This is a genomic window from Streptomyces sp. NPDC012474 (genome assembly GCF_042955185.1).
GTDB classification, from domain to species: Bacteria; Actinomycetota; Actinomycetes; order Streptomycetales; family Streptomycetaceae; genus Streptomyces; species Streptomyces cahuitamycinicus.
Genome location: NZ_JBIBEP010000002.1, coordinates 611,132 through 693,370, shown reverse-complemented (window position 1 = coordinate 693,370; position 82,239 = coordinate 611,132). Strand labels below are relative to the sequence as shown.

Sequence of the window (82,239 nt, the reverse complement as noted above, 5' to 3'; positions counted from 1 at the left end):
CTGGCGTTGACTTTTGGCACGCTGTTGAGTTCTCAAGGAACGGTCGCTTCCTTTGTACTCACCCTCTCGGGCTTTCCTCCGGGCGCTTCCCTTCGGTCTTGCGTTTCCGACTCTATCAGATCTTTCCGATCCGATTTCCTCGGTGCTTTCCAGGTTCCCGCTTCCGCGTTTCCCTTTCCGGCGGTTCCGACTCTATCAGATCCTTTCGGGCCTGATCCCCGGTCAGCGGGGTTTGTCTTTGCGGCTGTTGGGCCGTTCCGACGTCCCCAACCTTAGCGCGCCCTCTCGCCGATTCCCAAATCGGAGCCGTTCGGAGCCGATCGGATCGTCGAGTCCCCATTCGAATTGAATTCGGGCACGCCGAAAACAATCCCGTGGGGATGTCGAGCTGGTGGTTTGGGTGCCGCTGCTGCGGCGGAAGTGCTGTCGAAGAACCGTTACGGCTCTGCGGCAACCCGAAGAACCTTACGGATCCGTCATGGGGGTGTCAAGCGACCCTGTCAAGATCTTTTCGGCCCGGGTGTCAGTCCAGGTCCGTGAGGCGCCCGCCGGCGTCCGGCTGCGCGTGCTCGACCCGGCGCAGCAGACGTGTGAGCACTTCGCCCAGCGCCGTGCGCTCGGCGGGGGACAGGTCCTGGAGCAGGTCCTCCTCGAAGACCGACGCCAGGCGCATCGCCTCCAGCCACTTCTCTCGCCCCTCTGACGTCAGCTCAACGATGACGCGTACGCGGTTCGACTCGTCTCGCTCACGGGTCACCAGAGATTCCGCGACCATGCGGTCGATCCGGTGGGTCATCGCGGCCGGAGTGAGGCCGAGGCGCTTGGCGAGGTCGCTGGGGCCGAGGCGGTAGGGGGCCCCGGAGAGGACGAGGGCCTTGAGGACCTCCCACTCCGCGTTGCTGATGCCGAGGGCCGAGGTCTGACGGCCGTAGGCGACGTTCATGCGGCGGTTCAGGCGGGAGAGGGCCGAGACGATCTGCTCGACCTGGGGGTCCAGGTCCTGGAACTCGCGCTGGTACGCGGCGATCTGCTCTTCGAGGGTCGGCTCGCTGGGGCCGGGGGTGTCGCCCATGTGCGCAGTATCGCACGATCGTTCTTTGCCTTGAAGTCCTTGGATCTGTACTCTTTAACTTCGAACTTTAGCTTCGAAGTCTTCACTCCTAACTTGTGAGAGAGGTGAACGTGACCAGGGCGATGGGCGCAGCGATGCGCCGCATTCACGTGGGTAACGCACTCAGCGCGTTCGGGCTCGGCTTCACGGTCCCGTACCTGTACGTCTACGTGGCGCAGGTGCGAGGTCTCGGGGCCATGACGGCGGGTCTCGTACTCGCCGTCTTCGCCGTGGCCGCGTTGGTGGTGCTGCCGTTCGCCGGGCGGGCCATCGTGCGGCGCGGCCCGCTGCCGGTGCTGCTCACCGCCCTGGTCACCGCCGCTCTGGGTGCGCTCGGTCTGGGGATCGCGAGCAGCGCGGCGGCCGTGCTGGTGTCGGCCGCCCTGCTGGGCGCCGGGCAGGCCGTGATGCAGCCGGCGCTCGCGACGATGATCGTGGACTGCTCGTCGGCCGAGACGCGGTCGCGTGCCTTCGCCATGCAGTTCTTCCTGCAGAACCTCGGGCTCGGCGTCGGCGGCCTCATCGGCGGGCATCTCGTCGACACGACGAGCGCTGCCTCCTTCACGCTGCTCTTCGCGATCGAGGCGGCGATGTTCCTGCTGCTGGTCGTGGTGATGGTGACCGTGCGGATGCCGCACGCGCCGCGGATCGAGGATGCTCCCCAGGCGTCCGGGCGGGGCAGCTGGAAGCAGCTGATGGGCAATCGGGCCATGGTGCAGCTGTGCGTGCTGGGCTTCGTGCTGTTCTTCGCCTGCTACGGGCAGTTCGAGTCGGGGCTGAGTGCGTACGGGATCGAGGCCGCCGGGATCTCGACGTCCGCGCTGGGCACCGCACTCGCCGCCAACACGCTGGTGATCGTCGTCGCGCAGTTCGCCGTGCTGCGGTTCGTGGAGCGGCGCCGGCGGTCTCGGGTGATCGCCGCTGTCGGGCTGATCTGGGCCGTGGCGTGGGCCGTCGCCGGGTACGCGGGGCTCGGGCACGGAAGCCAGGAGATGGCGACGGCCGCGTTCGTCTCGACGTACGCGCTGTTCGGGCTGGGTGAGGCGATGCTGTCGCCGACCGTGGCCCCGCTGGTCGCGGATCTCGCGCCGGAGGGCATGGCCGGGCAGTACAACTCGGCGTTCGCGCTGGTCAAACAGCTCGCGCTGGCCGTCGGACCGGCGGTGGGCGGGCCGCTCGGGGCATCGCTGCACGCGCCGTACATCGTGGCGTTCCTGGTGTTCTCGCTGGGGATCACCGTCCTGGCCGTGCGGTTGGGGCGGCAGCTGACCGACGCGCAGGACCAGCCGTGGCTCGGGAAGAGCCGGGTCGTGGCGCGGGGTGGGGCGCCCGTTTCCGCGGACGTCTGACCCGGCGGGCCTACGTCGGCTGCGTGCGCGGCAGGGCGAACTCGCACCAGACCGCCTTGCCGCCGCCCGGTGTGCGGCGGGAGCCCCAGCTCGACGCGATCGTGGCGACGATGGCGATGCCCCGGCCCGATTCGTCGGCCGGTTCCGCGCGGCGGCGTCTGGGGAGGTGGTCGTCGCCGTCGGTGACCTCGATGATCAGGCGTCTGTCCGTGCGACGCAGACGCAGTCTCATCGGCGGGGTGCCGTGCTGGAGGGAGTTGGCGACCAGTTCGCTGGTCGCCAGGACGCCCAGATCGTGCAGGTCGGCGGGGAAGCGCCAGCTGGTCAGGACGCCGGAGGCGAAGGCACGCGCGCGTGGGGCCGCTTCCACGCCGCCGAGGAGCTCCAGGGCGGCGTTGCGGAAGAGCTCGCTCTCCGCCCCCGCGCGGGCCGGGTGCTGGAGGACCAGGACCGCCACGTCGTCGTCGTGGTCCGGGGTGACGCCCGCGGAACGGACCAGGCGGTCGCAGACGACCTGGGGCGTACCGGTGGCGCCGGCCAGGGCGCGTTCCAGGGCGGCGATGCCCTCGTCCAGGTCGGCGTCGCGGCGCTCGACCAGGCCGTCCGTGTAGAGGACGGCCGTGGAGCCGGGGGCGAGGGGGATCGAGCCCGAGGTGTGCATCCAGCCGCCGGTGCCCAGCGGGGGACCGGTGGGTTCCTCGGCGCGCAGGACCGTGCCGTTCTCGTCACGGACGAGGATCGGGAGGTGGCCCGCCGAGGAGTAGATCAGCTTGCCCTCGTTCGGATCGTGGATGGCGTACGCGCACGTGGCGATCTGGTTGGCGTCGATCTCGGCCGCCAGGCCGTCCAGGAGCTGGAGCACCTCGTGCGGGGGGAGGTCGAGGCGGGCGTACGCCCGGACCGCCGTGCGTAGCTGGCCCATGACCGCCGCCGCGCGGACGCCACGGCCCATGACGTCGCCGATGACCAGGGCCGTGCGGCCGCCGCCCAGGGTGATGACGTCGTACCAGTCGCCGCCGACCGCGGCTTCCGTGCCGCCCGGGTGGTACGTGGCGGCGACGCGCAGGTCGTCGGGTTCCTCGAGCTCCTGGGGGAGCAGTGAGCGCTGGAGGGTGACCGCCGTTTCGCGCTGGCGGCGCTCGCTGGCGCGCAGGCGCTCCGCGGCTTCGGCGTGGTCGGTGACGTCGGTGGCGAAGACGAGGACGCCGCGGCCGTCGCTGCCGGCCTTGCCGTCGTCCTGGGCGACCGGCGTGCAGGTGAACGTGTAGGAGCGGCCGTCGGGGGCCTTGCGGGACTTGACCGTGCGCGGTCTGCCGCTGCGCTGGACCTGGTCCAGGAGGGGGAACAGGCCGAGGCCGTCCAGCTCGGGGAGGGCCTCGCGGGCGCGTTCACCCAGGGGGCGTACGCCGAAGGCGGTCGTGTAGGCGTCGTTGACGTAGGCGATGCGGTGGTCGGGGCCGTGGACCAGGGCGACGAGGGACGGGACGCGGTCGAGGACCTCACGCACCCGCAGTTCGTCGACGGCGGGTACGGACGGCGACTCGTCGGTCAGTTGTTCGGCACGGGCGGCGGGTACGGAGCTTTCCCCCCGCCGGTCCGGGGAGGCCGTCTGCTCGGTCCGCGCTGCGGCGCGGCGCTGCGTTCCGGGGAGCCGGGCGCTCCAGCGCGTGAAGTTCACGAATCCTTGCCTCGTGTAGTGGTCGGCGGCCGGCACCGGAACCGGCCGGGGCCCCGGAGGGCCCGCACCGAGGCGTGAGGTGGCACGCCCGCGGTGGTGGACCAGTCTGGCAGGGCGCGGACCGGACCGACATCCGTCAGACGCCGGGCCGGCCGCTGGAGTTCCTGGGTCCGGTCAGGACGACCCCTTCGGGTTGTGCGGAGGGTCCTGAGAAGGTTTTCCACCGGCCGCGAGTTCGAACTCCGCCCGGGGGTGTTCGAGTGAACCCAGGGAGACGATCTCCCGTTTGAACAGGCCGGCCAGGGCCCATTCGGCGAGCACGCGCGCCTTGCGGTTGAAGGTGGGCACGCGGCTGAGGTGGTAGGCGCGGTGCATGAACCAGGCGGGGTAGCCCTTGAGCTTGCGTCCGTAGACGTGGGCGACGCCCTTGTGCAGGCCCAGGGAGGCGACCGAGCCGGCGTAGGCGTGTTCGTACGTCTGGAGGGGTTCGCCGCGCAGGGAGCGCACGATGTTGTCGGCGAGGACCTTGGCCTGGCGCAGCGCGTGCTGGGCGTTGGGGGCACACTCGCGGCCCGGTTCGGCGGCGGTGACGTCGGGGACGGCGGCGGCGTCTCCGGCTGCCCACGCGTGCGTGGTGCCCTCGATCGACAGTTCGGGTGTGCACGTGAGGCGTCCGCGGCCGTTGCGCGGCAGGTCGGTGGCGGCGAGCACCGGGTGGGGCTTCACGCCGGCCGTCCAGACGACCGTACGGGTGGGGAAGCGGGCGCCGTCGCTGAGGACGGCGACCCGGTCGGCGCAGGACTCCAGCCGGGTCTGCAGGCGGACGTCGATGTTGCGGCGGCGCAGTTCGGTGACCGCGTAGCGGCCCATCTCCTCGCCGACCTCGGGCAGGATCCGGTCCGAGGCCTCGACGAGGATCCACTTCATGTCGTCGGGCTGGACGTTGTGGTAGTAGCGCGCGGCGTAGCGGGCCATGTCCTCCAGTTCGCCGAGTGCCTCCACGCCCGCGAAGCCGCCGCCGACGAAGACGAAGGTGAGGGCCGCGTCGCGGATCGCGGGGTCGCGGGTGGAGGAGGCGATGTCCATCTGCTCGATGACGTGGTTGCGCAGGCCGATGGCCTCCTCGACGGTCTTGAAGCCGATGCCGTGGTCGGCGAGGCCGGGGACCGGCAGGGTGCGCGAGACGGAGCCGGGGGCGAGGACGAGTTCGTCGTAGGGCAGCCGCTGTCCGCCCGTGCCCTCCTCCTCGGTGGCGAGGGTGGCGATGGTGGCGGTGCGTTTCGCGTGGTCGACGGCGGTGGCCTCGCCGATCAGGACCCGGCACCGGTCGAGGACGCGGCGCAGCGGCACGACGACGTGGCGGGGGGAGATGGCACCCGCTGCGGCCTCGGGGAGGAACGGCTGGTAGGTCATGTACGGGTCGGGAGTGACGACCGTGATCTCCACTTCGCCCCGGTCCAGTTCCCGTTTCAGTCTGCGCTGCAGGCGCAGGGCCGTGTACATCCCGACGTAGCCACCACCGACAACGAGAATGCGCGCACGTTCCTTCACCATCCCATGACGCACCCGACGCTTGAGTTTGTCCACAGCCTCGACGCATTGTGTGACCGGAGCGGGAGAGCGCGCGGAGTTGGCCGGAATCACGGCCTGCTGCACATATGCGCAGGTCAGAAGGGATGGTGCGAGGGGCGCGCGGGGGCACATTCGGGACGTATACGGCCCGTACTCCGATCGGTGGGCGCTCCGTGCGGAACGTGCCCCTTCTGAATTGACTCCCTCTCAACTATGTTCGTGTGTCGACGGGGTGTAGGGGGATGTGCTCACCGGGTCCGCGACGGGCGGGCCCGCGGACCCGAGCCGTTCCCTCGCTCCGGTATCGCATGGCGGGGAGTGTCTCCGGGGGGAGACGTCATTACCGGGGGAATGCTTATGCATGTTCAGGACTCTCATTGGTCGCCCACGTCCGCAGTCGCGGCGGGTGGCATGACGATGAGCGCGGCGGGCAACGGACGCGACGTATCGCGGACGACGCCGCTGCGCGTGGACGCACAGCGCAATCTGGAGCACGTGCTGCGGGCGGCGCGCGAGGTCTTCGGCGAGCTGGGGTACGGCGCGCCGATGGAAGACGTGGCGCGGCGCGCGCGGGTCGGTGTGGGCACGGTGTACCGGCGGTTCCCGAGCAAGGACGTCCTGGTGCGGCGGATAGCCGAGGAGGAGACCTCCCGGCTGACCGACCAGGCGCGTGCGGCGCTCGGGCAGGAGGACGAGCCGTGGTCGGCGCTGTCGCGCTTCCTGCGGACGTCGGTGGCCTCCGGCGCCGGGCGGCTGCTGCCGCCGCAGGTGCTGCGGGTCTCGGTCGAGGACGGCACCGGAGGCCCGCGGGTACCGCAGCAGCGGACCCAGCCCGGCGCGACGGAGCTGCGGCTGGTGCCCGACCAGCCGGTCGCGGTCGCTGCGGTAGCGGCGGCCGCGGGTGAGGACGACGCCGGGACGTCGGCGCTGCTCGAGGTCGTGGGCCAGCTCGTGGACCGGGCGCGTGCGGCCGGTGAGCTGCGGGCGGACGTGTCGGTGTCGGACGTGCTGCTGGTGATCGCCACGGCCGCGCCCTCACTGCCGGACGCCGCGCAGCAGGCTGCCGCGTCGGCCCGGCTGCTGGACATCCTGCTGGAGGGGCTGCGCTCGCGACCGGCGTGAGCCGCCCCTCGGGGCCCGGGTCGCTCAGGCCCGGGCCGGGTGGGACACCCCGGTCCCCGGAGCGGGAAGGCCCCCGGGAGCGAAATGGGGAGCCTTCCCCGAATGAGTGACGGCTCGTGCTTCCGTGCGGTAAATCCCCACGGATGAGTGATGATCCGAACTCCGAGTGGTTGGAACTGCTCCAAGGAATGCACAGCCGAGTTAGCTCGATCGTGTGATCGTCCGCTTGCCGGCTTGCGGCGCCATGGGCCGATCGGGCTAACGTGATCGTGCGACCTGGGACACCGGGTACGGCGTCAGCGTGCGGGGCCCCTGCTCCACCAGAGGATGGTTCAGGGCCTCCCCGTTGACTCTGGCCGTACCCAACCGGCCATGTCGCAAGGGAACTGGCCTCCCGGGCCGGACCACGCACAGGATGCGTGTCGCCACCCGGGGTCGAGTACGCCGGGGACCAGCTCGCCCGAGACCGTTCGGGGCGCGCGGCTGAACGGACTCACTCCCGCTCAGTCCACAGGAACGGTCTGACCAAAAGCCAATATGGCACGCTGACCCGTGGTCTGGACGGGTTGGGCGGCTGGCGGGGGCTTTCCGGGATGAGCGGTGACGGGCGGGACGAGTCGAGCGGCGGCGGGAGCGGCGACGCAACGGTCGGCGACGCGGTCCCGCCGCAGGTGCCGAGTCAGGGCGGACGCGCGAGCGTGCCGCCCGGCGGGCACCCCGCCGACGGCTCGGTCCCGGCCCAGCGCGACCGGCGCGAGGACGGCGTCCTGCCGCCGCCGCGTGACCTGCCGCCGTCCGACGCCGACCTCATCGACCGGATGCGCTCGGGCGACGACACGGCGTACGAGGAGCTGTACCGGCGCCATGCGCAAGCCGTGCGCAGGTACGCCCGCACCTGCTGCCGTGACGCCCACACCGCGGACGACCTGACCGCCGAGGTCTTCGCCCGCATGCTCCAGGCGGTGCGCGGCGGGGCGGGCCCGGCGCACGCCGTACGCGCCTACCTGCTCACCTCCATCCGGCGCGTGGCCGCCTCCTGGACGAGATCGGCGCGGCGCGAGCAACTCGTCGACGACTTCGCGGTGTTCGCCACCCAGTCCGCACGCGGGCCCGACGCGTCCGACGACGACACGCTCGAACTGGGCGCGGACGTACGGGCGATGCACCAGGCCGAGCAGTCCATGGCCATGCGGGCCTTCCGGTCGCTGCCGGAGCGCTGGCAGGCCGTGCTGTGGCACACCGAGATCGAGGACGAGTCGCCCAGCGAGGTCGCCACGCTGTTCGGGCTGGACGCCAACGGCACCCGCGTGCTCGCCAGCCGGGCCCGCGAGGGCCTCAGGCAGGCCTACCTCCAGGCCCACGTCAGCGCCACGCTCACCAGCGACGAGGAGTGCGCGCGCTACGCCGACCAGCTCGGCACCTACGCCCGCGGGCGGCTGCGCACCCGGGCCGAGCGGGGGCTGCGCAAGCACCTGGACGAGTGCGCGAAGTGCCGGCTGGCCGCCCTGCAGATCGAGGATGTGGCCGGCGGCATCCCGGCCGTCGTACCGGTCGCGGTCATCGGCTGGTTCGGGGCCGCCGGATACGCGAAGGCGGCCGGGCTCATCGCCGGGGGCGCGGGAGCGGCCGGTGCGGCGGGGACGGCCGCGACGGCGGGTGGCTCGACCGGCTTGGCAGCCGCGGGGAGCGGCGGTTCGGGCGGCGGGGGTGGCGCGGCGGCCTCCGAGGGGATCGGCGCGCCGGTGAAGGCCGGTATCGCGGCCGGTGTGGTCGCAGTGGGTGTGGTGGCGGCGGTGATGATGGCACTGGCCGGCAACGAGAAGCCGAAGCAGGAGGCCGAGGGCGCTCCGGCATCCGCTCCGCCGTCGTCGGTGGTGCGCCCGGGCGAGCCCACGCCCTCGCCGTCGCCTTCCTCCGCACGGCCCGGGCCGGGTCCGCGCCCGCCGGGGATCGTGCCCGCGCGCGCCGGGACGCCCTCGCCGACACCCGGCTCCACGACCAGCCCGAGTCCGAGTCCGGACCCGGACCCCACGCCCACCCGGGCTCCCGCTCCCCCGCCCGAGTCCCCGAGGCCGGCACCGCCTCCGGCCCCCACTCCCACGCCCACTCCCCCGCCGCCCCCGCCCCCGCCCGCCCCGGCCGTGTACCAGTGGAGCGAACTGTCGTACGACATCAGCGGTGACGGTACGGAACCCGAGATGCGGATCGGTTCGAGCAGCTGGGTCTGGAAGCGGTCCGGCCTGTCGGTCGGGGCCCAGCGGTACCCGCACGGCGTCACCGTCCACGGCCGCTCGTCCGTCACCATCGACCTGAACCGCTCCTGCTCGTCGTACGACGCGCTCGTCGGGGTGGACGACATGACGCTGCGGCTCGGCAAGGTGTACTTCTCCGTCTACGCCGACGGCGTCCGGCTGTGGCGGTCGCCGCTGGTCGAGGGCGGTGACCCGGCCGTGCCCGTCCATGTGAACCTCACCGGCCGCAGCGCGGTCCGGCTGGTGGTGGAACCGCGCAGCGCCCTGGACAACCTGATGCCGGTGGACTGGGCGGAGTCCAGGTTCACCTGCGGCTAGTGCTGCGACCGGAGCTCAGGCGAAGCAGGCGCGCACAGGCACTACACCCGGCGTCCCCCACCGGCCCCCGCCCCCAACGCCCCCCGCTGCGGCGCGATCCCCGCCGGTACCGCCCGCTGCCTTGCCGGGGTCCCCGTCCAGCACGTGCCGCGGCGGGACAGCAGGCGGCGGAGCCAGAGCTCCAGGGCGACCAGGTCCGCGAGGCCGTCCAGGGGAAGGGGCTCGCCCGCCGCCGCATCGCGCAGCGCCTTGCGCACCACACGGGCCTCGACCAGGCCCGCCTCCGCCAGCAGCGGGGTGTCGAACAGGGCGACCAGGGAGTCCGCCGCCACCCGCAGGCCCGTACGCTCCGCGGCAGCCGCCGTCGCCTGGGTCGGGGCGCCCCAGCCGGGCGGCAGCTCCCGGACCCCGGCTCCTTCCAGCACCGTCCGCAGGATCGCGGCCCGCGCACCCGGCCGCACCCGCAGCGCCTCGGGCAGCGCCCGGGCCGCGCGGACGACCTGGTTGTCGAGGAACGGCGCGTGCAGCCGCTGAAAGCGGACCTCCGCGGCCTGCTCCAGCACCCGCAGGTCCGCCGCATGGCGCGCCAGCGCCGCACGCGCGCGGAAGTCACCCGGCCGCTGCCCCGGGCCCACCAGCTCCGACCGGTGTGTCGACGCCTGAAGGCGAACCGATACTTCAGCGAGCGCCTCACCGGTCAGCCAGCGCGCCGCCGGCCCGGGTCTGCCCCAGGTCAGCGCGGCGAGCGAGGCATCCAGCGCCCCGCCGGGCGCGTCGAGGCCGTCGTCGGAGCGGGGGTCGAGCAGACGCTCGGCGAGGGACTCGACCCCCGACCGGTACGGCGTCCGGGACAACCGCCGGGCCGCCGCGTACACCCGCGCCGGCACCAGCACGGACCCGTCGGCCTTGGCCAGTGCGGCGACCGGCCGTACGAGATGACGCCGTCGGCGGTCCATCAGCAGGTCCGCGAGGCGCGCGGGGTGGGCGTCCAGGACCTGGCGCGCGCCGTAGCCCGTGAAGTGGTCCGCGCTGCCCGCGGCCAGCCGGGCCCGATGGCGCGCCGCGGACACCAGGCACGGCCCGGGTTCGTCGGTCAGCGGCCCGTCCAGGTCGGCGTACGGAAGGGTCTCCTCGCCGCCCGCCACGACGACGTGGTGCAGCCGTGGGTTCGCCGCGAGCGCGCCCGCCCGCTCCAGCTCGGCTTCCCGCCCGCCGACGGCGAGGTCGTTGAACGTGACGGCGAGCAGCCGCTCCCCCGCGCCCGTGCCGTGCCCCAGCACCGTGCCCGGCATCCCGGGCAGGCCCGCGGCCAGCAGCGCCAGGGCCCCGGAGGCCGGCCCGCCGGACAGGTCCGCGCCGATCCCCGGCACCGGCATCCCGCGCGCGGCCCGCCGCTCGGCGGGACCCATGCCGGGCACCGGACCGGGGTCTATGTCCGCCCCGGGAACGTGCCGCGGCGCGGACAGCCGCGTCCGTACGGCCTCCACCAGCGCGTCGCGCACCGCGTCGACCGCGCTGTCGGGATCGGCCGGAGGCGCCGCGACGGCCAGCGAGGCGACCGGCTCGTACCCGGCGATCTCGCGCGCCCCCGCGCGCAGGATGAGGGCATGCCCGGGCGGAATGCGCTTCACGCCGTCGTACGGCGTGGAGTCGTGCAGCGCGGCGGGCACGTCCGGGGCGGCCAGCAGCGCGGCGAGATGCCCGAAGTCCAGGTTGGCCTCGATCAGGTCGGCCAGCGGCAGCGCGGCGGTCGCGTACGCCGTGCCTCCGGCCCAGGGCGTGTGGAACACCGGCCGCGCGCCCGCGAGATCGCCGCAGACGGTGACCCGTCTGCCGACCTGGACGATCGCGGTGTAGCTGCCGGGCCAGGCGGTCAGATGCCGGAGTGCGCCACCGCGCGCGGCGAACAGCGCGACGCGCAGCTGCTCGTCGGTGGCGCCGCAGATGCCGAGGACGGCGATCCTGGTCCGGTCGTCGGCCTTCACGACCCGCACCTCGTCGGGGCGCCAGTCGCCGACCGCCCACAGCGGATCCGGGTCTCCCCACAGGAGTTGGGACCCCACCGGGTGCAGCGTCTCGCCCTCGCTGCCGGTCGCCCCCGCCGAACCGGCAGCGACGGCTCCCGCGGCGGTGCTGCTCCACCCCACCAACCACCGCATCGCCGCCTCCACAGGCTGTGGACAACCAGTGCACCGCACGAACCGGTTCACCATGCTGCCATGAAGGAAGCGTTCCAGAGGGTGCCGACGCCGCTTGCGCTCCGTCGAATGCGCCCCGGCGGAGCCGCCGACACGTGACCGGGCCCCCGAACACCCGCACGTCTCATGCGGAGTCGGGCCCGAACGGCGGTCGGAGAAGACGGCGGCGGAGACAGACGAGAACGAAGAGGCGGCCAAGAATCAAGGCACGTCGGCGACATGTCTCCGGTATGACTGCGACGCGAATGCGCCCCCGGAACGCGCCCCGATCACGCCCGGTGCGCCCTCAACTGCCGTGGTAGGAGGCTTGATGCCCCACGGCCGACGGGGTCGATTTTCAGCCGAATCGATATCGCGCGGGCAGCCTCGAACACGCTCCGTACAGGCTCCGCGCCCTGCCATCCGGTCGCGCAGTCCGGGAGACGGAGCACGCCTCCCGGACCTTTCCGCCACCCGCGGGGATGAAGGCGGCGGCGTCCCCCAGCCCACTGGATCCAGTACAGCGGGCCGACCCACGCAATGACCATGGAACCGCTCCCGCGATGGCCGGAGAAGAGCGCACGGACAGGCGCACGGCCACACAGTGGGAGCACGTCGCAACAGCCTGTATCTGAACCGCACTTCAGTACGGACCACAATCCCGCCAACCGGAAGAATGCCCCTTAACGCTTGGGATGCGGCGAACTACGCTGGGTTTACGAATGCCGCATGGTTATGCCAGCGCGGCAGCCGTCTGTGTCGAGGGGTGGCGCATGTCCAGGGAGCAACGCGGGCCGAACGAAAAACTCGGCGCCGTTCTCGCCCTCGCGGGAATCTCCAACGCAGGCCTCGCGCGGCGCGTCAACGACCTTGGCGCTCAGCGAGGACTGACACTTCGCTATGACAAAACGTCGGTGGCGCGCTGGGTGTCGAAGGGAATGGTGCCGCAAGGTGCTGCCCCGCACCTCATCGCCGCCGCCATCGGCCAGAAACTCGGCCGCCCGGTGCCGCTCCACGAGATCGGCCTGGCGGACGCGGACCCCGCACCCGAAGTCGGCCTCGCCTTCCCTCGGGACGTCGGTCAGGCGGTGAGGTCCGCGACCGACCTGTACCGCCTCGACCTCGCCGGCCGCCGGGCCGGTTCCGGCGGCATCTGGCAGTCGCTGGCCGGATCGTTCGCGGTGAGCGCATACGCAACGCCCGCCTCACGATGGCTGATAACCCCGGCCGACAGTTCGGTCGCGCGTGACGTGGGCCCCGGCGAGGGCTCCGGCGCACCGCTCAAAGTCGGCCACAGCGATGTGCAGAAGCTGCGGGAGGCCGCCGAGGACGCGCGGCGCTGGGACTCCAAGTACGGCGGCGGCGACTGGCGTTCGTCCATGGTCCCCGAGTGCTTAAGGGTGGAGGCGGCCCCGCTGCTGCTCGGCTCGTACTCCGACGAGGTCGGCCGGGCCCTCTTCGGCGCCTCCGCCGAACTCACCCGGCTCGCGGGCTGGATGGCCTTCGACACGGGCCAGCAGGAAGCGGCCCAGCGCTACTACATCCAGGCCCTGCGCCTGGCCCGGGCGGCGGCGGACGTCCCCCTCGGGGGGTATGTGCTGGCCACCATGTCCCTCCAGGCCACCTACCGCGGCTTCGGCGACGAGGGTGTGGATCTCGCCCAGGCCGCCCTCGAACGCAACCGCGGCCTGGCCACGGCCCGCACCATGAGCTTCTTCCGCCTCGTCGAGGCACGCGCACACGCCCGCGCGAACGATGCCCCGGCGGCCGGCGGCGCCCTGAAGGCGGCCGAGAGCTGGCTCGAGCGCGCCCGCCCCGGCGACAACGACCCGAGCTGGCTCGGCTTCTACTCCTACGACCGTTTCGCCGCCGACGCGGCCGAGTGCTACCGCGACCTCAAGGCACCCCGCCAGGTCCGTCGCTTCACCGAGCAGGCCCTGTCGAAGCCGACGGAGGAGTTCGTCCGCTCCCACGGCCTGCGTCTGGTCGTCTCGGCCGTCGCCGAACTGGAGTCGGGCAACCTGGACGCGGCGTGCGAGCAGGGGGTGCGGGCCGTGGAGGTCGCCGGGCGGATCTCCTCGGCCCGTACCACCGAGTACGTGAAGGACCTCCTGCACCGGCTGGAGCCGTACGGCGACGAGCCACAGGTGGTGGAGCTCCGTGAGCGTGCACGTCCTTTGCTGATGACTCCGGCGTAGTCGGAGCAGGGGTGCCGCCCGTCCCGCGTTTGAAGGCATTGTCAGTGGCGCAGTGCACTATCGAAGCGGGAGGTGGTGCGAGTGCGGATCACATACGACTGTGACGTGCTGGTGATCGGCGGCGGAATCGTCGGCCTGTCGACGGCGTACGCGATCACCCGCGCGGCACCGGGCACACGTGTCACCGTCCTGGAGAAGGAACCGGGCCCGGCCCGCCACCAGACCGGCCGCAACAGCGGCGTCATCCACAGCGGCATCTACTACCGCCCCGGCTCCCTCAAGGCGCGCTACGCGGTGCGGGGCGCGGCGGAGATGGTCAAGTTCTGCGCCGAGTACGGCATCCCGCACGCGATCACCGGCAAGCTGATCGTCGCCACCGACCGCGCGGAGCTGCCCCGCCTGCACGCCCTCGTACAGCGCGGCCGGGAGAACGGGATCCCGGTGCGGGAGCTGGGCGCGTCGCAGATCGCGGAGTACGAGCCGGAGGTGCGCGGCCTCGCCGCGATACACGTCGGCACGACCGGCATCTGCGACTTCGTCGCGGTCGCCCGCCAGCTGGCCCACGGCTCCGGTGCGGAGATCCGCTACGGCACACGGGTCGTGCGCGTCGACCGGCGCCCGGAGCGGGGAGTCGCCGTGCTCACGGCCGCGGGGGACGTCGTACGCGGGCGGGTCCTGGTGAACTGCGCGGGGCTGCAGTGCGACGAGATCGCCCGGCTCACCGGGGACGACCCGGACATGCGGATCGTGCCGTTCCGGGGCGAGTACTATGAGCTGGCCCGGCCGGAGCTGGTGCGCGGCCTGGTCTACCCGGTGCCCGATCCGGCGTTCCCGTTCCTCGGCGTGCACCTCACGCGGGGTATCGACGGAGGCGTCCATGTCGGACCCAACGCGGTGCCGGCCCTGGCCCGCGAGGGCTACGGGTGGGGCACGGTCCGCCCCCGCGAGCTGGGCTCGACCCTGGCCTGGCCCGGCTCCTGGCAGATAGCCCGCCGGCACTGGCGGTACGGGGCGGGTGAGCTGCGGCGCTCCCTGTCCAAGCGGGCCTTCACGCAGGCGGTGGGCAGGCTGCTGCCCGAGGTGTCCGAGGACGACCTCGTCCCGACGGCCGCGGGGGTGCGTGCGCAGGCGGTCCTGCGTGACGGGACCTTGGTCGACGACTTCCTGATCCGCGAGGGCCCACGCACGGTGCACGTCCTGAACGCACCGTCTCCCGCGGCCACGGCGTCCTTGCCGATCGGCCGGGAGGTGGCCCGGAGGGCGTTGAGCGCGCTGTGAGATCTGCAGATCTCGGCGTTGCCGCTGAGGTCAGGGGGCCCTCAACCCGGCGGAACGGGATGCCTCCCCCAAGCTCTCCGAGCAGGAGCCCCCACCGCCCACCCTCCCCCGAGCTCTCGGGACCGCTCGGGCAGAGGGGAACCCCCAGCGCCCTCAGCGGCACGATTGCCCGCAGCCGGGGCGGCACGCACCCGCACCCGCCGTCTTACGCAAGGGGACGTGTCGGGGGGTGTCCTCCCGCAGCGGTTGGCGCGTCAACGGACAGTGAGTCGGTAAGCGACCCCATCGCGCCGTTCCGAGGACGGACACCCCCCGGCGCGGCCCCGACCCACCACCGGTGAGACGCGCCCCACCGGCGGACCGCGCGCCACACTCCAGCCGTAAAATCAGAGGCACTGTGTCTGACTCCGCAAACACCCCCGAAACCCCGAACCCGAGCCCGCCCCCGCACCCGCTCACGAGCCCGCACCCGCTCACGAGCCCGCACCCGGGCCCGGGCCCGGGTCCGCACCCGCACGCCCCCGGTGTCTCCGTCCGGAGCACCCGGGCCAAGGGAGAGCCGCGCTTTCCCGACGGGCCCAAGGCCGACCCCGCCGGGTCGCACTTCGAGCGGCGGATCCGGAGTTTCCAGCCGCGGCGCAGCCGGGTCACCGCCGGTCAGGCGGACGCGCTGCAGCGGCTGTGGCCCAAGTGGGGCCTCGACATCGACGGCAGCCGCACCCTCGACCTGCCGGAGCTGTTCGGCAACGACAACCCCGTCGTCCTCGAGATCGGCTTCGGCATGGGCGAGGCCACCGCCCAGATGGCCGCCGCCGATGCCGCCACGAACATCCTCGCGGTCGACGTGCACACCCCCGGCCAGGGCAATCTCCTCAATCTCGCCGACCACAACGGCCTGTCCAACATCCGTGTCGGCAACGGCGACGCGATCATCCTCCTGCGCGAGATGCTCGCCGAGGACTCCCTCAGCGGCCTCCGCGTCTACTTCCCCGACCCCTGGCCGAAGAAGCGGCACCACAAGCGCAGGATCATCCAGCCCGACTTCCTCACCCTGGCCGCCACCCGCCTCGGGCCGGGCGCGATCGTCCACTGCGCCACCGACTGGGAGCCGTACGCCGAGCAGATGCTCGACGTCCTCACGGCCCACCCCGACTTCGAGAACACGCAGGCGGACGGCGGTTTCGCGCCGCGTCCCGACTTCCGTCCGCTGACCCGTTTCGAGGGCCAGGGACTGGACAAGGGACATGTCGTGAACGACCTCCTCTTCCGTCGCGTACAGCACGTGGACCAGCCCCCCGCCGGCGCCTGACCACCCCTGGCACCTCTTCCGCCTGCGGACAGCGCCCATCCGTCGTTAGGGTCAATGCCGTGGCCACCAGCCCCCCACATCCGTCGTATCCCAGCGGTCCGAGCGAGGGCGCTCCCCTCACGGGCCCGGGCACGGCCGGCTCCCTGCGGCACGCCCACTGGTGGCAGCGCGCCTGGGTGCGCTACGGCGCGCTGAGCACGCTCCTCGCGATATCCGGCCTCGTCATCCTCGCCCTGGTCCGCGAGGAGACCGGCACGGAGGGCTTCCTGGTCGGGCTGGGGCTGGCCGTCCTGCCGGTGCCCCTGCTGATAGCCGCGTTCCGCTGGCTGGACCGGGTGGAACCCGGCCCCTGGCGGAACCTGCTGTTCTGCTTCGCCTGGGGCGCCTGCGCGGCGGCGCTGATAGCGATCGTCGCCAACAGCTTCGCGACGAGATGGATAGCGACGGCGACGGCGGACCCGTCCAGCGCGGACACCCTGGGCGCCACCGTGATAGCCCCGGTGGTCGAGGAGTCGGCCAAGGCGGCGGCCGTCCTCCTGGTCTTCCTCTTCCGGCGGCGGGACTTCACCGGCATCGTCGACGGGGTCGTCATAGCCGGCGTGACGGCCACCGGCTTCGCCTTCACGGAGAACATCCTCTACCTGGGCACGGCCTTCGGCACCGACCAGCTCACCGGCGACACCGGCGTCGCCTCCGTCACGGCGGCCACCTTCTTCGTGCGGATCGTCATGTCGCCGTTCGCGCACCCGCTGTTCACGGTCCTCACCGGCATCGGCTTCGGCGTCTCCGCGCTCTCGGCGGACCGCCGGCTTCTGCGCCGCGTCGCGTTCCCGCTCGGCGGGCTGCTCCTCGCGATGGGCATGCACGCGATGTGGAACGGCTCGTCGGCGTTCGGCGAGTACGGGTTCTTCGCCGTGTACGCGGCGTTCATGGTGCCCATCTTCGGGCTGCTGACGTGGCTGGTGATCTGGACCCGGCAGCGGGAGCTGAAGACCGTACGGGCGGAGCTGCCCGCCTACGCCTCGGCCGGCTGGCTGACCCCTGCCGAGCCGTACGCGCTCGGCTCGATGCGGGCCCGGCGGATCGCCCGCCAGCACGCCCGCCGTCACGTGGGCAGGGCGGCGGCGCGGGAGGTGGCGCGGTACGAGGCGTACGCGACGTCCCTGGCGTTCCTGCGGCACCGGGCCCGGCGTGGCCGCGCCGGGCCCGGCTTCGCCGTACGGGAGCGGGAACTGCTCGGCGAACTGTGGCGGCGCCGGGAGGTGGCCCGACCCGCGCTGGACCACGCGGCGCGGATCACCGCCCCTCCGGTCCCGGTGTCGGCCCCGCCCTGGCCGGTGTACGGGGTGTACGGGTACGACCCACAGCCGACGCCGTACCCCGCGTACAACCCGTACCGCTCCTAGGGGTCCTTTCACCATGCCCGTCCGGGTCGGACGCTCATGGTGAAAGGCCGCCCTCTTAGCTGCCTGTCGTGTCCATCAGGCCGAAGCCTGCGTGAGCCGCCCGATCTCGGTCTCCGACAGCGTCAGCTCGCCGACGCCGGTCAGTGCGGGCAGCTGCTCCACCGTCCGCGCGGAGGCGATCGGCGCCACCACCGTCGGCTGGGCGGCGAGCCAGGCCAGAGCCACGGTGGCCACGGGCGCGTCGTGCGCCGCGGCGATGTCGTCGAGGGCGGCGAGCACCCGTCGCCCCCGCTCGGTCTCCAGGTGCTTGGCCGCGCTCCCCGCCCGCGCGCTCTCGACCGCCGCACCGGCCCGGTACTTGCCCGTGAGGAAGCCGGACGCGAGGGCGAAGTACGGCACGGCGGCCAGGCCGGCCCGCTCGGCGAGATCCTGGAGCTCACCCTCGTAGGTGTCGCGGGATACCAGGTTGTAGTGGGGCTGAAGGGCTACGTACCGGGCGAGCCCTTCGCGGTCGGAGAACTCCAGGGACGCCCGCAGCCGCTCGGCGGAGATGTTGGAGGCGGCGATGTGCCGCACCTTGCCGGCCTTCACGAGGGTGTCGAGCGCGCCGATGATCTCCTCGACGGGCACGTCGGGCTGATCGAAGTGCGTGTAGTACAGGTCGATGTAGTCGGTGCCGAGGCGCCGCAGGGAGGCGTCGGCGGCTGCCGTGATGGTGGCGGCGGACAGGCCGCGGAACTCGGGGTGCTGGCTGACCTTGGTGGCGACGACGACGTCCGCCCGGTTGCCGCGGGACTTCAGCCACTTGCCGAGCACGGTCTCGGACTCACCGCCCTGGTTGCCCTCGACCCAGGCCGAGTAGGAGTCGGCGGTGTCTACGAAGTTGCCGCCGGCGGCGGTGTAGGCGTCGAGGACGGCGAACGACTGGGCCTCGTCGGCGGTCCAGCCGAAGACGTTGCCGCCGAGGGCGAGCGGGAAGACGTCGAGGCCGGAAGGGCCGAGCTTGCGCAGAGAAGTCATACCGCACGTCAACGCCCGTACCGAAGCGGCCCATTCCACGGGGGACGCAAAGACCCTGTGAACACTCCTGCCGCGGCACGACGTTCCGGCACGCGCTCCGGCCCTGCCGTGCACGCCCCGGACATGAGGCGGCCCTGACGTCGGGGGGTCGTCGTCAGGGCCGCCGGTGCTTCAACGGGTGGGTACGGCTTACGGGTTCAGTCCCTTGCCCCGCAGCCACGCCATCGGGTCGATGCCGCTCGTGGAGCCGCCGGAGTGGACCTCCAGGTGAAGGTGGGCCCCGGTGACGTTGCCGGTGGCGCCCACACGGCCGATGACCTCGCCCGTGCTGACCTTCTGGCCGACGCTGACGCCGATGGAGGACTGGTGCGCGTACCAGATCTCGGTGCCGTCATCGAGGGTGAGGACGGTCTTGTAGCCGTACGAGCCGTTCCAGCCGGCCTCGGTGATGGTGCCGCTGTGCACGGCCTTGATCGGCGTGCCCGTGGGGGCGGCGAAGTCCAGGCCCGTGTGGTAGCCGGAGGACCAGTAGGCGCCGGCCTGGCCGAAGCTGGAGGTGATGGTGTACGAGGAGGTCGGCAGGGTGAACTGCTTGGCCAGGGCGGCGAGACGCTCGGCCTCGGCCTTCTTCCTGGCCTCCTCCTCCGCCTTCTTCTTGGCCTCGGCGGCCTTGTCCTTGGCTTCCTTCTCCGCCTTGGCGACCGCTTCCGCGGCGGCCTTCTGGGCGGCGGCCGCGGCGTCCTCGGCGGCCTTGGTCTCGATCTGGTCCTGCTGGTGCTCGACCTGGGCCATGATCCGGGCGCGCAGTGCCTCGCCGGCACCGGCGCCGGAGGTGCCCTTGGTCTGCTCGGTGGCGGCCGCGGCGGTGCCGAGGCTGCTGAGCGGAGTGGCGGAACCTTCGGGGGTGTCGTCGTCCGAGATGAGGGAACCCACCGAGGGCAGGTCCGGGACGGAGATGGACACCGGGGGCTTGCCGGTCTGGGCGCTGGCCATGCCGCCGGCACCCACGGCGGCTATGACGCCGACGCCCAGGACGGTGGAGCTGCGGGCGAGGCCTCCGCCGCGCTGCTTGGTGACACGATGCCGGCCACGGACGGGACGGATGGACTCCTCGGTGGGGTTCCACTCCTGGAACGGGCCCTCTTCGGTGGGCTGATTGCCGTAGCCGAAGGTGTCGGTGTCGCGCTTCGGCGCGAGCGGGGCCGCGGGGGCAGGCCGGTTGGACGCCACGTGGGCGTGCTCCTTTCCTTCCTTCTCGCCTACCGGGTTAGCTGACGGGTTCGGAGCAGGAAGGTCTCCTACGCGCGTATACCGGCCGTGCTTCCACGGTGGTATACGCCCGATTCACCCCAAGTGGTGGTTCCCCGGTTCCCTTTCGGGATTCGGCGCGTGCGCACGGAGCCGCCTTCTGTGACGGCTGGGACGACCGCGCTGCGTTATCGAACGTTAATAGACGCGCGAGGGGTATTCCAGCGATTCCGCTTGATCATTAACCTTTTTCGCGCGGACTTACCTGCCATGACCGGAGTAAATCGGGCGAGTTGACCGCTTCGCAAGTGACTGAGGAGTTTTGACGGGGCGTCAGTTCCCGCGCGGAACGGGGTGGTTCACTCACCGAGCGTAATGGGGTACGGGGGAAATGACCGAGGGCCGGAATCCTTTTTGGATTCCGGCCCTCGGCCTTCAGTAGCGGGGACAGGATTTGAACCTGCGACCTCTGGGTTATGAGCCCAGCGAGCTACCGAGCTGCTCCACCCCGCGTCGTTGTGTCTCCAGTGTACGCCATCCGCGGGACCACTCGTGCACACCCACCGATCGGCCCGTGCTCAGCCCGGTAGGTGGTGGTTCGGGGCCTTGGCCCGCTCCTCGTGCTCGGGGAGGACGACGACCTCCACTCCCCCGGCTGCCAGGACGCCGCTGCCGTCGGCGTCCGTCACGAAGGTGCCGGGCTCACGCCAGGCCGTGACCACGCGCCGTACGCCGGCGTCGAGGATCAGCCGGGCGCAGGGTGCGGGGCGGGAGGCGCGGCGGGCGCACGGCTCCAGGCTGCTGTACACCGTCGCGCCGGGCAGGCGCGGGTCGGCGGGGTCGAGCTTCGCCAGGGCCGCCTCCTCGGCGTGCACGACCGGGTCGCCCGCCTCGCGGGAGTGGCCGCGGGCCAGTTCCGTGCCGTCGGCCGCGACCACGACGGCCCCCACGCTGAACGCCGTGTCCGACGGCGGGCAGCGGTCGGCCAGTTCGCAGGCCAGGGCCAGCCAGTGGTGGTCGGCGGCGGCGGGCAGGGCGCCGGTGCCCGGCGCGGTCGGCTCGTAGCGCATGAGGACCACGTCCTCGATCCGCCGCGACTCCAGCAGCCGGAGCCGGCCGCCCTGGTAGCCGCCGGGGCCGAAGAGGCGGGGCGCCCCCGGGTCGCCCACGAAGAGGGGTGCGAGGACCAGCTGGAGTTCGTCGGCCAGGCCCTGGGTGAGGAGCTGGGTGTGGATCAGGCCGCCGCCCTCGACCATGAGCCGCCGCACGCCCCGGACGTCGTGCAGGTGTGTGAGCAGCCGCCGCCAGTCGAGGTCGGCGCCGAGCGGGACGACATCGGTGGCGAGGCCGAGGGCGCGGGCGCGTTCGGCGCCCCGGTCCGTCGTGTAGAGGACCTTCTCGCCGCCGGTGTGCCAGAAGCGGGCGTCCGGGTCGAGGTCGCCGGAGCCGCTGACCGTGACCTTCAGGGGGTACTCCGGTTTTCCGGCGGCCCGGCGGGCGGCCCGGCGTTCCTCCGAGTTCACCAGGAGCCGCGGGTTGTCCGCGCGGACGGTGCCGGCGCCGATCAGGATGGCGTCGACACCGGCCCGGACCTCGTCGACCCGGTCGAAGTCGGCCGGGCTCGACAGGAGCAGGCGGTCGGGTCCGGTGTCGTCCAAGTAGCCGTCGAGGGAGACGGCGGCGGACAGCAGGACGTACGGGTGAGGCATCGACGCTCCGCGGCTGGTCGGGACGGCGGGACCGACAGGGCCCCAAGGCGGGCTTGGTTCAAGTTTTAAACAAACCTACACTGGGGGCATGACGACTCGCTGGCTCACCCCCGAGGAGCAACGCGCCTGGCGCGCCTACGTCGCCGCCTCGCTGCTCCTGGAGGACGCGATCGACCGGCAGCTCCAGCAGGACGCCGGCATGCCGCACCTGTACTACTCCATCCTGTCCGTCCTGTCGGAGTCCCCGGAGCGGCGGTTGCGGATGACCGATCTCGCCGAGCGGCTGAAGATCACACGCAGCCGGCTGACGTACGCGGTGACGCGGCTGGAGAAGGACGGCCTGCTGCGGCGCGAGGCCTGCCGGTACGACAAGCGGGGCAGCATCGCCGCGCTGACGGACGAGGGGTTCACCGTGCTGGAACGGGCGGCGCCCGGGCATGTCGACACCGTGCGGAGCTTCCTGTTCGACCGGCTCAGCGAGGAGCAGGTGGGGCAGCTGGAGGAGATCACCGCGGCGATCGCCCAGGGCCTCCAGGAGGACGGGACGAGGACGGCGGCGGACGACGTGCCGTGGCGCCGGAGGTCTTCACCGTCCTGTTCGTGACGCGCGTCACACCGGACAGGATTCTCGCCCCTCTCATTGCTTCAAATTTGAAGCACGAGTAGGGTTCGGGATGTGCATCTGCTTCAAATCTAAAGCAGTGCGACTGTTTCAAATCTTAAGCAGTACGGCTGTGCAGCCGAACAGGAAACGGACCCGGAGGCCCCGCATGCCCGACACCCCCGCCGTCATCGCCACCCCGCGCTCCCGCGTCCGGGTCCCGCTGCGCTTCTACGACGGCTACGAGGCCGACGCCGAGCTCGTCACCTTCCACGGGCTGGCCGACGGCCAGGAGCACGTGGCCGTGATCCTCGGCGAGCCCGGCCCGGTCCCGCTGGTGCGGCTGCACTCCGAGTGCCTGACCGGGGACGTGTTCGGCTCCGCCCGCTGCGACTGCGGCCCGCAGCTGCGCGAGGCGGTCGAGAGCATCGCCGAGCGCGGCGGCGTACTCCTGTACCTCCGCCAGGAGGGCCGCGGGATCGGCCTCTACAACAAGCTCGACGCGTACGCCCTTCAGGACGAGGGGCTCGACACGTACGAGGCGAACGCGGCGCTGGGACTGCCGGAGGACGCCCGCGACTACACGGCCGCGGCCCAGATGCTCCGGGCCCTCGGCATCGGCGAACTGGACCTGCTCTCCAACAACCCCGACAAGGCGAGTCAGTTGCGGTCCCTGGGCGTCGGTGTCCGGGACCGGATCCCCACCGGGGTCTTCACCACCGCACACAACGTCCGCTACCTGCGCGCCAAGGTCCTCGAGACCCAGCACACGCTGCCGCTCGCCGCGCTGACGGAGCTCAGCGCCGGCTGAGTCGCCCCCGGTCAGGCCGTGGACCGAACCGGGCTGCTTGCCCTTCGGTTCATCGGGTACAGCCTTGGGAAGAGGGCGACCTCTTCAGTACCCGGAGCTTTATGGAAGTGACCGTTTCGTGACCGATCTCGGCGGCCCCGGCGACCACCGGGCGAGGCGACCGGGCGATGGCCCGGAGACCGTCGCATCGCAGATCGCCGATGCCGTGGAGAACCTGACGGCGCTGTGGTCGGTCGCCGCGCAGGAGGCGTCCCTGCGCCTCTCCCTGCACCAGCTGCGGGCGCTGCGCACCGTGCAGGCGGCGCCGGGTCTGAATCTGACGGCCCTGGCGGACGGCCTGGCCATCGGCCTCCCCACCGCCAGCCGCCTCTGCGACCGCCTGGCGGCGGCCGGCCTGCTGGAACGCGCCCAGCACCCCGACACCCGCCGCGAAGTGCAACTGTGGCTCACGCCACACGGGCAGCGCGTCCTGTGCGACGTCGCCGACCGCCGCGCCCAGGCCCTGACCGCAGCGCTGGCGGCCATGCAACCGGCCGAACGGGCAGCCCTGAGCAGAGGATTGCGAGGCTTCCTGACGGCCCGGGCCACGCTGCCGCCCGACACCGACAGGCCCGAGAGCCGGTGAGGCACCGGCCAGGCCATGCTGAACAGCCCGGACGGGCAGACGCCCTCGCCCGACAGGGCGGGTCAGGCGGGTCGGCGGGGCAGCAGGTCAGCAGGTCAGCAGGTCAGCAGGTCAGCAGGTCAGCAGGTCAGCGTCAGCCCGGGTGGACAGGCGGGACACCGGTCAGCCGGATTGGACGGACGGCCGCACAGGCCAACCCAAGCGAGGCGCACGGGCGGCCCCGGGAGCGGACTGATCCGACCACGCCTGGCAGCCCCGGAGGCGGACTGACCCCACCACGCCAGGCAGCCCCGGAGGCGGACAAACCATCGGTCACCCCGAGCGAAGCGAAAACCACCGGCCGATCCGAGCCAGGCGGAGGTCACAGGCAGCCGATCCGAGCCAGGCAGAGGTCACAGGCAGCCGAACCAAGCCGCCAGACGATCACACCAGCCGAACCGACCTAAGCGAAAACCACCGGCCGCTCCAAGCCAGACAGACGGTCACAGGCAGCCGAACCAAGCCGACAGACGATCACAGCTGCCGATCCGAGCGAAGCGGACACGGCACCCCGTGCGCAGATGCCCTCAGGCTCCCGAGCCGTGGCGGCTCACGCCGCCGGCGGTCAGGACCGCCACGCACGTGTCGTCCCGCGTCGGCCGGGCCGCGCTCCCCGCGTCCCGGAGCACCACCGCGGCCGCCACCGCCGGGTCGCAGCCGGGCAGTACGCCGTCGTCGGGCGGCGTCCAGCGGCTCGGCAGGCCGTCGCTGTGGAGGACGAGCAGGCTGTCCGCATGCCAGGGAAGACGCTGCACGGGCACGGACGTCGGCGCCTGTGCGCCCACGATGCCCGGGTGGGACAGCAGCGGCTTCCACGCGCCGTCGCTCCGCAGCCGGGCGCCGACGTTGCCGATCCCGGCGAAGCTCAACTGCTCTTCCCACAAATTCAGTTGGGCAACGGCGACGGCCGCACCCCGGGTGGGACGCAGGGTCCGGCCCAGCCTCCGCAGGATCTCGGCGGGCGGCAGCTCCGCCAAGCCGCGCAGCTCCTTCACCGCCGTGGTCGAGGCCTCGGCCGCCTTCGCCCCGTGCCCGAGCCCGTCGGCGAGCAGCAGGGTCAGACGGTCGCCGGCGCGCACCCGGCCCCAGGCATCCCCCGACTGCTCGGCCCGGCCCAGGGGGACGTTGACGCCCCCGGCGCGCGGACCCGGCGGGGGAGGCCCCTGGTAGCGGACGGCGGGCTCGTGGCCGATCCGGGCCATCACGACGGTGCCCCGGCCGGGCGCGCTGTGCAGGTCGAAGTCGTTCGCTATGCGCCGGCACGTGCCGAGCCCGGCTCCGAGCGAGGCGGCGACGGTCGTGGTGTAGCCGTCGCGCATCGCCGCGGCGACGTCCGGGATGCCGGGGCCGTGGTCGAGGGAGACGAGCTGGACGGCCGCCCGGCGGGCGTCGTCGTCCGCACGCTCGACGAGGTTGATCAGCACACGCCCGCCGTCCGCGTGCCGCAGCAGGTTGGTCGCCAGCTCCGTCGCCACGAGCGCGGCGGTCGCGGTGCGGTTCGGGGACAGGCCGGCGCAGGCGCTGGCCTCCTCGGTCGCCACCCGTACGTCCCGCAACCGGGTCGAGTCGTCCACCGGTACGTCCCAGACCCTGCTCATCACGGCACCGTCCGGGAGGCCGGTACGACCGTGGCCCAGGCGGTGACGGTGACGGTGGTCCCCTCACCTGGCCGGCTGTCCACCTTGAACTCCTGCACCAGCCGCTTGGCCCCGCTCAGGCCCAGCCCGAGTCCGCCGCCGCTGGTGTAACCGTCGGTCAGGGCCTGGTCCAGGTCACGGATGCCGGGCCCGGTGTCGACGAAGTCCAGCCGCAGGCCGTGCGACGGGCCGGCGTCCAGCGGCGTGATCCTCACATGACCGCCCCCGCCGTGGACGAGGGTGTTGCGGGCCAGCTCGCTCGCAGCGGTGACGATCTTGGTCTGCTGCACCAGCCCGAAGCCGAGCTCGGCAGCGGACTGCCGGACCTGCTGCCGCACCCACGCCAGATCGGCGTCCGAGCCGATCGGCAGGGTGGCCGGACCGGCATGGCGGGAAGCCTGCATCACGGACTCCCCCCGCCCCGGCGCGTGGTCACGCCCAGCAGCTCCATCGCCCGTTCGACGTCCAGGGCCGTCCGCAGGCCGGGCAGGGTGAGCCCCAGCTCGACCAGCGTGATCGCCACCGCGGGGCGCATCCCGGCCAGTACCGTACGAGCCGCCAGCAGCTTGGCTCCGGCGGCGATCTCGGCGAGGACCCGGCCCAGGAAAGAGTCGACGATCTCCACACCGGAGATGTCGATCACGACGCCGCTCACCCGGCTGTGCGAGATCCGGGCCGTGATGTCCTGCTGGAGCTGCTCGGCCATCCCGTCGTGCAGCTCCCCCTGGAGGGTGACCAGCAGGACGTCGCCCAGCTGGAGGACGGGCACGGTGAAGCCGTGTCCGTCCAGGGGCCCGCGGCCCGCCGGCCCGCTCACCGCGTGCCCGCGTCCGCCGCCGCGCCGACCGTCCTCAGCGGTGCGATCTCGACCCCCTGCCGGCTGAGCGCGTAGGCGAGCGCGTCCTCCAGGCTCGAACGGGTGAGCACCGTGCCGAGGTCGATGCCCAGGTGGACGATGGTCTGCGCGATCGCGGGCCGGATGCCGGAGACGATGCACTCGGCACCCATCAGCCGGGCCGCCGCCACGGTCTTCATCAGGTGCTGGGCGACCAGCGAGTCGACCGTGGGGACGCCGGTGATGTCGAGGATGGCGTACCGTGCGCGCTCGGCGACGATCGCGTCCAGCAGGCTCTCCATGACCACCTGGCTGCGCGCGCTGTCCAGGGTGCCGATCAGCGGCACGGCGACGGTGCTCTCCCACAGCTTGATCACCGGCGTGGCCACCTCGTGCAGCTGCTCGCGCTGCCGGGCGATCAACTCCTCGCCCGCGCTGACCGTCGTCTCCATCACGACCAGGCGCAGCGTGCCCATGAGCACCGTCAGCGCCAGCACGACCTCCTGGGCCTCGAGGGCGTACGGGTCGGGGAACTCGGCGCGCAGCAGCTCGGTCACCGGCACGCGCAGCGCGGCCACCTCGTCGGCGACTCCGTCCGGGTCGGTGCCCGTACGGGCGCGGGAGGCCGCCATGCGCCCCAACTGGTCGCGCACGGCCTCGAATCCGGAAGCCCGGATGTCGTCCAGCCGCCCCGATGCCGACACCGCCGCCAGCGCCGCGGTCACGGCCCTGCCCGCCTCCACCGCCTCGTCGCGCGACACGGTGAAGACGGTGCGGAACAACGCCGCGTCCGCCCAGCGTTGGGCGATCTGCTCCCGGCGCCGTTCCAGAAAGGCACTCAGCCGGCGAGCGGCCGGCTCCTGTTCCGTGTCCTCTTCCGACACCGACACTTGCATCGCTCCCTTGCACGGGCCGGACCGAGGTCACATGACGGCACCTCAGCCATTACTTGCCGTATGACAAACATTAGTGCCGACGTACGGCACCACCAAACAACTGCCCACCGGCGCCCCCCACCTGCGCCTTCCCCGTCCCTTACCGGCCACGCCAGTCGAGACACACCACGAGCGCGTCGTCGTCGGGGGTGGATCTGCCGCGGTGGCCCGTCAGTTCGCGCAGGATGGCCCGGGGCACCTCGGCGGCCGGCAGCAGCCGGGTCGACTGGATCGCCCGGGCCAGAGCGGCGTCCCCGTAGGCCTCGCCGCCCGGGGAGGCGACGTCGTAGACCCCGTCGCTGACGAAGACCAGCCGGTCGCCCGGCTCGACCCGGAACTCCTGGATCACGTAGTCGGTCTCCTCGAACATGCCGAGCGGCAGCTGGGCGTCGAAGGGCACCCGCTCCACCGCGCCCCGGCGCAGCCGCAGCATCTGCGGCGACCCGGCGTCCACCGCGCGGACCCGGCCGGTGGCCAGGTCGAAGTCGAGCATGAGCACGGAGAGGTAGCAGCGGCCCCGGTAGTGGGCGTACACCGCCTGGTCGGCCAGGGCCGCCTGGTCGTCGATGGACAGCCCGGCCCGGCGCGCGTTGCGCAGGGCGTTGATCGCCAGGTTCGTCAGCAGGGAGGCCTCGATGCCCTCGCCCATGCCGTTGGTGACGTAGAGACTGAGCCGGTCGGCCGAGGCGGACCAGTCGAAGTTGTCGCCGAAGATCGCGTACGCCGGTTCCAGCTGAGCGCCCAGCTCGTACTCGGGGCGGCTGCAGGAGCGGCCCGGCAGGAGCTGCCACTGCATCTCGGCGGCCAGCGTGAGCCGGTCCCGGCGGCGCGCCTGGAGATACAGGTCGGTGTCACGCTCGGCCACGTAGACCTCGTGCCCGAGCACCTCGGCGATCTCGGCCAGCTCGCCCAGGCAGCCCTCGGTGTGCTCCGCCCCCGGCAGGGTGACGGTCAGCACGCCCAGGCGGTCGCCGCGCACGGTGACGGGCAGGTGCGCCCGCACGAGGCCGCCCGGGAGAGCTTCCACGTGCGGTTCCTGCGCGCCGAAGGCCCGGCCCGCCGGGCTGTTGTGCACGGACACCGGCTGGAGGGTCTGCGGCAGCACGGACACGGGCTGAAGCACCGTCAGTCCGTAGTCGGCCAGGAAAAGCTCGACGGAGTCCGCCGCGTACTGATCGGTCAGTACACGACGGACCGCGTCCAGCAGTTGATGGGGCGCCGCCGTGCGCAGGGCGCGCTCGGCGGCCACGAATCTGTTCGTGATCGTGGTCACGGTGGTCTGCTCACCATCCTCGGTGGGACGCCTGCGCGTCCTCGGAAACGGTCCTTGTCCACGGGCGCCAGGGAAGCGGCCCCGGGCGGCTCAGCTCACGCCTAGTACGCTGACGGCCATCCCGGTGCCTGCGAGAGTGTGATTGTGACTTCCCTCCGACCCCGCCCTGAGCCCGCAGAGGTCGCCCGTGTGACCTCCACGGCTGCGGAGTTGCTGGAAGTCCTCTGGGGCCGGGCCTCGACCGCGCCGGCCTCCGCGTCCCAGCTGCGGGTGCTGCTCATGCTCGAACACCACGAGGGCATCAACCTGCGGACGCTCGCCGACTCCCTCGCCTCCACACCGCCCTCGACCAGCCGGCTGTGCGACCGGCTGCAGGCGACCGGGTTCGTCGAGCGGGAGGTGAGTCCGGCCGACCGGCGCGAGGTCCGCCTGCACCTCAGCGGCCGGGGCCGCGCTTTCCTGGCCGACCTGCGCACGCGCCGGGAGAAGGCGCTGCGCGCGGTGCTCGACCAGATGCCCACGGCGAAGCGGGTCGCACTGCTGCAGGGCCTGGAGGCGTTCTGCGACGCGGCGGCGGCCCAGATACACGACGACTCCGAAGACTCCCGCTCGTCCGGCACCCGGACTGCCTGAATTTCCCGCCGTCGCACGGAGTCGGCCCTTCCGGTCCCTTCCCGCGCACGTTCGGCACGCCTAGGCTGTTGCCCTCCACCTATAGTTGTCAAACGACAACTGTCCGCTCCGCGAGCCTCGAGACCTTCTCTTCCGCAACCCACCGCCCACCCTCCCCGCCCGTACCGCCGCAGTACCGGTCCGGGTACCCCGCCACCGCCTCGACCTGCGCCGACTGTGGTCAACGTCTCGCCGGGGCATATGCGGGGCATGACCGGGGCGAGGGCGGGTAGCGGCGCTGGAGGTGGCCTGTCGGGGGATCGGAGCGGGCCGGACTGAGAGGGAGGGCCCGTGACGGCGACCATGCGCATCGGCACGACGACGGATTCCGCCACCCGCACCGGTGAGGAACTGCCGCAGATCGCCGAGCCCCAGAAGCTCGCCCCCCAGGACGCACGCGGGCTGACGGGGCAGTTCCTCGACCGGCTCGCCGTCCTCGAGGAGGGCACGCCCGAATACCAGTACGCCCGCAACACGCTCATCGAGATGAACATGTCGCTGGTGCGCTTCGCGGCCCGCCGGTTCCGCACCAGCGGTCAGTCGATGGAGGACATCGTCCAGGTCGGCGTCATCGGGCTGATCAAGGCCATCGACCGGTTCGAGGTCTCCCGCGAAGTGCAGTTCACCAGCTTCGCGGTGCCGTACATCATCGGCGAGATCAAGCGGTTCTTCCGCGACACGTCCTGGGCGGTGCACGTGCCGCGCCGCCTGCAGGAGGCCCGTACGGAACTCGCCAAGGCCACCGAGGAACTGGCGTCCCGCCTCGGCCGCGCCCCGAAGGTGCCCGAACTGGCCGCCCTGATGAACCTGTCGGAGGAGGAGGTCGTCGAGGCCCAGATCGCGGCCAACGGCTACCTGTCCTCCTCCCTCGACGCGACGGTCACCGGCGCCCCGGACGAGAGCGACTCGACGCTGTCGGAGTTCATCGGCGAGGAGGACCCGGCCCTCGAACTCGTCGAGGACTTCCACGCCCTGGCCCCCCTGGTCGCCGAACTCGACGAGCGCCAGCGCCTCATTCTCCACCTGCGCTTCGTGGAGGAACTGACCCAGGCGGAGATCGGCGCCCGGCTCGGCATCTCGCAGATGCACGTCTCCCGGCTGATCTCGCGCACGGTGGCCCGACTGCGGTCCGGAATGCTGACCACGAGCTGACCCGCCCCCAGCAACGGCGAGAGCCCCGGTCCGGAGACGATCCGGACCGGGGCTCTTCTGTAGGCCCTGTGGGACTCGAACCCACAGCCAATGGATTAAAAGTCCTGGTCGGGATATGGGGGCGAGTCGGTCAGCCCCTTCGGAGTCCGGAACCATCAAGGTCAGAGCACACTCATGTGACACTCGGTCCGCGCCGCATCGGCTCGTGCCACTCCATCCGCTCACGCATCGCTCACGCACGAAGCTTCGTAGGTAAGGCGTGCATATCCCCTTGGGAGTCCGTCAGATATAGCCAGTCATTGGTACAGGCTGGGGCCCCTTGGCGGTCAGCGCTCAGAAGCACCTCGTAAGAGCGGAGCTTTCGGCCGACGGGGAGTTTCCAAGCTGTCAACGTCGCCGCACGATCAGCAGTGAAGAGAGTGTCGCCTACCGCAAACGGCCGGGTGAGAACACGCCCTGTGGTCTTCCGTTCCCATAGCTGGGCACCACTCTTTGCATCGAGGGCGACAAGCCGGTTGTCCACGTCACCGAACACCACCAATCCGCTCACCGCAGCCGGAGCGACAGCGAGGTTGGCTGCTGCATCGAACCGCCACAGCGGTGCACCGTTGGTCGGGTCGACGGCCACAATCCTCTGGCGAGAGAGATCGACCTGTTGGACCAAGTAGATGCCGGAGTCGGTGACAGCCCATTCTCCGGAAAGCGGCCTTTCGGGCCGGTAAGACCAGTTTGGTTGGCCTGTGACTTCCACGACTGCCTGGACGCGCTTCTCCGCGAGGTCCGTAGTGTCACCCAGAGGTCGGGGCTCCTCAGTCATGACGATCACACTGCCTGCGGCCACTTCAGGAGGACAGCCGACGGCTGGTTGCCCCAACTTTTGTGACCAGCGAACGCCATCGGACCGGACATCGATCGAGTGCAGGGAGCCGTCCGGACTCGTTGCGTACAGAGTGTCTACGGAGACGCTTAGAAGGCCGTCACAGACTTGCAGCCGGGCAGACCGACGAGGTTTCCCCGTTCGCAGATCGACGCTCCGCAGCAAGCTGCCCGGGCCCGGGAAGTAGGCAGTGCCACTGTGGAAGACGGCGCTGCCGGGGTAGTTCGTCTGAATCAGCGGGTACCGGCGGCGGGACTCGGCGTCGAACACGTGCAGACTGTATTTTTCGTGCACTACCAAGGTGCCGTCGGATAGGACCGGCTGACGAGCGGAGCCGGAAGCGGCCGAGACCCGCCAGGGCACTTCAGCTCGACGGGTCGGGGACGGGCCGGCAGTCCGACGGCTCGGCGTCTTCTTGGTGGTACGCGAAGACCGCTGCCGACGCTTCTTCTTCACCCTGGCCAGCGCTATGTCGTACTGCATCTCGCCACCCATCCGCGGCGTCTGTTCGACCCCCTCCAGGTGGAGCCGCTCAGAGGTGTACTTGAACAACTCCTGAAGGGTGACAAGACCATCGCCATTGAGATCGGCGTCACCGCTGCGCAAGCCTTCGACGATCGCTGAGGTGAAGCGCGAGAGTGCAGGCGACTCCGCGTCTGAGTGATCCCCTTCCCAGGCTCGCTGCATCCGGGTGCCAGCAGTGACGATGACACGGCCGTGGCCAGCCAGTACCTCCTCGAAGCCTGCCGATTCACTCCCCTTGGCGCCAGGAATGAACAATCCGCTGTAGCAGCAGTCCACCAAAACAACAACGCTGCGGGCACGGCACTCATCCATCATGTCGTGGACGAAACTCGCGGAGATCGCCGAGTGCGCGGGGCGCTCCGGATCGGTGTTCCGAACGGCGAAGTAAAGCTTGTCGCTGCGGTTCCTGACCCCGTGGCACGAGAAGTACAGCAGACAGACGTCATCCCGTCGCGCGGTGAGAAAGAACTCCTCGATCGCTCGCTCCAGCATGGGCCGGTCGGCGTCGACCAGTTGTTGGACCTCGAACTGGCCAATCTCAGGATCGCGCAGGACCTCGGTCAATCCAGCGCAGTCCGCCTCCGGAGACAGCAGCTTGGAGAGTTCCGGGTGGTCGTACGTTCCCGTGCCGATGAGCAGGGCCCTGCGGTGGCCTTCGCCCAATGCCTGGGCGGTCACGAGGTCGAGGGCTGCGGTTGCACAGTGCCCGTCTCACCTTCGTCGGGCGCCCCGCCACGGGCCAGGAAAGCGTCGATCAGCCGTTCCCGCTCAACATCCGAAGAGTCACTCAACTCGATCGTGCGGCCGTCCAATTCCACCTTGATGCCGCGAACTGGACGGTTCTGCAGCCAAATCTCGGCAAGCTTGAGGACCTGACGCAGGACGAAAGGGGCGGCGGTGACAGCAACCGCTCCGGCAGCGATCAGTTCACCACTCTTCGCCCCTGCCCCGACACCGCTGAGGGAACGCGCCAACTGTACGTCTGTCACATCCAGTTCGAGGAGAGAGCGACGCAGTTGGTGGCCCAAGCTGAGGAGTTCGTCGTCATCGGTGTCTGAAAGCCCTATCAACTCCAGCCGTACGGTCTTACTCATTTCCCACGCCCCGTGATCTCTGCTTTGTGTCCAGAGCACCTTACTGGCAGTGACCGTGCAGCGGTGGGTTCTCCAGCGAATCGCCCCTCTACGCATGGCTTCGCGCTGGCCGCCTACCGTCTTGGCCGTTGATGAGTTGAGGACGTCGACGGCACGGTCGGCGCCGTCACGCTCCGCACCGCCACGGCCAACATCACCAACGGGATCACCATCCGCATCACCGCAGCCTGGATCAGCGAGAACTGACAGGAGCACCGGCATGCCTCTCGGCACCCCGCAGGGCCCGGAACGGAGCCAGTGGAAGGTCACCGCGAACAGTACGGCCCTGCCGGCGGTGGCAGAGTCACCTTCGACGTGACGGTGTCCACCGCCCCCCGGGCACGGACGACATGGCCGGCATCGTCCAGAAGTTCGTCGACCTCGTCGATGTCTCCCCGGACTTCCAGGTGACCATCGGGACCCGCACCTACTCCCACGTGGAACGGATCATGCCCACCGCGTAGCTGCTGCCCGACTCTTCGCCTCGCGTCGCCCGGCTGGGGCCTGCCTCATGCCTGGAGGCCGCATGGCCTGGTGCCGCGGCGCCACCCGGATGGCGCGACGGCCGGAGTCGGACGCGCAGGCGGCCATCCGGCCGACGCTGTCCATCGTGCACTCGCTGGCCGCGCCATGGGCGGCAAAGCGCACCTTCGAGCACTGACGCGACTCCACCGACCGGCACGCAGGGGGACGAGCGCCGCGTCCATCGAGCCCGACAAGCAGGTCGAGCAGGCGCTTCGCTGTCCACCCATCACTCGTGAGTAGAGAAGAATAGGAGTATCTTTTGGTACCAGAGAGGGTGTGAGCATGAGGATCACAGAGGAAGCCCGCAGTCGGACAAACCGGACGACAGCACCGTTGAAAGTCGATGCGGCCATAGACGAGCTGATCGCGGACGGCGCCCACTTCCTGGGGATGACGAAGAAGGACCTGGTCGCGGAGGCCGTCCGAACCTACTTGGAGATCCGCCGTGAGGAGGTTCGGGCCAACATGCTGGAGAAGATGCGCAAGCTTGACGGATCCGTGGAATCGAGCGTGTCGCTGCTCACCGGACTGTCACCCGAGCGGATCAAGGAACTCGGCGGAGTAGGCGAGGACGACTGATCCGTGCGGCCCGCTCGACCCACCCTCCGCGCACTCCGCGAGGACTTGAAACTACCGCTTCCGTCAGCCCGGGAACCGCTCGATGAACTGGATCACCCGATCTTGGTCAAGGCCCGGGAACACTTCGCCGACGACGAGGCAGGACATGAGCGGATCCGCTCGGTCGATGATGAGGTGCTCTTCAAAGTCAAGGTCCGACGCTGGCGCGGAGCGGTCTGGACCGACGAGGATCTGCCCTGGCTCATCGCTGCCGGGCAACGCGAGGACGGGTCATCGGACGACTTCTACTCAGCACTGGAGACGACCGCGAGGGCTGCACGAGCCCGCTACAACGCCGACAACCGCCAGCCCCTGAGCACCACAACGTACGTCGGGCATCTCCTCCCTGACCAGAACGACCGTGATCGCTACCAACTCGAAGCCGGTGCCCGGCTTGTCCGCCATCTCGCTGCCACTGTCCGGGAGCTGGCTCGTGGATCACTGCACGACGGGCATGAACACGCCGCCGACCTTCCCACTTTTCGCCTCGGCATCCTCGTACGCGCCGACGACGGCCATGAGACCTATGTCGCGGTGCGCATCACCGGCTCCGTACCCGACGATCTCACCGCGGTCATCCTGCGCCATGTACCCGGCTGCGATCCCACCGTCTGGTACCCCGAGTACGCCCTCCCCAGCCGCCCCCTTCTTCCCGCCGAGCAAGCCTGGTCGACCCTCATGGATCCGAAGGCCGCGGCTGAACTTTTGAACGAGGAATGAGCCGGGATCCCCACCCCAACGCCGCCGCAGGGCCGATGGCTACGGGAACAAGGAACGCGCTCATGCCGGATCATGACAACTCGTCCCGGACAGTGACTGTCCCCACGTGCGACACCGGGCCCGTCACCGTCTGGGAACCCGACTGGTGTGCGGGAAGCAAGCAAGAGCATCAGTCCGGTGGCTACCGCGTCGACATCACGCACGCGAGCCCTGACTACGAATTCACAGTCTCAACGAGCTGCGGCAGGCCGGTGATTCTGCGCGCGTGCTTCGAACAGTGCCCCTTCACCGAGCGCCCACCCGGTCACGTCCCCTTCGTGAACGTCGAGATGGATGGCGACTGGCATCCGCATAGTTCCTACGACTTGCGCCGCCTCTCGGACACCCTCACGGCCCACGCGGATCGGCCCCGGGAACTTGCCGACCGCCTCGACGGTCTCACCAACGCCTTCGATGCCACAAAGGGGGGCACGCCTGCGGCGGCGAACCCTGAGAAAGGAAGCGGCGGCTGAACAAGCCACGCTGCCTGTCGGCACACCCGCTCACGCAGACGGACTCCACACATGGCGTGGCCCCGGCCAGGAGGACTGGTCGGGGCCACGAAACCGCTGGTCAGAACCGCAGAGCGGCCCTGGCCTCGGTAGGCCCTGTGGGACTCGAACCCACAACCAATGGATTAAAAGTCCACTGCTCTGCCAATTGAGCTAAGGGCCCAGGCGATGTCGCCCCCACGAGCATAGCCGGACCACGCCGGGACTCCGATCGGGTATCGGGGTCCCGGCCCCGCCGGAGGGACGAACTGGGCCGATGAGGGACATGAACCGGCCGGGCCGGGCGTGTCCCCGCGGGCCCCGCAGAGCCCGCGCCGCAACGACGGAGCGCCGTGGCCCGCCCGTTGGGACGGAGCCACGGCGCTCCTCATGCGCTGATGTCAGCCGTTGCGCTTCCAGCGCGGCTTGTCCTCGCGGCGCTGGAAGGAAGAGCCGCCACGGTGGTCGTCACGACGGCCGGACGGGCGGTCGTGACCCGGACGGTCGTGACCGGGACGGTCGTGACCCGGGCGGTCGTGGCCGCCGGAGCGGAAGCCCGGACGGTCGTCACGGCGGTCCCGGTTGAAGGGACGGTCGCTGCCCCGGTGCCCACCGCGCTCGTCACGGCGGACGCCGCCGCGGTCACGGTCGCGGTTGAAACCGCCACGGTCGTCACGACGCTCGAACGAACGGCCGCCACGGTCGTCACGACGCTCGAAGGAACGGCCGCCACGGTCACCGCCCCGGTCACCACGGTCGTCGCGGCGGAAGCCACCGCGGTCACCACGGTCGCTCCGGTCACCACGGTCGGCCCGGTCGTCACGACGGAAACCACCGCGGTCACGGTCACGGTCACGGTCACGGTCGAAGGAACGGCCGCCACGGTCCCGGTCACGGTCGCGGTTGAAACCGCCACGGTCGTCACGACGCTCGAACGAACGGCCGCCACGGTCGTCACGACGCTCGAAGGAACGGCCGCCACGGTCACCGCCCCGGTCACCACGGTCGCCCCGGTCACCACGGTCGTCGCGGCGGAAGCCACCGCGGTCGTCGCGCCGCTCCCGGCGCTCGTACGGAGCGGAGGACTCCGGGCGCTCCTCGCGCTCGACGTCCTTCGCGGTCGGCTGCTCGGGCACCGACACCTCGACGGCGGTCGCGACGTCCCCGCCCTCCTGGGCCACCACGGCCGCGGGCTCCTCGCCCCGCTCGCGCGCGACCCGGGCCAGCAGGCGGTCGGACTCCTCACGCAGCTCGTTCGCGCGGCGCTGCGCCCGCTCCAGCTCCCTGGTGAGCTGGGCGACCTCACGCTCGGCCTGCTGCGCGGAGTTGCCCACCGACTCGGCCTGCACCTCGGTCATCGACCGGGCACCGGTGATCTCGGCGACCTCCGGGTCGAAGGCGCCGGCGCTCTGGATGATGTGACGCCCGGCGTCGACGCCCGCGTCCTCCATCAGCCGGAAGATCTGACGCCGCTGGTGCGGCAGGGACAGCGACACGACCGTGCCCGTGCGGCCGGCACGCGCGGTGCGGCCCGCCCGGTGCAGGTAGTCCTTGTGGTCACCGGCCGGGTCCACGTTCAGCACCAGGTCGATGCCGTCGACGTGGATGCCGCGCGCCGCCACGTCGGTCGCGACGAGCGCGTTGACGTAGCCCTTCTTGAAGTCCTCCAGCACGCGCGTACGAGCGCCCTGCGTCATACCGCCGTGCAGCGCGTCGGCCTTCACACCCGAGTCGCAGAGCTGCTCGGCGATACGGTCGGCGCCCAGCTGGGTGCGGACGAAGATGATCGTGCGGCCCTTGCGGGAGGCGATCGCGGCGGTGACCGGCGCCTTGTCCTTGGGCTTCACGATGAGGATGTGGTGCGACATGGTCGTGACGTTGCCCTGGGCACTGTCGACCTCGTGCGTCACCGGGTCGGTCAGGTAGCGCTTGACCAGCGTGGAGATCTCGTTCTCCATCGTGGCCGAGAAGAGCATGCGCTGGCCGCCCGCCGGGACCTGGTCGAGCAGCTCGGTGACCTCGGGCAGGAAGCCCAGGTCCGACATCTGGTCGGCCTCGTCGAGAACGGCGATCTGCACGTTCTCCAGCGAGCAGGCGCCACGGTTGATGATGTCGCGCAGCCGACCCGGGGTGGCGACCAGGACGTCGACGCCACGCTCCAAAGCGTAGATCTGGTTGCCCATCGACGTACCGCCGCAGACGACCTTCATCTTCAGGCCGAGGACGTCGCCGTAGGGCTGGAGCGCGTCGGCGACCTGCATGGCGAGTTCACGCGTCGGCGTCAGGATGACGGCGCGCGGCTTGTGCTTCTCGGTGCGGCCGCCGGCCAGCGTGGCCAGGGCCGGCAGACCGAACGACAGCGTCTTGCCGGAGCCGGTGCGGCCACGGCCGAGGATGTCCTTGCCGGCCAGGGCGTCCGGAATGGTCGCAGCCTGGATCGGGAAGGGGGTGGTCACGCCGTTCTGCGCGAGCTTGCGCACGACGCCTTCGGGAAGGCCGAGGCCCGCGAAGGTGACCTCGGGGGCGTCCTCGGCCTGCTCGTTCTCGGGCACGACGACGTGATCAGTACTGGCGATGGACATGCGAATGCGAAACCTTCCGGAGTCTCAGTCGGCACGCGCCCGTCAACTCCGTGATTCGCGATTCGCAATACGACCGCCTCAATGCGGTCCACCACGGCAAGGGAGAGTACGCGCCACACGGCGCGCTCTGCAGTGGCGCCGGGCAAGAATGGGTTCAAACGATCTGCCACCATACGCACTCCGGGACCCGTAAGGCAAACCGGACTGTGCAGGAGACAGCGGGCCACCGTCCGGCGACCGGACAGCTTTCCAGGGACTCCAACCGCCCCCCGGCCGGGATTGTTCCCGCACCCGGAAGAAAAGTTCCCGCCCCGCCGACGCACCCTGGCGCCGCCCTACGCCGGTGCCCCCGCCTCCGGCGCCGGCTCCCGCTGGGCGAGCTGCGGCCCCGGCGGCTCGTGCGCCGACGACGACGGCTCCGGCGTCGGCTCCGGAGACGTCGTCGGCTCCTGCGGCGTCGGCGTGGGCTCCGGCTCGGCCGTCCGGGTGGGCGTCGGCGGGGCGGGCGGCTTGGCCGTGGGCCGCGGCGGCTGCGGCTTGCCCGGCTTGTCGTGCCCCGGCACCGTCGGACTCGCGTCAGCGCTCGGCGACGCCTCGGGCGACGCCGACACCCCCGCCCCGCCACCCTTGCCCTTCTTGCCCTTCTCGCCCTTGCCGCGCCCCCGCTCGCCCTCGGCACCGGCCGCGCCGAACCCCGCGCCACCGCCCGACACCGCCGGCCCGCCGTCCGGAGCCTCACCGCCCCGCTGCCCGGCGGAGTGCGACGGCTTGACGCTCCCACCCGCGTCGTCGCCGACGCTCATGCAGCCGGCGGCAGCGGCCACCGCCACGACCGTGGCGGCCAGTCGGACGGGTACGTACAAGGGGCGCACGGGGCCACCTCCGGAAAGGGTGAAGGAGTCAACACCTCCAACTCCCGCCGCCCACAAGAGGACACGCGCCCCGCATTCACAACCCGGTCAGCCGTAACCCAGGGCGTGAAGACGCTCGTCGTCGATACCGAAATGGTGCGCGATCTCGTGCACCACGGTGATCTCCGTCTCCGCGACCACGTCCTCCCGCGACTCGCACATCCGCAGCGTCGGATTCCGGTAGACGGTGATCCGGTCCGGCAGCACACCGGCGTACCACTCGCCCCGATCGGTCAGCGGAGTCCCCTCGTACAGCCCGAGCAACTCGGGATCGTCCGCCGGCGGATCGTCCTCGACGAACACCGCGACGTTGTCCATCAATCGGGTCAACTCCGGCGGGATCCGGTCGAGCGCTTCGGCGACCAGCTCCTCGAACTCCTCACGCGTCATCTCCAGCACAGGCCCATTGTCGGCCACACCCCCGCCGTACGAGAGCCTTCCGGCGCCGCATATCCGTCCGCGCACTTGGGCATACGGGACCAATGGCCCGCGTCCCCGCCGCAGTCCTGAGTGTCCTGAAACCGATCCGCAACGCCCCGCGCGCCCTGGCCCGCCGCTACCACTCCCGGCAGGCACCCGCCACGGTCGAACTCGTGGCACAGCCGCACCCGTGGACCCGTGCGGTGGGACTCGTCGCCGTCGTCCTCCTCGGCGCCTGGCTGGGCCTGCTGGTCGTGGGCAACGTCCGGGCCCCGGTCGGCCCCATGAACACCACGATGACCCTGCGCCCGTCCTTCGCCGGCGGCACGAAGATCAACATCTCACCCCTGGGCGCCCTGGAGCTGAACAGCCACATCGCCCCCGTCCGCCTGGACGTCAACATCGACCAGCTCGACCCCGACCGCTCCCAGGCCCTCGTCGACCACCCCGAACGCCTCTCCGGCCTCCAGGACGAGGTCACCGAGGACGTCGGCCGCGGCACGCTCGACCTGGCCCTGCGCTCCGGCGTCGCCGTCGTCGTCGGCGCCACCGCCCTGGGCCTCGCCGTCTACCGCCGCCCCCGTCGCGCGATGGCCGCCGGCGGCCTCGCCCTCACCCTCCTCGCCGCATCGGGCGGCACCGCCTACGCCACCTGGCGCCCCGACTCCGTCCTGGAACCCAAGTTCTCCGGCCTGCTCACCTCGGCCCCCTCCCTGGTCGGCAACGCACGCAGCATCGTCACGGAATTCGACGTCTACCAAAAGGAGTTGGCCCGCCTCGTCACCAACGTGACCAAGCTCTACGACGCCACCTCGACGCTCCCCGCCTACGCACCCGACCCCTCCACGATCCGGGTCCTGCACGTCTCCGACATCCACCTCAACCCGGCGAGCTGGAAGATCATCGCCTCGCTGGTGGAGCAGTACAAGGTCGACGTGATCGTCGACTCGGGCGACACCATGGACCACGGCACAGCCGCCGAGAACGGCTTCCTGGACCCCATCGAGGACCTCGGGGCCCCCTACGTCTGGGTCCGTGGCAACCACGACTCGATGATCACCCAGCGCTATATGCAGAGCCTCAGGAACGTCCACGTCCTGGACGACGGCAAGGCCAAGACGATCAAGGGCCTGCGCTTCGCCGGAATCGGCGACCCGCAGTTCACCCCCGACCGGTCCCGGCAGATCGGCGCCCGCCAGTCCCAGGAACTGGCCGGCGCCCGCCTGGCCACCGCCCTGCGCGACCAGAGCACGGCCGGCACCCCGGTGGACGTCGCCATCGCCCACGAGCCCGCCGCCGCCCGCGGAGTCGACGGCGAGGTCCCCCTCGCCCTGGCCGGCCACCTCCACCACGACGAGATGGAGATCCTGAAGTACGGCACCCGGCTCCGCATCGAAGGCTCCACCGGCGGCAGCGGCCTGCGCGCCATCGAAGGCAAGCACCCCGACCCCATCGAGGCGTCGATCCTCTACTTCGACCGGGACACCCGCCACCTCCAGGCCTGGGACGAGATCGAACTGGGCGGCCTCGGCCTCACGACGGCCGAGGTCAGCCGCCACCTCCCCAAGGAGAACCTGCCCGGCGCGACACCCTCCCCGAGCGCCCCCTCGGAGGGCACCCCGTCGCCCTCCCCCTAAACCGTTTTGGCGATAGCTCCCGCCATCCCCTATGCTTCTCACGTCCCCGACGCGCTGAGAAGCGCCCAGGCGGGCCGATAGCCCTCATCGTCTAGCGGCCTAGGACGCCGCCCTTTCAAGGCGGTAGCACGGGTTCGAATCCCGTTGGGGGCACGCACCACCCTGTGCGACACTGTCGTACGAAGCTTGGTCCTGTGGAGCAGTTTGGAGTGCTCGCCACCCTGTCAAGGTGGAGGCCGCGGGTTCAAATCCCGTCAGGACCGCTGAGGTTTCACGTGAAACCTCGTGGCTGGGTAGCTCAGTTGGTACGAGCGTCCGACTGAAAATCGGAAGGTCGCCGGTTCGACCCCGGCCCCAGCCACAACAGCCCTCACCAGGGCTTGAGCCCCTCTCCGAAGCATTCGGAGAGGGGCTCTTTCGTTCCCCCCACCGCACCCGACGCCACTCCGGTCGCTCGGGGGCCGTTACGGGTCACGACAAAAGGGTTAGCCATCAAATTCGGCGGGATGAGATCCTGGATCCCGTATGTCTACGCACCCCGCCCCCGCCCTCGGCGCCCTCGCCCCCCGCCTGACCGAGCTGTCCCTGCGCGATGCGCACCGGCTCGGGCGCAGGCTCGAAGGTGCGCGCAAGATCCGTAAGCCGGAGGCGCGGGCCGCCGTGCTCGCCGAGATCGAGGCGGAGGTCGGCAAGGCGGAGGAACGGATGGCCGGGCGGCGCGCCCTGGTGCCTGAGGTCACCTACCCCGAGCAGCTGCCGGTCAGCCAGAAGAAGGACGACATCGCTGCCGCGATCCGCGACCACCAGGTCGTGATCGTCGCCGGTGAGACCGGCTCCGGGAAGACGACGCAGATCCCGAAGATCTGCCTGGAGCTCGGGCGCGGCGTGCGCGGCATGATCGGGCACACGCAGCCGCGCAGGATCGCCGCGCGCACGGTCGCCGAGCGTGTCGCCGAGGAGCTGGACACTCCGCTCGGCGGGGCCGTCGGCTGGAAGGTCCGCTTCACCGACCAGGTCGATCCGGACGCCACGTTCGTCAAACTCATGACGGACGGCATCCTGCTCGCCGAGATCCAGACCGATCGCGAGCTGCGCGCCTACGACACGATCATCATCGACGAGGCCCACGAGCGGTCCCTCAACATCGACTTCCTGCTGGGTTACCTCGCGCAGCTGCTGCCGAAGCGCCCGGATCTCAAGGTCGTCATCACGTCGGCCACGATCGACCCGGAGCGGTTCTCGCGGCATTTCGGCGATGCCCCGATCGTCGAGGTCAGTGGCCGTACGTATCCCGTGGAGGTCCGCTACCGGCCGCTGCTGGAGGAGGACGGCGACGACGCCGACCGGGACCAGATCACCGCGATCACGGATGCCGTGGAGGAGCTCCAGAAGGAGGGCAAGGGGGACATCCTTGTCTTCCTCTCGGGTGAGCGGGAGATCAGGGACACGGCGGATGCCCTCACCAAGAAGAATTACCGGTTCACCGAGATCCTGCCGCTCTACGCCCGGCTCTCCCATGCGGAGCAGCACCGTGTCTTCCAGCAGCACACGGGTCGCAGGATCGTTCTGGCCACGAATGTCGCCGAGACGTCGCTGACCGTTCCGGGTATCAAGTACGTCATCGACCCGGGCTTCGCGCGGATCTCGCGCTACAGCCATCGCACGAAGGTCCAGCGGCTGCCCATCGAGCCGGTGTCGCAGGCCAGTGCCAATCAGCGCAAGGGCCGGTGCGGCCGCACGTCGGACGGTATCTGCATCCGGTTGTACAGCGAGGACGACTTCGAGGCCCGCCCGGAGTTCACGGACGCGGAGATCCTGCGGACGAACCTCGCTTCCGTCATCCTGCAGATGACCGCCGCCGGCCTCGGGGACATCGAGAAGTTTCCGTTCATCGACCCGCCTGACCACCGCAACATCCGTGACGGCGTTCAGCTGCTCCAGGAGCTCAACGCTCTGGACCCGGCGCAGAAGGACCCTCGCAAGCGGCTCACGGAGACCGGCCGCAAGCTGGCTCAGCTGCCTGTCGATCCCCGGCTGGCCAGGATGGTCCTGGAGGCGGACAAGAACGGCTGCGTGCGCGAGGTCATGGTCATAGCGTCCGCGCTGTCCATCCAGGACCCGCGCGAGCGCCCGGCCGAGAAGCAGGCTCAGGCCGACCAGCAGCACGCCCGCTTCAAGGACGAGACCAGCGACTTCCTGGCCTACCTCAACCTCTGGCGTTATGTCCGTGAGCAGCAGAAGGAGCGGGGTTCGTCCTCGTTCCGCCGGATGTGCAAGCAGGAGTACCTGAATTTCCTTCGCATCCGTGAATGGCAGGACATCTACTCGCAGTTGCGCACGGTCGCGAAGCAGCTGGGCATCCATCTCAACGAGGACGACGCTCCGGCCGACCGCGTCCATGTCTCGCTCCTGGCCGGCCTGCTGTCGCATGTCGGTATGAAGGACGTCAAGGAAGGCGCCAAGAACGAGTATCTGGGGGCGCGGAACGCGAAGTTCGCCGTGTTCCCGGGCTCGGCCCTGTTCAAGAAGCCGCCGCGCTTCGTGATGTCCGCCGAGCTCGTCGAGACGTCCCGCCTCTGGGCGCGCGTCAATGCCAGGATCGAGCCGGAGTGGGTCGAGCCCCTCGCCGCGCACCTGGTCAAGCGCACGTACAGCGAACCGCACTGGGAGAAGGACCAGGCCGCGGTGATGGCGTACGAGAAGGTCACGTTGTACGGCGTTCCGATCGTCGCCCAGCGGAAGGTCAACTACGGGCGGATCGACCCGGAGATCAGCCGCGAGCTGTTCATCCGGAACGCGCTGGTCGAGGGCGACTGGCGCACGCACCACAAGTTCTTCTCGGACAACCGGCGGCTGCTCACCGAGGTCGAGGAGCTCGAGCACCGTGCCCGGCGGCGGGACATCCTGGTCGATGACGAGACGCTGTACGACTTCTACGACCAGCGGATCCCCGAACATGTCGTCTCCGGTGCCCACTTCGACTCCTGGTGGAAGCACAAGCGGCACGAGCAGCCCGACTTCCTCGATTTCGAGCGCGAGATGCTCATCAACGAGAAGGCGGGCGAGGTCACCAAGGACGACTACCCGGACTCGTGGCGCCAGGGGAACCTCAAGTTCCGGGTGACGTACCAGTTCGAGCCGGGCGCGGACGCCGACGGTGTGACCGTCCACATCCCGCTCCAGGTCCTCAATCAGGTCACGGACGAGGGCTTCGACTGGCAGATCCCGGGCCTGCGCGAGGAGCTGGTGACGGAGCTGATCCGGTCCCTGCCGAAGCCGATCCGCCGGCATTACGTTCCCGCGCCCAACTTCGCGAGGGCGTTCCTGGACCGGGCCGTCCCCCTCCAGGAGCCCCTCACCGCGACCATGACCCGCGAGCTGCGGCTGATGGTCGGGGTGCCCTTCGAGGCGGACGACTTCGACCTGTCCAAGGTCCCCGACCACCTGAAGGTCACGTTCCGGATCGTCGACGAGCGGCGTCGCAAACTGGCCGAGGACAAGGATCTGGAGGCGCTGAAGCTCCAGTTGCGTCCCAAGGCCCGCAAGGCCCTGTCGCAGGCGGCCGCGGCGACGGCCGAGCGCTCCGGCGGTGAGTCCCTGGAGCGGTCGGGCCTGACCGACTGGACGATCGGCACGCTCACCCGCGTCTTCGAGACACGCCGGGCCGGTCAGCCGGTCAAGGCGTATCCGGCGCTGGTCGACGACGGCGACACGGTTTCCGTGCGCCTCTTCGACACAGAGGCGGAGCAGGCGCAGGCCATGTGGAAGGGCACGCGCCGGCTGATCGTGCGCACCATCCCGGTGAACCCGGCGAAATTCGCGAGCGATCGCCTGACGAACGCGCAGAAGCTGGCGCTGTCCGCGAATCCGCACGGCTCGATCCAGGGCCTGTTCGACGACTGCGCGATGGCCGCCGCGGACAAGCTGATCGGGGACTTCGGCGGTCCGGCGTGGGACGAGGAGTCGTACCGGAAGTTGTACGACAAGGTGCGCGCCGAGATCGTCGACACGACCGTCCGCACGGTGGGGCAGGTGCAACAGGTCCTGGCCGCGTGGCAGGCCTGTGAACGCCGCCTGAAGGCCGTACGCAGCCCCGTGCTGCTGCCGAACCTCCAGGACGTGCGGGCGCAGCTGGACGCTCTGGTGAAGCCGGGCTTCGTGACGGAGGCGGGGCTGCGGCGGATGCCGGACCTGATGCGCTACCTGGTGGCGGCCGACCGACGTCTGCAGCAGATGCCGACGAACGTCCAGCGGGACACCACGCGCATGCAGAAGGTGCATGAGATGCGGGACGAGTACGCCTGGCTCCTGGAGCAGCTGCCGCAGGGCCGGCCGGTCCCGTCGTCGGTCCTGGACATCCGCTGGATGATCGAGGAGCTCCGCGTCAGCTACTTCGCCCACGCGCTGGGCACGGCGTACCCCGTCTCCGACAAGCGGATCGTGAAGGCGATCGACGCGGCGGTGCCGTGACGGGGCCCTGACGCAGGGTGAGTTCGACCCGGGACCCACCCTCCTGTAGAGTCTCTTCTCGCAGCGCAACGCACAAATGGCACTGCGAAACCTGGTCCTGTGGAGCAGTTTGGAGTGCTCGCCACCCTGTCAAGGTGGAGGCCGCGGGTTCAAATCCCGTCAGGACCGCATTACAAGAGCCCGGATCTTCGGATCCGGGTTTTTCGTCGTCCGGGCCACCGGCCGAACAGACGGAGGCCGCGCCCGCGGCGGAGCCGCAATCGGACACAGCACATCCCGTCAGGACCGCCCGCCCCGCAAGAGCCCGGATCTTCGGATCCGGGTTCTCTCGTATGCCCTGACCTCCGTGTAGCCCCTTCGCGCTCCACACGCCGTCTTGACGCCCCCTCATTCCATCGGTACCCCAGAACCAGGGCCGTCGTCCGTGCGGCCTCCTGGAGGTGGCCCATGGCGGCGGCAGCGGCGAGGCACGAGACGCGGGCTCTGCTGCGCGCGCACCTGTCGGCTGCGTCGTCGTACCGGCATCTCACCCGGCATTGCCCGATCTGCCATCGCCTGCTGCGGCTGGCTCTGGAATCCGCACCGCGTGCCGCTCAGGGCGCGACCCGGGCCAAGGAGGACGAGAGCCCGGCACCCGCATGATCCACGAGCGGACTCAACACCCCTGTGCAGACGGGCTGCTGGAGGCGGCGGCGGCTTCTCTACCGCACCTGCGGCGGAGCTAACAAGCCGCTTGGTATGTGACGGGTGTCACTGCATGAGTTTCGGAAAGTGCGGTACTTACACCCCACCTACAAAGGGTCAATTTAATATGTGCAATTGCACCCGGTCCGAGGTGCCGCACACAGAGGATCCGACACCCTTCCCCAGGCTCCTACAAGGCTGCTCACAGCGGGATCGCAGACCTATCGCGGGCGCACAAAAAAGATCGCGCTGGACCCGGCGGAGTCCAGCGCGATCGACGACGCACCCTGCTGCATGCCTGGAAAGCCTTGAACGGCTCGGGCGTGGGGCCTGTTGGGGCAGGACCCCGCGTCGTTTGGAGCTGTGGTCCGGACGCCGCGGCCAGTCGGGGGAACCAGCCGGTTTGCCCGGTTATTCAGTTGTTCAGGCCTCGCTGCGCTGCTGCGGGATGCCCGCGAGCAGAGCGCGGACCTCGGCCTCGCGGTAGCGCCGATGCCCGCCGAGCGTGCGGATCGACGTGAGCTTGCCGGCCTTCGCCCACCGCGTGACCGTCTTCGGGTCCACACGGAACATGGTGGCGACCTCAGCCGGGGTCAGCAGCGGCTCGGCATCAGGGGTGCGAGCGGTCATGAGCGGCCTCCTCGGGAGAACCGAACCTTCTCGGTTCTTTCCTCTAAATTCTGCACCTTGACCCGCGTTGCCCGAAATGGCGGACGCGAGTCGAGTCGGTTATAGGACGAACGGCTTGTCCTCGGCACTACAACTACACCATCTGTCCAGCCGCGTCGGCCAAACCGATGGAATTGCCCCTCCAGGTGTTCATCAGCGACGGAAGCCGATGGACCATGCCATAGCGGACAGTCACACCGCTGTGACGATCAGTCACAGGGTGAGCAGGAAGTCATGAGACCCCCCAAAGCGTGCAATGCTGAGATTCCGCCCATAGTGCAGCACCATGGGACGGAAGGAGCCCTCCCCGGACTCCTTGTCCTATTTTGGCATGAGGGGGGGCAAGGGACGCAAGAGCCTCGTACGTGTAGTCCGTCACGCTTGGCCTACTTGAGAGGTCTGCCCGGATCGGGCCCTACGTCCCTTGTTGACGCAGCCTCAGGAGACGCACAGCCCGCTTCAGGAACTCGGTGCGAGGACGAAACCCCAAATCGGGCGGTTCGTCAAACGTCAGTTCGTGACCGGATGCGAGCGGTCTGTGCGGACATCAAGGTCAGAGGTCAGTTGGCCGACCGCAGATCACGCACGGAACGCCACCGCTCCACGAGCCGGGCGTACGCACGGCCCGCGGCGGCCCCGTCGCCCCGGCGCAGCGCGGCGATGCCCTCGGCCACGTCCGCCGCGGAGTGGTCGTCCTCCAGTGCCCCGGCCGGCACCGCGTGCACCAGGCCGCCGTAGTCCAGCTCCACGAGCGAGCGCGGATGGAACTCCTCCAGCCAGCGCCCGACGTCCATCAGGCCGTCGATCAGCGGCCCCTCGTCCATGGCCTCCTTCAGGGCGCGCAGGCCACGGGCCACCCGCCGCCGGGCCTGGACCATGGGGGTTCGGTAGCGCAGTACGGGCGGGCTGTCGGCCGAGGCGCCCTCGTCGTACTCGCGCTCCTCGTCGGAGACCAGCACGAACCAGCTGATCGGCACCTGCCAGGTGGCCGTACGGATCCACGGCCGGGCGTCCGGGTTGATCGCCAGCCAGCGCTCGTAGTCCTGGGACGCCTGGCGCCGCAGGACGGGCGGCAGGACCGCGTCCATGACCGGCGGGGGCAGCTCTTCGCTGAGCTCGTCCAGGGCCAGCCAGCCGCGCAGCCGGGTGCGCCAGGGGCAGACGCAGACGACGCCGTCGACGTCGAGCACCAAGGCGTCCTCGCTCTCGTGCACCGGCACCGCCACCGGCGGGGTGGGGGCCAAGTCGGCGAGGGCTCGGCGGAGTTCGTCCTGGTACGAGGGGCGGTCCGTACGGCGGGCGTAGTGGGCCCAGTGGCTGCGCTCCGGCTCGGGGAAGGCGGCCAGCGGTTCGTACACGCGCAGGTAGGTCGCGTAGGGGACGATCACCGAGGTCACCTTGGGCACGCCTGCTCCCTCCCCCGCGCACCGGCGCGAAAACCTGCGGAACCCACTCACGATCGCGCGGGAAATCTATGCAAATCGTCGCACGGGTGTACTCCGGTCGGAGGTGATCCTGTGCACTGTGCGGTCGGCGGGCCCGTCAGGCTCTAATCTCATGCTCAACAGTCCCCGCCACCCGCACGGAGGCTGGTCTCCACCCGCCGCAACTTACTCAGGAGTCACCACAGTGACCGACGTAACCGGCGCACCTGCTGATGTACTGCACACCCTGTTCCACTCGGACCAGGGCGGACATGAGCAAGTCGTGCTCTGCCAGGACCGCGCGAGCGGCCTCAAGGCCGTCATCGCCCTCCACTCCACCGCCCTGGGCCCCGCGCTCGGCGGCACGCGCTTCTATCCGTACGCGAACGAGGCCGAGGCCGTCGCCGACGCGCTGAACCTCGCCCGCGGCATGTCGTACAAGAACGCCATGGCCGGTCTCGACCACGGCGGCGGCAAGGCCGTGATCATCGGCGACCCGGAGAAGACCAAGACCGAGGAGCTCCTCCTCGCCTACGGCCGTTTCGTCGCCTCCCTGGGCGGGCGCTACGTCACGGCCTGCGACGTCGGTACGTACGTCGCCGACATGGACGTCGTGGCGCGTGAGTGCCGCTGGACGACCGGCCGCTCCCCGGAGAACGGCGGCGCCGGGGACTCCTCCGTCCTCACCGCCTACGGCGTCTATCAGGGCATGCGGGCCTCCGCGCAGCACCTGTGGGGCGACCCCTCGCTGCGCGGGAGGCGGGTCGGCATCGCGGGCGTCGGCAAGGTCGGCCACCACCTGGTGGAGCACCTGCGGACGGAGGGCGCGGAGGTCGTCATCACCGACGTGCGCGAGGACGCCGTGGGCCGGATCCTCGCGGCACACCCGACGGGGGTCACGGCCGTCGCCGACACCGCGACCCTGATCCGCGCCGAGGGCCTCGACATCTACGCCCCCTGCGCGCTCGGCGGTGCCCTGAACGACGACACGGTGCCCGCGCTGACCGCCAAGGTGGTCTGCGGCGCCGCCAACAACCAGCTCGCCCACCCGGGCGTGGAGAAGGACCTCGCCGACCGCGGGATCCTCTACGCGCCGGATTACGTGGTGAACGCCGGCGGTGTCATCCAGGTCGCCGACGAGCTGCACGGCTTCGACTTCGACCGGTGCAAGGCGAAGGCGTCGAAGATCTTCGACACCACGCTGGCCATATTCGCACGTGCGAAGGACGATGGCATTCCGCCGGCCGCCGCGGCCGACCGGATCGCCGAGCAGCGGATGCACGACGCGGCCCTGGCCCGCCGGGCCCGCTGACTCCGGGCCGACCGGGGCGTCTCGTACGTTTGGCCGGTACCCGCCGGTGGGCAGTTAGAGAGAACTCTCACTTCTACCGGCGGGTCGCCCGCCGAGAAGTGGTTAAAATCGCGGTTGACCAGCGAGGACGGGGCGCCTCGAAGGTTCTGGGCGTGGGCAGGTCATGCGGGCGACGTACCGTATGGGCGCGGGCTCAGGTACCGTGGAAGCCCTACGGACCGGTCTCTCCGCGGAGAGTCCGTGCCGGACCATGAACGCGTGTCAAGACTCTGGGGCCGTCGAGCCCCGTCGTTGAGGGGGTCGAGCCATGGGGCGCGGCCGGGCCAAGGCCAAGCAGACGAAGGTCGCCCGCCAGCTGAAGTACAACAGCGGTGGGACTGATCTCTCACGCCTGGCTGAGGAGCTGGGTGCATCGCCTTCGAATCCGCAGCCGCCTAACGGCGAGCCGTTCGAAGACGATGATGAGGACGACGACCTGTACGCACGGTACGCCGACCTCTATGAGGACGACGATGACGAGGACGACCAGTCCTCGCAGCATCGTCGCGGCGCTTGACCCTGCACTGAACACTCACCCGGTCGGTGACTTCGGTCACCGACCGGGTTCTGTGCTGCCTGCAGGGTCACGACCCCCGTGCCTCAGCTCGCGTAGTCACCGATCAGGGCGGCACCGCTGCGGTGCTCGCCGCGGTCGGTGATCTCTCCGGCCACCCAGGCGTCCACGCCGCGGTCGGCGAGGGTCGCCAGGGCCACGTCCACGGACTCCTGGGGCACGATCGCGATCATCCCGACACCCATGTTCAGGGTCTTCTCGAGCTCCAGACGCTCGACGCTGCCCGTACGGCCGACGAGGTCGAAGATCGGGTCCGGTGTCCAGGTGGAGCGGTCGACGACGGCGTGCAGGTCGTCCGGGACGACCCGGGCGAGGTTGGCCGCGAGCCCGCCGCCGGTGATGTGGCTGAAGGCGTGCACCTCGGTGGTGCGCATCAGGGCCAGACAGTCCAGTGAGTAGATCTTCGTCGGTTCCAGCAGCTCCTCGCCGAGGGTGCGGCCGAGTTCCTCGATGTGCGCGTCCAGCGCCAGGCCCGCCTGGTTCAGCAGGACGTGGCGGACGAGTGAGTACCCGTTCGAGTGAAGCCCGGAGGACGCCATGGCGATCACCGCGTCACCCGTACGGATGCGATCCGCGCCGAGCAGCCGGTCGGCCTCCACGACGCCCGTACCGGCGCCGGCGACGTCGAAGTCGTTCTCGCCCAGCAGGCCCGGGTGCTCGGCCGTCTCGCCGCCGACCAGGGCGCAGCCGGCCAGCACACAGCCCTCGGCGATGCCCTTGACGATGGCGGCGACCCGCTCGGGGTGGACCTTGCCGACGCAGATGTAGTCGGTCATGAACAGCGGCTCGGCGCCGCAGACCACGATGTCGTCCATGACCATGGCGACCAGGTCGTGGCCGATGCTGTCGTAGACGCCCAGCTGGCGGGCGATGTCGACCTTGGTGCCGACGCCGTCCGTGGCGGAGGCCAGCAGGGGCCGCTCGTAGTTCTTCAGGGCGGAGGCGTCGAAGAGGCCGGCGAAGCCGCCGAGGCCGCCGAGGACCTCGGGACGCTGGGCCTTCTTCACCCACTCCTTCATCAGTTCGACGGCGCGGTCACCGGCTTCGATGTCGACGCCCGCGGCTGCGTAGCTGGCACCAGTTGTGTCAGGCATGACGATAAGAACCTTTGTGTCGTACGGCAGGTGTTACGGGCCGTCTACGGGCGGCGGATCGCGTCGGCGGCGGCCGTGGCGGCCGGGCCGGCGGCCAGCTCCGTCTCCAGCAGCTGCTTGCCGAGCAGCTCGGGGTCCGGGAGGTCCATCGGGTACTCGCCGTCGAAGCAGGCGCGGCACAGGTTCGGCTTGGCGATGGTGGTCGCCTCGATCATGCCGTCGATGGAGATGTAGGCCAGGGAGTCGGCGCCCAGGGAGGTGCCGATCTCGTCGATCGTCATGCCGTTGGCGATGAGCTCGGCGCGGGTGGCGAAGTCGATGCCGAAGAAGCAGGGCCACTTCACGGGCGGCGAGGAGATCCGGATGTGGACCTCGGCGGCGCCCGCCTCGCGGAGCATGCGGACCAGGGCCCGCTGGGTGTTGCCGCGCACGATGGAGTCGTCGACGACGACCAGGCGCTTGCCCTTGATGACTTCCTTCAGCGGGTTCAGCTTCAGGCGGATGCCCAGCTGTCGGATGGTCTGCGAGGGCTGGATGAACGTCCGGCCGACGTAGGCGTTCTTGACCAGGCCGGCGCCGAACGGGATGCCGGAGGCCTCCGCGTAACCGATCGCCGCGGGCGTGCCGGACTCCGGGGTCGCTATCACCAGGTCGGCCTCGGCCGGCGCTTCCTTGGCCAGCTTGCGGCCCATCTCCACGCGGGAGAGGTACACGTTCCGGCCGGCGATGTCGGTGTCCGGGCGGGCCAGGTACACGTACTCGAAGACACAGCCCTTGGGCTTCGCTTCCGCGAATCGGGAGGTGCGCAGGCCGTTCTCGTCGATGGCGACGAACTCGCCCGGTTCGATCTCGCGGACGTAACTGGCGCCGCAGATGTCGAGGGCGGCGGACTCGGAGGCGACCACCCAGCCGCGCTCCAGGCGGCCGAGGACCAGCGGACGGACGCCTTGCGGGTCGCGGGCCGCGTACAGGGTGTGCTCGTCCATGAAGACGAGCGAGAAGGCTCCCTTGACCTGCGGAAGGACCTCTAGGGCGGCCTCCTCGATGGTCAGCGGCTTGCCGTCCTCGTCGACCTGGGCCGCCAGGAGCGCGGTGAGCAGGTCGGTGTCGTTGGTCGCCGCGACGCGCGGCGTACGGCCGCCCTCCTGCTTGGGCAGGTCGGCGACCATCTCGGCGAGCTGGGCGGTGTTGACGAGATTGCCGTTGTGGCCGAGCGCGATGGATCCGTGTCCGGTCGCGCGGAAGGTCGGCTGGGCGTTCTCCCAGACGGAGGCACCGGTGGTCGAGTAGCGGGCGTGACCGACCGCGATGTGACCCTGGAGCGAACCGAGGGAGGTCTCGTCGAAGACTTGAGAGACCAGGCCCATGTCCTTGAAGACGAGGATCTGTGAGCCGTTGCTGACCGCGATTCCCGCGGATTCCTGGCCTCGATGCTGGAGGGCGTAGAGCCCGAAGTACGTGAGCTTGGCGACCTCTTCGCCCGGAGCCCAGACACCGAAGACGCCACAAGCGTCCTGGGGGCCCTTCTCACCGGGGAGCAGGTCGTGGTTGAGTCGTCCGTCACCACGTGGCACGCCACCGAGTGTAGGCGAGGTCGACCACTGGTCCGAATTGGGGATACCGGACTTTCCGGTGGATCACCGCTCGGCCACCGCTCGCGCACTCGTCCCGTTTTCGCTGGTCAGCGTCAGGGTTTGGTGATCGATTCCGTACTTCAGTTTCCCGTCGAAAAGCCGCAGCAGGGTCTTCTCACCGGCCATGAGTGAGTCTTCGCACATCATTCGGGTCGTGGCCGGGGGGCCGAGGGTGATATGGCCGTCGCTGACCGTGGCCTTGGCGTTCACCTTGTTGCAGCCCAGGCTGCCGGAGACGGTGCCCTTCTTCTCGTCGAAGGTGAGGTGGGCGCGGCCGTCGGCCTTCGGTGCCGTGACGGTCCACTTGGTGCCGGCCAGCGGGGCGTCCTTCGCCTTGGTCAGCCGGACGGTGTCGCCCCTGCCGGTGGTCAGGGTGAGACGGTCGTCGTCCACCTTCGCCTTCAGTTCCTGGTCCGAGAAGGCCCGCGCGAGGGTCTTCTCGAAGGCCATGGGCGTGTTCTCGCAGGCCATCTGGGTGGCCCTGGTCTTGCCGAGCCGGACGCGGTCGCCCTCCACGGTGGCCTCGGCGCTGAAGTTGTTGCAGCCGAAGCTGCCCTCGGCCCGGCCCTTGTCGATGGTCACGTGGGCGCCGGCGGGGGCCTGCTGCGTCCGGCCGTCCGCGGTGACGCTGTCCACGCTCCACCGCACACCGGTGACCGGCCGCTCGGCACCGACCGAGCCGCTGCCGCTGTCCGCCTTCTCACTGCCGCAGGCCGCCATGAGCGGGACGAGCATGGCGGCGGCCGTCAGGGTCATGCGCTGCTTCTGCCTGTCCATGCCACTTCGACGGACGACCCGGGTGGATCGGTTCCCCTTGATTCATCAGGGCTACTGCATCAGGGGCAGGTAGACCGACAGGTCCGCCCGCTCGCCGCTCGCGCTGACCTCGGCGTCCTGGAGTGCCTGCGCCCATGCCGTCCGTCCGGTCGCCAGCCGGATCCAGGTCAGCGGGTCCGTCTCGACGACGTTGGGCGGGGTGCCCCGGGTGTGCCTCGGCCCCTCCACGCACTGCACCACCGCGTACGGCGGCACCCGCACCTCCGTGGAACCGCCGGGTGCCTTCGCGGCGAGCGCGTCGGCGAGGAGCCGGGTGCAGGCGGCCAGGGCCTGCCGGTCGTAGGGGATGTCCAGGCCGGGGACGGCGGCGTTGAGGTCGTCGGTGTGGACGACGAGTTCGACGGTGCGGGTGACGAGGTAGTCGGCCAGCGGCAGGGCGCCCGCGCTGGTGGCGAGCAGCCGGGTGCCGCGATGGGCGGCGAGGCCGGCGGTGAAGCGCTCCTCGGTGGCCGCCAGGTAGGCGGCGGGGTCAGGGTGGCTCCCGGCCAGCTCACGGGCGTGGGCGGCGATCTCCGGCGCGTCGGCCGCGATCGCGGCGGGCCAGTCGAGCAGGGTGCCGTCCTGCTCGGCCGGCTCCGGCAGGCCGGTCAGCCGGGAGACCGCCCCGAGGACCGTCCCGACGTGTGCCACCAGCTCACGAACGGTCCAGTCGCCCAGCCGGGTGGGCAGGGCGAGCTGCTCGGGGGTGAGCCCGGCGGCAGCGGCCCGTACGTGCCCGAACTGGGCGAGTACGGCCGCGCGGATCTTGACGGGGTCGTAGCTGCGGAGGCGTTTCCTGGCCGGTGGCATGGAGGTCAGCCTAGGGCGGCGCTCGCGGACGGTACCTGGAAGGTCTCCCCGTTGCGGGGCACGCCGATGCCCTGCCAGGTGAAGGGCACGCCCCGGGCCGCGTCCGGGTCCGGGCCGTCCATCAGCTGGAAGTGCAGGTGGGGTTCGGAGGAGTTGCCGGAGTTGCCGCAGCGGGCGATCGGTTGTCCGGCGCGGACGCGGTCGCCCTCGCGGACGGTGAGGGAGCCGCGCTGGAGGTGGGCGTAGGCGGCGTAGGTGCCGTCGCCGAGGTCGAGGACGATGTGGTTGCCGAGGATGCGGCCGACGCCCGCGAGCTCTCGCACCATCCCTTCGAAAAGCATCAGGTACAGCAGCCCCAGCAGGGAGGTGCGGCTGAGGTGGTCGCGCTGCCGGCCTCGCGCTCGTACGACGGTGGCGTCGGCGACCGCCAGGACGGGGGCGCCGTGGGCCGGGAAGTCCTGGGGGCGGCGGGCGAGCGGCCACAGCCACGTGAAGGCCGGGCGGGCACCCGGCTCGGGCTCGGCCAGGATGTCGATGGCGAAGGTCTGGCCGTAGCCGTGCACGCCGTGGCTGGGGGTGCGGTCGGCCGGGCTGTTCAGCGCGGACCAGCGGCCGGTGACGGGCACAGCGACCTCGACGGGCTCACGGGCCGCGCGCGGCTTGTCCGGGGTGCCGCCCCACCGGTTCACCAGGATGACGACGGCGTACGCAAGGAGCACCGGCGCGAAGTTCCACCACCAGGGGCCGGCTGACAGGCCGAAACCCAGGTCGGCGGCCATCAGACCGAAGAAGACCAGCCACAGCACGCGGTAGGCCACCATGCCGAGCTTGCGAGCGGACATTCGGTTCCCCCAAGTTTTCGCTACGGGCGGGCCGTCGCCAGTGCCACCAGGAGCGGTACGACCCGCCCCGGTGGCACCTCGTGGCGGCCCCGGCCGGTCGTGTGGAGCCAGCCCGTGGCGGTGAGCTGGCGCAGGTGGTGGTAGATCTGGCCGGTCGTGCCGACCTCGTCCAGCTCGGCGAGTTCGGTGGCGGTGCGCCGGCCGCCGAGGATCTCGCGGAGCAGGCGGATCCGGACCGGGTGGCCGAGCGCCGCGAACGACTCGGCGGCCGTGGTCCAGTCACCCTCCAGCAGGTCCTCCGTGAGGGCGGTCATCTGCCAGGAGTACTCCTCGCCCGTCGGCAGGCCCACGGAGCCGGTGTAGAGGACACCGCCGTGGGACACCCCCGCTTCGGACAGCTGCTCTCTCAGTCCGTTCAGCGCCCAGAAGTCGCCCCCGTCGATGAGGGGGCCGGTGCGCCGGGCGCCTTCGAGGGCCGCCAGACGGCGTTCGAGGGCGGTGACGCGTTCTCCCAGATCCATACTCACAGATTACGTAACTACGTAATCCCGTGCAAGGGTCGGCGCCCAGATCCGCCCGGGCACGGCGAAGCCCCCCGCCCGGTCCGGGCGGGGGGCTTCGGAGCGGTCGCCTACTTGAGCAGCGCCGGGATCGTGCCCTCGTGCGTCTCGCGCAGCTCGGACAGGGGCAGCGCGAACTCGCCCTGGACGTCCACGGTGTCGCCGTCGACGACACCGATGCGGGTGACGGGCAGGCCCCGCGCACCGCACATGTCGTTGAAGCGGACCTCTTCGGAGCGCGGCACTGCCACGACCGCGCGGCCCGCCGACTCGGAGAAGAGGAAGGTGAAGGCGTCCAGACCGTCCGGGACGATCAGGCGGGCGCCCTTGCCGCCCAGCAGCGCCGACTCGACGACCGCCTGGATCAGACCGCCGTCGGACAGGTCGTGCGCGGAATCGATCATGCCGTCGCGGGAGGCGGAGATCAGGATCTCGGCCAGCAGGCGCTCGCGCTCCAGGTCGACCTGCGGGGGCAGACCGCCGAGGTGGTCGTGGACGACCTGCGACCAGGCCGAGCCGCCGAACTCCTCACGGGTGTCGCCGAGGAGGTAGAGCAGCTGGCCCTCCTCCTGGAAGGCGACCGGCGTGCGGCGGGCCACGTCGTCGATGACGCCGAGGACCGCGACCACCGGGGTCGGGTGGATGGCCGCCTCGCCCGTCTGGTTGTAGAGGGACACGTTGCCACCCGTGACCGGCGTGCCCAGCTGCTGGCAGGCGTCCGCCAGACCGCGCACGGCCTCCGCGAACTGCCACATCACCGCCGGGTCCTCAGGCGAGCCGAAGTTCAGGCAGTCGGAGACGGCGAGCGGCTTGGCGCCGGTGGTGGCGACGTTGCGGTACGCCTCCGCCAGCGCGAGCTGAGCGCCGTGGTACGGGTCGAGCTTGGCGTACCGGCCGTTGCCGTCGGTCGCGATCGCCACGCCGAGGCCGGTCTCCTCGTCGATCCGGATCATGCCGGAGTCCTCGGGCTGGGCGAGCACGGTGTTGCCCTGCACGAAGTGGTCGTACTGGCTGGTGATCCAGGACTTGGAGGCCTGGTTCGGGGAGCCGACCAGCTTCAGGACCTGGTCCTTCAGCTCCTCGGACGTCTCCGGCCGCGGCAGCTTGTTCGCGTCGTCGGCCTGGAGCTCGTCCTGCCAGGACGGGCGGGCGTAGGGGCGCTCGTAGACCGGGCCCTCGTGCGCGACCGTGCGCGGGTCGACGTCGACGATCTTGCCGCCGTGCCAGTAGATCTCCAGGCGGTCGCCGTCGGTCACCTCACCGATGACGGTGGCGATGACGTCCCACTTGTCGCAGATCTCCAGGAAGCGGTCGACTTTCTCCGGCTCGACGACCGCGCACATGCGTTCCTGCGACTCGCTCATGAGGATTTCCTCGGGCGAGAGGGTCGAGTCGCGCAGCGGGACGTCGTCCAGGGTGACGCGCATGCCGCCCGAGCCGTTGGAGGCGAGCTCGGAGGTGGCGCAGGACAGGCCGGCCGCGCCGAGGTCCTGGATGCCGACGACGAGCTTCTCGGCGAAGGCCTCCAGCGTGCACTCGATGAGCAGCTTCTCCTGGAAGGGGTCGCCGACCTGGACGGCCGGGCGCTTCGAGGGCTTGGCGTCGTCGAAGGTCTCGGAGGCCAGAATCGAGGCGCCGCCGATGCCGTCACCGCCGGTCCGGGCCCCGTACAGGATGACCTTGTTGCCCGCGCCGGACGCCTTCGCCAGGTGAATGTCCTCGTGCCGCATGACGCCGATGGCACCGGCGTTGACCAGCGGGTTGCCCTGGTAGCAGGCGTCGAAGACGACCTCGCCGCCGATGTTGGACAGGCCCAGGCAGTTGCCGTAGCCGCCGATGCCGGCGACGACACCCGGCAGCACGCGCTTGGTGTCGGGGTGGTCGGCGGCACCGAAGCGGAGCGGGTCGACGACCGCGACCGGGCGCGCACCCATGGCGATGATGTCGCGGACGATGCCGCCGACACCGGTGGCCGCGCCCTGGTAGGGCTCGACGTACGACGGGTGGTTGTGCGACTCGACCTTGAAGGTGACCGCGTAGCCCTGGCCGACGTCGACGACACCGGCGTTCTCGCCGATGCCGACGAGCATGGCGTCGGACTCGGGGGCCTTCTCGCCGAACTGGCGCAGGTGCACCTTGCTGCTCTTGTACGAGCAGTGCTCCGACCACATCACCGAGTACATGGCGAGCTCGGCCCCGGTGGGCCGGCGGCCGAGGATCTCCACGACCCGCTCGTACTCGTCCTTCTTCAGGCCCAGTTCGGCCCAGGGCAGCTCGACGTCGGGGGTCGCGGCCGCGTGCTCGACCGTGTCCAGAGGCGTCCGGCTCATGCGTTGACCAGCTTCTTGAGGATCGAGGTGAAGAACGGGAGGCCGTCGGTGCGGCCGGTGCCGATCAGCGGCTCGACGGCGTGCTCGGGGTGCGGCATGAGGCCGACCACGTTTCCGGCCTCGTTGCTGACACCGGCGATGTCCCGCTGGGAGCCGTTGGGGTTGAAGTCGACATACCGGAAGGCGACGCGGCCCTCGGCCTCCAGCTCGTCGAGGGTGCGCTCGTCGGCGACGTACTGCCCGTCGTTGTTCTTCAGCGGGATGTGGATCTCCTGGCCGGCCGCGTAGTCGGTGGTCCAGGCGGTTTCGGCGTTCTCCACCCGCAGCTTCTGGTCGCGGCAGATGAAGTGCAGGTGGTTGTTGCGCAGCATCGTGCCCGGCAGCAGATGGGCCTCGGTGAGGATCTGGAAGCCGTTGCAGATGCCGAGCACCGGCAGACCGGCCTTCGCCTGCTCCAGCAGGGGCTCCATCACCGGCGAGAAACGGGCGATGGCCCCGGCGCGCAGATAGTCGCCGTAGGAGAAACCACCGCACAGCACCACGGCGTCGACCTGCTTGAGGTCCTTGTCCTTGTGCCACAGGGCGACCGGCTCGGCGCCCGCGACCCGGATCGCGCGCTGGGTGTCACGGTCGTCCAGACTGCCGGGAAAAGTGACGACGCCAATACGAGCGGTCACTTCACAGCCTCCGCGACTTCCTCGACACGGATCGTGAAGTCCTCGATCACGGTGTTCGCGAGGAAGGACTCCGCAAGATCATGAATGCGGGCGAGGGCGGCCTCGTCGACCGGCCCGTCAACTTCCAGTTCGAAACGCTTTCCCTGGCGGACGTCCGAGATCCCGTCGAAACCGAGCCGCGGCAGTGCGCGCTGCACCGCCTGGCCCTGGGGGTCGAGGATCTCCGGCTTGAGCATGACGTCGACTACGACGCGTGCCACTGGCACTCCCGGTGTGTGGTGCTGAGCAGGTTCCTTCAGACTACCCGCACAAAATTTCTACGCGCGTTGACTTGTAGGAAACTACGTGACCGTCATCACGATCCGGCATCGACGGACCCACACGCGACATTTTCGGGAAAGATTCCGGATCGACACCCGGCACCCATTGCCTTCTGACACGCGGAAGGATTTAGTCGGGCTTCACAATATATTGCCAGGCACTGTACAAATGAATTGGCAAAGTGCCGCATGAAGGGACCGATATTCGTGGCGCAGAAGGTCGTGGTCACTCTCTCTGACGACATCGACGGCTCGGAAGCGGCGGAAACGATCGCCTTCGGACTGGACGGCAAGTCGTACGAGATCGACCTGAGCGAAGTCAACGCCGGAGAACTGCGGCAGGCGCTCGCGCCGTACGTGGAGGCCGGCCGCAAGCGGTCCCGCTCGGGCAAGGCCTACCGGCAGACGGAGGTCGCCCCCGACCCGTCGGCCGTGCGCGCCTGGGCCCAGGCCCACAAGATGGAGGTCCCCGCGCGCGGGCGCATCCCCAAGAAGGTCTACGAGGCGTTCACCGCCGCGCAGTGACGGCCCGTCGAGCCCGGCCCCACGGCCGGCCACCCGCCCCTCGCGGCAACCGACTTGCGCAGCACCCCGGCTGATCAGCTAGAGTCTGGAGCACGCCGAGGGGCGAGGCCGAAAGGCCCGGCTCACGGAAACATGCGGGTGTAGTTCAGTAGTAGAACATCCCCCTTCCAGGGGGAAGGCGCAGTGTGCGATTCCTGTCACCCGCTCTGCATCGCCGTACCGGCCACAGTTGTGGATCAGGTAGGCTGGTGCCTGCACCGGTCGGTGAAAGCCGATCGGGAGCACATGCGGACGTAGCTCAGTTGGTAGAGCGCAACCTTGCCAAGGTTGAGGTCGCGAGTTCGAACCTCGTCGTCCGCTCGGGAATGAAGACCCCGGTCCATCAGGACCGGGGTCTTCTTCGTATCCCCCGAGCGTCCGCCTGACATTTGTCATGCCGAACGATGACAGCGCGCACTGCTCGCGGGCCCGTGTGGCCGGGACGCTTGAAGCATGGAAAGCAACGGACACGAACACGTGATTGAGGTCACTGACCTGCGACGTGTGTACGGGGGCGGGTTCGAGGCGGTACGCGGAATCAGCTTCACCGTCCGACGCGGGGAGATCTTCGCGCTGCTCGGCACCAACGGCGCGGGCAAGACCTCCACCGTCGAACTCCTGGAGGGACTCGCGGAGCCGGCCGGCGGACGGGTGCGGGTCCTCGGGCACGATCCGTACACCGAACGGGCCGCCGTACGGCCCCGCACCGGCGTGATGCTCCAGGAAGGCGGCTTCCCCTCCGAGCTCACCGTCGCGGAGACCGCGCGGATGTGGGCGGGATGCGTGAGCGGGGCACGGCCGCCCGCCGAGGTGCTGGCGCTGGTCGGCCTGGAGACCAAGGCCGGCACCCGGGTCAAGCAGCTGTCCGGTGGCCAGCGGCGCCGCCTCGACCTGGCCCTCGCCCTGCTCGGCGATCCCGAGGTGCTCTTCCTCGACGAACCGTCCACCGGACTGGACGCCGAAGGCCGCCGGGCCACCTGGGAGTTGGTGAGCGCGCTGCGCGACGGCGGGACGACGGTGCTGCTGACCACGCACTACCTGGAGGAGGCCGAGAACCTCGCCGACCGGCTCGCGATCATGCACGACGGCCGGATCGCCACCACCGGGACACCGGCCGAGGTGACCGCCGCGGAGCCGTCGCGGATCTCCTTCGAACTGCCCGACGGCTACTTCGTCGGCGACCTCCCGCCGCTCGGCGGGCTGGGCGTGGCCGGGCACGAGACCGACGGCCGGCTCGTCCGGCTCCGCACCCACGAACTGCAGCGGACGGCCACGGGGCTGCTGATGTGGGCCGCGCAGGCCGGGGTGGAGCTGCGCCGCCTGGACGTGCGCTCGGCGTCCCTGGAGGAGGCGTTCCTCGGGATCGCCAAGAACGCCTCGGCGGAGCAGGCCACGGGAATGACGACGAAGGAGTACGCGGCATGAGCGCCACGCAGACGACGCCCCGGCCGGCCACGGCGATGACGACCCCGCTGAGCCGGATGACCGCTCTCGCCCGCGCCGAACTGACCCTGCTGGGGCGGACCAGGGGCGCGCTCGTCGCCGCGCTGTTCGTGCCGCTGGTGATGCCGGTCAGCGTGCGGTCGGCGGCGGAGGAGATGGACCTCGCCGGGGCGGGGCTGAGCACCGGCACGCTGGTGCTGCCCGCAGCCGTCGGCTTCTCCCTGCTGTTCGCCGTCTACTCGGTGCTCGTCGGCGTGTTCGTCGTCCGGCGTGAGGAGCTCGTCCTCAAGCGCCTGCGCACCGGTGAGCTGCGGGACGCCGAGATCCTGGCCGGCTCCGCGCTGCCGGCCGTCCTCACCGGGCTGGCGCAGTGCCTGCTGCTGACGGCCGGCTGTGTCGCGCTGCTGGACCTGTCCGCGCCGTCGGCGCCCCATCTGGTCGTACTCGGCCTGCTGTTGGGGCTCGTGATGTGCGCGGCCCTCGCCGCGGCCACTGCCGGTTTCACCCGGACCGCCGAGAGCGCCCAGGCCACGCCCATGCCGCTGCTGCTGGTCTCGATGATCGGCTCGGGCATGTTCATACCGCTGGAGCTGCTGCCGGACCGGGTGGCCTCCGTGTGCGAGCTGCTGCCGCTGACGCCCGTCGTCACGCTGGTGCGCGGCGGCTGGACCGGGAACCTCTCCGGGTACGAGGCGCTGGGTGCTCTGGCGACCGCGATGGCCTGGATCCTCATCGGGGTGTTTGCTGTACGGCGGTGGTTCCGCTGGGAACCACGGCACTGACCGAAGGGGGAGTGACGGGCCGATGCGCACGCCGGGCAGGTGGTGGCGGCACAAGAGCACGCCGGAGAAGGTCGAGACGTACACGCGGTGGTCGTTCCACTTCTTCGCGGTGATGGAGTTCTTCTCCGTCGGGCTCACGTCCGTGGCCCCGCTCGGGGCCCGGCTGGGCAGTGTCGTCATGCTGGCGGTGGCCGTGCACGCCGGCCTCTGCTTCGTGACCGTGTCACGGGCGATCGACTGGACGCGTGGCCGCAGGCCCCAGCCCACCGGGCTGCTGTGGACCCTGGCCGCCGTCACCGCCGCGATCGCCGTCGCCGCGATCGGCCTGGCCGAGCTCGGACCCGAGGGCGAGAGCGTCGACACCGCCGCCGGTGGCGTCTTCGGGGTCATCCTGATCTTCGGCCCCGGCATCATCGCGCTCGGCGTCCGCGACCGGCGGCGCGCGTTCGCCATCGCGGGCGGCTTCGCGGCGGGCACCTGGACCGTGGCGTTCGCGCTCGGCGCCTCCGTGCTCACGGCGCTCTTCACGGCGCTGATCGTGTTGATCGGCGGCGTGTTCATCGCCTTCACGGCCGTCTTCTCGGTGTGGCTGATGAACGCCGTCTACCGACTCGACGAGGCCCGCGAGACCCGGAGCCGGCTCGCCGTCGCCGAGGAGCGGCTGCGGTTCGGGCGGGATCTGCACGACGTCATGGGGCGCAACCTCGCCGTGATCGCCCTCAAGAGCGAACTCGCCGTGCAGCTGGCGCAGCGGGGGCGGCCGGAGGCCGTGACGCAGATGGTCGAGGTGCAGCGGCTCGCGCAGGAGTCGCAGCGCGAGGTGCGGGAGGTCGTGCGCGGCTACCGGGAAGCCGACCTCGGGTCGGAACTCGCCGGTGCGCAAGGGGTGCTGGCGGCGGCCGGCATCGACTGCACGGTCGGCGGGGCACCGGTGGCCGGGCTGCCGGCCGCGGTGCAGTCCGCCCTGGGGTGGGTGGTGCGGGAGGCCGCGACGAACGTCCTGCGGCATGGGGACGCACGGCGGTGTTCCGTGCGGTTGCGGGTACTGGAGGGGCGAGTGGTGCTGTCCGTGGAGAACGACGGCGCGGACGAGGCGGGGAGGGAGCCCGGGGCCGGACCGTCCGGTTCGGGGCTCGCCGGGCTGCGGGAACGCCTGGCGGAGATCGACGGGACGCTGGAGGCCGGGCCGGCGGGACGAGGGCTGTTCCGGCTGACGGCGGAGATTCCGCTGCCGTCGCCGTCCGCCCCTCCCGGCGCCGCCCCGGCCGTCATCGCGGCGCGTCCCGTGAGTGAGGTCATCTCATGACGGCCGTGGAACCCATCCGGCTGCTGCTCGCCGACGACGAGCACCTCATCCGGGGGGCGCTCGCCGCGCTGCTGTCGCTGGAGGACGACCTCATCGTCGTCGCCGAGGCGGCCACCGGGCCCGAGGCGCTGGCGATGGCCCGGGCGCACAAGCCCGACGTCGCCGTGCTGGACCTCCAGATGCCCGGGGCCGACGGTGTGAAGGTCGCCACATCCCTGCGGACCGAACTGCCCGGCTGCAGGGTCCTCATCGTCACCAGCCACGGGCGGCCCGGGCATCTGAAGCGTGCGCTGGAGGCCGGGGTACGGGGGTTCGTGCCCAAAACCGTGAGCGCGCAGCGGCTCGCCGAGCTCATCCGAACGGTGCACGCCGGGAACCGTTACGTCGACCCGGAGTTGGCCGCCGACGCGATCGCCGCCGGGGACTCGCCGCTGACCGCGCGGGAGGCCGAGGTCCTGGAACTGGCCGCCGACGGGGCGCCCGTCGCGGAGATCGCCGAACGGGCCGCGCTGTCGCAGGGGACCGTACGGAACTATCTGTCGTCGGCCGTGTCGAAGCTCGGGGCGGAGAACCGGCATGCGGCGGTACGGCTCGCGCGGGAGCGAGGTTGGGTATAGTGGTTCTCGCGCCACGGCGCATGCGAACGTAGCTCAGTTGGTAGAGCGCAACCTTGCCAAGGTTGAGGTCGCGAGTTCGAACCTCGTCGTTCGCTCCATAGAGAAGCCCCCCGGTTCCGGCCGGGGGGCTTCTCCGTGTCCCGGGTACGGGGCTACATCCAGCTGATGCCGGTCAGGCGCTCGTACGCCTCGACGTACTTGGCGCGGGTGGCGTCGACGACCTGCTGGGGCAGAGCGGGCGGCGGCTGCTCGCTCCCCCGGTCCCAGCCGGACTCCGGCGAGGTCAGCCAGTCCCGGACGAACTGCTTGTCGTACGACGGCTGGGCACGGCCCGGCTGCCACTGGTCGGCGGGCCAGAAGCGGGAGGAGTCCGCGGTGAGGACCTCGTCCGCGAGGACCAGATCCTCGCCCTCGAAGCCGAACTCGAACTTGGTGTCCGCGAGGATGATGCCCCGCTCCCGGGCGATGTCCCGGCCGCGGGAGTAGACGGCGAGGGTCGCCTGGCGCAGCCGGGCCGCGGTGTCCGCGCCGACCTGGCGGGCGACCTCCTCGTAGGAGACGTTCTCGTCGTGCTCGCCGACGGCCGCCTTGGTGGCCGGGGTGAAGATCGGGGCGGGCAGTTCGCTGCCGTCGGTCAGGCCCTCCGGCAGGGCGAGGCCGCAGACCGTACGGGTCTCGTTGTACTCGGCGAGGCCGGAGCCGGTGAGGTAGCCGCGGGCCACGCACTCCACGGGCACCATCTGCAGCGACTTGCAGATCAGTGTGCGGCCCGCCCAGTCGGCGGGGGCGCCCTCGGGCAGGTCCGTGCTCAGCACGTGGTTCGGGATCAGGTCGGCGAGCCGGTCGAACCACCACAGGGAGAGCTGCGTGAGGATCCGGCCCTTGTCGGGGATCTCGGTCGGCAGCACCCAGTCGTAGGCGGACATGCGGTCGCTGGCGACCATCACGAGGTCGCCCGCCTCGTTGCGGTACAGCTCGCGCACCTTGCCGGTGTGCAGATGCACCAAGCCCGGAACCTGGATCGGCTCGGGCTTTTCGACGAATCCGGACACGGTTCCTCCCCGTGGTTCTGTCTGAGTGGCTCGATTCTCCCGTATCCGAGCTTGATCACCGACAGTGGGTCAGTCCCGTTTGCAGATGCGGTCCAGGAGATTGGCGGTGGCGCGCTGGATACGCGGGTCGACGTGCCCGGGGCGGTCCAGGGCCGGGGACCAGGCGAACGTTCCTGCTGCGAAGACCCAGGCGCCGGAGGGTGCGCGGTACAGGGACGTCTCCTGGTGGCGGAGGACGCCCTCCTTGTCGGCGTACGGGGAGTGGGCGAGCAGCATGCGCTCCTCGTGGTCGGGCAGCGGGGTGCGCGGGAAGTAGCGGTCCGCCTCGCCCGCCACCAGGTTCTCGATCTCGTCGCCCTCGTGCGCCCCGGTCGCCTCCCACAGCCAGTGCCCGGCGTTGCGCACGACCAGCGGGTGCGGCTCGGGGACGGGCCCGGCGTACTGGATGCCCAGGAGCTGCTGCTCCGCCCGGTCGATCTCCCGCCACAGCACCGGCTTGCCCGGGCCCCGGCGCTTGCGGCAGGTCAGCAGCCGGTCGGGGACGCCGGAGGGGGAGGGGCCCAGCTCCACCTGCCAGTACATGGAGTTGGCGGAGAGGAAGACCAGCGAGGTGCCGGTGTCGCGGGCGAGCTCCACGGTCCGGCGCATCTCCGCCGACCAGTACTCGTCGTGCCCCGGGAAGACCAGGCCCCGGTAGCGGGCCGGGTCGACGCGGCCCGCGTGCAGGTCGCCGGCGCCGGCGTAGGCGACGTCGTAGCCGTAGCGCTCGGCCCAGCGGATGAAGTCGTAGGCGTGACCGACGTGGAGGGGGAGGCCGGCGCCCGCGTACGGGCGGTCGAAGGAGACCGTCGTGGCGGCATCGGACTCGCCGAGCAGCCGGCCCTTCTCGTCCCAGGCGTGGTAGAGGCTGGCGCCGGTGCGGCCGTCCTCCGGGTAGAGGTTGTACGCCTGCCAGGTGACGTCGGGCAGCACGAGCAGCAGGTCGGCGGGCTGGTCGTGGCGGACGGTGAAGGGGACGTGCGAGCGGTAGCCGTCGGCGGTGGTGAGGACGGCGACGTACGCGCCGACGTTCCAGTACGACGGGACCTGGAGCCGCCAGGACAGCCACCAGTGGTGGCAGGAGACCGTACGGTCCGCGGTGAGCGGCGCGGGCTGGACGATGCCGGACAGGCGCGGGCTGGTGGTGATCTTCGCGGCGCCGTCACCGCCGTAGTGGCCGATGCGATAGATGTCGACGGCGAACTGCTGGGGCGGGTCGACGGTGATGTGGAAGTCGATGGCCTCGCCGGGCGTGACCGCGCCGGTGGAGGTGAAGCCCTTGATCTGACGGTGGACGTCGTCGGCCGCGCGGGGGCCGCCCGAGCGGCTGCCCCTCTTCGACGGGGCGTCCTGGTCCACGTACCAGGGGACGACCTGGCCCGAGTCGTCGAAATACGTCACGTTGCCACGCAGCCACGGAACGGGGCCCTGCCCGAAGGGATCCGTCACGGCGTGCGCCATCGCTCCCGACTCCCAGCGGCGGATCTGCTCCGAACCCATGGTTGCTTCCCCTCCCCTTGCCCCCGTGGTGGTGTGTGCCGGTGTGGTGTGTGCCGGTGTGCCGGTGTGCTGTGTGTCGGGTGACTGGTGCCGGTGTGCTGTGTGCGGTGTTCCGCGGTGGGTGCGACGCCTATGTGCGTATGTGCTTGTCGTATGTCCCAAGCCCTTGCCATGCGCGCGAGCGGTCCCAGCACATCACATGACGCGCGCACTTCGTCACTGTTCGTTTCGAATTGGCCAGAACCGGAAGTGGGTGCTCCGGGTGGTCAGCCGAGGCGGACCGGCTTCTCCGGGCGTATGCCGAGCTGGGAGAGCCAGACCCGCAGGGGCGTGGCGTCGCCGTCCTCGATGAGGGTGAGGACCTTGGGTGCCAGATCGGCCGTGCGCTCACCGTCGACCAGGAGGGTCGGGCCGTCCAGCCAGTCCAGGCCGGGAGTCGCGCCGGCGGTGTCCATCGCGGCGCAGCAGACCATCGCGGTGAGGTGGTCGGCGAGCAGTTCCCTGGCCGTGCGCGGGGGCTGGAGGGGGAAGAGGGGCAGGGTCCGGTCGTCCCAGAGCACGGCCGGGTCGGGGGTGGGGGAGGCCGAGGCGGGCGACGGGGGCGCCGGGGAGGGGGCGGCCTCCTCGCGGGCCATTTCGGCGCTGAGCCGGGCGGCGAGGGTGGCGCTGGGGGCCGTCGTACCGGAGAGGTCCTCGTCGTCGAAGGGGTCCGCTGCGCCGGGGCCGGGCGCCGGGGCGGTGTCCGGTGCCGAGGCGGCGGGGGCTCCTGTGGGGCTGCCTGCCGGGGCGCTCCCAGCCGTCCGTGCGGTGCCCGGCTCCGTCAGGTGGTCGAGGACGCGGGACAGGGTGGGGGCGCCGGTCGCGGGGGCCGCGGGGCCGCTCGCGGGGCGGACACCCATGGTGTCCAGGACGCGGTGCAGGCGGGCCGCGTCGAGGCGCCACTTGCGGTCGACGACCTCCTCCGGATACTCGCTCCAGGCCACCGGCGACCAGTCGGGCCCCGACCCGGCGGGGCCGCCGTGGAAGAGGCGGGCGGCGAGGAGGGAGGCGGCCTCGTCGACCGTGCCCGGCTCCTCCAGCAGATCGCAGGCGGGCCGCTCGCCCAGCCGGGACGCGAAACCCTCCGCCAGGCGGTCGCGCCGGGACAGCTCCGTGAGCGCCGCGACCACACCGGCGTCCAGCCGGGACGGCCAGCGGCCCATCCGCCAGGCGGGCAGCGCCACCCGGGTCAGCAGCCGGTCCCACCCCGCGTACGCCAGGCCCACCTGCTCCTGGGCGACGATCCGCAGCCCGTAATCCACAGCCTGTGCACGCTCCGCGGCCGCGGCCGCCACACCCCGCTCCATCTCGGCGGCATGACCGCGGCAGCTGCGCAGCAGAAGCCGGGCGACCCAGCCGACCCCGGCGAGCACCGCCCGGGACACCGGCTCGCGACGGGGTGCCGAGGCCACTGCCACCGCGGCGTCCAGGCCCCGGACGAAGCGCCGGGCGGCGGCTATGTCCGGGTGGGCCGAGGGGCCCGTACCGGCGATGACCGGGGCGAGGACCGCGCGCAGCTCGCCGACCCGCATCCACCACAGGAACGGGGAGCCGATGACGAGGACCGGCGCGACGGGGTGCCGGCGGTGCGCCTGTTTCCCCGCTCCCGCTATGTCGTGGTGCTCCTCGGCCGGGGGCGGGCCGTGGGCCGGGTGTGTGCGGTCCTCCAGCCAGCTGTCGCAGTCCGGGGTGAGCGCTATCGCAGAGGGGGCGGGGACGTCGAGGCGGTCGGCGAGGTCGCGCACCATCCGGTACAGGTCGGGAGCCGCCTCCTCGGTGACCGGGACCGTCGGGCTCATGGCGGGCCGGGCCCGGGCGACGACCAGGGCGATCCCGGCGGCGGCGAGCAGCACGAGGACCGCGACCGGCGTCAGGACCCAGCGGGCCGCGTCCCAGACGGGGCCCTCCAGGCGGTCGCCGACGGCGCCCGCGAGCAGGATCACGGCAACGGCGGCCGGCAGCAGGGCGACGGCCAGGGCACGGCTTCGGATGCGCAGCACGGCCAGTGCCCGTGCCCGCGCGGCCTGCGCGCCTGCTTCCACACCCATTCCGGTCACGACCGACCTCACCCCCTCCCCGTTGACCTGATGCTGCCCTTGCTCACTCCCCCACTGTGGCACCCGCCACTGACATCGCAATGCCGGTGGGCCAAGTGCCGGAACGCTTGCGCCGCACCCTAGTTGGGGCTCCGCCCTCCGTCAGCCGGAAAGGGCATCGGTCACTCGATGGAATGGCTTTGGGGAGAGGTGGATGACGGACAGCGAGCATCAGGCCCCCACCTCTCGCATACTTCCGGCCCTGCCTCTCGCATGCGCCAGGCCCCGGATCCTGAGACGGATCCGGGGCCTGTGGGGTTCATCGGCGGCGGGGTGGTTTTCCCTGCCCGTCGTAGGCCGGTTACGCGCCCGCCGCCTTCGCGGCGATGTCCGTGCGGTACTGGGAGCCGTCGAGGCGGATGCGGCCGACGGCCGTGTAGGCGCGGTCGCGGGCCTCGGTGAGGTCCTTGCCGGTGGCCGTCACGGACAGGACGCGGCCGCCCGCGCTGACGACGGCGTCCCCCTCCTGCCGGGTGCCGGCGTGCAGCACGTACGCGTGCGGTGCGTCCTCGGCGGCGACCTCGTCGAGACCGGTGATGGCGTCGCCGGTGCGCGGGGTGCCGGGGTAGTTGTGCGAGGCGACGACGACGGTCACGGCCGCGTCGTCGCTCCAGCGCAGCGGCTCCAGGTGGGCGAGGTTGCCGGTGGCGGCGGCCATCAGCAGACCGGCCAGCGGCGTCTTGAGCCGGGCCAGGACGACCTGGGTCTCGGGGTCGCCGAACCGGGCGTTGAACTCGATCACGCGGACACCGCGGGAAGTGATCGCGAGACCGGCGTAGAGCAGGCCGGAGAAGGGTGTGCCGCGCCTCTGCATCTCGTCCACGGTGGGCTGCAGCACGGTCTGCTGCACCTCGTCGACCAGCTTCGGGTCGGCCCACGGCAGCGGGGAGTACGCGCCCATGCCGCCGGTGTTGGGGCCCTCGTCGCCGTCCAGCGCGCGCTTGAAGTCCTGGGCGGGCTGGAGGGGGACGACCGTCTCGCCGTCGGTGACGGCGAACAGGGAGACCTCGGGGCCGTCGAGGTACTCCTCGATGACCACGCGCTCGCAGGCCGCCGCGTGGGCCCGGGCCGCTTGGAGATCGTCGGTGACGACGACACCCTTGCCTGCGGCGAGCCCGTCGTCCTTGACGACGTACGGGGGCCCGAAGGCGTCGAGGGCCGCGTCGGCCTCTTCCGGTGTGGTGCAGACGTACGACCGGGCGGTGGGCACCTCGGCCGCCGCCATGACGTCTTTCGCGAAGGCCTTGGAGCCTTCGAGCTGCGCGGCCCGGCCGGACGGGCCGAAGACCGGGATGCCCGCCTCGCGCACCGCGTCGGCGACACCGGCGACCAGCGGGGCCTCCGGGCCGACGACCACGAGCTCCGCTCCGAGGCGGGTGGCCAGCGCGGTGACGGCGGCGCCGTCCAGGGCGTCGACCTGGTGCAGCTCGGCGACCTCGGCGATACCTGCGTTGCCGGGAGCGCAGTGCAGCGCGGTGACGTCGGGGTCGTGGGACAGGGAGTGGCACAGGGCGTGTTCGCGGGCGCCGCTGCCGATGACGAGGACCTTCACGGGGGTCAGCCTAACGGGAGACCGCCGGGTTCCCTTTGTGCGGGTCGCCGAGGGGAGGGGGGAACTGGAGCTGGAGGTTCCTCCAACGAGAGCGGCGCCGCCCTCCTCCGGCAGGCTCCGCATACGAGTCCCTGGCCGTTCCTCCAGGACTCCTGGCCGTTCGCCTACGAGCCCTGGCCGTTCACCTACGAGCTCTGGCTATTCGTTCGTGAACTCCTCGACCACCGTCGCTCCCAGCTCCCTCACGATCAGCTCCTGGCCGGAGAGGGCCGACTCGTCGAGGTCGGGGTCGTCGTCCTCGGGGATGTCCTCCTCGGCGGAGACATGACGTGGCCGTGGGGCGGAGGGCTGGGGGACGGCAGCGGCCGGCGTGGGGGCCGGGGCGGAGCCGGCGGCCCCCGCAGCGGGGCCGGGGCTGCTCGACTGCTGGGAGGGGGCGGCCGGGGCAGCCGGCTGGGACGGGGCGGGCCGCTGGGCCGTCGCCGTACCGCCGCCACCGCCGCCGCCTGGGTTGTAGCCGCCGCCGCCGGTGTTGTAGCCGCCACCGCCGCCGAAGCCGGAGGGGCCGCCGCCCGGCGCCGGGGGCGCGGAGCCGCCCGAGGGGTCGACGATCGCCTCGATCTTCCACTGGACGTTGAACTGCTCGCCCAGCGCCTGCCGCAGTACGTCCTCGCTGCCGCTGCTCAGGAAGTTGTCCCTGGCGCCGGCGTTGACGAAGCCGAGCTGGAGGGTCGTGCCGTCGAAACCGGCCACCTGGGCGTTCTGGCTGAGCAGGATCCAGGTGAAGCGCCGGCGGTTCTTGACCGCGTCCAGGATGTTCGGCCAGAGCATGCGGGGGTCGAGATGGCCGCCGCCGGTGGGAGCGGGGGCAGGCGCGGGCGCCGACGCCGCCGGAGGCTGGGCCTTCGGAGGGGTGCTGGGGGCGGGGGTGCTCGTCGGCGGGGTGTTCGCCGGTGGGGTGTTCGAAGCGGGCGTGCCCGGAGCGGCCGTGGGCCAGCCGCCGGGGCGACGGCCGCCGCTGCCGGCGGAGGCGGCGGTGGGCCAGGCGCCGGGGGCGGGCTGGGCCGGAGAGGGCTGGGCCTCTCCGGCGGGGGCAGGGGCGGGGGCCGCCGGGGCTCCGGCGGGAGCGCCGGCTCCCTCGGGGTCGGCGTGCCCCGGGTGCGTGGTCGCCGGGGCCGACGGCTGCGCGCTCTGGTGCGGCGGCGACGACTGGGGCACGCCTTGACCCGCCGCCGCAGGGGCGGAGCCGGGCGCGGCCTCCGTGGGGCCGCCACCACTCCCGGTCATGCCGCCACCGCCGCCCGTCGCAGCGCCGCCGCTGCCCGGTGCTCCGGTCGCACGGACCGCCGCACGGGCCGCCGCCGGGCCACCCGTCGGCAGCGGACCGCCGCCACCCGCCTGGACCGGAGCGGGAGCCGCTCCCCCATGGCCCTCCGGGCCGGGCACGTATCCCATGGCGGGCACGCCGGACGGGCCCGCGGAGTAGTTCACGCCGCGCTCGATCCGGTCGAGGCGGGCCATCACGGAGCGCTCGTCGCCGTAGGCGGCGGGCAGCAGGACGCGGGCGCAGATCAGCTCGAGCTGGAGACGGGGCGAGTGGGCGCCGCGCATCTCGGTCAGGCCCTCGTTGACGAGGTCGGCGGCGCGGCTCAGCTCAGCGGGGCCGAAGGTGGCGGCCTGGGCCTGCATGCGCTCGATCACATCGGCGGGGGCGTCGATGAGCCCTTTCTCCGCCACGTCCGGGACCGCGGCGAGGATCACCAGGTCGCGCAGCCGCTCCAGGAGGTCGGCGACGAAGCGGCGGGGGTCGTTCCCGCCCTCGATCACATGGTCGACGACTTCGAAGGCCGCAGCTCCGTCGCCGGTGGCGAAGGCCTCGACGACGGAGTCGAGGAGGGAACCGTCGGTGTATCCGAGCAGGGCGGTGGCCATGGCGTAGGTCACGCCGTCCGCCGCGGCGCCCGCGAGGAGCTGGTCCATGACGGACATGGAGTCACGCACGGACCCGCCGCCGGCCCGCACCACGAGCGGGAGCACGCCGTCCTCGACCGGGATCGTCTCCTTCTGGCAGACCTCTCCGAGGTACTCCCGGAGGGTTCCGGGGGGGACGAGCCGGAAGGGGTAGTGGTGGGTCCGGGACCGGATCGTCCCGATGACCTTCTCGGGCTCGGTGGTCGCGAAGATGAACTTGAGATGCTCCGGCGGCTCCTCGACGACCTTCAGCAGCGCGTTGAAGCCGGCCGACGTGACCATGTGGGCCTCGTCGATGATGTAGATCTTGTACCGGCTGCGGGCGGGCCCGAAGAAGGCCTTCTCACGCAGGTCACGGGCGTCGTCCACGCCACCGTGGGAAGCGGCGTCGATCTCGATGACGTCGATGGAACCGGGGCCGTTGCGTGCGAGGTCCTGACAGGACTGGCACTCACCGCAGGGCGTCGGCGTGGGCCCCTGCTCGCAGTTCAGGCACCGGGCCAGGATGCGGGCGCTGGTCGTCTTGCCGCAGCCGCGCGGCCCGCTGAACAGGTACGCGTGGTTGACCCGGTTGTTCCGCAGCGCCTGCTGCAGCGGGTCGGTGACATGCCCCTGCCCGATGACCTCGGCGAAGGTCTCGGGGCGGTAGCGGCGGTACAGAGCGAGAGACGACACGCATACGAGGTTATAGGCGCCCACTGACATCGGGCCCTGCCCGGGCCCGACCGGGAGATCCGGTCCGGCAACGCAGACGCCCCCCACGCACCCGCCAGAGCCAACCTACCCTTGCTGCCTTCCGGCCCTGGGGGAGTTCAGTCAGATAGCGCCGCGTGAGGGGCTGCGCCAAGGTTACCTGATGTCGGGGGCAGGGAACGAGTTCGCGAGCACTCCTCTCGGTCATGTAATGTTCCTGGCGGAGGATTCGCCTAGAGGCCTAGGGCGCACGCTTGGAAAGCGTGTTGGGGGCAACCCCTCACGAGTTCGAATCTCGTATCCTCCGCCAGTGCCTCACCGGGCACGATGTCGAAGGGCCCCGCTGCTTGCAGCGGGGCCCTTCGTCGTTGTCCGTCTCAGTTTCCGTCTCATCCATGGCGTGCTGCCCGCGTAGGACTCGGCGGCCCAGGCCGGGTGCCGGGTGCGCCACCCCGCAGGCACCTCGCGAGATACACCACCGACCCCCCGGGGACGCGAGCGAGTGCCGCTGCCCTTCGCGTGGGCGATCCTCACCTCAAGGGGATTTCGCAGCGGACCGCTTCGTGCTCTTGCCTCTGCCGGCACCCGTGCCGCTTCGGCCCGAGGCGGCGGGGGCGTTCGCTCGCTTGGGCTTTTCCGCGCGGGAGTCGGTCCGCTGGGGCGTCGCCCGCGCGGGGGCGGTCTTCCACTTCAGTTCGATCTCCAGCTCGATCTCGCCGCCGCCGATCTCGACCTCCAGCTCGCTGTGGAGGTCGTCGGGGATCCGGAGGCCCAGCGTTCCGGGGCCGAGGTCCAGCTCGGCGTCCCCGCCTTCCCTCAGGGCGTCTGCGAGTGCCGTGAGCTGGTCAGCGGCCTCATGGCGTGACAGCGAACGCTTCTGCTCGAACGTGAGGTCCTTCATGGGTGCCCTCCGCGGTGGCACAGGATGGATATCACCCATTCTGGCCTCTTTTGCGCGATGTGCAGACTCGCGCGTCAGCCGCATCAGCCTTCTCAGCCACCCGCCTCCGGGCCCCAGTGCTCCGGCCCCACTCCGCGCCAGTCGATCCACGACACCTCCGCCACGTCGGCTGGATCGATCTCCAGCCCGGCGCGGCGGAGGAACTCCGCGACGTCGACGACGTTGTGGGCGAGGCCGAGGATCTCGCCGTCCACGCGGACGCGCCGGCCGCCCGAAGGCGACGGCGGATGCACGATCACACGAATCGGTCCGGACATGCCTTCAGGATCGTCCGGTACGTACGGTCCCGCAGGCCGGCACGTCATCGGTGGGGCCGCTCGTTCATGTCCCCGGCCCTCCGCCCCAGCTCCCGGAGCTCCCACCACGCCGCAGGGCTCGGTCGTCGCTGCCGCCAGTAGGGGTGGAAGAACGACTGAGCCGACAGCCGGTACAGACGCCGGCGCAGCTCGGTGCGGCCGGGCCGATCGGCGAGCTGCCGGTACGTGGCACTCCACTCCCGTTGCGCCCGGACGAGATCGTCGGGAAACGTTCGCATGGCCGAATTCAATCATGTGTTCGATTTCCCGGGCCAGCGCAAGGCTTCTGTTACGTCTCGGTTCGGGCACCGGACGTGGACAGCCGCAGCGCGAGAGGCCCTAGTAGGCGCATACTGAGGTCAATGACTAAGCCTGCTGCTCACAAGCGCCACTTGCCCACCAGCCCCTTCAAGGCTCCGGTCGCCCCCGCTCCCAAGCACTTCGCCGTGGGTGACCAGGTCACGCACGACATGTACGGGCTCGGCCGGGTCATCGGCATCGAGGACGGGATCGCCGCGCTCGTCGACTTCGGTTCGGCGCAGATGCGGATCCTGAGCCCCTACGCCAAGATGACCAAGCTGTAGGACCCTCGTGCCCGGTCAGGGCGCGCCTGGCCCTGCCTTGGGCCAGTAACGGAAAAGAGACCTCTCATCGAACCGACTTCGCTGTTCTCCGCCGTGGAGGGGCAGACCCGCCTTTCCAGCGCGGCGTCGCCGACTCCGGCGACCAACCCCTTCCAGGCCCCGGCCTTCGCCCCGGAGTTCGAGGAGGACGAAAGCTTCCCGCTCGAGGACATGACCGAGCAGCCTGCCTCGTCCAGGCGTCCGGCGCGCCGCAGGGCCGCCTAGCTTCGCTCCTCAGAGGCGACGTCTGCGATGGATCTCGACGGACGCCCTCCCGATCGGCCCGCCCTCGCCGGGCACTTCCGACGGTCCGGGCACTCCCGGCGGTCCGGTCAGATCTCGCGGTCCGACGTGGGCCACACGTACGGCAAGTCGTCCGGGACGCCCGGAAAGAGGGACGTGTAGGTCGTGGGGTCCTTGCGGACCAGGGCGGAGCGGTGGCTCTCGTGGAAGGGGTCGTCGCCGAGCCAGGGCGGGAGTTCGCCCTCGGCGGCCAGTTGCGACTGATCGCGGATCGGGGCGTTTGGGCGGGTCGCCGCCAGGTCGGCCACGAGCGTCGCGGCGCAGGTGTCCTGGTGGCCCTGTTCGCGCCAGACGCGGCAGATCTCCAGGCCGTAGCGGACCAGTGCCTCCTCGTAGCCGAGCCACATCTTCACGGCCGGGTGGCGGCGCCAGCCGTAGCCGGGGACGACCAGGCCGCGCAGGACCTGCAGGGCCTCGACCCGTTGTTTGCCGAGCCGGCGGCGGTCGAGGGACAGGGCCGTGGTGCGGAAGTCGGGGTAAGGCAGGAAGGTCTGCATGCGGTCGCCGGTGCTCGTTACCGTGCGCCGGTGCGCGCGCCGCGCCGGCTGAGGGCGAGGGCCAGGCCGATCATGGCGATGCCCAGAACGAAGTGGAGCCAGTCGTCCGCGGTGTTCAGCGGGACGAAGTTTGCGTCGCTGTCGTGGCCGACGGACAGGCCGTACACCCATAGCACCAGGTAGACGGCGCCGCCGACCAGCAGATACGAGTACGCCCCGGCGGCCGTACCGGCGAGGATCAGGCCGGCGAGACCGTACGCCAGGTGCACCAGGTTGTGCAGGATCGAGACCTGGAACAGGCCGAACAGTTCGGCGCCCGACTCGTGGGAGGCGAACGCCAGCGAGCCGTAGTCGGTGGTGATGCCCGGGACGAAGCCCAGCGCGCCGACCACGAGGAAGACGAGGCCGAACAGCAGGGCGGCCTGCTGGACGGGGGCGCGGGCGGCCCGGTGGGACGCGGGTGTGGTCATGGCCGGTGGCTCCTCACGCGGGGGACAGGGTCTGTTCCGCCCAGATGGTCTTGCCCGTGGCGCTCTGGCGGGTGCCCCAGCGCTGGGTCAGCTGGGCGACGAGGAGCAGGCCGCGGCCGCCCTCGTCATAGGTGCGGGCGCGCCGCAGGTGGGGAGCGGTGCTCCCGCCGTCGGAGACCTCGCAGATCAGGCTCGTGTCGCGGATCAGGCGGAGCTGGACCGGCGGCTGGGCGTGCCGGATGGCGTTGGTGACGAGCTCGCTGACGACCAGCTCCGTGACGAACGCGGCGTCGGAGAGCCCCCACCGCTCCAGTTGCGCCACCACGTCCTTGCGGGTCTGCGCGACCGCGGACGGTTCGGACGGCACCGACCAGGTGGCGACCTGCCGCGCGTCGAGCGCGCGGGTACGGGCGATGAGCAGGGCCACGTCGTCGGCCGGGCGTTGCGGCAGCAGGTCGGCGAGGACCGTGTCGCACAGGGCGTCCAGCGAGCCCGCCGGGCGGGCCAGGGCCTTCCGGAGCCGGTGGAGACCGGTGTCGAGGTCCCGCTCGGGGGTCTCGATCAGGCCGTTGGTGTAGAGGGCGAGCAGGCTGCCCTCGGGGAGGTCGACCTCGGTGGACTCGTACGGCAGGCCGCCCAGGCCGAGCGGGGGCGCGGCCGGGAGCGCGACGAGGTCGACGGTGCCGCCGGGGCTGACCACGGCAGGCAGGGGATGCCCGGCCCCGGCGAAGCAGCAGCGCCGCGTCACCGGGTCGTAGACGGCGTACAGGCAGGTGGCTCCGACGTCGCCCGAGGCTTCCGCGGAGCCCGGCGCCGTCCGCTCGCCGGCGCTCTCCTCCTCCGTGTTCAGACGGGCGACCAGGTCGTCGAGGTGGGTCAGCAGCTCGTCGCACGGCAGGTCGATGTCGGCCAGTGTGCGGACCGCCGTACGCAGCCGCCCCATGGTCGCCGACGCGACCAGTCCGTGGCCGACCACGTCTCCGACGACCAGCGCCACCCGCGCCCCCGAGAGGGGGATGACGTCGAACCAGTCCCCGCCGACACCGGCGTGCCCGCCGGCCGGGAGGTAGCGGGAGGCGACCTCGACGGCCGCCTGCCGGGGCAGCCGCTGTGGCAGCAGGCTGCGCTGGAGCGTGACCGCCGCGGCGCGCTCGCGGGTGTAGCGGCGGGCGTTGTCGATGCTGACCGCGGCCCGGGCGGCCAGTTCGCCGGCCAGCACCAGGTCGTCCTGCTGGAAGGGCTCCTGGTTGCGGTGCCGGACGAAGAAGCCGACGCCCAGGGTGCTGCCGCGGGCGACCAGCGGCACGGCCATCACGGAGTGGATGCCGAAGGCCCGGACCCGGGCGGCGCGGGCCGGGTCGCGGGCCAGCCAAGCGGTGAACGCGGTGTCGGTCACCTCGTGCACGGCGGGCCGTCCCGTGCGCAGGCTCTCGAAGGGCGCGGAGCCCGGCGGGTAGGCGCCCACCGCACCGGCCGCAACGACCGACTCCGGGGCGCCCGGTGTCACCGACCGCAGAGCGGCCCGGCGCAGCAGCAGCGGCCCGTCCGCCGGAACCGCCCGGACGGGCGGCTCGGGTCCGTCGTCCAGCGCGGTCAGCAGATCGACGCCGGCGAAGTCGGCCAGGGCCGGGACGGTCACGTCCGCCAGCTCCTGGGCCGTGCGCGTCACGTCGAGGGTGCTGCCGATGTGCCGGCCGGCCTCGGCGATCAGCTGGAGGCGCTTGCGGGCCCAGAACTGCTCCGTCATGTCGTGCGCGGACAGGCAGACGCCCTGGATGGTGCCCTCGTCATCGCGCAGCGCGGACACGAAGACCGACCAGGCGTGCTCATGGTCTTCGCCGGGCGCGCGCAGGTAGTTCTCCGCGTACTCCGGCTCGCCGGTGCGCAGGACCCGGGCCATGCCGCGTTCCGTCCGTAGGCCGGCGTCGTCGTCGACGATCTCGGACGCCCGCAGGCCCCGCATCTCCTCCTCCCTGAGCGCCGTGGCGCGCTCCATGCCGGCGTTGGCCCGGCGCAGCCGGAGCCGGGTGTCGTAGATCGCCTGGGCGCAGCACGGGGACTGGGCGAAGCTCCAGCTCACGAGGGATTCGTCGAGACCGGCCGGTGGCTGCCGGTCGGTCAGGGCGGAGACGATGAGCCAGGCGGGGGCGTCGGCGCCGGGTGGTCTGTGGTGGGCGAGGATCCGGACCGTCAGCTTCCGGCCGTCGCGGTGCCGGAGTGCGACGTCGCCGTTCCAGCGGGGCAGCCCGGCGAGCGTGGGCAGACCGCCGCGCACCGGGATCGGCTCGGCCAGCAGATCCGCGGCACGACGGCCGGTGAGCTGCCCGGCCGAGTACCCGAGGAGCCGCTCGGCGCCCGCGTTCCAGCCGGTCACGGTGCCGAGTTCGTCGAGGGTGACACGGGCCGTGAGGGATGCGCCGACGAGGGTTTCGAGGGCTTCGGGTTCTTCCCCGGACGGCCGGGTGGCCCGGCCGGCGGTGGCGGGCTGCTCCATGGTCGGTCATCTCACTCTCGGGGAGGTAATCAGCCATAACCCCGGATATGCGCGGATACCACCTGGTTACCCTGATTGGGCCGGGTCTCACCGTCACGCCCGGGTCTCACGGTCACGCCCGCCCCGGGAGACCGAGCCTGCCGCCGCCCGGCCCGGGTAACCGCTCCCCCATGGGTCAGATCCTGGTGGGCACGTGTTCCTGGACCGACCGGGCACTGGTCGGCAGCGGCTGGTACCCCCCGGGCCGGCGGGACGCCGAGGGGCGGTTACGGCACTACGCCGAGCGGTTCGGTGTCGTCGAGGTCGACGCCTCGTACTACGCACTGCCGGGCGAGCGGAACAGCAGGTTGTGGGCCGAGCGGACACCGGACGGGTTCGTGTTCGACGTGAAGGCGTTCTCGCTGCTCACCGGGCACCCCACCCGGGAGGCGGTGATGCCGGACGGACTGCGGGCGGAGCACCGGGATCCGGCGGTGCTGGATCAGGTGTGGGCCCGGTTCGCGACCGGCATCGAACCGCTGCGGGAGGCCGGGCGGCTCGGGAGCGTGCTGTTCCAGTTCCCGCCCTGGTTCCGGCCCGGGGAGCGGGCGGAGACCTTCCTCCGGGAGTGCGCCGAGCGGACCGAGGGCTGGCCGCTCGCCGTCGAGTTCCGACACCCCTCCTGGTGGGAGCCGGGACAGGCCGAGGCGACGGGCGCGCTGCTCGCCCGGCACGGCATGGCCGCGGTCGCCGTCGACATGACGCAGAGGCTCGCCTCCTCCGTCCCGCCGGTCACTCCCGTGACCTCGCCCCGGCTGTCCGTCGTCCGCTTCCACGGCCGCAGCACCGCCTGGGGCACCGGAAGCAAGGAGGACCGTTTCCGCCACGTCTACGGCGAGGACGAACTCGCCGAGTGGCTGCCCCGGGTGCGCCGGCTGGCCCAGCGGACGGAACAGGTCCACGTCCTGTTCAACAACTGCTGCGGCGACGCCGCCGTCAGCGCCGCCGAGACCATGGCCCGGCTCCTCGACGACGCCCCGCAGGCGGACGACGTGCCCTCCGAGGACGACGCCCCGCCGATGGCGGCGCGGTTGCCTAGGGCTCGACCCGCACCTGGCGTTCCACCGACACCTGGTCCACGTCCGACACCCGCACGGTCGTCTTCATCGTCCAGTTCCCGGCGAGCGGCAGGTTGACGGAGTTGGTGCCCCAGTAGCCGCCCACGTCGGTGAGTTCGGCGTCGATCGGGCCGACCTTGCGCGAGGGCAGGGTGAAGGTGATGCGGACCTCGGGGATCACCACCAGGCCCGTGTCGGAGCCGTAGACGACGGCCTGAACGCCGTTCTCGCCGACGCGTGCCGGGTCCAGGGTGACCTGCACCGTGCCGCTTCCGGTCACGGATCCCGTGCCCGTGTCGTAGGGCACCGTGATCTGGGTCGTGGCCGGCAGCGCGCTCGCCGGGGCCTGCTGAGCCGCCTCGGCCTGGGCCCGGCTCGGAAGGGTTCCCGTGAGCACGGTCGTGATCATCAGCACCACGGCGGCGACGCCGACCTCGACGAGGACGGAGCGGCGCAGACGGCGCCGGATGCCGGGGTCGCCGGATCCGGCCCCCGGCTGCGCCGGGCCGTCGGGCGACTCCGGCTCCCCGGACGTCTCCGATGCGCGCGTCCCGGCTTCCGCGGCGGCCTCGCGGCCTTCCGCCGGTGCGCCGACCGGCTGCGGGACCGGAGCCGGTACGGCCGCCCGGACCGGGGACGCCGGTGCCGCGATCCGCGCCGTCCAGCGGCGCGAGTACCCGGCCACCAGCAACAGCACGGCCACCCCGGCCAGTTTGGCGAGCAGCAGACGGCCGTACGCCGTGCCGGTCAGCGCGGGCAGGGAGCCGAGGCCGCGCCAGGACTGGTAGAGGCCCGTGACGGCCAGGACGGTCACCGAGGTGAAGGCGATCCGGGAGAAGCGGGGCACGACCTCCACCAGGTCGTCGCCGGACGAGCGGCGCAGGGTCAGCAGCAGCGCCACGAGACCGCCGAGCCAGACGCCGGTCGCCAGCAGGTGCGCCACGGACGACGTCATCGCCGCCGGCACCTGGATCCCGGCGGAGGCGTGCTCGGCTGCCGCCCAGGTCAGGGCCAGGGCTGCGGCCAGGGCCGTGCCGATCGCCAGGGCGACGGGCCGCTTCCCCGTGTCACGGGACCTGGACAGCCACATCAGGAAGACGGCGGCCAGCAGGAGGACGAGCAGCCGGGCGAGCAGGGCCAGGCCCGGGCGGCTGGTCAGGGTGCGGCCGAGGGCGGAGGCGTCGAACGCCGCGGCGGGGCCCGTGCCCGACTCGTAAGGGGCGCGCAGCAGGAGCAGGACGGCCGTCGAGCCCAGCAGCGTCCACCAGGCGGCCACCAGCGGCCGGCGCAGCGGGGAGGTGTGCGCGGGCCGGCACAGCAGCGCGAAGGCCACGATGCCGACGAGCAGCGCGGCGGCGAGGTAGGCCAGGTAGCGGGCGGCATCGTGGAAGCCGCGGGTGAGCGGGTCCTCGGCCGGGCCGGTGTCGGCCTGGACGGTGGTGGCGGACCGTTTCCCCACGGAGAAGCTGAAGGCGCCGGAGACGGGGTGGCTGTCGGCGGAGACGACCCGCCAGGCCACGGTGTACGTGCCCTTGGCGAGCTTGCCGGGCAGGCCGACCCGGGCCGTGTCGGAGCGGCCGTCCGCGTGCGTGGCCTCGCCGGTGTGTACCCGGCGCTGGTCGGGGCCGAACACCCGGAAGGAGTCGTCGAGCAGGCCTACGGACTCGGTGAAGGTCAGGGTGACGTGGCGGGGGGCCTGCTGGACGATGGATCCGTCACCGGGGTCGGTGCTGCGCAGGGCGGCGTGGGCCGAGGCGGGGGCTGCTCCGGCGAGGAGCAGGACCAGCACGGTGCCCAGCAGCACCAGGGCTTGGAATCGCCGGGGGTGCCCGGCATTGCGATCCTCGTTCCGCCGATGGTCCACGTGGCTCTCCGGGGTCGGGCTGGACGGCTCCGGGTTATGTACGGACAGGATCGGTGTAGCGCTCAACGGGATGAGGGCCGGGGAGAAGTACAGGACCGGCGTAACGCTCGACAGGACGCGGACCCGGGACAAGGACAGGACCGGCGTGACGCTCAACAGGACGCTGACCCGGGACAAGGACAGGACCGGCGTAGCGCTCAACAGGACGCTGACCCGGGACAAGGACAGGACCGGCGTAGCGCTCAACAGGACGCTGACCCGGGAGAAGGCCGGGACAGTTTCGCGATCGCGGCCGCCTCCGCCGGATAGCGTGCGGTCAGCTCCGCCGCGTCTCCGTGCTGGTAGCCGGCGAAGGTGAAGCCCGGTGCCATCGTGCAGCCGAACAGCGTCCATGAGCCGCCCTCTGCCACCCTGCCGCCCATCCACGTGCCCGCCGGGACCGTGAACTGGACGTGCCGGCCCCGCAGGACGTCCGGCCCGAGCACCACCGTTCGTGTGGTGCCGTCCGGGGCGAGCAGGAGGAGCTCCAGGGGGTCGCCACGGTAGAAGTGCCAGATCTCGTCGGTCGGCAGGCGGTGGAGGGCGGAGAAGTCGTCCGCTGTCAGGAGCGCGACGATCGCCGTGCCCTCCGGCCTGCCGTCGGGGCGTTCGGGCCCGGCCCAGGTCTGGCGGAAGAGGCCGCCCTCGTCGGGGATCGGCTCCAGGCCGTAGTGGGCGATGAGGTCGTCCGGGGTCACCCGGGGAACATTAGCTCCCGGTCGAGGAAGGCGAGCTGCGCCTTCTTCTCCGGCAGGTACACGTCCGGGAGGTCGATCTCGGGCAGGACCACGACCGGGCCCGGGGTGAAGCCGAGTCCGAGGAAACGGGCGACCGCCTTCTCGTTGCCCACGTCCGGGTCGACCACGACCCGTCGGCGGTCC

70 protein-coding genes, 10 tRNA genes, 1 other RNA gene and 1 riboswitch (1 of these 82 running past the window's edge) are annotated in these 82,239 nt (G+C 71.1%); of the genes, 36 read left to right on the top strand and 45 right to left on the bottom strand.

The window, feature by feature from the left end; genetic code table 11:
* Positions 1–523: 523 nt before the first annotated feature.
* Complete coding sequence (locus ACFY9S_RS08055; RefSeq protein ID WP_391124201.1) at positions 524–1,072, bottom strand: MarR family transcriptional regulator; 549 nt, start codon at positions 1,070–1,072, stop codon at positions 524–526.
* A gap of 122 nt (positions 1,073–1,194) precedes the next feature.
* Here ACFY9S_RS08055 and ACFY9S_RS08050 point away from each other — a divergent pair, with 122 nt between their 5' ends.
* Positions 1,195–2,460, top strand: coding sequence for an MFS transporter (locus ACFY9S_RS08050; protein WP_391124279.1), 1,266 nt, complete (start codon positions 1,195–1,197; stop codon positions 2,458–2,460).
* A 10-nt stretch (positions 2,461–2,470) separates the two neighbouring features.
* Here the strand turns inward: ACFY9S_RS08050 and ACFY9S_RS08045 are convergent, their stop codons facing one another.
* Entirely contained in the window at positions 2,471–4,138 is a 1,668-nt protein-coding gene (locus ACFY9S_RS08045; protein ID WP_391124198.1) for a SpoIIE family protein phosphatase, read from the bottom strand.
* Between the two features lie 174 nt (positions 4,139–4,312).
* Complete coding sequence (locus ACFY9S_RS08040) at positions 4,313–5,692, bottom strand: FAD-dependent oxidoreductase (RefSeq protein ID WP_391124196.1); 1,380 nt, start codon at positions 5,690–5,692, stop codon at positions 4,313–4,315.
* 375 nt (positions 5,693–6,067) lie between these two features.
* Between ACFY9S_RS08040 and ACFY9S_RS08035 the strand changes: the two genes are divergently transcribed.
* Together ACFY9S_RS08035 and ACFY9S_RS08030 are read left to right on the top strand one after the other, a co-directional pair.
* Entirely contained in the window at positions 6,068–6,832 is a 765-nt protein-coding gene (locus tag ACFY9S_RS08035; RefSeq protein WP_391124193.1) for a TetR family transcriptional regulator, read from the top strand.
* A gap of 593 nt (positions 6,833–7,425) precedes the next feature.
* Positions 7,426–9,402: a sigma-70 family RNA polymerase sigma factor gene (locus ACFY9S_RS08030; RefSeq protein WP_391124190.1), complete on the top strand. Its 1,977-nt coding sequence runs from the start codon at positions 7,426–7,428 to the stop codon at positions 9,400–9,402.
* Positions 9,403–9,443: 41 nt separating this feature from the next.
* Here ACFY9S_RS08030 and ACFY9S_RS08025 read toward each other — a convergent pair whose 3' ends face one another.
* Positions 9,444–11,561: an asparagine synthase-related protein gene (locus tag ACFY9S_RS08025; protein ID WP_391124187.1), complete on the bottom strand. Its 2,118-nt coding sequence runs from the start codon at positions 11,559–11,561 to the stop codon at positions 9,444–9,446.
* Positions 11,562–12,352: 791 nt separating this feature from the next.
* Between ACFY9S_RS08025 and ACFY9S_RS08020 the strand changes: the two genes are divergently transcribed.
* The 4 genes from ACFY9S_RS08020 to ACFY9S_RS08005 all read left to right on the top strand — a co-directional run bounded on the left by ACFY9S_RS08020 (position 12,353) and on the right by ACFY9S_RS08005 (position 17,770).
* Positions 12,353–13,777 carry a hypothetical protein gene (locus tag ACFY9S_RS08020; RefSeq protein ID WP_031137852.1) on the top strand — a complete coding sequence of 475 codons (1,425 nt, stop codon included), beginning with the start codon at positions 12,353–12,355 and terminating at the stop codon, positions 13,775–13,777.
* A gap of 75 nt (positions 13,778–13,852) precedes the next feature.
* Complete coding sequence (gene lhgO / locus ACFY9S_RS08015) at positions 13,853–15,055, top strand: L-2-hydroxyglutarate oxidase (RefSeq protein ID WP_391124183.1); 1,203 nt, start codon at positions 13,853–13,855, stop codon at positions 15,053–15,055.
* Positions 15,056–15,452: 397 nt separating this feature from the next.
* Positions 15,453–16,364 (top strand): tRNA (guanosine(46)-N7)-methyltransferase TrmB, encoded by a 912-nt coding sequence (gene trmB / locus ACFY9S_RS08010; RefSeq protein WP_391124180.1) that lies wholly within the window; start codon positions 15,453–15,455, stop codon positions 16,362–16,364.
* A gap of 59 nt (positions 16,365–16,423) precedes the next feature.
* The gene (locus ACFY9S_RS08005; protein WP_391124178.1) at positions 16,424–17,770 is read left to right on the top strand and encodes a PrsW family glutamic-type intramembrane protease; all 1,347 of its coding nucleotides are present in this window, start codon (positions 16,424–16,426) and stop codon (positions 17,768–17,770) included.
* A 75-nt stretch (positions 17,771–17,845) separates the two neighbouring features.
* Here the strand turns inward: ACFY9S_RS08005 and ACFY9S_RS08000 are convergent, their stop codons facing one another.
* The 4 genes from ACFY9S_RS08000 to ACFY9S_RS07985 all read right to left on the bottom strand — a co-directional run bounded on the left by ACFY9S_RS08000 (position 17,846) and on the right by ACFY9S_RS07985 (position 21,747).
* Positions 17,846–18,790 carry an aldo/keto reductase gene (locus tag ACFY9S_RS08000; protein ID WP_391124175.1) on the bottom strand — a complete coding sequence of 315 codons (945 nt, stop codon included), beginning with the start codon at positions 18,788–18,790 and terminating at the stop codon, positions 17,846–17,848.
* Positions 18,791–18,979: 189 nt separating this feature from the next.
* Positions 18,980–20,020, bottom strand: a complete 1,041-nt coding sequence (locus ACFY9S_RS07995) for a peptidoglycan DD-metalloendopeptidase family protein (RefSeq protein WP_391124172.1) — start codon at positions 20,018–20,020, stop codon at positions 18,980–18,982.
* A gap of 11 nt (positions 20,021–20,031) precedes the next feature.
* Positions 20,032–20,188, bottom strand: a riboswitch (cyclic di-AMP (ydaO/yuaA leader).
* Between the two features lie 289 nt (positions 20,189–20,477).
* A tRNA-Met gene (locus ACFY9S_RS07990) sits at positions 20,478–20,551 on the bottom strand.
* Positions 20,552–20,616: 65 nt separating this feature from the next.
* Complete coding sequence (locus ACFY9S_RS07985) at positions 20,617–21,747, bottom strand: dihydrofolate reductase family protein (protein ID WP_391124169.1); 1,131 nt, start codon at positions 21,745–21,747, stop codon at positions 20,617–20,619.
* A gap of 88 nt (positions 21,748–21,835) precedes the next feature.
* Here ACFY9S_RS07985 and ACFY9S_RS07980 point away from each other — a divergent pair, with 88 nt between their 5' ends.
* The 3 genes from ACFY9S_RS07980 to ACFY9S_RS07970 all read left to right on the top strand — a co-directional run bounded on the left by ACFY9S_RS07980 (position 21,836) and on the right by ACFY9S_RS07970 (position 23,784).
* Positions 21,836–22,351 carry a MarR family transcriptional regulator gene (locus tag ACFY9S_RS07980; RefSeq protein ID WP_391124166.1) on the top strand — a complete coding sequence of 172 codons (516 nt, stop codon included), beginning with the start codon at positions 21,836–21,838 and terminating at the stop codon, positions 22,349–22,351.
* A 166-nt stretch (positions 22,352–22,517) separates the two neighbouring features.
* Positions 22,518–23,159, top strand: coding sequence for a GTP cyclohydrolase II RibA (ribA, locus tag ACFY9S_RS07975; RefSeq protein ID WP_391124163.1), 642 nt, complete (start codon positions 22,518–22,520; stop codon positions 23,157–23,159).
* 118 nt (positions 23,160–23,277) lie between these two features.
* Positions 23,278–23,784: a MarR family transcriptional regulator gene (locus ACFY9S_RS07970; RefSeq protein ID WP_391124160.1), complete on the top strand. Its 507-nt coding sequence runs from the start codon at positions 23,278–23,280 to the stop codon at positions 23,782–23,784.
* 566 nt (positions 23,785–24,350) lie between these two features.
* On the opposite strand, the gene ACFY9S_RS07965 is transcribed toward ACFY9S_RS07970, so the two are convergent.
* The 5 genes from ACFY9S_RS07965 to ACFY9S_RS07945 all read right to left on the bottom strand — a co-directional run bounded on the left by ACFY9S_RS07965 (position 24,351) and on the right by ACFY9S_RS07945 (position 28,503).
* Complete coding sequence (locus ACFY9S_RS07965; RefSeq protein WP_391124157.1) at positions 24,351–25,421, bottom strand: SpoIIE family protein phosphatase; 1,071 nt, start codon at positions 25,419–25,421, stop codon at positions 24,351–24,353.
* Positions 25,421–25,864, bottom strand: a complete 444-nt coding sequence (locus ACFY9S_RS07960) for an ATP-binding protein (protein WP_391124154.1) — start codon at positions 25,862–25,864, stop codon at positions 25,421–25,423. The genes ACFY9S_RS07965 and ACFY9S_RS07960 overlap by 1 nt, the downstream gene beginning before the upstream one ends.
* Complete coding sequence (locus ACFY9S_RS07955) at positions 25,864–26,277, bottom strand: STAS domain-containing protein (RefSeq protein WP_391124152.1); 414 nt, start codon at positions 26,275–26,277, stop codon at positions 25,864–25,866. The genes ACFY9S_RS07960 and ACFY9S_RS07955 overlap by 1 nt, the downstream gene beginning before the upstream one ends.
* Positions 26,274–27,185: an RsbRD N-terminal domain-containing protein gene (locus ACFY9S_RS07950; protein ID WP_391124149.1), complete on the bottom strand. Its 912-nt coding sequence runs from the start codon at positions 27,183–27,185 to the stop codon at positions 26,274–26,276. The genes ACFY9S_RS07955 and ACFY9S_RS07950 overlap by 4 nt, the downstream gene beginning before the upstream one ends.
* A 145-nt stretch (positions 27,186–27,330) precedes the next feature.
* Positions 27,331–28,503 carry a SpoIIE family protein phosphatase gene (locus tag ACFY9S_RS07945; protein WP_391124146.1) on the bottom strand — a complete coding sequence of 391 codons (1,173 nt, stop codon included), beginning with the start codon at positions 28,501–28,503 and terminating at the stop codon, positions 27,331–27,333.
* Between the two features lie 138 nt (positions 28,504–28,641).
* Here ACFY9S_RS07945 and ACFY9S_RS07940 point away from each other — a divergent pair, with 138 nt between their 5' ends.
* A complete protein-coding gene (locus ACFY9S_RS07940) occupies positions 28,642–29,136 on the top strand; it encodes a MarR family transcriptional regulator (protein ID WP_391124143.1) in 495 nt (164 codons plus the stop codon).
* A gap of 342 nt (positions 29,137–29,478) precedes the next feature.
* Complete coding sequence (locus tag ACFY9S_RS07935; protein ID WP_391124277.1) at positions 29,479–30,327, top strand: SigB/SigF/SigG family RNA polymerase sigma factor; 849 nt, start codon at positions 29,479–29,481, stop codon at positions 30,325–30,327.
* 232 nt (positions 30,328–30,559) lie between these two features.
* Here ACFY9S_RS07935 and ACFY9S_RS07930 read toward each other — a convergent pair whose 3' ends face one another.
* On the bottom strand, positions 30,560–32,407 hold the full coding sequence (locus ACFY9S_RS07930) for a PQQ-binding-like beta-propeller repeat protein (protein ID WP_391124140.1): 1,848 nt from the start codon (positions 32,405–32,407) through the stop codon (positions 30,560–30,562).
* Positions 32,404–33,084, bottom strand: a complete 681-nt coding sequence (locus ACFY9S_RS07925) for a hypothetical protein (protein ID WP_391124137.1) — start codon at positions 33,082–33,084, stop codon at positions 32,404–32,406. The genes ACFY9S_RS07930 and ACFY9S_RS07925 overlap by 4 nt, the downstream gene beginning before the upstream one ends.
* A 304-nt stretch (positions 33,085–33,388) precedes the next feature.
* Between ACFY9S_RS07925 and ACFY9S_RS07920 the strand changes: the two genes are divergently transcribed.
* The 4 genes from ACFY9S_RS07920 (at position 33,389) to ACFY9S_RS07905 (ending at position 35,237) form a co-directional block, all read left to right on the top strand.
* Positions 33,389–33,523 carry a hypothetical protein gene (locus tag ACFY9S_RS07920; protein WP_391124135.1) on the top strand — a complete coding sequence of 45 codons (135 nt, stop codon included), beginning with the start codon at positions 33,389–33,391 and terminating at the stop codon, positions 33,521–33,523.
* A gap of 146 nt (positions 33,524–33,669) precedes the next feature.
* On the top strand, positions 33,670–33,966 hold the full coding sequence (locus ACFY9S_RS07915; RefSeq protein ID WP_391124132.1) for a hypothetical protein: 297 nt from the start codon (positions 33,670–33,672) through the stop codon (positions 33,964–33,966).
* A 102-nt stretch (positions 33,967–34,068) separates the two neighbouring features.
* Positions 34,069–34,725: a hypothetical protein gene (locus ACFY9S_RS07910; RefSeq protein WP_391124129.1), complete on the top strand. Its 657-nt coding sequence runs from the start codon at positions 34,069–34,071 to the stop codon at positions 34,723–34,725.
* 62 nt (positions 34,726–34,787) lie between these two features.
* Complete coding sequence (locus ACFY9S_RS07905; protein ID WP_391124126.1) at positions 34,788–35,237, top strand: DUF6907 domain-containing protein; 450 nt, start codon at positions 34,788–34,790, stop codon at positions 35,235–35,237.
* Positions 35,238–35,366: 129 nt separating this feature from the next.
* On the opposite strand, the gene ACFY9S_RS07900 is transcribed toward ACFY9S_RS07905, so the two are convergent.
* The 4 genes from ACFY9S_RS07900 to ACFY9S_RS07885 all read right to left on the bottom strand — a co-directional run bounded on the left by ACFY9S_RS07900 (position 35,367) and on the right by ACFY9S_RS07885 (position 39,147).
* Positions 35,367–35,439: transfer RNA gene (locus ACFY9S_RS07900), tRNA-Lys, on the bottom strand.
* A gap of 217 nt (positions 35,440–35,656) precedes the next feature.
* On the bottom strand, positions 35,657–37,837 hold the full coding sequence (locus ACFY9S_RS07895; protein WP_391124123.1) for a DEAD/DEAH box helicase: 2,181 nt from the start codon (positions 37,835–37,837) through the stop codon (positions 35,657–35,659).
* A gap of 335 nt (positions 37,838–38,172) precedes the next feature.
* Positions 38,173–38,709, bottom strand: a complete 537-nt coding sequence (locus ACFY9S_RS07890) for a hypothetical protein (protein WP_391124121.1) — start codon at positions 38,707–38,709, stop codon at positions 38,173–38,175.
* A gap of 87 nt (positions 38,710–38,796) precedes the next feature.
* Positions 38,797–39,147: a metallopeptidase family protein gene (locus ACFY9S_RS07885; protein ID WP_361922381.1), complete on the bottom strand. Its 351-nt coding sequence runs from the start codon at positions 39,145–39,147 to the stop codon at positions 38,797–38,799.
* Positions 39,148–39,230: 83 nt separating this feature from the next.
* On the opposite strand from ACFY9S_RS07885, the gene ACFY9S_RS07880 reads away from it, so the two are divergent.
* The 7 genes from ACFY9S_RS07880 (at position 39,231) to ACFY9S_RS07850 (ending at position 45,917) form a co-directional block, all read left to right on the top strand.
* Entirely contained in the window at positions 39,231–40,805 is a 1,575-nt protein-coding gene (locus tag ACFY9S_RS07880) for a metallophosphoesterase (protein WP_391124117.1), read from the top strand.
* A gap of 80 nt (positions 40,806–40,885) precedes the next feature.
* Positions 40,886–40,958: transfer RNA gene (locus ACFY9S_RS07875), tRNA-Glu, on the top strand.
* A 35-nt stretch (positions 40,959–40,993) separates the two neighbouring features.
* Positions 40,994–41,068 (top strand) — tRNA-Asp (locus tag ACFY9S_RS07870).
* Between the two features lie 24 nt (positions 41,069–41,092).
* Positions 41,093–41,166 (top strand) — tRNA-Phe (locus ACFY9S_RS07865).
* Between the two features lie 164 nt (positions 41,167–41,330).
* Entirely contained in the window at positions 41,331–45,275 is a 3,945-nt protein-coding gene (gene hrpA, locus ACFY9S_RS07860; protein ID WP_391124114.1) for an ATP-dependent RNA helicase HrpA, read from the top strand.
* A 93-nt stretch (positions 45,276–45,368) separates the two neighbouring features.
* A tRNA-Asp gene (locus ACFY9S_RS07855) sits at positions 45,369–45,443 on the top strand.
* A 279-nt stretch (positions 45,444–45,722) separates the two neighbouring features.
* Complete coding sequence (locus ACFY9S_RS07850; RefSeq protein WP_391124111.1) at positions 45,723–45,917, top strand: DUF6274 family protein; 195 nt, start codon at positions 45,723–45,725, stop codon at positions 45,915–45,917.
* Between the two features lie 465 nt (positions 45,918–46,382).
* Here the strand turns inward: ACFY9S_RS07850 and bldC are convergent, their stop codons facing one another.
* Together bldC and ACFY9S_RS07840 are read right to left on the bottom strand one after the other, a co-directional pair.
* Positions 46,383–46,589, bottom strand: a complete 207-nt coding sequence (bldC, locus tag ACFY9S_RS07845) for a developmental transcriptional regulator BldC (RefSeq protein WP_003949541.1) — start codon at positions 46,587–46,589, stop codon at positions 46,383–46,385.
* Positions 46,590–47,188: 599 nt separating this feature from the next.
* Entirely contained in the window at positions 47,189–48,034 is an 846-nt protein-coding gene (locus ACFY9S_RS07840) for a hypothetical protein (RefSeq protein ID WP_391124108.1), read from the bottom strand.
* A gap of 223 nt (positions 48,035–48,257) precedes the next feature.
* Between ACFY9S_RS07840 and ACFY9S_RS07835 the strand changes: the two genes are divergently transcribed.
* On the top strand, positions 48,258–49,364 hold the full coding sequence (locus tag ACFY9S_RS07835; RefSeq protein ID WP_391124106.1) for a Glu/Leu/Phe/Val dehydrogenase dimerization domain-containing protein: 1,107 nt from the start codon (positions 48,258–48,260) through the stop codon (positions 49,362–49,364).
* A gap of 307 nt (positions 49,365–49,671) precedes the next feature.
* A complete protein-coding gene (locus ACFY9S_RS07830) occupies positions 49,672–49,920 on the top strand; it encodes a DUF3073 domain-containing protein (RefSeq protein ID WP_102909372.1) in 249 nt (82 codons plus the stop codon).
* An 83-nt stretch (positions 49,921–50,003) separates the two neighbouring features.
* Here the strand turns inward: ACFY9S_RS07830 and purM are convergent, their stop codons facing one another.
* The 9 genes from purM to purS form a co-directional block, all read right to left on the bottom strand.
* The gene (gene purM / locus ACFY9S_RS07825) at positions 50,004–51,071 is read right to left on the bottom strand and encodes a phosphoribosylformylglycinamidine cyclo-ligase (RefSeq protein WP_391124103.1); all 1,068 of its coding nucleotides are present in this window, start codon (positions 51,069–51,071) and stop codon (positions 50,004–50,006) included.
* A 44-nt stretch (positions 51,072–51,115) separates the two neighbouring features.
* Complete coding sequence (gene purF / locus ACFY9S_RS07820; RefSeq protein WP_391124101.1) at positions 51,116–52,645, bottom strand: amidophosphoribosyltransferase; 1,530 nt, start codon at positions 52,643–52,645, stop codon at positions 51,116–51,118.
* A gap of 63 nt (positions 52,646–52,708) precedes the next feature.
* On the bottom strand, positions 52,709–53,482 hold the full coding sequence (locus ACFY9S_RS07815) for an META domain-containing protein (protein ID WP_391124098.1): 774 nt from the start codon (positions 53,480–53,482) through the stop codon (positions 52,709–52,711).
* A gap of 51 nt (positions 53,483–53,533) precedes the next feature.
* Entirely contained in the window at positions 53,534–54,331 is a 798-nt protein-coding gene (locus ACFY9S_RS07810; protein WP_391124095.1) for a sterol carrier family protein, read from the bottom strand.
* A gap of 5 nt (positions 54,332–54,336) precedes the next feature.
* Complete coding sequence (locus ACFY9S_RS07805) at positions 54,337–55,173, bottom strand: peptidoglycan DD-metalloendopeptidase family protein (protein ID WP_391124092.1); 837 nt, start codon at positions 55,171–55,173, stop codon at positions 54,337–54,339.
* 20 nt (positions 55,174–55,193) lie between these two features.
* Positions 55,194–55,694 carry an ArsR/SmtB family transcription factor gene (locus ACFY9S_RS07800; RefSeq protein ID WP_391124089.1) on the bottom strand — a complete coding sequence of 167 codons (501 nt, stop codon included), beginning with the start codon at positions 55,692–55,694 and terminating at the stop codon, positions 55,194–55,196.
* A 110-nt stretch (positions 55,695–55,804) separates the two neighbouring features.
* Positions 55,805–58,063 carry a phosphoribosylformylglycinamidine synthase subunit PurL gene (gene purL, locus ACFY9S_RS07795; protein WP_391124086.1) on the bottom strand — a complete coding sequence of 753 codons (2,259 nt, stop codon included), beginning with the start codon at positions 58,061–58,063 and terminating at the stop codon, positions 55,805–55,807.
* Entirely contained in the window at positions 58,060–58,740 is a 681-nt protein-coding gene (purQ, locus tag ACFY9S_RS07790) for a phosphoribosylformylglycinamidine synthase subunit PurQ (RefSeq protein WP_102909363.1), read from the bottom strand. The genes purL and purQ overlap by 4 nt, the downstream gene beginning before the upstream one ends.
* Positions 58,737–59,000, bottom strand: coding sequence for a phosphoribosylformylglycinamidine synthase subunit PurS (gene purS / locus ACFY9S_RS07785; protein WP_033314267.1), 264 nt, complete (start codon positions 58,998–59,000; stop codon positions 58,737–58,739). The genes purQ and purS overlap by 4 nt, the downstream gene beginning before the upstream one ends.
* Before the next feature lie 267 nt (positions 59,001–59,267).
* On the opposite strand from purS, the gene ACFY9S_RS07780 reads away from it, so the two are divergent.
* From ACFY9S_RS07780 to ACFY9S_RS07745, 8 genes are all read left to right on the top strand, one after another.
* The gene (locus tag ACFY9S_RS07780; protein WP_102909379.1) at positions 59,268–59,585 is read left to right on the top strand and encodes an Lsr2 family protein; all 318 of its coding nucleotides are present in this window, start codon (positions 59,268–59,270) and stop codon (positions 59,583–59,585) included.
* 134 nt (positions 59,586–59,719) lie between these two features.
* A tRNA-Gly gene (locus ACFY9S_RS07775) sits at positions 59,720–59,791 on the top strand.
* Positions 59,792–59,872: 81 nt separating this feature from the next.
* A tRNA-Gly gene (locus ACFY9S_RS07770) sits at positions 59,873–59,945 on the top strand.
* A gap of 132 nt (positions 59,946–60,077) precedes the next feature.
* Entirely contained in the window at positions 60,078–61,049 is a 972-nt protein-coding gene (locus ACFY9S_RS07765; RefSeq protein WP_391124082.1) for an ATP-binding cassette domain-containing protein, read from the top strand.
* Complete coding sequence (locus tag ACFY9S_RS07760) at positions 61,046–61,849, top strand: ABC transporter permease (RefSeq protein WP_391124079.1); 804 nt, start codon at positions 61,046–61,048, stop codon at positions 61,847–61,849. Before ACFY9S_RS07765 ends, ACFY9S_RS07760 begins: the two co-directional genes overlap by 4 nt.
* Before the next feature lie 22 nt (positions 61,850–61,871).
* On the top strand, positions 61,872–63,155 hold the full coding sequence (locus ACFY9S_RS07755; protein ID WP_391124076.1) for a histidine kinase: 1,284 nt from the start codon (positions 61,872–61,874) through the stop codon (positions 63,153–63,155).
* A complete protein-coding gene (locus ACFY9S_RS07750) occupies positions 63,152–63,772 on the top strand; it encodes a response regulator (protein ID WP_391124073.1) in 621 nt (206 codons plus the stop codon). The genes ACFY9S_RS07755 and ACFY9S_RS07750 overlap by 4 nt, the downstream gene beginning before the upstream one ends.
* Positions 63,773–63,794: 22 nt before the next feature.
* Positions 63,795–63,870: transfer RNA gene (locus ACFY9S_RS07745), tRNA-Gly, on the top strand.
* A 54-nt stretch (positions 63,871–63,924) separates the two neighbouring features.
* On the opposite strand, the gene ACFY9S_RS07740 is transcribed toward ACFY9S_RS07745, so the two are convergent.
* The 6 genes from ACFY9S_RS07740 to ffs all read right to left on the bottom strand — a co-directional run bounded on the left by ACFY9S_RS07740 (position 63,925) and on the right by ffs (position 72,864).
* Positions 63,925–64,824: a phosphoribosylaminoimidazolesuccinocarboxamide synthase gene (locus tag ACFY9S_RS07740; RefSeq protein ID WP_391124070.1), complete on the bottom strand. Its 900-nt coding sequence runs from the start codon at positions 64,822–64,824 to the stop codon at positions 63,925–63,927.
* Between the two features lie 69 nt (positions 64,825–64,893).
* Positions 64,894–66,363 carry a N,N-dimethylformamidase beta subunit family domain-containing protein gene (locus ACFY9S_RS07735; RefSeq protein WP_391124068.1) on the bottom strand — a complete coding sequence of 490 codons (1,470 nt, stop codon included), beginning with the start codon at positions 66,361–66,363 and terminating at the stop codon, positions 64,894–64,896.
* Between the two features lie 266 nt (positions 66,364–66,629).
* Positions 66,630–68,450: a hypothetical protein gene (locus ACFY9S_RS07730; protein ID WP_391124273.1), complete on the bottom strand. Its 1,821-nt coding sequence runs from the start codon at positions 68,448–68,450 to the stop codon at positions 66,630–66,632.
* A gap of 349 nt (positions 68,451–68,799) precedes the next feature.
* Positions 68,800–70,050, bottom strand: a complete 1,251-nt coding sequence (purD, locus tag ACFY9S_RS07725; protein WP_391124065.1) for a phosphoribosylamine--glycine ligase — start codon at positions 70,048–70,050, stop codon at positions 68,800–68,802.
* Between the two features lie 198 nt (positions 70,051–70,248).
* Positions 70,249–72,696: a DNA polymerase III subunit gamma and tau gene (locus ACFY9S_RS07720; protein WP_391124063.1), complete on the bottom strand. Its 2,448-nt coding sequence runs from the start codon at positions 72,694–72,696 to the stop codon at positions 70,249–70,251.
* A 71-nt stretch (positions 72,697–72,767) separates the two neighbouring features.
* Positions 72,768–72,864: signal recognition particle sRNA small type (gene ffs, locus ACFY9S_RS07715), an RNA gene on the bottom strand.
* Positions 72,865–72,936: 72 nt separating this feature from the next.
* On the opposite strand from ffs, the gene ACFY9S_RS07710 reads away from it, so the two are divergent.
* A tRNA-Ser gene (locus tag ACFY9S_RS07710) sits at positions 72,937–73,024 on the top strand.
* A 225-nt stretch (positions 73,025–73,249) separates the two neighbouring features.
* Here the strand turns inward: ACFY9S_RS07710 and ACFY9S_RS07705 are convergent.
* From ACFY9S_RS07705 to ACFY9S_RS07695, 3 genes are all read right to left on the bottom strand, one after another.
* A complete protein-coding gene (locus ACFY9S_RS07705) occupies positions 73,250–73,615 on the bottom strand; it encodes an amphi-Trp domain-containing protein (RefSeq protein ID WP_391124061.1) in 366 nt (121 codons plus the stop codon).
* A gap of 92 nt (positions 73,616–73,707) precedes the next feature.
* Positions 73,708–73,932 carry a hypothetical protein gene (locus ACFY9S_RS07700; RefSeq protein WP_391124059.1) on the bottom strand — a complete coding sequence of 75 codons (225 nt, stop codon included), beginning with the start codon at positions 73,930–73,932 and terminating at the stop codon, positions 73,708–73,710.
* A gap of 44 nt (positions 73,933–73,976) precedes the next feature.
* Entirely contained in the window at positions 73,977–74,210 is a 234-nt protein-coding gene (locus ACFY9S_RS07695; protein WP_391124057.1) for a hypothetical protein, read from the bottom strand.
* Between the two features lie 123 nt (positions 74,211–74,333).
* Here ACFY9S_RS07695 and ACFY9S_RS07690 point away from each other — a divergent pair, with 123 nt between their 5' ends.
* Positions 74,334–74,555: a hypothetical protein gene (locus ACFY9S_RS07690; protein ID WP_102910292.1), complete on the top strand. Its 222-nt coding sequence runs from the start codon at positions 74,334–74,336 to the stop codon at positions 74,553–74,555.
* A gap of 371 nt (positions 74,556–74,926) precedes the next feature.
* Here the strand turns inward: ACFY9S_RS07690 and ACFY9S_RS07685 are convergent, their stop codons facing one another.
* From ACFY9S_RS07685 to ACFY9S_RS07675, 3 genes are read right to left on the bottom strand one after another with little or no spacing between them, the layout of a single operon-like run.
* Entirely contained in the window at positions 74,927–75,394 is a 468-nt protein-coding gene (locus tag ACFY9S_RS07685) for an MSMEG_6728 family protein (RefSeq protein WP_391124055.1), read from the bottom strand.
* 17 nt (positions 75,395–75,411) lie between these two features.
* Complete coding sequence (locus tag ACFY9S_RS07680) at positions 75,412–75,864, bottom strand: DUF4383 domain-containing protein (RefSeq protein ID WP_391124053.1); 453 nt, start codon at positions 75,862–75,864, stop codon at positions 75,412–75,414.
* A 13-nt stretch (positions 75,865–75,877) separates the two neighbouring features.
* On the bottom strand, positions 75,878–78,358 hold the full coding sequence (locus ACFY9S_RS07675) for a SpoIIE family protein phosphatase (protein WP_391124052.1): 2,481 nt from the start codon (positions 78,356–78,358) through the stop codon (positions 75,878–75,880).
* Between the two features lie 170 nt (positions 78,359–78,528).
* Here ACFY9S_RS07675 and ACFY9S_RS07670 point away from each other — a divergent pair, with 170 nt between their 5' ends.
* Entirely contained in the window at positions 78,529–79,533 is a 1,005-nt protein-coding gene (locus ACFY9S_RS07670) for a DUF72 domain-containing protein (protein ID WP_391124050.1), read from the top strand.
* Here ACFY9S_RS07670 and ACFY9S_RS07665 read toward each other — a convergent pair.
* From ACFY9S_RS07665 to ACFY9S_RS07655, 3 genes are all read right to left on the bottom strand, one after another.
* Positions 79,433–81,259 (bottom strand): copper resistance protein CopC, encoded by a 1,827-nt coding sequence (locus ACFY9S_RS07665; RefSeq protein WP_391124270.1) that lies wholly within the window; start codon positions 81,257–81,259, stop codon positions 79,433–79,435. The genes ACFY9S_RS07670 and ACFY9S_RS07665 overlap by 101 nt on opposite strands.
* 302 nt (positions 81,260–81,561) lie before the next feature.
* Complete coding sequence (locus ACFY9S_RS07660; protein ID WP_391124048.1) at positions 81,562–82,056, bottom strand: cupin domain-containing protein; 495 nt, start codon at positions 82,054–82,056, stop codon at positions 81,562–81,564.
* Positions 82,053–82,239, bottom strand: partial view of a GNAT family N-acetyltransferase gene (locus tag ACFY9S_RS07655; protein ID WP_391124046.1) — the 3' portion only. 422 nt of this gene lie beyond the right edge of the window; only the last 187 of its 609 coding nucleotides appear in the window; the start codon falls outside the window, past its right edge; its stop codon occupies positions 82,053–82,055. Before ACFY9S_RS07655 ends, ACFY9S_RS07660 begins: the two co-directional genes overlap by 4 nt.

Coding starts and splice junctions, on each gene's coding strand:
- ACFY9S_RS07880 (WP_391124117.1), top strand. CDS start 39,231: ATGGCCCGCGTCCCCGCCGCAGTCCTGAGTGTCCTGAAACCGATCCGC.
- ACFY9S_RS08020 (WP_031137852.1), top strand. CDS start 12,353: ATGTCCAGGGAGCAACGCGGGCCGAACGAAAAACTCGGCGCCGTTCTC.
- ribA (WP_391124163.1), top strand. CDS start 22,518: ATGCCCGACACCCCCGCCGTCATCGCCACCCCGCGCTCCCGCGTCCGG.
- ACFY9S_RS07705 (WP_391124061.1), bottom strand. CDS start 73,615: ATGAAGGACCTCACGTTCGAGCAGAAGCGTTCGCTGTCACGCCATGAG.
- ACFY9S_RS07805 (WP_391124092.1), bottom strand. CDS start 55,173: ATGTCCGCTCGCAAGCTCGGCATGGTGGCCTACCGCGTGCTGTGGCTG.
- ACFY9S_RS07675 (WP_391124052.1), bottom strand. CDS start 78,358: ATGGAGCAGCCCGCCACCGCCGGCCGGGCCACCCGGCCGTCCGGGGAA.
- ACFY9S_RS07905 (WP_391124126.1), top strand. CDS start 34,788: ATGCCGGATCATGACAACTCGTCCCGGACAGTGACTGTCCCCACGTGC.
- ACFY9S_RS08035 (WP_391124193.1), top strand. CDS start 6,068: ATGCATGTTCAGGACTCTCATTGGTCGCCCACGTCCGCAGTCGCGGCG.
- ACFY9S_RS08030 (WP_391124190.1), top strand. CDS start 7,426: ATGAGCGGTGACGGGCGGGACGAGTCGAGCGGCGGCGGGAGCGGCGAC.
- ACFY9S_RS07765 (WP_391124082.1), top strand. CDS start 60,078: ATGGAAAGCAACGGACACGAACACGTGATTGAGGTCACTGACCTGCGA.
- ACFY9S_RS07685 (WP_391124055.1), bottom strand. CDS start 75,394: ATGCAGACCTTCCTGCCTTACCCCGACTTCCGCACCACGGCCCTGTCC.
- ACFY9S_RS07965 (WP_391124157.1), bottom strand. CDS start 25,421: ATGAGCAGGGTCTGGGACGTACCGGTGGACGACTCGACCCGGTTGCGG.
- ACFY9S_RS07760 (WP_391124079.1), top strand. CDS start 61,046: ATGAGCGCCACGCAGACGACGCCCCGGCCGGCCACGGCGATGACGACC.
- ACFY9S_RS07960 (WP_391124154.1), bottom strand. CDS start 25,864: ATGCAGGCTTCCCGCCATGCCGGTCCGGCCACCCTGCCGATCGGCTCG.
- ACFY9S_RS07830 (WP_102909372.1), top strand. CDS start 49,672: ATGGGGCGCGGCCGGGCCAAGGCCAAGCAGACGAAGGTCGCCCGCCAG.
- ACFY9S_RS08055 (WP_391124201.1), bottom strand. CDS start 1,072: ATGGGCGACACCCCCGGCCCCAGCGAGCCGACCCTCGAAGAGCAGATC.
- ACFY9S_RS07815 (WP_391124098.1), bottom strand. CDS start 53,482: ATGGACAGGCAGAAGCAGCGCATGACCCTGACGGCCGCCGCCATGCTC.
- ACFY9S_RS08040 (WP_391124196.1), bottom strand. CDS start 5,692: ATGGTGAAGGAACGTGCGCGCATTCTCGTTGTCGGTGGTGGCTACGTC.
- ACFY9S_RS07730 (WP_391124273.1), bottom strand. CDS start 68,450: ATGGGTGTGGAAGCAGGCGCGCAGGCCGCGCGGGCACGGGCACTGGCC.
- ACFY9S_RS08000 (WP_391124175.1), bottom strand. CDS start 18,790: ATGACTTCTCTGCGCAAGCTCGGCCCTTCCGGCCTCGACGTCTTCCCG.
- ACFY9S_RS07755 (WP_391124076.1), top strand. CDS start 61,872: ATGCGCACGCCGGGCAGGTGGTGGCGGCACAAGAGCACGCCGGAGAAG.
- ACFY9S_RS07935 (WP_391124277.1), top strand. CDS start 29,479: ATGCGCATCGGCACGACGACGGATTCCGCCACCCGCACCGGTGAGGAA.
- ACFY9S_RS07920 (WP_391124135.1), top strand. CDS start 33,389: ATGGCCTGGTGCCGCGGCGCCACCCGGATGGCGCGACGGCCGGAGTCG.
- ACFY9S_RS07695 (WP_391124057.1), bottom strand. CDS start 74,210: ATGCGAACGTTTCCCGACGATCTCGTCCGGGCGCAACGGGAGTGGAGT.
- purM (WP_391124103.1), bottom strand. CDS start 51,071: ATGCCTGACACAACTGGTGCCAGCTACGCAGCCGCGGGCGTCGACATC.
- ACFY9S_RS07680 (WP_391124053.1), bottom strand. CDS start 75,864: ATGACCACACCCGCGTCCCACCGGGCCGCCCGCGCCCCCGTCCAGCAG.
- ACFY9S_RS07735 (WP_391124068.1), bottom strand. CDS start 66,363: ATGGGTTCGGAGCAGATCCGCCGCTGGGAGTCGGGAGCGATGGCGCAC.
- ACFY9S_RS07800 (WP_391124089.1), bottom strand. CDS start 55,694: ATGGATCTGGGAGAACGCGTCACCGCCCTCGAACGCCGTCTGGCGGCC.
- ACFY9S_RS07925 (WP_391124137.1), bottom strand. CDS start 33,084: ATGCCGGTGCTCCTGTCAGTTCTCGCTGATCCAGGCTGCGGTGATGCG.
- ACFY9S_RS07670 (WP_391124050.1), top strand. CDS start 78,529: ATGGGTCAGATCCTGGTGGGCACGTGTTCCTGGACCGACCGGGCACTG.
- purL (WP_391124086.1), bottom strand. CDS start 58,063: ATGAGCCGGACGCCTCTGGACACGGTCGAGCACGCGGCCGCGACCCCC.
- ACFY9S_RS07750 (WP_391124073.1), top strand. CDS start 63,152: ATGACGGCCGTGGAACCCATCCGGCTGCTGCTCGCCGACGACGAGCAC.
- ACFY9S_RS07895 (WP_391124123.1), bottom strand. CDS start 37,837: ATGTCCATCGCCAGTACTGATCACGTCGTCGTGCCCGAGAACGAGCAG.
- ACFY9S_RS07690 (WP_102910292.1), top strand. CDS start 74,334: ATGACTAAGCCTGCTGCTCACAAGCGCCACTTGCCCACCAGCCCCTTC.
- bldC (WP_003949541.1), bottom strand. CDS start 46,589: ATGACCGCTCGCACCCCTGATGCCGAGCCGCTGCTGACCCCGGCTGAG.
- ACFY9S_RS08050 (WP_391124279.1), top strand. CDS start 1,195: ATGGGCGCAGCGATGCGCCGCATTCACGTGGGTAACGCACTCAGCGCG.
- hrpA (WP_391124114.1), top strand. CDS start 41,331: ATGTCTACGCACCCCGCCCCCGCCCTCGGCGCCCTCGCCCCCCGCCTG.
- ACFY9S_RS07700 (WP_391124059.1), bottom strand. CDS start 73,932: ATGTCCGGACCGATTCGTGTGATCGTGCATCCGCCGTCGCCTTCGGGC.
- ACFY9S_RS07915 (WP_391124132.1), top strand. CDS start 33,670: ATGAGGATCACAGAGGAAGCCCGCAGTCGGACAAACCGGACGACAGCA.
- ACFY9S_RS07850 (WP_391124111.1), top strand. CDS start 45,723: ATGGCGGCGGCAGCGGCGAGGCACGAGACGCGGGCTCTGCTGCGCGCG.
- ACFY9S_RS07985 (WP_391124169.1), bottom strand. CDS start 21,747: ATGCCTCACCCGTACGTCCTGCTGTCCGCCGCCGTCTCCCTCGACGGC.
- ACFY9S_RS07980 (WP_391124166.1), top strand. CDS start 21,836: ATGACGACTCGCTGGCTCACCCCCGAGGAGCAACGCGCCTGGCGCGCC.
- ACFY9S_RS07810 (WP_391124095.1), bottom strand. CDS start 54,331: ATGCCACCGGCCAGGAAACGCCTCCGCAGCTACGACCCCGTCAAGATC.
- ACFY9S_RS08025 (WP_391124187.1), bottom strand. CDS start 11,561: ATGCGGTGGTTGGTGGGGTGGAGCAGCACCGCCGCGGGAGCCGTCGCT.